Below are 114,478 nucleotides of genomic sequence, written 5' to 3'. Positions count from 1 at the left end.
CCGACGGTCCGTTCACCACGCTCCACGCCGCGGACGCCGTGGCCGCCCCCTCCGGGGTGGCCTTCACCGCCGTGAACCCCACCCCAACCAGGAAGACCGAGCCGGCCGCCAGCAGATCGGCCGACGCGCGGCCCGACCCGGGACCAGCAACCCTGACAGTACGCCGCAACACCGGCAGCCGACCGCACCCGGCCAGCAGCAGCGCCAGTACGACGGCCAGCAACGGTGGCGCCATCACCAACCCGGCGACGTCACTGAGCTTTCCCGTCAACCAACCGGGATAGGCCGCCTTGAGCACCTGGTCGTTGAGGACCAGCAGCGCGGTGGCCGCCACCGTCACCGGATGGACCAGCCAGATCAAAAAGACGTCGACCGACCCGCTGCGCGAGCGCTCCACGCCTGGTCCGCACTGCTGCGACGCGTCCATGCTTCCCCCGTGATGCTGCGAGCGCCCGTGCCTTCACGGTCGACCCGCCGGGTAACACTCCCGTCTCGCCCAGACCTCAAACTCGCATCCATGCCGATCTGTGTCCCGCAGTGGCGGCGAAACCATTCAGCGCAACGCCTCACGGGAAAGGAAGTCGGCCCGCCGGATCACCTCCGGCAGGCGGTAACGCTGGCTCAGGTCAAGGGTGATCGCGCTCGCCTGCTCAAGGCCCGTCCGGTGACCCACCGACACGAACACCGGCTTCACGCCCGTCCGCGTCCGCAGCACCCGCCCCAACACCTCGTCACCGTCACACAACGGCGACCACTCACCCCGGCGCGAACCCGGCTCCTCGTACGCCCCGACGAACGGCGTCTTCGCCACCCCGAACGTCGGCAACCCCGCCACCACCCCCAGATGACAGGCCAACCCGAACCGCCGAGGATGCGCGACGCCGTACCCGTCACACACCACCACGTCGGGGCGGCGGGCGAGTCGGGCCAGCGCCTCCAACACGATCGGCACCTCCCGGAAGGCCAGCAACCCCGGCACATACGGGAAGCTCACCTCACCGGAGACGACGGCCGACTCCACCTCCACACCGGTACCCAGGTCGAAGACGACAGCGGCGGCCACGATCCGCGTCGAGCCCTTGTCGTACGACACGTCCACACCAGCCACCAGCGTCGGCGCGACTTCCAGGCAGTTGCTCAAGTCGAGCCGCTTCCGCAACTCCTGCTGGATCCGCTCCGCCTCCACCACCGACCCCGGGTCCAAGACCGGCCGACCGTCCCAGACCGGCGGCATCACGCCGTACCAGCCGCTGGTCCGCCAGCCGCATCCTGGCCGGCGAGCTGCGCCCGCAACCGCCGCACCTCGGCCACCAGACGCGGTACCGCATCCCGCGCCATCGCGATGAAGGCGGCATTCTCGTCCCAGCGCTCGTCACCAGCGTCGACATAGCGGGGCTGCTGCACAAGCGTCGCCGCAACGATCTCCCGATGATCGAAGTCAGGCCACCTCGCACCTCGACCATCGCCCGGCACCACACTCACCGCCACCAGACTCATCGCATGGTCGTCATCCAACAACCGGACGAACCACGGACCGGGAGTGGCCGCCACACACAGCTCCTCGATCTCCGCCAGCTCGTCATCGGCCAGCAGCCGGTCAGCAGGAACGATCGTCATGATGCGGGAGCGTAACGGGAGCGTCGGATTCCGCCGACCCTCGCTGACCAACATCGATGCATCACTGCAGGTCGTCCTGCCCCTGACTACACATCCTTCCGAGCCTTCGGCTGACTCAAGATCCACGTGCGGATCACCGATGCGCGCCGATCTAGGGGAAATGGTCGTTGCTGGAGATCAAGTAACGACCATTTCCCCTAGATCGACGCGGGCGGGGGGCGGGGGCGGGGTTACTGCCAGAGGGCGGCGGCGACCTGTGGGTACAGGCCCTCGGGGTGGGCTCGGAAGAGTGGCTCGGTGCCGAACAGGGTCACGTTCGCGCCCTTCGCCACGCCGCTGACCACCACCGCCTGGCCGGCGGCGGCCTCCTGACCGCCCCAGTGACCGGCGAGGAAGAAGCCCTCGCCGGCGAGGCGCTGGTCGACCCGGACGCCGGCACCGACCGAGGTGAAGTACTGGGGTGCGTCGACGAACGAGGTCGGCAGCGCGTTGCCGGTGATCGGTGACGCCGGATCGTTCTGCACCGCGACGATGCCGTTGGCGTCGCTGCGGCCGGCCGCGACGGTGACGTCGAGCAGGCCGGCGCGGTCGTTGAACTGCGCTCCGCTGGCCCCGCGCCCCACCACGGTCCCGCCGTCCGCCAGCCACTGCTCGAACGCGGCGCTCTGGGTGGCGTCCAGGCTGAGCGGGTTGAACGTCGTGGTGGAGACGAAGAGGGCGTCGACGTCGTCGAAAGACACCGTCCCGGCGTTGAACGCGGTGTGCGTCACCGAGACCGGCTCGAAGCCCATCTGCCGCAGCGCGAAGATCTCACCCGCGTTGGCCGCGACACCGAGCCGGGTCGGTGCCACCGGCGTGGCCGTGCGTACCTGCGCCGGGGTGAGCCGGGTGAAGTCGACGCCGTAGGTGTCAGCGATCGATCGGACGACGGCCGTGCCGCCAGGCACGACAAACATCCCTTCGGGGGTACGGGAGAGCGTCGCCCCGTCGGCGAGGAGCTTGTTGACCGCCTGGATGCCGGCCACCGAGTCCACGGTCAGGCCGTGGTACGCCGGCCGGCCCGGCGGCACCGATCCGGTGGCGCTGGCCGTGGTCACCCGACGCAGACCCTTGACGTCGAGGGTGACGTCCCTGGTCACCCGCTGCACCGTGGCGCCCCAGAGATGACCGTGGCTCCAGGCTGAGATGTCGTACATCGCGTCGAAGTCGGCGGTGACGTCCCGGCCGACCTCCAGCAGCGCGTTCGCCAGGCCCCGCTTGGCCAGGCGCATGTCGACCACGTAGGAGCCGGCCTCGTAGCGCGAGCCATCCAGCTTGAACGGTCGGGACGCGCGGTGCACGGTCAGGTCGTTGTCGAGCATGAACTGCACGAGCCGGGCCGCCGCGGTCTCGCTGCGCTGACCCGCGCCGGCCGGGATGACGTACGCGCGGGGGAAGCTCTGCGGGTGGGTCTTGGCGTTGTCGCCACCGGCGAGGGAGATGGCGAGCGGGTCGTCGATCGGTCGCGTCGCCTCACCGGCCACCCCCCGCCGGAACCACTCCAGCTGGTTGGTGAGCAGCTGCCCGCGGTTCTCGGTGGCGTAGCCGAGGTTCCCGCGGATCGCCGCCACCGCGACGGCCGTGTTGATCCGGGTACGCTCGTGCCGTTCCGCCTCGGTCAGGTTGCCCCGAGGGTTCAGCGGCACCTCGACGGTGTGCCCGATCGTGCCGTGGTACATCGCGTACATCGGGGTGAAGATCGGTGGCCAGTCGTCCCAGCCCTGCGTCCGGTCCCGGAACGGGATGTCGTTGCGCCGGCTGCCGTCCGGGTTCGCGCAGCTGGCCCGGGTCTCGCCGGTGGCGAGGACGGCCTGCTCCATGGCCAGCCCGTTGCGTAGCGCGTGCCGGATGTACAGGTCGTACTCGTAGTTGTCGCCGTGCGGGCCGGTGGTCGGCTCGATCAGCGTGCAGTTGACGTACCCGTGGATGTCCAGCATGGTCAGCGGGCTGTAGCGGACGAGCTGGGCGCGCACGGCGCGGACCTCGGGCTGCGACGCCGTGATGTAGTCCCGGTTCATGTCGAAGCCGTTGGTGTTGGCCCGGGTCGCCGCGACCCGACCGTCGGGGTTGTTGGTGACCACGAAGGCGATCACGTGCTGGTCGAGCATCCGGGTGATCTCGGGGTCGGTGGAGAAGGCGAGTTCCTGGAGCACCTGGAGGCTGGCGTCGGTGCCCTCCCACTCGTTGCCGTGGATGTTGTTGTTGACGAACAGCGGAGTGCGCCACGAGTCGTACCCGCCGGTCCGGGCCTTGGCCAGCGCCGCGCGTGGATCGCTGAACCGCAGGTCGGAGAGCTGCTGCCACTTCTTCCACTCGGTGTCGCGCATCGGTGCGGTCGCCACCACCAGGTGCAGGTCGCGGCCGAGCACGGACTGGCCGATGACCTCCACGCTGATCCGCCCGCTCTGCTGGAGCGCCCGCAGCGCGGCCGGGATGTCGTGGTACGCGATGAGGTTCATCGGGATGGACGCGTCGCTCGGATCCACCGGCACGTCCCGGATGACGTCGTTACGCGGCTTGCCGGGCAGCTTCACCGACGGCGCCGGCGGCTGGTGCGGCTTCCCGCCCAAGGCGTCGGCGGACCGCGCCCCCGTGCCGGGTCCGGTGTCGAACGGCAGCTCGGTGTCGGACTGGCCCCGCGGCGACGTCGCCGTCGCGCCGGGTGCTGCCGGATCGGCGGGCGCCGCGGTGGCGGCGGTGGTCGGTCCGAAGAGGAGTACGGCGGCGAGCAGGGCTACCAGTGGTCGTCGAACATCCACGCGCGTACCTCGATTCGAGGGCGGGGCGCCCGGACGGCGACTCGTGATCGCCGGCGCCATGATTGGCAGTTCTACCAACGACACCTGTCGAAGTCGATAGCCCGGTGTGCTTCATGTTCGGGCGATCCGTTGACGCTCTCAGCTCGACAGTGCGCCGCCCTACACTTGTCTGCCGACGAGTCGGTCATGCGGGCGGCACGGGAGGCGTACGTGATTCTGGACTGGCCCGGCTGTCGCAACGGCCGCGACCTGGGTGGTCTGCCGACCATGGACGGCGGCCGGACCCGCTACGGCGCGCTGTTGCGCTCGGGCGGCCACGACGGTCTGGACCCGTCGGTCCTGCGGGACGCGGGGATCGGCCGGGTCGTCGACCTACGCTGGGCACGAGAATGCGTCGAGCGCCCGAGCCCCTTCGCCGGCACCCCGGTCTACCGGCACGCGCCGATGCTCAACGACGTGCTCGACTACGAGCCGCCGGACGACAGCTACGGACCGATGCTCGACCACAACCGGGTACGGATCGCCAACGCGTTCCGGGTGGTGGCCGAGGCACCCACCGGGGGCGTCCTGGTGCACTGCCACGCCGGGCGGGACCGCACCGGCGTACTGGTCGCGTTGCTGCTACAGGTCGCCGGGGTGGGTGCCGACGAGATCGCCGACGACTATGCGCGGACCGACGGCTGCACGGCGACGCCGATGCAGAACACCCTGGCGCACCTGGAGCGTCGCTACGGCGGCGCCGTGGCCTACCTGGTCGGCGCGGGAGTCGAGCCGGCGCTGGTGGCGGCGGTCAGGACGAAGGTCTCCACCTCGGTGCCGCCGTACCAGTCGGTGCGTCGGCCCACGTAGGTCATGCCGAGCCGCCGGCACACCGCCATCGAACGGTCGTTGCCCGGCGTCACCACCGCGTACACCTGACGGGTGCCGGTGGCGAACTCGCGCGCCAGCACGGCCCGGGCCGCCTCGGTGGCGTAGCCGTGACCCCACGAGTCGGGGTGCAGGTGCCAGCCCACCTCGATGTCCTCGGTGGGGGTGTGACCGTCGGCACCCGGCAGCGGCTTGAGCAGCACACTGCCCGCCACCGCACCGGTCTCCCGGACCTCGATCGCCCAGAGGCCGTACCGGCCGGCGTGGCCGGCATGGCGTTCGCGCCAGGTGGTCAGCCGCTCGGCGGCCTGCTCGGGCTCGGTGAGCCGTCCCGCTCCCCCGCCCAGCCACCGCATCACCTCGTCGCGGGAGTAGATGTCGTAGATCCGGGCCAGGTCGGCCGGCACCCCGGTCCACTCGCGCAGCACCAGTCGGTCGGTCGTCGCGGCGGTCATGGCTCGCGATCGTAGCCCGATCGGCCACCGATCACCGACCCGTCGGGTCCCGCACGGTCGGCCGGTGCGACGCCGGCAACAGGGACGGTTGCCGGCGGGATCGGCGGGGAAATGGAGCGCGATGGGCAATGCGTGGCAGCGGACGAGGCGGATCACCCGGGCAGCCTTCCGCCCGCTGCGTGGCCGCGACCTGTCGCTGCACGCCGCCGCGATCACGTTCTACGGGGCGATCGCCGTGGTGCCGATGGCCCTGCTGGCGATCTGGTTGACCGCGCTGCTGGCGGGGGCCGACCGGGTACGCCGACTCACCACGTACGCCGTGGAGGCGCTGCCGGACGAAATCGGGGCGCCCGCCGCGGTGGCCGCGCTGGTCGAGGCCGGTGTCGGCCTGACGCCGTGGCTGGCGCTGGCCGCGCTGCTGCCCGCGTCGCTGTACGGCGAGGGGCTGCGCCGGGCGTTCGTCTCGGTGGCCGCCCCGCGCTCCGACGAACACCTGATCGGCTGGCGGGGCCGGCTGTTGCTGCTGCCGCTGCTGGCGCCGGCCCCGGCCCTGCTGTTGTCGGTTCTGCTGGCGTTGCCGACCACCACCGACCTGGTCCAGCGGGGTGGCTGGGCCGGCGCGCTCGGGGTGGTGCTCTCGTTCCTGGCGGTGTGGCTGGTGCTCACCCCGGTGCTGATGTGGGTGTTCCGGGTGGTCGGCCCGGCGTCGCCGGACTGGCTCTCCACGCTGGGAATGGGATCGTTCACGGCGGCGAACCTTTCCGGCTTCCTGCACGGTTTCGTGCTGTTCGCCTCGCTCCCGCTTGACCTGGGCCTACCCTTCGGCGATCTGGAAGAGGTCGGCGCCGCCGTGGCGATCCTGCTCTGGCTCTACGTCTTTCACGTCATCGTGCTGGCGGGCTACTCCGCCACCCTGGCCCTCTCCAACTGGCGTCAGCGGCGGAAGGGGCCGGTGACCTCGTAGGTGATGCCGCCGGAGCCGGTCGCGTTGCCGCTGGTGCCGCGCTGGGAGGAGAAGTAGAGGCGGGAACCGTCGGGGCTGAACGCCGGGCCGGTGATCTCCGAGGCGGACTGGCCGAGCAGGCGCAGGAAGGGTGCCACCACGCCGGCCGGCGTGATCACGCAGATCTCCATGTTGCCGCCGTCCTCGGCCACGTAGAGGTCACCGCCGGCGGTTCCGGTGATGTTGTCCACCCCGGTCAGCGGCGCGGTTCCGGCCGGCACCAGTGAATCGTCGTACGCCAGGTCGATGCGCTGGTTGACCGCGTCGTACGCCCACACCCGGTTGTCGCCCTTCGTGGTGAACCAGCAGGTGCCCCGGTCGTACCAGCAGCCCTCGCCGCCGTCGAAGTGCTTGGCGGCGCCGACCTGGAACCGGGTCGGGATCGGGAAGCCGTCCCGGTCCGGGATGTTCTGCCAGGTCACCGGGCCGGCGGTCGCGTTGGCGGGGGCACACAGCACCTGCACCTGGCCGGTCCGCAGGTCACCCCAGGTGTCCGGGACGAAGCGGTAGAAGCAGCCGTCGCCCTCGTCCTCGGTCAGGTAGATCACCCGGCGCTCCGGGTCGCAGGCCGCCGCCTCGTGGGTGAACCGGCCCATCCGGGTGCGCTCCTCGGCGCTGCGGCTGCCGTCTGGCCAGGTCTCGAAGACCCGCCCGAGCGGCACCTCCTCGCAGGAGAGCCAGGTGCCCCACGGGGTCGCCCCGCCGGCGCAGTTGACGTTGGTGCCACCCAGGATGCGGTACGCGCTGGCGATCGACCCGTCGGCGCGGAGGCGCACCGCGGAGACCCCGCCGATCAGCGGGACCTCAGAGTTGGAGACGTAGATCCAGCCGTCACCGGCCGGGAAGCAGGCGCCGCCGTCCGGTGCCCAGTGCCAGACGTACGAGGTTCCGGCGACCCGCTGCCCGGAGCGGGCGACGACCCGGCTGGTGAAGCCGGCGGGCAGGTGGATGCCGTTGGCGTCGGCGGCGAGCAGGTCCCCGTACGGGCCGGGGCCGGGTTGGGCGGGGGCAGCCAGGGCGGCACCGGCCCAGAGACTGCCGGAGAAGGCGGCGGCACCGGAGACGATGGCCGCGCCGGAGACGGCGGTGGCGCGCAGCACGGTACGACGATCCATCAGAACCCTCCGAGGGGTGGCGGGGGCGGGCCCCACCGACGCTAAACCCCCGCACCCATCGACAAAACCCACTCCCCCATGAACGCCAGATGACACCTCCCCCAGAAGCCAAGCGGGATGGGGGTGGGGGTGCGAGGGGTTAGGGTGCGGGGATGACGGGTGATGTGCCGGGTGAGGTGCCGGGGCGGGTTGACGTGGTGGTTGTCGGGGCCGGGCACAACGGGTTGGTCTCCGCGATCCTGTTGAGCCGGGCGGGGTTGGAGGTGCTGGTGCTGGAGGCCGCCGACGTGATCGGTGGGGCCACCCGCACCGAGAACCCGTTCCCCAGGGTGCCCGAGCTGCGTCACTCCACCGGGTCGTACCTGCTCGGGCTGATGCCACCGGAGCTGCTGGCCGCACTCGACGTCCGGATCCCGGTGCTGCGCCGGGACCCGCACTACTTCCTGCCCACCCCGGGCCCGGCCGGCTCGCCGTACCTGCTGTTCGGCACCGACACCGCGGCCACCCGCCGGCAGCTCACCGAGTTCTTCTCCCCGGCCGACGTGGCCGCCGACGACGCGTTGCAGGCCGAACTGGCCGCGCTGCGCGAGGACCTCGCCCCGGCCTGGCTGGCCGAGCCGGTGTCGGTGGAGGAGACCGCCGAGCGGCACGTCCGCCCCGAACTGCGTACGGCCTTCGTGGACCTGGTCCGCGGCTCCGTCGCCGACTACCTGGCCCGCTTCGACTTCCGCTCCGAGCTGCTGGTCAGCATGTACGCGGTCACCGACGGCCTGTCCGGGCTGAACGCCGGACCGGACGACCCGGGCACCGGGCACAACTTCCTGGTGCACAACATGTGCCGGCTGCCCGGTTCGGGCGGCACCTGGATGATCGCCGAGGGTGGCATGGGCACCGTGTCGCGTACCTTCGCCGACGCGGCGCGTGCCTCCGGTGCCCGGATCGTCACCGGCACGCCCGTCACCGCGATCACCCTCGACCGTGGCGCCGCCAACGGAGTGGTGCTGGCCGACGGCCGCGAGATCGGTGCCGAGGTGGTGCTGGGCGCCTGCGACCCGTACCGGTTGATGGAGCTGCTGCCCGACGGCGCGCTCCCGACGACGCTCACCGCGCGGATGGCGGCGGTACGGCGCACCGGCACCACGCTCAAGCTCAACCTGGCGCTACGCGACCTGCCCCGCTTCTCCTGCCTGCCAGAGGGCACGGCGAGCCCGTTCGGCTCCACCATCCACCTGCTGCCCGGCTCGGCGTCGCTGACCGGCGGCAGCGGCGAACCGCCGATGGCGGCGCTGCGCGCCATGTGGGCCGACGTGCAGGCCGGGCGGCTGCCCGAGGAGCCGACCATCGAGTGGTACCTGCACACCACCGTCGACCCGTCGCTGGCCGACCCGGCCGGGCACCACTCGTCGGCGCTGTTCGTCCAGTCGGTGCCGTACGAGCTGGCCGGCACCACCTGGGATGCGGCGCTGCCCGGGTACGTGGAGCGGCTGGTGGCGATCTGCGAACGGTACGCCCCCGGCACCGGCGACCTGATCGCCGACGCGGTACCGCTGCCGCCGCCCGGCATCGAGGCGCACTTCGGCATCACCGGCGGGCACATCCACCACGTCGACAACACCATTTCCTTCGCCGACCGGATGCCGTACGCCACCGGCGTCGACGGGGTGTACGCGGGCAGCGCGGGCTGTCACCCCGCCGGCAGCGTGATCGGTGCCGCCGGCCACAACGCCGCCCAACGCATCCTCGCCGACCTCGGCCGCTGAGGGGTAAGGAAGGGCCCCCTATTAACGCCTCGGGTAGTAGAAGGGCCCCCTATTAACACCCCCGACCCGGCGGCTAGTTCGCCGGCTGGGCGGCCTGCGGGACCGGTGCCTCCTCGCCGACACGGTGCGCGCGGACCTTGTGGCCGACACTGGTCAGGCAGCGCCCGCTGGGCAGGTCGAACCGCCAACCGTGCAGCTGGCAGGTGAGCTGGTCGCCGTCGACGATGCCGAACCGGCTCAGGTCGGCCTTCAGGTGCGGGCAGCGCCGCTGCACCACCCAGTCACCGAGGGTGATGTCCTCGGCGTCCACGGCCCGCTCGTGCTCGTCGTACCAGCCCTCGGCGTACTGGAGACGCTCGGTGGACAGGCACTTGAAGAAGGCGTACACGAACTCGTTGTACTGGCCGATCCGGGCGGCCGAGAACCGGCAGGACAGGAAGAGCGAGTTGACCCAGTCCACCTCGCCGATGTGCAGCAGGTGCTCGACCAGCGCCCGCTCGGTGCGGAACCGGTAGCGGACCTTCTCGTCGGCGTACGGCCGCACCTGCTTGCCGGGGAAGTCGACCACGATCGACTCGACGCTCTCGTCGTCGTAGCCGACCAGGTCGAAGCGGACCGGACCGCCGACCCCCTTGGCCAGGTAGATCGACTCGTCGAGCAGCGGCTCGATCCGCCGCTTCAGCTCCTTGAGCACGTCGACCTCGGGATGCCGCCAGGACGCCTTCTCCGCGGCGATGATCGGCCGCTTGCGCTCGCGCATCTCCTCCAGGTGGGCGACCTTGTTGGCGAAGAACTCCTCCACCGGCACCGGATGCCTGGTCGTCGCGCCGGACGTGGTGACCTCGGCGACGCTGCCGGGCAGCAGCACGATGCCGTTGGTGCCGCCGACCTTGGCGTACTCGGCCAGGAAGACCGACTGGTCGGGGAAGATGTTCCCCTCGTCGCCGAAGATGTCGTTGAACTGCCACAGCTCGTCGTCGAGGAAGCACGGCGGGCCGGCGATGGGGAAGACGTGATCGGCCTTCAGGTCGTCGATGTAGCGCCAGGTGCGGTCGAACTGCCGGTCCCGCTTCTGCTTGCCGAACGCGGTCTTCGCCGCGTTCGGCAGCTCGTAGACCATCGGGTACCAGATCGCCCCGGAGAACTGCAGCAGGTGGGCGTGCACGTGGCCCAGCTCGGCGAAGACGGTCAGGTCGGTCGGGCGGGCGTCGTTCTGGTTGAGCAGCCGGACGCCGTCGTACTCCACCCAGAGCGAGGAGTCACCGATCGGGCCGTCGGTCGGGCTGGTCAGCGCCTGAATCATGATCTTCAGGCCGCCGTCCAGCTCGACGACCTCCTCGTTGCGGGTCTTCAGGAACTTCGTGAAGCCCAGCTCACGGAATTCGTCCTCCATCTCCGAGGTGGGGAACTCGGGCAGCAGCACGGTCGCGGACTTCGACACGTACCGCTTCAGGTGAGCCGCGTCGAAGTGGTCCCGGTGCAGGTGCGAGACGTACAGGTAGTCGACGTCACCGAGGGCCTCCCAGTCGAGCTGGGAGTTGTCGGGGAACGGGAACCAGGAGGCGAAGTAGGCCGGGTTGACCCACGGGTCGCACAGGATGCTGCCCGCGGCCGTGTCGATCCGCATGCTCGCGTGCCCGGTACCGGTCACTCGCACCGCAGTTCCCCCTCAAAAAGACAATCAAGGTGTACGCCAGAACGCTACCGGAGGCAGTCTGGTCCCCGCCCCGCGACGCCGGTAGTGCCCTTGCACCCACCTGAGGGAGGTCCAAAGCCCCTGGGCCGGAACCCCTGCACGGGACGTGCCAGACTAGCCGGAGATCCGTTCGCGAGGAAGGACCGACAGTGGCAGGAAGCGAGCCGGTAACGGCGCCAGATCAGCACAAGCCCGGGCACCGCAAGGCCGGGCGGATCGGTGCGGTGCTCACCGCGCTCGTGCTGCTGGCAATGCTCTGCGGCAACCACGAGGGCAGGGTCGAGGACATCTGGCTGATCGGTCTCGCCGCGCTCCTGCTGCTCATCGTGATCGGCGACGTGGTGCTGCGCCGCAACGGCCTGCGCTCCTGACCCGTACCCTGGCCATCTCCGGCGCGCGGCGTCCCGCGAGCCGGTGACATGCGACGAGGGCCCGCCGGTGAATCCGGGACGGGCCCTCGTCGCGTTGCTCGCGGCTCAGTCGCGTTGCTCGGCGGCTGAGCGCATTGCTCAGCGGCCGAAGAGGATGTCCTGCACGTTCTTCAGCGCGGCGTCGACCTCGGCCTCGAAGTAGCCACCCTGCACCAGCCCGAAGCGCAGCGTGTCCAGGTCCTTCGGGTTCACCGGCATCTGGTTACGCCCGGCCATGCCGCCGAGCAGACTCTCGAAGAACCGATCCACCTGGTCGGGGTCGTACCCGCTGCCGAAGCGGCGGACCTGGAAGCTGCGCCGGATCTGGTCCACCCGGTAGAGGTCGCTGCCGGGCGGTCCAGCCATCGGCGGCCCACCCATCGGCGGACCGGTCATGGCCGGGGGGCCCGCCATCGGCGGTGGTCCGCCCATCGACGGCCCGCTGAGCGCCGGTTGCGGCGGTCCCGTCGGGCCACGACGCGGGTCCCGGTCCGGCAGCCGGATCTCGGCGGTCATGTCGGTACGGCCGTGCCGGCCCGCCTCGAAGCCGTCGAAACGCTGCTCGTCGGGGGGACCGTAACCGCCCGGACCGTCCGGCGGGCCGTACCCACCGGGACCGTCCGGCGGGCCGTACCCACCAGGGCCGTCCGGCGGCCCGTAGCCACCGGGACCGTCCGGCGGGCCGTAGCCGCCCGGACCGGCGGGCAGGCCACGCGGCGGGGGTCCACCGTGACCCATCGGGCCACCGGGGTGACCCATCGGCGCACCGGGACCCATCGGGCCGGCGGCGCCACGCGGCGCGTCGTAGCCACCACGTGGTGCGTCGTAGCCACCGGCGAAGGCGCCGGTCGGCTCGTCGTAGCGGCCGTAGGGCGGTCCGGCCTGCGCCGGCATCGATCGGGGCGGCATCGGCGGCTGAGGCACCGGCGACATGCCACGGTCCTCGCGCATGCCCGGACCCATCCGGTCCGGCGGACCCATCCGGGCGTCGCCACCACGACCGACCGCTCCGCCGCGTTCCTCCAACTCGGCCAACTGCCGCTCGACCCGGTCGAGGTGCAGGTCGACCTGCCATTCGTCGTAGCCGTTGAAGCGAACCCGGAAGACGACGTCGTGGACCTCCTGCGAGGCCACCGGGGCTCCGACCGGCTGGCCAGCGAGGGTGGCCTCGACCCGGTCCAGGAAGGCGTCCACCTCGTCAACCTTGTATCCCCGGCGGAGCGCCTTACGCCGGAAACGCTGACCCTGACTCGCCACTATGTCTCCTGGTCTCGTTCGCCACGCCCGGTCACGCCGACATCTCCCCGGCCGGGTCGGTGCCCTTGTCCTCCGCGGCGGCCAGCTGCCCACACGCTCCGTCGATCTCGCGACCTCGGGTGTCCCGCACCGTGGTGGACACCCCGGCGTCACGCAACCGCCGGACGAACTCCCGCTCGACCGGCTTCGGGCTCGCGTCCCAGCGGCTGCCCGGAGTCGGGTTGAGCGGGATCAGGTTCACGTGGGCCAGCTTGCCGGCCAGTAGCCGCCCGAGCAGATCAGCTCGCCACGGCTGGTCGTTCACGTCCTTGATCATCGCGTATTCGATCGACACACGACGCCCCGTGCGGGCCGCGTAGGCCCACGCTGCGTCCAGCACCTCGCACACCTTCCAGCGCTGGTTCACCGGCACGAGTTCGTCGCGCAGCTCATCATCGGGGGCGTGCAGCGACAACGCAAGAGTCACGGAGAGGTCTTCGCTGGCCAGTCGGTGGATGGCAGGCACCAGCCCGACCGTGGAAACGGTGATGTGCCGCTGTGACAGGCCGAGCCCCTCCGGTGCCGGCGAGACCAACCGGCGGATCGCGGCGATCACCCGGTTGTAGTTCGCCAGCGGCTCCCCCATGCCCATGAAGACCACGTGCGAAAGCCTCGGCGGTGACCCCGCGACCACGCCGGAGGCGGCCACCCCGGCCAGGTACACCGCCTGGTCGACGATCTCGGCGGTGGAGAGGTTACGGGTCAGGCCGGCCTGGCCGGTGGCGCAGAACGGGCACGCCATGCCGCATCCGGCCTGGCTGGAGATGCAGACGGTGACCCGGTCCGGGTAGCCCATCAGCACGCTCTCCACCAGCGCACCGTCGTGCAGCCGCCACAGCGCCTTGCGGGTCGCCCCGTCGTCGCAGGCCAGCTCCCGCACCGGGGTGAGCAGCCGGGGCAGCAGCTGGTCGGCCAGGCGCTCGCGGGACACCGCCGGCAGGTCGGTCATCTGCGCCGGGTCGCGTACCAGCCGGCCGAAGTAGTGGGTGGAGATCTGCCGAGCCCGGAAAGCCGACTCACCCAGCTTCGTGACCAGGTCCTTTCGGCCGGCAAGGTCGAGGTCGGCGAGGTGTTGCGGGGGCATTGCCGCCCGGCGCGCGCCGGGCGCGTCCGGGTCGACCGGAATCAGGGGAAGGCTCGTCATGGCCCGTCCAGTCTGGCACGCTCGGCACGGAACGCACCCCTCCGGAGGCCCCGGATCCGCTCCGGCCGCCTCCGCGACCCGGGTACGCCAGCGTCGACCATGCCTCAGTTCACCGCCGGGACGAAGACGACGAGCAGCAGGTACGCGGTCGGCACGGCGAACAGCACGGAGTCGAGGCGGTCCATCAGGCCGCCGTGACCGGGCAGCAGATTGCTCATGTCCTTCACACCGAGGTCCCGCTTGATCATGGATTCGGCGAGGTCGCCGAGGACCGCGGCACCCGCGACCGCCATCCCGAACACGGCGCCCCACCAGGGAGCCACGTCGAACAGCAGCCAGAGCAGCAGGCCACTGCCCAGGGCGGCGGCGCCGACCGATCCGGCGAAGCCCTCCCAGGACTTCTTCGGGCTGATCGTCGGGGCCATCGGATGCTTGCCGAAGTTGGCACCGGCCGCGTACCCACCCGTGTCGGAGAGCACCACGGCGACCAGCGTCACCAGTACCCGCAACGGCCCGTCGCCGGGGGACGCCGCGAGCAGGGCGGCGAAGCCGCCGAGGAAGGGCACGTACACCGCGATCATGATCGCCGCGGTCATGTCCCGCCGAAGGTCGTGCGTCCCGTCACCGAGCCGCCAGAGCAGCGTGCCGGCCACCGTGACCAGCAGGCCCAACAGGAGCGCGTCCGGGCCGGCGAACCAGGCCAGCGTGACGGTGAGCACCCCGCCGGAGACCAGCGGCACCAGCGGCACCTCGGCCCCCTGGCGGCGCACCGCGCGGGACATCTCCCAGATACCCACGCCGAAGGCCGCAGCGAGCACCAGCAGGAATGCCGGGGTGTACAGGAACAGGGGCAGCAGGACCGCCGCTCCCAGGCCCGCCCCGACCGAGATCGCCGCCGGCAGGTTCCGCCCGGCCCGGCTCGCGGTCTGCTGGCTGGCCGGCCGGCCGGCACCGGCCCGACGTCGACCACGGTGGCCCCGTCCCGGCGGTTCCTGCGCGTCGGGGCCCAGGGAGACGGGCTCCCGGGCGTCCCCGGCCGGCACTGCGGCCAGTTGGGTGGTGGGTGCGTCGTCGTGGTCCCGGCCGTCGCCGAGGCGTACCGGCGGGATCTGTGCCGTGGGGGTGTCGCCGGGGCCGAGGTCACGGTGCCCGTTGCTGTCCCGGGGGCCGGGCCCGCCCCGTTCGTCGTACGGACCGTATCGGTCCCGGTCCGGCGGACGCAGCGCAGCCGGACGGTCGGACTGCGGACGGGTGCTCGGCTCGGCGTACAGCTCAGCTCCGGGCTGTCGGCCACGGGCCCACGGGCCCGGTTCCACATCCGGATCCGGCCAGGGCAGCGAGGTGGGCCGGTCCGGGCGCTCCCAACCGGGTGCCTCGGCGCCGCCGTAGGGGTCGAGGTGGGACATCACGCACCAGACGGGAGCAGTACGAGATCCACGACTTGACGCACAGCCACTACCATCCCCTACCCGCGCGAGGCGCTCCGTCTGATTTGCCGGTCTGTCGGCTGGCCGATCCCCGCCGTTCACCGCCGGTGATCCCCGCCGTTCACTGCCGGGTCGCCGAGAATCGTGCCGAGCCTACTGCACCCACCCGTCCGGCAGGACGCACCAGTACCCACCCCCACCTCGTTGATCATGAGGTTGTCGCCACGGCACGCCGGACGACGGCGGCAACAACTTCATGGTCAACGCGGCGGGGGCGGGACTGCGACAGGGTGGGTAGCGCGTCAGACTTCCAGGAGTTCGGCTTCCTTGTGCTTGACCAACTCGTCGACGTGCGCCACGTAGCGCTGGGTCACGTCGTCCAGCTCCTTCTCCGCGCGACGGCCCTCGTCCTCGCCGACCTCGCCGTCCTTTACCAGCCGGTCCAGCTCTTCCTTGCCCCTGCGCCGGACGTTGCGGATGGCGACCTTCGCCTCCTCGCCCTTGTGCCGGGCAACCTTGATCATCTCGCGGCGGCGCTCCTCGGTCATCTGCGGGAGCACGATGCGCAGCTGGTTACCCTCGTTGTTCGGGTTGACCCCGAGATCCGAGTCGCGGATCGCCTTCTCCATGGCGTTGATCTGCGAGTTGTCGTACGGCTTGATGATGGCCATCCGAGGCTCGGGAACACCCACCGACGCCATCTGGGTCAGCGGCGTCGGGCTGCCGTAGTAGTCAATAATGATCTTGGAAAACATGGCCGGAGTGGCACGCCCGGTGCGGATGGCACCGAACTCCTCCTTGGCGTGCTCGACCGCACGCTCCATCTTCTCCTCGGCCTCGAGGAGGGTATCGTCGATCACCGCTCTCCTCGCCTCCTTCTTGTACTCGTCGTGGGCTTGTCGGGTCACCGGGGCCGCTGAGATCGCCGTCGGCGGTCGGCTCAGGTGGTGATCAGCGTGCCGATCTTCTCGCCGCCGACCGCCCGGACGATGGTGTCGTCGCCCTGCGCGCCGAAGACCAGCATCGGCAGGCCGTTCTCCATGCACAGACTGAAGGCGGCCGCGTCGGCGACCCGGAGGTTGCGGCGCAGCACCTCGGAGAAGGTGATCGAGTCGAACTTGCTGGCGGTCGGGTCGACCCGGGGATCGGCCGTGTAGACGCCGTCCACCCCGTTCTTGCTCATCAGCACCACGTCCGCGTGGATCTCCAGCGCACGCTGGGCCGCCACCGTGTCGGTGGAGAAGTACGGCATCCCCGCGCCGGCGCCGAAGATGACCACGCGACCCTTCTCCAGGTGTCGGATCGCCCGCAGCGGAATGTAGGGCTCGGCGACCTGGGCCATCGTGATGGCGCTCTGCACCCGGGTCTCGATGCCCTCCTTCTCCAGGAAGTCCTGGAGGGCGAGGCAGTTCATCACGGTGCCGAGCATGCCCATGTAGTCCGCCCGGGCCCGGTCCATGCCCCGCTTCTGCAACTCCGCGCCCCGGAAGAAGTTGCCGCCACCGACCACCACGGACACCTGCACACCCCGACGCACCACGGTGGCGATCTGTCGGGCGATGGCCTGCACGACATCCGGGTCGACGCCGATCGCGCCGCCACCGAACACCTCGCCGGAAAGCTTCAGCACCACCCGCCGGGCCCGGCCGGGCGGTGGTGCCGTCGGATCGTCCGCCGCCAGCGTCCGGTCACTCACAACCTGCGTCATCCGCCCGTCCTTCCCCCACTGGCGCGCCCGGGTGCGCGTGCCTGCCGTTGCGACCTTATGGGACGAGGAGGCCGCGGTGTCTGTCGCGTACACCGGCGGCCTCCTCGTCTTGTCGTTGCTCAGCCCACGGGCGCGGCGCGCCCGGCCGACTCAGGCCTGGCCGACCTCGAACCGCACGAAGCCGGTGACCTCGACGCCGGCCTCGGCCAGCACCTGCTTCACCGTCTTCTTGTTGTCGGTGACCGACGACTGCTCCAGCAGGACGAAGTCCTTGAAGAAGGAGTTGACCCGCCCCTCGACGATCTTCGGCAGGGCGGCCTCGGGCTTGTTCTCCTCGCGGGCGGTCTGCTCGGCGATGCGCCGCTCGGACTCGACGACCTCGGCCGGCACCTCCTCGCGGGTGAGGTACTGCGGACGCATCGCGGCGATCTGCATGGCCGCGCCACGCGCGTCGGCGTCGCCCGCCTCGTCGCTCTTGCCGGCGTACTGCACCAGCACGCCGACCGCCGGCGGCAGATCCTGGGCCTTGCGGTGCAGGTAGACCGCGACGGTGCCGTCGAGCTTGGCGAACCGGTTGAGGACCAGCTTCTCGCCGATCTTGGCGGACTGCTCCTGAATCAGGTCGGCCACGGTACGACCGTCCATCTCACTGGCCAGCAGCTCCTCGGCGTTGCTCACGCCGGAGCGCTCGCCGTGCTCGACCAGCTGCTGCGCGAGCGCGATGAAGCTGTCGTTCTTGGCGACGAAGTCGGTCTCGCAGTTGAGCTCGAGCAGCGCCTTGCCGGAGTGCGCGATCAGACCGTTCGCGGCGGTCCGCCCGGCCCGCTTGCCGACGTCCTTGGCGCCCTTGACGCGCAGGATCTCGACGGCCTTGTCGAAGTCGCCCTCGGCCTCGGTCAGGGCCTTCTTGCTGTCCATCATGCCGGCGCCGGTCAGGTCGCGGAGCTTCTTGACGTCCGCGGCGGTGATCTGGGACATGGCTCTCTCTTCGGTGTTGAGACTGCGGTGGAATGGTCTGGGTGACGGTTACCCGGTTCCGAGAGGTTCGTGCCCGGTCTATCCGCCGCCGGCCACCATCAGCGGAACCAACGGTGGCCGGACGGCGGCGCGGTCACTGACCGGAGACGACTGCCGGCTGCTCGGCGGCCGGCTGCTCAGCGGCCGGCTGCTGCTCGGTGGTCGGCTCGGCCGTCGGCTGCGCGGTGGCCTGCTCGGCCGCCGGCTGCTGCTCGTCGGCCTTCTTCGGCTCCTCGAGCAGCTCACGCTCCCACTCGGTCAGCGGCTCGTCGGTGGCGACGCCCGCCTCCGGCTTCTCGTCGCCACCCCGGCGACGGCCGGAGCGGGCGATCAGGCCGTCGGCGACGGCGGCGGCCACGACCCTGGTCAACAGCTCCGCCGAACGGATCGCGTCGTCGTTGCCCGGGATCGGGAAGTCGACCTCGTCCGGGTCGCAGTTGGTGTCGAGCACGGCGATCACCGGGATGCCCAGCTTGCGGGCCTCGTCGACGGCGATGTGCTCCTTCTTGGTGTCGACCACCCAGATCGCGGCCGGGAGCTTCTGCATGTCCCGCAGGCCGCCCAGGGTACGGGTCAGCTTGATCTTCTCGCGGGAGAGCTGCAGGGTCTCCTTCTTGGTGTAACCGGCAGCGGTGCCGCTGAGGTCACCGAGCGCCTCCAGCTCCTTCATCCGCTGCAGCCGCTTGTACACGGTCTGGAAGTTGGTCAGCATGCCACCGAGCCAGCGGTGGTTGACGTACGGCTGACCGACCCGCGTCGCCTGCTCGGCGATCGCCTCCTGAGCCTGCTTCTTGGTGCCGACGAAGAGGATGCTGCCGCCCTCGGACACCGTGTTGCGCACGAACTCGAACGCCTTCTCGATGTAGTCGAGGGTCTGGCGCAGGTCGATGATGTAGATGCCGTTGCGCTCGGTCATGATGAAGCGCTTCATCTTCGGGTTCCAGCGCCGGGTCTGGTGCCCGAAGTGAACACCGCTCTCTAGCAACTGGCGCATGGTCACGACGGCCATGGTTGGTACTCCTTGCGATCCCTGGTTTGTCCCGCCCGGCCGGCGGCCGGGCGGCCTGGTGCCCGGTCGTCGGCCATGATGAGCCCGATCAAGATCGGGACCAGGGAAGCCGCCGCCTCACGACGACTCGTGAGGAGGGCACGCGAGGTCGACCGCACAAGGCGGTCGCCAGTCGACCAGTGTACGCGCCCTCCCCACCACCTGACGTTTGGGTGTAAGGAGGGGGCCCTTCTTAACGCCTCACGTAGAGGAAGGGCCCCTTATTAACACCCGGGGGCCGTGGCAGCGCGCCGGCTCAGCCGACGGCCAGCGCGGCGACAGCGAAGAGCGCCAGTCCGACGGTCAGGTAGGCCGTCGGTGGCCGCAGCCAGCCCCTTGCGCCGTCAGCCAGCGATAATCCGGTGGTCCGCAGTCCGTAGAGACCGGCCGCGAAGATCGGCAGGCCGCAGACCAGGAACGTGCCCGCCAGCACGTCGCCGGCCGACACCGGGTCCGCGGTGACCCCGTGCAGCAGGACCTGCAGGGCTGGCAGCTCGAAGATCACTACCAGTACGGCGAACAGCACGGCGAGCACCGGCCGCCGCGTACGGTAGACGCCGTCGCCGACCGGCAGACCCGGCTGCACGCCGGCCGCCTGGTACCCGGTCTCGCCGCCGACCGGATACGTGGCCTCGCCCGCCGGCAGGTCACCCCGGGGGGTCACCGGCGGCATCGGCCCGGTCGGCTGCTCCAGCGGGCCGGGGCCCTCCGATCCGCGTCGGGCCTCGACGATCGGATACCCGGCCAACGGGACGGCACGGGTCGGGTCGCTCGACACCGCCGCTCCGCCGCTGACCGGGCTCGTCTCCCGGGCGGCCCGCCAGCCCGGACGATCGGCCGGCAGCTCACCGGAGACCTCCGGGTCGGCCAGCTCCGCCCGGCGGGAGCGTGACGCTCGGTAGCGCTCGGTCTCCGGCCCGGCATCCCCGAGCGGATCCGTCAGGCCGAAGCGGCGCGGTGGACCGTACCGGTCGTCGTCGCCCCGCTGCTCCGGCGCCAGCCGCGACTCGTCGTCGCGGTACCGCGCCTCCGCGGGGCCGTGCCGCTCCGGGTCGGCGGAGCCACGGTCGCGTTCCCCCGGGAACCAGCGCGACTCCTGGTCGTCGGCAAAGCTGCGTCGTCCGTCCACGTCCGGCACCGTATTCGACCAGCCGGTCGTACGCCATCCGAGGCCCCCGCCGACCAGCCAGGAAGTTCGCTGCGGGCAGTACGGGCCCGTAGCACATCAGGGGCATGATCGTCCGTCCGTCCACAGCCCCCGGCCGTCCACAGGCCGCCCCGGACGGGGTCGCCGCAGCACCGCGTACGGGGGCATGGTGCCGGTCATGACCAAGCGGAACCAGGCGGTCGGCGGGTACGGGGAGCGCTGCGCCGTACGGCACCTGATCGAGGCGGGGATGCGCCCGGTGGCCCGGAACTGGCGCTGCCCTTCGGGTGAGATCGACATCATCGCCTGGGACGGGCCGGTGCTCGCCTTCTGCGAGGTGAAGACGCGTCGAAGCGCGACCTTCGGCACCCCCGCCGAGGCCGTGGTGCCACGCAAGGCACGCCGGCTGCGGCGTCTCGCCGCCGCGTGGCTGGCGGCCACCGGCACCACCGCCGACGAGCTTCGCTTCGACATCGTCTCGGTGCTGCTGCCGCGCCTCGGCCGGGCCCACGTCGAGCACGTCAAGGACGCGTTCTGATGAGCTACGCCCGGGTGCTCTGCGTGGGCCTGGTCGGGGTGACCGGCCATCTGGTGGAGGTGGAGGCCGATCTCGCACCCGGCCTACCGGCGGTGGTCATCTCCGGCTTGCCCGACACCGCGCTGCACGAGGCACGGGACCGGGTCCGCGCTGCGGTGGTCAACTCCGGCCAGCGGTGGCCCAACCGACGGATCACTCTCAACCTGCTCCCGGCGACCCTGCCCAAGTTTGGCTCGGCGTTCGACCTGGCGATCGCGGTGGCGCTGCTCGGCGGCTCCGGCGAACTGCCGCTGCTGCCGTTGGACGGCGTGGCCGTCCTGGGTGAGCTGGGCCTGGACGGCGCGGTGCGACCGGTCCGGGGTGTGCTACCGATGGTCGCCGCGGCGGCGCAGGCCGGCGTCCGGCGGGTGATCGTCCCAGCCGGCAACGCGGCCGAGGCGGCGGTCGTGCCCGGCGTGCTGGTACGAGGCGTGGACACCCTGCACCGGCTGGTCGCCTTCGTCCGTGACGGTGCCCCGCTGATCGAGCCGCCGGCCGACGACCCACCCCCGGCCGTCACCGGACCCGACCTCGCCGAGGTGGCCGGGCAGGGCGTCGGACGGCGGGCCCTGGAGCTCGCCGCCGCCGGTGGGCACCACCTGGCACTGATCGGGCCACCGGGAGCCGGCAAGACCATGCTCGCCGAGCGCCTGCCGTCGATCCTGCCGCAGTTGGAGGACGACGCCGCGCTGGAGGTGACCGCACTGCACTCGATCGCCGGGCTGTTGCCGGCGGGAGGCCGGTTGATCCGCCGGCCGCCGTTCCAGGCCCCGCACCACACCGCCACCGTCTCCTCCATCGTCGGCGGCGGATCAGGGCTGGCCCGGCCGGGGGCGATCTCACTGGCCCACCGTGGGGTGCTCTTCCTCGACGAGGCACCGGAGTTCAGCAAGGCGGCGCTCGAGGCGCTGCGCCAGCCGCTGGAGCGCGGACGGGTCCTGTTGAGCCGCAGCCGGGGTGCCGCCGAATATCCGGCCGGCGCGCAGCTGGTGCTCGCGGCCAATCCGTGCCCGTGCGCGAACCCGGCCGGTGACGATCGCTGCGAGTGCCCCCCACTGGCCCGCCGCCGCTATCTCGGTCGGCTTTCCGGTCCGCTACTCGACCGGATCGACCTGCGGGTGCGACTGCAACCGATGCGGGCCGCCGAGCTGATGGAAACGACGACTCACGAGTCGTCCGCGCTGGTCGCCGGGCGGGTGGTCGCGGCCCGGCAGGCGGCGGCCCGGCGCTGGGCGGAGCTGGGTCGGCGGCTCAACGCCGAGATTCCCGGCCCGGATCTGCGCCGGCTGCCGTGGCGGCTGCCGGGCCGGGACACCGCCGAGCTGCGGGCCCGGCTCGACTCCGGGTCGCTCTCCGCGCGCGGCTTCGACCGCGTCATCCGGCTCGCCTGGACGATCGCCGACCTGGACGGGCGGGCGCGGCCGGAGAAGGAAGACGTCGGCGAGGCCATCGCGCTCAGGACGGGAGAGGGTACGTGAACACGCATGAGGAGTTGACCCTGGCGCGGGTGGCGTTGACCTGGGTGGCCGAGCCGGGCACCCGGTCGGTGCACCGGCTCGTCGACGAGCTCGGCGCGGTGGCCGCGCTGGACCTGCTGCTGGACGGCGGGGCACCGCAGGAACAGCTGCGCGACACGGTGGCGGCCCGCAGCCGGGCCGGTGACGCCCGGGCGGTCGCCGCCGAGGCCCTCGGACGCGCGGACCGACTCGGTGTACGGGTCGTCATCCCCGGCGATGACGAGTGGCCCACGACGGTGGAGCATCTACGCACGCTGCACCTGCGCGACGTCCGCCGCCGGGTCGACCGGGAGACCGCGCCACCGCTCTGCTTCTGGGTACGCGGGCAGTGGCCACTGGCCGAGGCGCTGGACCGGTCCGTGGCGGTGATCGGTGCGCGCGCGGCCACCCCGTACGGCACTCACATCGCCACCGAGCTGGGCTATGGCCTGGCCGACCGGGACTGGACGGTCGTCTCCGGCGGCGCGTTCGGTATCGACGCCGCCGCGCATCGGGGTGCGCTCACCGCCGGCGGGCTGACCGTCGCGGTGCTCGCCTGCGGCGTCGACCGCAGCTATCCGATGGGCAACGCGGCACTGTTCGACCGGATCGCCGACACCGGTCTGCTGGTGAGCGAGTGGCCGCCGGGCGCCGAGCCGCTACGCCCGCGCTTCCTCATTCGCAACCGGGTGATCGCGGCGGGTACCCGGGGCACGGTGCTGGTGGAGGCGGCGGCCCGCAGCGGCGCGACCCAGACCACCCGGCGGGCCATCGCCCTGCACCGGCCGGCGATGGTGGTGCCGGGCCCGGTCACCTCGGCGATGTCGGTGGGTGCTCACGAGTTGCTGCGGGAGGAGCCGAAGGCACGGCTGGTGACCGGCCTCGCCCAGGTGCTGGAGGAGGTGGGCCGGATCGGCGAGTTGGCGCCGGTGCCACGCGGGCCAGACCGGCCCACCGACCTGCTCGACGACGAGGCGGGGTCGATCGTTGAGGCGATGCCGCGACGCGGCCGGGTCGGCGTGGACGCCCTCGCCGCGCGGGCCGGCCTGCCTGTCCGCACGGTGCTTCGCAAACTGTCCATGCTGGAAGAGCTGGCCCTGGTGGTACGCCGCGACGACGGCTATGCGCTGGTCGTGCCGAAGAACCGGCCGTAGGGTGGATCAGTGCGGAGGACCGGCGCGGAAGATCGGGACACCCGCGGCACGCGGGCCGTGCACGCGACGCTACCGGAGCCGCTGCGAGACGTGGTGGACGAGTTCGCCGACCACCTCGCCTCGGTTCGCGGCCGATCCGGGCACACCGTGCGGGCATACGTCGCCGATCTCGTCTCCTTGTTGGATCATGCCCGGCGGATGGGCTGCACCGAGGTGGCCGAGCTGAGCCTCGACACGGTGCGCAGCTGGTTGGCCCGGCAGCGGACGATGGGCGCGGCCCGCACCACGCTGGCGCGGCGGGCAGCGGCGGCCCGCACCTTCAGCGCCTGGGCGCACCGGGGTGGACTGCTAACCACCGACGTCGCTGCCACGCTGGCCAGCCCTCGGCCGCAGCGAACGCTGCCCACGGTGCTGCGCGCCGACCAGGCGGCACGGCTCGTCGAGACACCGGCTGCCGAGGCCGCCACCACAGCAACCCCCGCCGCCGATCCGACCGACCCCGGCGGTACAGCGGTGCTGCTACGGGACCGGGTGCTGCTCGAACTGCTCTACGGCACGGGAGTACGGGTCAGCGAGGCGTGCGGGCTCGACCTGGCCGACCTCGACCAGGACCGACGCGTGATCCGCGTATATGGCAAGGGTGGGAAGGAGCGGGCGGTGCCGTACGGGCTGCCCGCCCAGCGGGCCCTCGACGGGTGGCTGCGGCACGGGCGGCCGGTGCTGGCGGTTCCCGAGTCCCGCGATGCGCTGCTGCTCGGCGCCCGGGGCGGCCGGTTACACCCGACGACCGCTCGCCGGATCGTCGGCGGATACGCCGAGGCGGCGGGCCTGCCCAGGACCAGCCCGCACGCGCTGCGCCACTCGGCCGCCACCCACCTGCTCGAAGGTGGCGCGGATCTGCGGGTGGTGCAGGAGTTGCTGGGGCACTCCTCGCTGGCCAGCACGCAGGTCTACACCCACGTCTCGGTCGAACGGCTCCGGGCGGCCTACCGGCAGGCCCACCCCCGAGCTTGACGACCGGTCGGCAGGCGAACCTGGCGGCAGGCGAACCGGGTTACAACGGGTGAGCGGGTGAGCGAGAGCCGTCGGCCGCGCGTCGCCGGCGGCTACGATCTCCGGGTGAGCGTCCCGCCGCCGCCCGAACCGATCACGGGTGCCCGCCTGCTCTTCTCCCTCGACCCGGCGGTCAGTCACCTCAACCACGGCTCGTTCGGCGCGGTGCCGATCGTCGCGCAACGTGCCCAGCAGCGGTTGCGGGATGAGATGGAGGCCGATCCGCTGCGGTTCTTCACCCAGGGGCTCGTCGACCGGATCGGGCACACCCGCCGGCATCTGGCGAGTTTCCTCGGCGCCGACCCCGACGGCACGGCCCTGACCACGAACGCCACCACCGGCGTGGCAGTGGTCCTTCAGTCGCTCGGGTTGCGCCCCGACGACGAGGTGCTCACCACCGACCACGGCTACGGTGCGGTCGATCTGTCGGTACGCCGTGAGTGCCGCCGCACCGGGGCGACGCACCGGGTGCTGCGGGTGCCGCTGGCCGCGACCGACGAGGAGGTGGTGCAGATCGTGCGGGCCGGGCTGCGCCCGGGCCGTACCAGGCTGCTGGTGGTCGACCAGCTCACCTCGGCCACGGCCCGGCTGTTCCCGGTCGCCGCGATCGTCGGCGTGTCCGGAGAGCACGGCATACCGGTGCTGGTCGACGCCGCGCACGCGCCCGGCATGCTGACGGCGTCCGTGCAGAGCATCGGAGCCGACTTCTGGGTGGGCAACCTGCACAAGTGGGGGTACGCCCCGAGGGGCACCGCCGTGCTCGTGGTGGCACCGCAGTGGCGGGAGCGGATCGAGCCGCTGGTGGTCTCCTGGGAACAGGACTCGGGATTTCCCGGCCGCCTGGAGTGGCAGGCCACCGCCGACTACACGTCCTGGCTGAGCGCCCCGGCCGGGCTTTACACGCTGCGCAGCCTCGACGTCGACCGGGTACGCGCGCACAATGCCGCACTGGCCGCGTACGGGCAGCGGATGGTGGGGGACGCGCTCGGCGTGCCGCCGGCCGACCTGCCCGACCCCGGCGGACCGACGGTCGCCATGCGGATAGTTCCGCTGCCGGCGGGCCTGGCCACGACTTTGGCGGGCGCGCGGGCGCTACAGACCCGGATCGCCGAGCGCCTCGCCACCCAGGTCGCGGTCATGGCGTGGCAGGGGCGCGGGTGGTTGCGGGTCTGTGGCCAGGTCTACAACTCGCCCGACGAGTACCAGCGACTCGCCGTCCGGCTGCCGACCCTGCTCGCCCAGGGCTGAGCGGGCCCGCTGCCCCGACGGTGATCTCACCGAGCGGGAGCAGACGTGCCCGGCCGAGGCCGAGCAGGGTCAGCGGGTCGAGGTAGTCGGGCCCCCGGCGCAGCCCCCAGTGCAGGCACGCCGCGGCGGGACAACCCGAATGGCCGGGCAGTAGGACACCCAGAGCCGCACCGGCCGGCACCGCGGTGTCCACCGTGACGGCCGGCTCGACCGGTTCGTAGGTGGTCCGCAATCCGTCGGTGTGGCCCACGGTGATCACCGGCCGGCCGGCGACCATGCCGGCGAACAGGATCGTGCCGGCGCCGGCCGACCGGACCGTCGCGCCGGCCGGGGCGAGCAGGTCGACCCCGCGGTGCCCGGCCAGCCATGGTCGTGGCGGCGGGTCGAACCGGCGTACCGGTTGCGGCACGCCGTCCAACGGCCACCGGAAGCGCCCGACGGTGCCGGCGGTCGGCACGCCGGCCGGGGAGGACGGGGCGGACGACCACGCCCAGACCGGCACCGGCCCCGCCACCGTGGCCGCCGCCAGCGTGGCCGCCGCCAGCAGCACTGCCTGCAGCCGGAACATCATGGCGCCTCGATCCGTGTTCGCATGCTGTGGAGCCTGGCCGGCAGGTCGCCCGCGCACCACCCCGCTCAGCTCGCTTGTGGACAACGCAGCGCCCTGTGGACAGTCCGCGCAAGAAGGGATGATCTGCTATGGGATGCGCGATCCCCTAGGCTCGGGACGTGACGCGGGACTGGTACGCCTGGCACCACCGCTACGAGGATCCGACCTCGTCGTTGTCGCGGCGGCTGGCGGAGGTCCGCCAGCGGATCGCCGACGCGTTGGACGAGGCACCGCCGGGGCCCCTTCGGGCGGTCAGTCTCTGCGCCGGGCAGGGACGCGACCTGATTCCCGTGCTGGCGTCCCACCGGCGGGGCAGGGACGTGCGGGCCCGGCTGGTCGAACTCGATCCGCGCAACGTCGAGCTGGCCCGCGCGGCGGTCCGGGACGCCGGCCTGTCCGGCGTCGAGGTGGTACACGGCGACGCGGCCCGCACCGACGCCTACGCCGGACTGGTGCCGGCCGACCTCGTGTTGGCCTGCGGCATCTTCGGCAACATCTCCGAGGCGCAGGTGCGGGACCTGGTGCGCCATTGCGCGTCGCTCTGCGCCACCGGCGGGACCGTGTTCTGGACCCGACACCGGCAGCCGCCGGATCTGGTTCCGGTGATCTGCGAATGGTTCGCGGCGGTGGACTTCGAGCCGGTCGCGGTGAGCACCCCGGCGGAGGCAGTCGGCGTGGGCGTGCACCGGTTCCTCGGCGCGCCCCGACCGTTGCCGGCCGGCGCGACGATGTTCGAGTTCACCGAAGGCCGGCAGTCCGCCCGACCGAGCTGACCCGACGGGCCTGTGTGGACGGCCGGCGGCGGCGTCCTAGCGCAGTCCCGCCGGGGAGACGTGGCGGCACGGCCGTGGTGTGCCGCCACGGCCCAGCAGGGCATGCGGCGGGTGGGGGTCCGCCGTGGCCGCCCGGCCGGTACGCGGTACGCGGATCAGCCGCCGAAGCCGGAGTCGGCGGGCAGGGAGATGTCGGGCTTCTCCAGCTCCTCGACGTTGACGTCCTTGAACGTCATCACCCGAACGTTCTTGACAAACCGGGCGGGGCGGTACATGTCCCACACCCAGGCGTCGTGCATCTCGACCTCGAAGTAGACCTCGCCGTCGGAGTTGCGCACATGCAGATCGACCTGGTTGGCCAGGTAGAACCGGCGCTCAGTCTCCACCACGTAGGAGAACTGGCGGACGATGTCGCGGTACTCCCGGTAGAGCTGAAGCTCCATCTCGGTCTCGTACTTCTCGAGATCTTCCGCGCTCATCGCACTCCGCCTTCCATGACCACATCTTCCCCCACCGGCGCCGGAGGCCGAGGCTGCTCGCCCAACGCCACGCCGACGGTACCCCCTGCGCCGCCTGAGCGCTCCATCGGCTCGTCCAGGCGTGCGCCGAGCGGTCGCCGCGAACGGGGTGGGCGGCCGTCGAGACCGGAAACGGCGGCCACGTTGACGTAGGAGAACCGGTGCTCCCGGCACGGCCCGCGCTCCCGCAGCGCCGCGCTGTGCTCCGCGGTGACGTACCCCTTGTGGTCGGCGAAACCGTAGCCCGGGTGCTCGGCGTCCAGGTCGACCATGATCCGGTCCCGGACGACCTTGGCCAGTACGCTCGCCGCCGCCACGCAGGCGGCCACCCGGTCGCCCTTCCACACCGCCAGCCCGGGCACGCCGAGTCCGTCGACGCCGAACCCGTCGGTCAACACGTACTCCGGCCGCACGGTCAGCGAGGCCAGCGCCCGCCGCATGGCAGCCAGGTTGCACACGTGCAAACCCCGGGCGTCGACCTCGTCGGCCGGGATGACCACCACGGCGTACGCCAGGGCGCGCGCGACGATCTCGTCGTGGATCCGTTCCCGGCTGGCCGGGGTGAGCAGCTTCGAGTCGGCCAGCCCGTCGATCTCGCCCCGCCGCCCCTCCGGCAGCACCGCGGCGGCAGCCACCAACGGCCCCGCGCAGGCGCCCCGGCCGGCCTCGTCGGCACCGGCCACATGCCGGAAGCCGCGACGCTGTAGCGCCCGCTCCAACGCGTAGAGCCCGGCCTCACGACGTACCACGGTGCGTGGCGGGGTCAGCATGCCGCACCTCCCGGCGCGACCGCCGGGTCGGACAGCAGACGAGCCAGCAACTCCGCGAGATCCGGCGGATAACACCGCTCGGCGGTGCCGGCCAGCTCCTGCCCAGACCACCAGCGGTGCCCGTCGACGCTGCCCCGCTCCACCTCGCTGAAGCCGGCCGTGTCGACCTCGTGCGCCGCCACCCGCACCAGGAAGAACTGCTGCTCCTGCCGGTACCACACGCCGTCGAACGGAAACTCGATCACGTCGGTGTGTACGGGCTCGCCAACCTCGGCCGGACTCAGCCGCAGCCCGGTCTCCTCGGCCAACTCGCGCGTCGCGCCCTGCGCGTACGTCTCACCCGGGTCGAGACCACCGCCGGGGGTGAACCACCAGCGGCCGTGCTCAGGACGGGCCGGGTCGAAGCCTCTGAACAGCAGCAGCCGGCCGGCGGCGTCGACCAGGAGCACGCGAGCGGCGCGCCTCGGGGTGTAGACCGTCACCGCACCAGACTGCCAGACGCCACCGACTTCGCCCACGCCCCGGCTGTCAGGGCGCCGGGATCGCCTCGAACTGCTCCGGCACGGTCAGCAACGTGGCCCGGTCGAACGGCCAGAAGATCGTGAAGGCCCGCCCCACCACGTCCTGCTCGGGGATGGTGGCCGTGTCGATGTTCTGCCCCGACTGCTGGTAGTGCTCCAGCGAGTCGCCGGAGGCGGAGCGGTGGTCACCCATCACCCAGAGCCGCCCCTCGGGCACCTGAACGTCGAACTCCTGGTCCGCCGGCTTGTCCCGTTGACCGTCGATCGAGAAGATGTACGGCTCGTCGAGCGACTTACCATTGATCATCAGGCGGTCCTGGTCGTCGCAGCAGACCACGCGGTCGCCGCCCACGCCGATCACCCGCTTGATGAAGTCCTCCCCCGCGGGGTTGCCGCTCCACTCGACCGGTGCCTTGAAGACGATCACCTCGCCGCGGTGCGGTGACCGGAAGTTGTAGACGAGTTTGTTGACCAACACCCGATCGTCGATCTTGAGAGTGTTCTCCATCGACGGCGAGGGGATGAAGAAGGTCTGCAGTACGAAGGCGCGTACCAGTACCGCGACCACGATCGCCACCCCGAGGAGGATGGGCAGTTCCTTCCAGAACGAATGGCGCGACTTGTCGGTCTGCTCGTCAATCACGGAAGGAGCCTACGTTGCCCGGCTGGACGCCACCGTCCGGAACGCGCGAGAACGGATAGGGCGGCTGTAATCGGGAGAACCAGGACCACACCCCCGTCGGACGTGGGCCGGACCGGGGCGGCCCCACCGGTCGCCGCAGGCGGCGGGGCGACGGTGGCGAAGGTCTCGGGCACCGGCAGCGGATGCCATCGACTCGACGGCCAGACCACCGCGAACGCGCGGCCGACCACGTTGTCGATCGGTACCGTGCCCTGGCAGCGGGCGTCGAAGGAGACCAGCCGGTGGTCGCCGAGGACGAACATCTGGCCGGGCGGCACCACGATCTCCTCGAACCGCCGGGACCGGCACTCCGCCGGATTCGGTGGCAGGTCCAGCGGCGAGTCCCGCAGGACGTACGCCGACTCGTCCAGCGGGGTGCCGTTGACCAGCACCCGACCCTGGTCGTCGCAGCAGCTCACCCGGTCGCCGGGCAACCCGATGACCCGCTTGATGAAGTCCTTCTCGCCGGGGCGTCCGACGCCGAGCAGGTCACCGACGGTGCGGCCGAACCTGTCGACGAAACCCGTGGGCGGTTGTGCGTCGACCTGCGGGGCCCACTGGTCGGTGCCCCGGAAGACCACCACCTCGCCGCGCTCCGGATCTCGCACGTTGTAGACGACCTTGTTCACCACGACCCGGTCACCCACGAGCAGGGTGTCCTCCATCGACCCGGAGGGAATGAAGAACGCCTGGAGCAGGAAGGTGCGGATCAGCACCGCGAGGCAGAAGGCGACGATCAGCAACAGTGGCAGTTCCTGCCAGAGCGGCATCTGCGGCCTGGTGCGCCGGCTTCTCCGGCGCCACGGATCGGCCGCGCCGCTGTCGTCAAGCGCCTGTACCACGCCCACTCCCCGATCCGCAGAAACAACTACCGCCCGGGAGTCTCGTCAAGACTCCCCGGGCGGTAGTGGAGGTCACCCGCCACGTCGGGCGGGTCGCCGCACCGCTACGCCCGTACGACCAGGGTAGTGCGGACCGGCCAGTACGACATACGCGCAGTTCGGGCGGCGTGGCGGAGTGCGAGGTCAGCTCGGCTGCTTCTCGCGGAGCTCCTTGATCTTGGCCTTCTTGCCCCGCAGCTCACGCAGGAAGTAGAGCTTGGCGCGGCGGACGTCACCGCGGACCACGACCTCGATCCGGTCGATCGCCGGGCTGTTGATCGGGTAGGTCCGCTCGACACCGACGCCGAAGCTGAGCTTGCGGACGGTGAAGGTCTCGCGCAGTCCGTCACCCTGGCGGCGGATGACGACGCCCTGGAAGATCTGGACCCGGGACCGGTTGCCCTCGACGACCCGAGCGTGCACCTTGACGGTGTCACCGGCGCGGAAGTCGGGCAGGTCGGTGCGCTTCGACTGGGCGTCAAGGGCGTCCAGGATGTTCATCGCTGTGTCCTCGTGAAGCTCACGGCGCACCGTCACTCGGCGCGCGGGTGGGTGATACTGATCCCCGGATGGTGGCCGGTGGTAACCGACCCCGGTCGGGGACCCTCGCAGCCGTCCGCGGCGCAGACGACTGCGGCAACCCCTCTACTTTGCCACATCCGGTCCGGGCACCTGAAATCCGGCCCGGTCCAGGGCCGCGACATCCCGTTTGTCCAGGCTCGCAGGATCCAGCGCGGCGAGCATGTCGGGCCGGCGCAGACCGGTGCGGGCCAACGCCTCGTCCCGCCGCCAGCGGGCGATCCGCCCGTGGTCGCCCGAGCGGAGCACCTCCGGCACCTCCAGGCCGCGCCACGTCGCCGGCTTCGTGTACATCGGCGCCTCGAGCAGCCCGTGCGCGTGCGACTCCTCGGCCAGCGAGCCGGCGTTGCCGAGCACTCCGGGCAGCAGCCGGGTCACCGCCTCAAGGATCACCAGTACCGCGACCTCGCCGCCGAAGAGCACGTAGTCACCGAGGCTGACCTCGGTGACCGGCATCCGGGCCGCCGCGTGATCGAGGACCCGCTGGTCGATCCCCTCGTACCGGCCGCAGGCGAACACCAGGTGCGGCTCCGCGGCCAGCTCGTACGCCAACGCCTGGGTGAACGGCACGCCGGCCGGGGAGGGGACCAGCAGCCGCGGCGGGGGCAGCTCCCCCGGCGCCAGGGCGTCCAGCGCCTCACCCCAGGGCTCCGGCCGCATCACCATGCCGGGCCCGCCGCCGTACGGGGTGTCGTCGACGGTGCGGTGCACGTCGTGGGTCCAGCTGCGCAGATCGTGTACGGCCATCCGTAGCGTGCCGTTGGCCCGGGCCTTGCCGACCAGCGACAGGTCCAGCGGGGCCAGGTACTCCGGGAAGATCGACACGATGTCGACGCGCATCAGGGGTGCTCCGCAGGCTAGAGGTCGAGCAGGCCGCTGGGCGGGTCCACCACGACACGACCACCGGCGAGATCGACCTCGGAGACGATCGCCTTGACGAACGGGATCAGCGCGGTACGCCCCTCCGGGCGACGCAACACCAGCAGGTCGGAGGCGGGGGCGTGGTCGATCCGGACCACCTCGCCCAACCGCTCGCCGGCCGGGTTGACCACGGCCAGCCCCACCAACTGGTGGTCGTGGAACTCCTCCGGGTCCTCCGGCGGGGCGACATCGGCGCTGTCGACCGTGAGCAGGGTGCCCCGCAGCGCCTCGGCGACGTCACGGTCCAGCACCCCCTCGAAGGCGACCAGCAGCCGGCCCTGGTGCCACCGGGCGGACTCCACGGCCAGCCCCTCCGGCACCTGGAACGGCACCTCCGGGCCCGCTGTCGAGGGCTGCGCACCGCCGCCGGTGGCACCGTTCACCCCCGGCATGGTGCGCAACACCATGCCGGGAGCGAACCGTGTATCGGGCTCGTCGGTACGCACCTCCACGGTGACCTCACCGCGGATGCCGTGCGGCTTGCCGATCCTGCCGACGATGAGCAACATCAGTACGAGTCGACGATGTCGACGCGTACCCCGCGCCCACCGATGGAGCCGATCACCTGGCGCAGCGCCTTGGCGGTCCGGCCGGACCGCCCGATCACGGTGCCCAGGTCCTCGGGATGCACACGGACCTCCAGCCGCTTGCCCCGACGGGAGTCGACCATCCGGACGCGTACGTCATCGGGATGGTCGACGATGCCCTTGACCAGGTGCTCCAACGCCGGCCGCAGCGCCATGTCAGGCCTGCTCGCCAGCGTCCGCGGCGGGCTGCTCCTCGGCCTTCGGAGCCTCGGCGGCCTTCGGGGCCTCCTCAGCCTTCGGAGCCTCGGCCGTCTTGGCGGCCTTCTTCGCCGGCTTGGCCGGAGTGTCGGCCACGCCGGCGGCGGCCTTCGCCTCGGCCTCGTAGGCCGCCTTGCGGTCGGCCCGCTCCGGAGCGACCTTCAGCGGCGGCGGGGCCGGCAGGCCCTTGAACTTCTGCCAGTCACCGGTCAGCTCCAGCAGCCGCTGCACCGCCTCGCTCGGCTGGGCGCCGACGGACAGCCAGTACTGGACCCGCTCCGACTTGACCTCGATAACCGAAGGGTCCTCCTTCGGCTGGTAGATCCCGACGAACTCGATCGCCCGACCGTCGCGCTTGGTGCGCGAGTCGGCGATGACGATGCGGTACTGCGGGTTGCGGATCTTGCCCATCCGCAGGAGCCGGATCTTTACGGCCACGGTTGTTTCGCTCCTGTTGCGATCTCACCGGCCCGGTACGGGCGGTGCACGGGTGAGCGTCAACCGGCACAGTGGGGTTGCGCCGGACGACAGCTCGGGTGGACTGGCGACGCACCCGGGTTAGAGGGCGCCGGGCGCACGCCGGATACCAGCCAATCATTCTGCCAGATCCACCCCGGAACACTCGCACCGGACCGCCTCGGGCCCTCCGGAGCGATCCTGACGTGACGAATGACACACCGGGCTCAGCGGATCGGCGGGCGGTCCCAGCCGTCGGGCATCCGCTCGGGCGTGATCCACTCCGGCGGTGGGTCGAACTCGCACCAGGTGCCGTCGAACGGGAAGACGCCCGCCTCGGCCAGGGCGATCACCCGTTTGCCCTCGGCGCGTACGGCGGCCTCGTCGGTCACCCAGTAGTGCGCCGGGAAGGCGAGCCGCTCGACGAACTCGTCCTCGTCCTTCCACTCCCAGCTGCGGTCCGGCCGGACCCACACATCGAGATCCTGGTCCACGATGTCGACGCCAGCCAGCTCGCCGTCGTCCCAACGGATGCCGGGTTCCTCCAGATTGACGTACCAGCCGATGAAACGCCCCCGCGCGTCGCGGAACCACCAGACCGAGTGCGCCGCGCCGGTGGGCAAAAACTTCAGCAGGGGCGGGCCGTTCCAGCGGCCCTGCGCGAGGCGGTAGGTCGGGGTGAGCCACTCCTGGAACGGCACCCCCCGCATGCCCAGACCCGCCTCGTTGACCTCACCGGCCACCGGCGACCCGTCGGCCAGCCAGAGCAGCAGACCCCGCTCGTCGTCGCTGATCACTCGGGCAGGTCGTACCCAGCCGATCCGCCCTCGCCGCACGTTGCGGTGCACGACCAATCGGCCCGGCTCGAACCTCACGCGCCGACTCTACCGGCGACTCGCGGGCACCGACATCCGTCCGCCGCCACGCCGGTGTTAAGAAGGGGCCCCTGCTCTACCTGAGGCGTTAAGAAGGGGCCCTTCCTTACACCTCAGTAGGCGCGGGCGAGGATGGCGGTGAGGTCTGGCTCGTCCTCGGTGTCGGGCACCGACCCGTCGGCGCGTACCAGGCAGCGCACGGTGACGCCCTGACCGTTGGCCTTGGTCTCGCCGTCGACGCCGACCGCCGACCACGGCACCCGGGCCCAGCCGGTGGTCGCCGCCTCCAGCGCCTCGTCCAGCGTCGTCACCTCGACCGTGCGCGACACGCGGAAGGCGAGCGCCTGGTCGTGCAGGGCCTGCTGGTCGGCGGCGAGGGCGGCGAGGACCGCCTCGACCACGTCCGCCACCGGCGTGGGCGCCTTCGAGCCGTCCGTACGCCGGACCACGACCGCGTTTCCGGCGGCCAGGTCACGGGGGCCCACCTCGACGCGTACCGGGTAGCCACGCAGCTCGGCGTCGACGGCCCGGCGGCCGAAGGCGGTGTCGGTGCGATCGTCGAGCGCGACCCGCACTCCCGCGTCACGCAGCGCGTCGCGCAGCTTGGCCGCCGCCTCGGTGACGCCGTCGCCGTCCTTGACCACCATGACGTACGCCTGCACCGGGGCCAGCCTCGGCGGCACCCGCAGCCCGTTGTCGTCGCCGTGGCACATGATCAGGCCACCGAGCATCCGGGTCGAGGTGCCCCAGGAGGTAGTCCAGGCGTGCTCCCGAGCGCCCTCGGCCGAGGAGTAGCTGATGTCGAACGCCTTGGCGAAGTTCTGCCCGAGTTCGTGGCTGGTGCCGAGCTGGAGGGCCTTGCCGTCGCCCATCATGCCTTCGCAGGTGTAGGTGGCGGTCGCTCCGGCGAAGCGCTCCCGGCTCGTCTTGAGCCCGACCACCACCGGGATGCCGAGCACGTTGACCATCAGGTCCTCGTACGCCTCGTGCAGGATCTTCCGCGCGTAGGCGCGGGCGTCCTCGCGGGTGGCGTGGGCGGTGTGCCCCTCCTGCCAGAGGAACTCGCTGGTACGCAGGAAGATCCGGGGCCGCAGCTCCCAGCGGACCACGTTGGCCCACTGGTTGAGCAGCAGCGGCAGGTCCCGGTAGGAGTCGATCCACTTGGCCATGAACTCGCCGATGACCGTCTCGCTGGTGGGGCGCACCACGATCGGCTCGGCCAGCTGCTTGCCACCACCGTGGGTGACCACCGCCAGCTCGGGCGAGAAGCCCTCGACGTGCTCGGCCTCGCGCTTGAGATAGCTCTCCGGGATGAACAGCGGGAAGTACGCGTTCTCCGCGCCGGCCGCCTTGATCCGGTCGTCCATCTCGGCCTGCATCCGCTCCCAGATGGCATAGCCGGCCGGTCGGATGACCATGGTCCCCCGCACCGGTCCGTTGTCGGCCAGCTTCGCCTTGGCGATGAGGTCCTGGTACCAGCGGGGAAAGTCCTCCGCCCGGGGAGTGAGCACGCGCGCCATGACCGCACATCCTATGCGCCCCGCACCCACCTCCCACGCCCAACCCACCCGCACCCACACCCCCACCGCCGCGTTGATCAAGAGCTTTGCGTCGCCCGGGGGCCGGAACCCGACGCAAACTTCTTGATCAACGCAGCCGAGTGGGTGGGCTCAGGGGAGGGGATGGCCGCGGAGGATGAGGTGGGTGGGGGTGCGCAGGGCGTTGAGGTCCTGGCGGGGGTCTTCGGGGTAGATGGAGAGGTCGGCCAGGCCACCTTCGACCAGCCCGGGGAGGCCCAGCCAGGCGCGGGCGGCCCAGGAGGCGGCGGCGAGGACGTCCACGGTGGACATGCCGGCCTCTTCGTGCAGCAGGAGCATCTCTTCGACGGCGAGACCGTGGTCGATGCCGCCACCGGCGTCGGTGCCGACGTAGATCGGCACGCCGGCCTCGTACGCGGCCCGCACCACCTGCGGGAAGCGGTCGCGCAGGGCGAGCATGTGCTCGGCGTACCCGGGGAACTTCGCCCGGGCCTGGTCGGCGATGTGGCCGAAGGTACGAATGTTGATCATCGTGGGGATCAGCGCGGTGCCCTGCCGGGCCATCAGGTCGATCAGGTCGAGACTGAGCCCGGTGCCGTGCTCGACCGAGTCCACCCCGGCCCGCACCATGATCTCCACGGCCGACTCGCTGAAGGTGTGCACGGCGGCGCGTACCCCGGCGGCGTGCGCGGCGGCCACGGCGGCGGTCATCGTGTCGGCGTCCCAGGCCGGCGCGAGGTCACCGACGCCCCGGTCGATCCAGTCGCCGACCAACTTCACCCAGCCGTTGCCGGCGGCGGCCTGCTCCGCCACGGTCGCCGCCACCTCGGCGGCACCGACCTCCACGCCGATGTCGCGCAGGTACCGCTTGGGTGGCGCCACATGCCGGCCCGCGCGGATCAGCCGGGGCAGGTCGGGTTCGTCGTCCAGTTCCGGGTACGGGAAGGGCGATCCCGCGTCCCGAAGGGCCAGCACACCCGCGTCCCGGTCGACGCGAGCCAGGGCGCGTGCCTGGTCCAGCGAGGTGATCGGTGCGCCGCCCCGGGCGATGCCGATGTGGCAGTGCGCGTCGACCAGACCCGGCAGGATGAAGCCGCCGTCGGCGACCGTCTCCGCGCCGGGCACCGGGTCGAAGGTCACCCGGTCGCCGACCAGCCACAGATCCCGGACCTCGTCGTCCGGCAGGAGCACACCGCGCACATGCAGAGCCATGCGCACAGTCCTACCCGATCACTCCTCGTCGCGCGCGAGAAGCCCCGCCCGCCGCGCGGTCAGCGCCGGCAGATCGACCGAGACCTTCCAGGGCCGCTCGGTGACGAAGAGATCCTCGGTGTGGGTGGCGACCTCGTACTCGCCGGACGGGCTCAACGTGTACTCCGTCAGGGTCATCTTCTCGTGTAGCGGGTCGACGACCCAGTAGGTGTGTACCCCGGCGTGGGCGTAGACCTTGGCCTTGTCGTACAGGTCGCGGAAGGTCGAGGTGGGCGAGATGACCTCGACGGCGAGCAGCGCGTCCTCGACGGGGACGGGCGAACGGTTCGCGTGCTCGCGGCGGATGGCGACCACGTCGGGCCGGGGTTCGTTGCGCCGGTCGATCCGCATCGACAGGTCGATGCTGACCAGGTAGTCGGGTGGGCAGTTCACTCGTAGCGCGAGCAACAGCTCGACACAGAGATCCTGATGCAGGGCGGTCGGCGACGGCACGATCAACCTTCCGTTGACCAGTTCGTACGGAAGGTCCTCCGGCAGGTCGCCGAGGTCGTCGACCGTCCACTCCGACCGCTCGGGCGGGATGGGCAGCATGGGGGCCACGGTCATGACTCCTCCTTCCAGGGGCGGCATCACCCTAAGCGCCGACTGCGCCACCCGCCGTCACCAACACGCTCAGCGGGGCGGCTGGCCGCCCTTGCCGAACTTGTTGAAGTCGATCTTCGGTAGCTTGAAACCGGGCGGCAGACCCTGCCCGGCCGCCAGGTCGTCCGGGTTCATTCCCGGGGGCAGCTGCGGCATCCCGCCCGGGAAGCCGCCCGGCATCCCAGCGCCCGCGCCGGCCCGCGGCCGGTTGCCACCCTTGGTGCCCTTGCGCTTGTTCTTCGGCGACTTGGTCGCCTTGCGCCGACCGCCGGGCATGCCCATCATGCCGCCCATCTGCTTCATCATCTTCTGCGCGTCGGTGAAGCGGTTGAGCAGCTGGTTGACGTCCATCACGGTGACGCCCGAACCGTTGGCGATCCGGGCCCGCCGGGAACCGTTGATGATCTTCGGGTTGGTCCGCTCGGCCGGCGTCATCGACCGGATGATCGCGGTGATCCGGTCGAAGTGCTTGTCGTCCAGGTCGGCGAGCTGGTCCTTGACCTGCCCCATGCCCGGCATCATGGCCAGCACGTTGGCGATCGGCCCCATCCGGCGTACCGCGATGAGCTGGTCGAGGAAGTCCTCCAGGGTGAACTGCTCGCCGCCCATCAGCTTGGCGGTCATCTTCTCCTTCTGATCGGAGTCGAAGGCCGCCTCGGCCTGCTCGATCAGAGTGAGAACGTCGCCCATGCCGAGGATCCGGCTGGCCATCCGGTCGGGGTGGAAGACGTCGAAGTCCTCCAGCTTCTCGCCGGTGGAGGCGAACAGGATCGGCTGCCCGGTCACCTCACGGACCGACAGCGCGGCGCCACCACGGGCGTCGCCGTCGAGCTTGGACAGCACCACGCCGGTGATGCCCACGCCGTCGCGGAATGCCTCGGCGGTACGCACCGCGTCCTGGCCGACCATCGCGTCGATGACGAAGATGACCTCGTCCGGGTCGACCGCGTCCCGGATGTCGGCGGCCTGCTGCATCATCTCCGCGTCGATGCCGAGCCGACCGGCGGTGTCGACGATGACCACGTCCCGGGCGGCCCGCCGGGCGTGCTCGATGGAGGACTTCGCCACCTGTACCGGGTCGCCGACGCCGTTGCCGGGCTCCGGGGCGTACACCTCGACGCCGGCGCGGCCACCGAGCACCTGGAGCTGCCCGACGGCGTTGGGGCGCTGGAGGTCGGCGGCGACCAGCAGCGGCTGGTGGCCCTGGGCCTTGAGCCAGCGGGCCAGCTTGCCGGCGAGGGTGGTCTTGCCGGAGCCCTGGAGGCCGGCGAGCATGATCACCGTCGGCGGCTGCTTGGCGAACTGGAGCCGGCGCCCCTCGCCGCCGAGGACGGCGATCAGCTCCTCGTTTACGATCTTGATGATCTGCTGCGCCGGGTTGAGCGCCTCGGCGACCTCCGCCCCCCGGGAACGCTCCTTGACGTTCGCGATGAAACCCTTGACCACCGGTAGGGCGACGTCGGCCTCCAGCAGCGCGAGACGGATCTCACGCGCCGTGGCGTCGATGTCGGCGTCGGTGAGGCGCCCCTTGCCGCGGAGCTTGGTGAAGATCCCGGAGAGGCGGTCACTCAAGGTGTCAAACACGCGAACATCCCGTTTGTCAGTGTTCCGGCGAGCACGATGCGGCCGGCAGGCACAAGACCGGCCACCCGCAAGGGTAACCGTCCCACCCGGCCGCCGCCTCCTGCCCGCCGGGGGGCAACCAGTCCGGTGAGCCCGCGGAACCATGCGTCGAACGATCAGGAAGCCGCCGACTCCAGCGCCGGCCGCTGCCGGTCGCTGAGGGTGGCGGCCGGTTGTTAAGCGGGGGCCCCTTTACCACCGGAGGCGTTAACAGGGGGCCCTTCCTTACACAGTTCCTTACACAGCGCCCAGGACGGCGGCCTCCAGCCGGGCACGTTCGGGGTCGGAGGGCCACGCGCCGACGAGATAGAAGGCGTCCACCACATCGCCGCCGAGCGTGGCGATCCGGGCCGCCCGGACCTGGGCACCGGCCGCATCCAGCGCGCTGGTCACCCGGTACAGCAGGCCGGCGGCGTCGGCGGCACGCAACTCCAGCAGCACCGCGTCGGTGGCGGCGTCGCGGTGCCAGACCACCCGCGGCTGCGCTCCGGCCCCCCGTGCCGCCAGGGCGCGGCCGCGCAGCCGCTGGGTCACCGAGACATCGCCGCCCACCGCGCGGCGCAGGTCCGCGCTGAGCGCCACCGGATCCGGCGGCAGCCCGTAGCGCGGCTGCACCCGGCACTCGACCAGGGCCCGGCCGTCCACCGTCGAGGCGTCGGCGGCGAGCACCTCCAGCCGGTGCAGCGCCAGGCAACCGGCCACCGTCGCGAGCAGGCCCCGCCGGTCGGCCGCGGCCACCGCCACCCGATCCCCGGTCAGGTGTACGACCGGCAGCGGCCCGGCCACCAGCGCCGGATCCGGGGCCGGCGGCGCGGGTACGTCGCCGGTGTCGAGCGTGGTCCGGACCCGGGTGACCAGTTCGGCGACCAGCCGCCCCTTCCAGTCCGACCAGGCGGCCGGCCCGGTGGCGGCGGCGTCGGCGCGAACCAGCGCGTACAGCAGGTCGAGGGTGGTCACGTCACCGACCGCCTCGGCCACCCGGCCGATGGTGACCGGATCGGCGAGGTCCCGTCGGGTGGCCACCTCGGGCAGCACCAGGTGCAGCCGGACCAGGGTGGCGATCTGCTCCGCCTCCGCCGCCGGCAGGCCGATCCGGGCGGCGATCGCCTCGGCGATCGGGGCGCCCACCTTCGAGTGGTCGCCAGGCAGCCCCTTGCCGATGTCGTGCAGGAAGGCGGCGAGCAGCAGCAGGTCGGGCCGATCCACGTCACGGGTGTGCCGGCTGGCCTCGAAGGCGGTCTGCACCAGGTGCCGGTCGAGGGTGAACCGGTGCACCGGATTGTGCTGGGGCAGGCTGCGCAGCCGGGTCCACTCGGGCAGCCAGCCGTCGATCAGGCCGTACCGGTCGCAGGTCTCCCAGGCCGGGATCAGGCCCGCGCCGGCGCCGAGCAGCGTGGTCAGGGCGGCCCGGGCCTCGGCCGGCCAGGGCGTCGGCAGGGGCGGACAGTACGCGGCCAGCCACTCGCAGGTGGCCCGGGCGATCGGCAGTCCGGTGGCCGCCGCGGCGGCCGCGACCCGCAGCGAGAGGCTGGCGTCGGGGCGGGCGCCGATGGCGGTGCGGGCCAGCACCAACTCGCCGTCGTGCTCGACCACGTCCCGGGCGACCGGACGGCGTACCGGCCGACCGTCGGCGCCGCGGCGGCGTCCGGAACGCAGCCGGTCGGCGGCCCGGAAGGCGTCGTCCAGGGCGTGGCTGACGGTACGGGCGTCCCCGGCGACCCGGCGAAGCAGGGCGTCGCCGTCGCCGTCGCTCAGTGGCGGGGCGGACTCGGGTCGGGGCTGCGGCGTCCCGGACGGTACGGCCTCGGCCCGGCCGGGCGGCGCCTGCCGCAGACCGAGCAGCGCGGCCACCCCGTCGCGTTCCTGGGCGAGCAGCCGGTCGACCCGCCGGCCGACCTGTTGGTGCAGCGCGTCACGGGTGTCCAGCAGCCGGAGGTGCGCGGCGTGGACGGCGGGGCGCAGGGCGTCGGTGATCCCGGCGGTGGCGATGGCCCGCAGGATGCCGACGTCGCGCAGCCCACCGGCCGCCTCCTTGACGTCGCCCTCCAGCAGGAAGGCCAGCTCGCCGTGGGCCTGCCAGCGGGCGCCGGTGCTCTCCCGGAGCGGGCCGAGCTGACGTACGGCCGTGCGCCGCCAGTGGTCGGTGGCGCTGCGGACCAGCGTGTCGGCGAGTTCGGCGTCACCGGCGACGAGTCGGGCGTCGAGCAGTCCGAGAGCGACCTTGACGTCGTCCTGGGCGACCGAGAGCGCCTCGGCGACGGTACGCACCGAGTGGTCCAGCCGCAGCCCGGCATCCCAGATCGGATACCAGAGCGCGGCGGCCATCTCGTCGATCCCGGGCACCCCGGCGTGCACCAGCACCAGGTCGAGGTCGCCGTAGGGGGCGCACTGCCGCCGGCCCAGCCCACCCACCGCGACCAGGGCGACGCCCGGCCGGGCCGGCAGCAGCCGGGCCAGCCAGGCGTCGTACGCCTCCGACCGGGATCGGCGCGCCGTCGCCCCGATCCCGGCCGGTACGCCGATGACCTCGTTGACCAGGAGATCGGCACCACGAATCGGCTCCGAGGCTTCCTTGGCGGTCAACGAGGTCATCGAGGATGTTCCTACAGAGCGTCCAGGCCGCGTTCGCCGGTGCGAACCCGGACGACCTCCTCGACACCGGTCACCCAGACCTTGCCGTCGCCGATCTTGCCCGTCCGGGCGGCTCCGACCACGGCGTCCACGATCTTCTCGACGTCGATCTCGTCGGTGAGCACCTCCACCCGGATCTTGGGCAGGAACTCGACGGTGTACTCGGCACCCCGGTAGACCTCGGTGTGGCCCTTCTGCCGTCCGTAGCCCTGGACCTCACTTACGGTCAGTCCGGCCACGCCCAGCGTGTGCAGGGCCTCCTTGACGGCGTCCAACTGGTGCGGCTTGATGACCGCGGTCACCAGCTTCATGTCCAACCCCTCCATTCCGAGAACGTTAGCCGGCGACCTTTTCGCTTACCGGTTCGGTGGGTTCGGTCTTGGGCGTGGCCGAAGGCGCGATGCCCGCGGCGGCGAACGCACCGCCGCCGCCACCACCCGTCGTGCTGAACTCGTACGCGCTCTCCGCGTGCTCGGCGTTGTCGATACCCTCGACCTCGGCGTCGGCACTGACCCGGAACCCGATGGTCTTCTCGATCGCGAAGCCGATGAGGTAGGCGACCACGAACGAGTAGGCGAGCACGGCGACCGAACCGAGGGCCTGCTTGCCCAGCAGCGTGATGCCGCCGCCGTAGAGCAGACCGTCGTTGCCCTCACCGGCCAGGACCTCCATGGCCAGGAAGCCGATGAGCAGCGAACCGATGATGCCGCCGACCATGTGCACGGCCACCACGTCGAGCGAGTCGTCGTACTTGAGCCGGTACTTCAGGCCGACCGCCAGGGCACAGACGACACCGGCGATGACGCCGAGCGCGATGGCACCGAGCGGCTCCAGGAAAGCGCAGGCCGGCGTGATGGCGACCAGGCCGGCGATGGCACCGGACGCCGCACCGAGGGTGGTGGGCTTGCCGTCGCGGATCTTCTCCACCAGCAGCCAGCCGAGCACCGCGGCGGCGGTGGCGACCTGGGTGTTGATGAAGGCGACCGCGGCGGTGCCGTTGGCCGCGAGCGCCGATCCGGCGTTGAAGCCGAACCAGCCGAACCACAGCAGACCGGCGCCGAGCAGCACCATGGGCAGGTTGTGCGGCTTGAACTTGTCCTTCGGCCAGCTGACCCGCCGGCCGAGCACCAGCGCCAGGGCGAGCGCGGCGGCACCGGCGTTGATGTGCACCGCGGTGCCACCGGCGAAGTCGAGCACGCCCATCTCGAAGATCCAGCCGCCGCCCCAGACCCAGTGCGCGACCGGGAAGTAGACCAGGGTGGCCCACAGGCCGGCGAAGAGCAGCCACGGGCCGAACTTGGCCCGGTCGGCGATCGCACCACTGATCAGCGCGACGGTGATCACGGCGAACATCAACTGGAAGCCGGCGAACAGCAGGTCGGGGATCCCGCCCTCGGTGCCGCTTTCCAACATGCCACGCAGGCCGGCGGCGGAGAGATCACCAGTGATCCCGCCAACGTCCTCACCGAATGCGATGCTGTAGCCGTAGAACACCCACAACAGGCTGACCAGGCCGATCGCGCCGAAGCTCATCATCATCATGTTGAGTACGGACTTGGATCGCGTCATGCCGCCGTAGAACAGCGCCAGGCCGGGCGTCATGAGCAACACCAGCGCGGCAGAAGTCAAAATCCAGGCGGTGGCACCAGAATCTAGCTCCGGCACGCTGCCTCCTCTCAGGTTGTTTTCCCTCCCTCCCGGCATCGCGCAGCATCGCCCGTACGCCGGTTGCGCGGAAGCCTGATTGTCGGCTGTTTCACCCAAGGTCCCCGGCTGGTTTCCGAACCGTGACGGCTTGTTTCCAACGTGTGAAGAAAGTCGCACACATCGGTGACTTGGTGGGGGGCGGATCGGCCATTTGGCGCGGGGTCGCTCCCCCGACGGATCAGCGCAGGGCGTACTCGAGTGCCTGCCGTTCATAATCCAGCAGCCGCAGATCCCGCATCGGTCGGCGCAGATGGCCCTTGTGCACGATCCGCACGAAGGCCGGCTCTCCCGCCGCGGCCATCCGCCGGATGCCCTCCACATGATCGACGATCCGCTTGCGGATGGTCCGGATCAGCCGGTGCCGGTCACGCGGAATCAGCCCGTACGCGTCGGCGAAGAGCCGCAGCCGCCGCGGCCGGTCCGGGTGCTTCCAGCCCAGCGTGATCGAGTCCCGGTCGGAGAAGATCGGCACCCAGGTCCACGCCGCGTACGCCACGTCGTAGATCCGCGCGCCGGGCGAGGCGAGGTCGAAGTCGATCAGACCGAGGGTCCCGTCCGGCCGCCAGATCACGTTGTGCGGGGCCGCGTCGTGATGGCAGACGACCTCGGTGTCCGGCGGTGGCGGGCCGAACGAGCGCCACACCGCGTGCGGCGGCGGGACGAAACCGTACTGGGCGTCGTGGAACATCCGCAGCATGGTGGCGACGGTGACCAGCGCCTCGTCGGTGACCCAGTGCGGGGCCAGCGGGTACTCCCCGCACTCCCCCTCCAGATACGACAGGACCTCCCGGTTGCGCTCGTCCATGCCGAGGGCACGGGGAGCGCCGGTGAACCCGACGTACTCCAGGTGGCGCAGCAGGGCGTGCACCGACGGCGTCCACGGCCCGGCGTTGCGCCGGACCGTGTCACCCACCCGCACCACGGTGCTCACGTTCCCACCGTGCAGGGGAATCTCCTGCGAAGTCACGTACGGTCTCCCGAGGCGCTGCGACGGGTGGCTCGGGTCGCGCCAACCCGCGTACGCGCGATCGTCTCTGGTCACCCGAGGTTACGCGGTCGGACCGGAGGATTCGGTACCCAGCAGCGCGTCGACGAACTGCGCGGGGTCGAACGGCGCCAGATCGTCCGGGCCCTCGCCGAGGCCGACCAGCTTCACCGGGATGCCGAGCTTGCGCTGCACCGCGATCACGATGCCGCCCTTGGCGGTGCCATCGAGCTTGGTCAGCACCACCCCGGTGACGTTGACCACCTCGGTGAAGACGCGGGCCTGCTCCAGGCCGTTCTGGCCGGTGGTGGCGTCGAGCACCAGCAGTGTCTCGTCGATCGGGCCGTGCTTCTCCACCACCCGCTTGACCTTGCCCAGCTCGTCCATCAGGCCGATCTTGTTCTGCAGCCGGCCGGCGGTGTCGACGAGGACGGTGTCGACGCCGGTCTGGATGCCGCGCTTGACCGCGTCGAAGGCGACGCTGGCCGGGTCGGCCCCCTCCGCGCCCCGGACCGTCTCGGCACCGACCCGCCCGGCCCAGGTCTCCAACTGGTCGGCGGCGGCGGCCCGGAAGGTGTCGGCGGCGCCGAGCAGCACGCTGCGTCCGTCGGCGATGAGCACCCGGGCGATCTTGCCGCAGGTGGTGGTCTTCCCCGCGCCGTTGACCCCGACCACGAGCAGCACCGCCGGTACGCCGTCCTTCGGCGCGGTGTGCAGGGAGCGGTCCAGCCCCGGGTCGAGCGCGTTGACCAGCTCGGCGGCGAGCAGGGCGCGCAGCTCGGCGACCGACCGGGTGCCCAGCACCCGGGTGCGCTCCCGCAGCCGGTCGACGATCTCCCTGGTCGCGTCGACGCCCACGTCGGCGGTGATCAGGCTGTCCTCGATCTCCTCCCAGACGTCCTCGTCGAGCCGGTCGCGGCTGAGCAGGCCCAGCAGCCCCTTGCCGAGGACATTCTGCGACCGCGACAGCCGGGAGCGCAGCCGCACCAGCCGGCCGGCGGTCGGCTCGGGCACCTCGACGGTCGGTGTCGGCGCCTCGACGACCGGCGGCTCGACCAGGACACCGGTGGACAGATCCGCCTCCGGCGCCTGCACCGGCGGCCCGGCGAGGTCCTCCTCCGCCCGGGTGTCGACCTCCGTACGCGGCAACGGCGGCTCCGGCCGTCGGCGCAGCCGCGGCACGACCAGCCCGATGCCGCCGAGGATCAGCACACCGAGCAGGGCGAGAGCGATGAGGAGGTATTCCGTCATGCCGGAATCCTGTCAGATGCCGACGACCGCGTCTCAGCCACCGCTGCCGACGCCTGCTCAGGAAGCGACGGTAGTCTCGGCCACAGCCAGCAGTGGTGCGCGGCCGGCAGGGTAGTAAAGGATGAAGCTCTCTCATCTGGAGGTTCTGCATGCCCGCCGAGCTGCTCATCGGCCCCCTGCTGCGCCGGGTCGTCGGCACTCGGGCCACCGTCTGGCTGGAAACCACGGCGCCAGCGGTGGTCACCGTCCGCACGGCCGATGGTGCCACCGGCACCGCGCCCACCTTCAGCGCGTACGACCACCACTACGCGCTGGTGGTGGTCGAGGGACTCACCCCGGACAGCACCACCCGCTACGAGGTGCTGATCGACGACGAGGTGGCCTGGCCGCTGCCGGACAGCCGCTTCCCGCCCAGCGTGATCCGTACCCGCGCCGCCGACGACCGCGACCAGCCGGTCCGGCTGCTCTTCGGTTCCTGCCGGGAGACCACCCAGCACGCCACCACCCGCAAGCTGCCGCCGGACGCGCTCGACGCGTACGCCCGGCGGGTGCTGGCCGACCCCGACCCGGCCGCCCTGCCCGACCTGGTGCTGCTCCTCGGCGACCAGGTCTACGCAGACGAGACCTCGCCGACCGTGAAGCGCCTGCTGCGCCGCCGCCGTCGGCGCCCCGCGGGCGCGCCCAGCGACCAGGTGGTCAGCTTCGACGAGTACACCAAGCTCTATCTGGAGTCGTGGAGTGACCCGGAGATCCGCTGGCTCTTCTCCACCGTGCCGAGCGTGATGATCTTCGACGATCACGAGATCATCGACGACTGGAACACCTCGGCCTCCTGGCGGGCGGAGATGCGCGAGCAACCCTGGTGGGCCGAGCGGATCGCCAGCGGCCTGTCCTCCTACTGGGTGTACCAGCACCTGGGCAACCTCTCCCCGGACGAGATCGCGGCCGACCCGATCTTCGCCAAGGTGAGCACCGCCGAGGACGCCACCGAGGTGCTGCGCGAGTTCGGCGCGCGGGTCGACACCGAGGCCGACCTGGCCCACGACACCGAACGCTGGCGCGCGGTGCAGTACCAGTGGAGCTACGCGCTCGACCTTGGCAGGACCCGGCTGGTGATGCTGGACAGCCGGTGCAGCCGGGTACTGCTGCCGGGCCGGCGGGCCATGCTGCCACCCGGCGAGTGGTCGTGGTTCGTCGACCGCGCCCACGGCAACTACGACCACCTGGTGGTCGGCTCCTCGCTGCCCTGGCTGCTGCCGCCCGGCATCCACCACGTCGAGGCGTGGAACGAGAAGCTGGCCGACTCTTCCCGGCCCTGGGTCGCCGGCCTGGGGGAACGGCTACGCCGCGCGCTCGACCTCGAACACTGGGGCGCGTTCCGCCGCTCGTTCGACGCCCTCGGCGCGCTGTTCGCCCGCATCGGCAGCGGTACCCCCGGCGCGCCCGACGACCGCAAGGGCGCCGGACCGGCGTACCCGCCACCGGCGTCGATCAGCGTGCTCTCCGGCGACGTGCACCATTCGTACGTGGCCCGGGTCCGCTTCGCCGACCCCGCGGTACACACCCCCGTGCACCAGCTCACCTGCTCGCCGATCCACAACCAGGTGCCGGCCGGGATGCGTCCGCTGATGCGGCTCGGCTGGGCGCGCGGGCCGGCCGGGGCGACCCGGGCACTGGCCCGCACCGCCGGGGTGCGCCGTCCCCTGGTGAGGTGGCGCAAGCTGGCCGGGCCGTACTTCGGCAACGCGGTGGCCACGCTCACCCACGCCGGGCGTACGGCCGAGGTGACCATCGAGGGCACCACCAGTGACGGCCACCTCCGTGAGGTGGCCCGGCACCGGCTGACGAAGTGAAAGGAGGGGCCCCTTGTTAACGCCTAGCGTTGTACAGGGGCCCCTTGTTAACACGCTCGGACCCGTTCCGGCGCGTTCCGGCACGTTCCGGCGGGCAATCCACTCGACCGACGTCAGACCCGGGCGCGAGGATGTCCGGCATGACATGGAGAGCGCCGGAGATCACCCGTACCCCTGAGCCCTACGTTGGCGACGAGCGCACCATGCTCGAAGGTTGGCTCGACTACCACCGGCAGACCCTGCTGCTCAAGTGCGCCGGCCTGACCGCCGACCAGCTGCGCGCCGCGACAGTCGAGCCGTCCGGGCTCACCCTGCTCGGGTTGGTGCGGCACATGGCCGAGGTGGAGGCCTGGTGGTTCCGGGAGAACTTCGCCCGCGAGTCGGTCGACTACCCCTACGTCACCGAGGCGAATCCGGACGCCGACTTCGACGTCAGCGACGCCGACGCCGAAACCGACTTCGCCACCTACCACCGGGAGGTGGAGCTGGCCCGGGCCGCCGTCGCCGGCCGATCCCTCGACGAGACGTTCACCGAGGTCGGGTCCAAGGGACGGACGTTCAACCTGCGCTGGGTCTACGTCCACATGATCGAGGAGTACGCCCGGCACAACGGGCACGCCGACCTGATCCGCGAACGCATCGACGGCACGACCGGCGAATGACCGGCGTCAGTACGCCAGCGCCGCCCGCAGGTAGCGCAGGTCGCCGGGGCCGCTCCACCGGTGTGCCGACAGCCGCGCCACCCGGGCGCCGCTGACGGCCCGGTCCTCGTCGTCGACGAAGAGCACCTGGGACGGCGCGGTCTCCAGGGCCTCGCAGGCGGCCCGGAAGTACTCCGGCGCCGGCTTGTGTACCCCGAGCACCGAGGAGTTGACCACCACGTCCAGCTCGCCGACCAGGTCGAGCGCGGCCAGGTCGGCGTCGAGCAGGTCGGTGGCGTTGGTGCCGAGCCCGACCCGAATACCGGCCGCCCGCACCTCGCGGATGAACGCCAGCACGTCCGGATCCACCTCACCGCGGTAGCGCTGCCACTGCGCGACCGCGGCTCGGGCGCGCTCGGCGTCGCCCACCGACGGGGTGAGCGCGTCGGCCACGCTGGTCATCCAGTCGGCGTGGCTGACCTGGCCGGTCAGCACCGGTTGCAGGCGATCCCACTGCATGGCGATCTCTGCGAGCACGCCGGAGGAGAGGCCGTACTCCCGCTCCACACCGGCGGCGACCGCCGGATCCCAGCGGCGCAGTACGCCATCGAAGTCCACCAGGAGCGCCGTCGCGCGTTCCCGAACCACTAACCGTTCTCCTCGCCGCGGCCCTGCCGCTCGTCGTCCCCGTCGGCCCGGTTGAGCCGTTGGCTGATCACCTGGGTCACCCCACCGCGCATCGTCACGCCGTACAGCGCGTCGGCGATCTCCATGGTCCGCTTCTGGTGCGTGATGACGATCAGCTGGCTCTTCTCCCGTAGCTGCGCGAGCAGGGTGATCAGCCGACCCAGGTTCACGTCGTCGAGCGCCGCCTCGACCTCGTCCATGATGTAGAACGGGCTGGGCCGGGCGCGGAAGATCGCCACCAGCATGGCCACCGCGGTCAGCGACCGCTCACCGCCGGAGAGCAGCGACAGCCGCTTGATCTTCTTGCCGGGCGGGCGGGCCTCCACCTCGACGCCGGTGCTCAGCAGATCGTCCGGGTCGGTGAGGATCAATCGGCCCTCCCCGCCGGGGAAGAGCACGGTGAAGACCTGCTCGAACTCCCGGGCGGTGTCGGCGAAGGCGCTGGCGAAGACCTCCAGGATCCGTTCGTCGACATCCTTGACCACGGTGAGCAGGTCACGCCGGGTCGCTTTGAGGTCCTCCAGCTGCTCGGAGAGGAACTTGTACCGCTCCTCCAGGGCGGCGAACTCCTCCAGGGCGAGCGGGTTCACCTTGCCCAGCAGGGCCAGTTCCCGCTCGGCCTTGGCGGCCCGCTTCTCCTGCACCGGCCGCTCGTAGCGGACCGGCTCGGGCACCGGCAGGCCGTCGCGCTCCGCGGCGGCCACCTCGGCCTCCGTCGGCGGCACCGGCTGGCCCGGGCCGTACTCGGCGATCAAGGTCTCCATGGTCAGGCCGAAATCCTCGGCCGCCTTCGCCTCCAACTGCTCGATGCGCAGCCGCTGCTCGGCGCGGGCGACCTCGTCCCGGTGCACCTGGCTGGTCAGCCGTTCCAGCTCCGCGCCGAACCGCTTCGCGGCGGCCCGCACCTCCTGCAGCTCCGCCTCGCGGGTGGCCCGCTCGCGCGCCACCGCGTCCCGGTGCTCCTCGGCATGGGCGATGCTGGCGGTGAGCCGGGTCAACGCCTCCCGGGCGCCACCGGCGACCGCCCGGGCGATGGCCGCGCCCCTGGTCCGGGCGGCCCGCCGCGCCGCGGCCCGCTCCCGCGCCGCACGCTCCGCGCCGGCCTGCCGACGCAGCGAGTCGGCCCGCCCGGCGATCGAGGCGACCCGCTCCTCCGAGGTACGCACCGCGAGCCGCACCTCCATCTCGTTCTGCCGGGCCTGCGGCACCATCGCGGCGAGCTGGTCGCGTTCCTCGGTGGACGGTTCGGCGTCGATCGGGGTGGCCTCCGCCAGCCGCAGCCGCTCCGCCAACTCGGCCAGGGCGGTCAGGTCCCGTTCCCGGGCCGCCTCGGCGCGGGACCGGGACTCGCCCAGCCGGTCGGTCTCCGCCTTCGCCGACCGGGCGGCGGCGCCCAGCTCGGCCAGCCGGCGGGCGGCTGCGTTGCGGTGGCTCTCCGCCTCCCGCTTGGCGGCGGCGGCGTGCTGTACCCGTTCCTTGGCCTCGGCCACCACGGCCCGGGCGTCGACCAGTTGCTGCCGCAGTTCCGCGCTGGTCCGCTCGGCGGCGAGCCGGTTGGCCCGGGCCTCCTCGACGGCCGCCTGCACCTCGATGTAGCTGGGTGCCTTGGCCGACCCGCCGGCCGCCTCGTACGCCCCGACCACGTCTCCCTCCCGGGTGACCGCGCGCAGCTCCGGGTTGCCCGCGACCACCTCGGCGGCGGCCGAGAGGTCGTCCACCAGCACCACGTCGCGCAGCGCCCGGTGTACCGCGGGGCGGATCTGTGCCTCACACTCGACCAGGTCAGGTGCCCAGTGCGCGCCGTCGGGAAGTTTCGGCCGCAACGCGTCGGCCGAGCCGGACATGCCGGGTCCGGCAGGGCTACCGACGAGCAGCCCGGCTCGCCCGGCATCGGAGATCTTCAACAGGCGCATCGCCTCGACGGCCTCGTCCACGCCGGCGACCGCGACCGCGTCGGCCAGCCCGCCGAGCGCGGCGGCGAGCGCCGCCTCGTGGCCCGGGGCGATCGTGAGCAGGCCGGCGAGGCCGCCCAGCAGCCCAGGTACCTGGTCGGCGCGGGCCAGCAACGCGCCGGCGCCGTCCTTGCGGCGTAGACCGAGGGCGAGCGCCTCCTCGCGGGCCTTCCAACTTGCTGCGTCCTTCTCCGCCGCCCGTTCCGCGTCGGAGAGGGACCGGACGGTCGCCTGAGCCTTTTCCTGATCGGCGACGGTCTCGGCGTGCCGGGCGTCCAGGTCGGCGTTGTCGCGGTCCGCCTCGGTCGACTGCTCGGCGACCGCGTCCAGGTCGGCCTGCGCCCGTTCGGCCCGCACCAGCGCGTCGGTGTGCGCGGCGGCGAGCCGTTCGATCTCCTCGCCGGCGCTGGTGGTCCGCGCCCGGGCGGAGTTCACCTGCCCGGTCAGCCGGGCCAGCCCTTCCCGCCGGTCGGCGATCGCCTTCGCAGCGGTGACCAGCTCCCGCTCTGCGGCGGCGAGCTGACGCTCCAGCTCCTGCCGGTGCTCCACCGCCTCGGCCAGGCGGACCTGGTCGTCGGTGAGCGCCGCGCGCAACTCCTCCTCCTGCTCGCGGATCCGTTCGGCCTCGGCCTCCAACTGGTCCGGGTCCCGACCTGGACGCTCGTCGTCCGGCGTGGCACTGAGATGCCGTAGCCGCTCCACCGCGAGCTGCTCGATCGAGCGGAACCGCTCCTGCAGAGCGGAGAGTTTGTACCAGGTGTCCTGCGCGGCGGCCAACAGTGGAGCGTCGGAGGCCAGTGTCTCCTCCAGCTCACCGAGGCGGGACTGCACCTCGGCGTGCTCCCCCTCCACCTGCTCGCGCCGCTGCCGCAGCGCCGTCTCGTCGGCGATCTCCTTGTCCAGGGTCGTCCGCAGGGTGGCCAGATCGTCGGCGAGCAGCCGTAGCCGGGCGTCGCGCAGGCCGGCCTGGATGACGGCGGCCCGCCGGGCCACCTCGGCCTGCCGGCCCAGAGGCTTCAGCTGGCGGCGCAGCTCGGCGGTGAGGTCGGTGAGCCGGTTGAGGTTCGTCTGCATCGCGTCGAGCTTGCGCAGCGCCTTTTCCTTGCGCTTGCGATGCTTGAGGACGCCGGCCGCCTCCTCGATGAACGAGCGCCGATCCTCCGGTTTGGCGTGCAGCATCCCGTCGAGCCGGCCCTGGCCGACGATGATGTGCATCTCGCGGCCGATGCCGGAGTCCGACAACAGTTCCTGGATGTCGAGCAGTCGGCAGGAATCACCGTTGATCTCGTACTCGCTCTCGCCGGAGCGGAACATCCGGCGGGTGATGGAGACCTCGGTGTACTCGATCGGCAGGGCGCCGTCGGTGTTGTCGATGGTGAGGGTCACCTCGGCCCGGCCCAGCGGCGCCCGGCCGGCGGTGCCGGCGAAGATGACGTCCTCCATCTTGCCGCCACGCAGCGCCTTCGCGCCCTGCTCGCCGAGCACCCAGGCGATGGCGTCGACGACGTTGGACTTGCCGGAGCCGTTCGGGCCCACCACACAGGTGATCCCCGGCTCAAGCTTGAACGTCGTCGCGGAGGCGAAGGATTTGAAGCCCTTCACCGTCAGGCTCTTGAGATGCACCTTCTCGATCCTCGTCCGGTGGCCGCCGTACCGTCGCCCGGCTGCGCGGACCCTGGTAAACCCGCAGACTAACCCGGGGCCTGCTCGGGCGCGCGACGCGACCCGCCTGCCGGTCGCCGCGCGCCGTCCGGCTCCGGCAGTCGCACCGAACGGCCATGTCAAAGGGGTACGCACAGAGCTGCGCGCCGGCACATCGTGTCGGCGCGCTTTGTACGGGTGGTGCTGTTCAGTTGTGGCGACCAGGTGGTTCAGTCGCTTGCGGCGACCAGGTGGTTCAGTCGCTTGCGGGCGACCAGGTGGGTCAGGTCAGCGCGGGCTCGGCCAGACGGAGCAGGTCGTCCGCCTCCGCCGCGGCCGCCGCGAGCCGATCGTTCTCGGCGCGCAGCCGGGTGACCTCGAACTCCAGTGACTGAACCCTGGATCGCAGTCGGGTGACCTCGTCGAGCAGGCGCCGATCGGGCGCTGCACCTACGTGGCCGTAGAGGGCCTTCGCCATTCTTAACTCCTTGATTTGCGCTGCCGGATGGCCGGCCAACGCGCGCCCTGTATACGCGACTACCATTCCCAACGAATTCTGGGCATGGCCGGGCGCGACCGGCGACACCTCCATATTGAGCCGACAGCCCCTGCTTCGTCAAGTTTTCGCAGGCCGTAGATCATCTCGGCGTCGACCTGACCCGTCATCGGGACGGCTGCCACAAGGCGCGGACACGCTCTGTCCGGACGCACCAACTCTACGGTGGCGAAACGGCGGAACACCTCACCCGGACGTACAGGCTCGCCTTAACTCTTCCTTAGCCACATTGCTGCTGCTCAGAACCACCACGTAGCGTCACCCCGGCCCATAACCGACCCGTGGAGGCGACAGGCGTGCACGGCTGGAACGATCCGATCGACCCGGAGGGCACTTCCCGCCGACCGGAGCCGCCGACCGACGACCCGGCCTGGCTGACCGACCGACCGGCACCACGGTCGTCATACCTGTTCGGCGACGAGCCGGAAAGCCCGTCCGACGGGTGGTACCGCGACCAGCCGACCGAGCAGTGGCGGGCCGCCACCCCGCCTGCCTCGTTCCAGCAGGACACGGGACGGCCCTACCGGGACGGCGGGCACCACCACGACGGCGGGCACCACGACGGCGGGCACCACCACGACGGCGGGCGCTACCAGGCCATCGAGCCGGAAGGCGGGCACTACGAACCGTCCACCGGCGGCTGGGCCGAGGACCAGTCCACCGGCGGCTGGGCGGTGGACCAACCCACCAGCGGCTGGGCAGTGGACCAGACCACCGGATTCGTCGGCCCGGCCGACGACCCGACCGCCCGCCACGCCGTGGACTGGACCGGACGCCACAGTGCGCCACAGGCCGGTGCCTACGATCTCGGCGCGTACGACACCCCTGGTCATCAGTACGCCGATCAGCCCGGCGGGTACGCCGTGCCGGACCCGCCGCCGCGCTACGGCGTACCGGACGCCGCTCACGGTGTGGCCGAGCTCGACCAGCAGGACGCCGAGCCGGCCCGGACCGGCCGCCGGTCGCGCCGACTGCGGCGCCCGCTGGTGATGGGCGGAGCCGCTGCCGCGGCCACCCTCGTGGTGAGTATCGGCGTCGCGGCCCTCGCGCTGCCCGGCGATGACACTCCGACCAACACCACCGCCGGCGAGGCTTCCGTCGCCACCACTCCGGCGCTGCCCACGGAGGACGAGGCGATCCCCTTCGACTCGCTCGACACCGAGAGCCCCAGCCCCAGCCCGAGTGTCTCCCCGAGCACCGCGTCGCCGTCACCGAGCCGCACCACCAAACCCAAGCCGACGCCGGCGCGCAGCACCGCGGCCTCCCGGCTGAACGTCGACCGCCAGGGCAGCCCGAGCCGTGGCGCCGCGGCCAGCCCGTCTCCCGCCAGCAGCGCCACCTCGGAGACGACCCGGGTCGTCGAGCTGGTCAACGCGGAACGGGCAAAGGCCGGCTGTGGCGCAGTGAGTATCGATCAGAAACTGATGACCGCGGCCCAGCGGCACAGCCAGGATCAGGCCGACCACCAGAACATGTCGCACACCGGCAGCGACGGCAGCAACCTCAAAGCGCGGATCGAGCGGGTCGACTACGTCGCGCGCGCCTACGGCGAGAACGTGGCCTGGAACTATCAGACGCCGGCGGCGGTGATGGATGGCTGGATGAACAGCGAGGGCCACCGGGACAACATCCTGAACTGCACCTACACCGAGATAGGCGTCGGGGTGGCGAGCAGCAACGGACCGTACTGGACGCAGGTCTTCGCCGCGCCGGGCTGACCCGGCGGCTGCCCGCCGTGGTCGGCACCACCCTGCCGATCGGCGCGGTAGCACCAGCGGCGAGTCCTTGTCGGGTCTGTGCTCGTTTGACCGGGTGAGGTACGCCAGGGCCGGCGTGCCGGCTCGGGCGGCCCGGTGCCGACCCGCGACCTGCGGAGCTGGCGATGCGGATCGGGCTGGGCTGGCAGCGGGCACAGTGGCTCCGCCGGGCGCTGTCGGCCGGGCTGGCGGTGACGCTGCTCGCCCCGGTGACCGCCTGCCGGCCGGAGATCACTCCGTCCGGTACGCCGACCACCTGGCCGGCCGACTCGGCTCGGCACTGGCAGTGGCAGTGGCAGCTGGCCGGGGTGCTGGACCCGGCGGTCGAGGCCGACGTGTTCGTGCTCGACCCGGTCGGCACGACGGCGGCGCAGACCGGCGAGCTGCGCTCGCGCGACCGCCGGCTGGTCTGCCAGGTGCACGTCGGATCGGTCCACCCCGACGACCCGGATGCGAGCCGGTACCCGGAACGGGTGCGCGGCGTCACGTCGACCCGTACCGGGCGCACCTGGCTGGACGTACGCCAATGGGACACGCTGCGCCCGGTGCTGGCCGACCGGTTCCGGCTCTGTCGGGGCAAGGGCTTCGGCGCGGTGCTGCTCGCCGACGCCGACGGCTACGACCGGCGCTCCGGCTTTCCGCTGGAGTTCGACGACCAGTTGCAGTTCAACCGCGAGGTGGCGGCGCTGGCCCGTTCGCTCGCTCTCTCCCCCGGCCTGCTCGGCGCCCTACCGCAGGTAGCCGCGCTGGCGCCGGACTTCGACTTCGCGGTCAACGAGGAGTGCGTGCGCCTGACACAGTGCGCAAAGCTGTTGCCCTTCGCCGACGCCGGCAAGCCGGTGTTCCACGTCGAGTACACCGGGGTGCCCGCCGATTTCTGCGTGACCAGCGTGGGCTACGGCTTCGCCTCCATCCGCAAGAACCGCACCCTGGACGCCTGGCGCCTGCCCTGCCCGCCACCGTGAGCCCACCTAGTCAGGGGGATCAACCGCGCAGCGCGCCCCGGGGCCGCGGCTGGCAGCGCGGGCAGCTGTACGACGACCGGTTCATGAACGCCTCGCGACGGATCGGCGAACCGCAACGGCGGCAGGGCTGCCCCTCGCGTCCGTACGCGTTCAACGCCCGGTCGAAGTAGCCGCTCTCCCCGTTGACGTTCACGTAGAGCGCGTCGAAGCTGGTGCCACCCGCGGTGATCGCCTCGCCGAGCACGTCCCGCACGTGCGCGAGCAGCCGCCGGGCGGCCGGAGCGGTCAGCGCGTCGGTGGGACGGGTGCCGTGCAGCCCGGCCCGCCACAGCGCCTCGTCGGCGTAGATGTTGCCCACGCCGGAGATCAGGCTCTGGTCGAGCAGTGCCCGCTTGACCTCGGTACGTCGGCGGCGCAGCGCGGCGACGAACTCCGCGTCGGAGAACTCCTGGTCCAGCGGGTCCCGGGCGATGTGCGCGATCTCCGCCGGCAACGTGCCGCCGCCCTCGCTGACCGACAGCCCGCCGAACGTACGCTGGTCGACGAAGCGCAGTTCAGGGCCGTCGTCGGCGAAGCGGAAGCGGACCCGCAGGTGCGCCTCCTCGGGCGCGGCCGCCGGTTGCAGCAGCAGTTGCCCGGACATCCCGAGGTGTCCGACCACCGCGTCACCGCTGTCCAGCGGAAGCCAGAGATACTTGCCGCGGCGGCGGACGTCGAGCACGGTCCGGTCGGTCAGGACGTCGGCGAAGTGCGCGCCGCCGGGCAGGTGTCGGCGGACCGCCCGAGGGTGGCGCACCTCGACCGAGGAGATCCGTCGACCGGTGACCCACCGCGCCAGCCCCTGCCGGACCGTCTCCACCTCCGGCAGCTCAGGCACGGCGCGCCTGGAACTCGACCTCGCCAACCATCTCCCGGCCGTCACCGGCCGCAGCGTCCACCTGGTCGTCCGCCGGCTCCGCGATGTGGTCGGCGCTCGTGTCGGGCTGCTCGGTGAGGGTCCGCCAGGCGGACTCCGCCGCCCGCTGCTCGGCCTCCTTCTTGCTGCGCCCGTTGGCGCCGCCGTACCGGTTTCCGGCGACCACCACCCAGGCGGTGAAGGTCTTCAGGTGGTCCGGGCCGGCCCCCTCGATCCGGTACTCCGGCACGCCGAGACCGAGGGCGGCGGTCAACTCCTGCAGGCTGGTCTTCCAGTCCAGCGCGGCACCCCGGCCCGCCGACTCGGCCATCAGCGGGTCGAACAGTCGGTGGATCACGATGGCGGCGGTGTCCAGCCCGTACTGGAGGTAGATCGCGCCGAGCAGCGCCTCCAGGGTGTCGGCGAGGATGCTCGCCTTGTCCCGGCCGCCGGTGGTCTCCTCGCCCTTGCCGAGCAGCATGTACGGACCGAGCCCCTCCGGGCCCAGGCCGCGCGCCACGTCGGCGAGCGCGCGCATGTTGACCACGCTGGCCCGCAACTTGGCCAGTTGCCCCTCCGGCAGGTCGGGGTGGTTCTCGAAGAGCGCGGTCGTGATCACCACACCCAGCACCGAGTCGCCCAGGAACTCCAGGCGCTCGTTGGTGGGCAGGCCGCCGTTCTCATATGCGTACGAGCGGTGGGTGAGTGCCCGCTCCAGCAGTGCCGGGTCCAGTGAGACGCCGAAGGCGGCCTCCAGGTGGCCGATCGAGGGCCGCCGGCGCTTGTCATTGCTCATGATGTGCGTACCTCGGTATCGGTCGTGCGGTCGGTGCGGTCTCCGGCGATCAACGCGGCGACCCGGTCGGTGGCGTCCTGCCGCCAGAGATGGGCGGCCAGGGCGATGCCGGAGGTGATGTCATCGGCGCGGGCGGCGCCGTGGCAGACGACCACCGTGCCGGCGACTCCGAGCAGGGCGGCCGCCCGCGGTGCGCCGCCGCCGGGCGGCGAGCCGCCGGCCATGGCATACGCGCCCTCGATGGCCTTGAGCAGCACGTTACCGGTGAACCCGTCGGTGACCACCACATCGGCGCGCGTGCCGAGGCAGACGTCGTACCCCTCGACCAGACCGACGTAGCGGGCGGCACCGGGCAGGACGGCCGTGCTGAGCATGGGGTCGGCGAGCCGGCGGGCCCGGTCGCCCTTGCCGGGTTCGGTGCCCACGGAGAGCAGTCCGACGCGGGGTGCGGCCGCGCCGTGGGCGACGGTGGCGTACGCGGCACCGAGCACGGCGTGCCGGGTCAGCGTCGCCGGGCTCGACTCCAGCGAGCCTCCGACGTCGAGCAGCACGACGGGCCCGGGGACGGCGGGCAGCACGGCGGCGAGGGCCGGTCGCCGGACCTGGGGCCAGCGGCCGAGCCCGAGGGCAGCGGCGGTGACGGTGGCACCGGTGGAGCCGGCGGAGACCAGCGCGTCGGCGAGACCCTCGCGGAGGGCGGCGACCGCCGCCCGAACGGTCGTCTCGGTACGGGCGACAGTGGGATCGTCGGCCATGTCGACGGCGGTGTCCGCCGGTCGAACCGAGATGCGGGCGCGTTGCGCCGGATCGAGGGCGTCGATCAGCGCGCCGGCAACCTTGATGGGGCCGACGAGAAGCAGGTGCAGGTCCGGGTCGGCGCGCAGCGCCCGCAGAGCGCCGTCCACCACTACGGCGGGAGCATCGTCCCCGCCGAGGAGGTCAACGGCGATCCGTGCGGTGCCCGGCTCCCTCGCGACGCCGGCCGGGGAGAGCCGGCCGGCGTCGGCGGGGGCGTCGGGCGATCGCCGGGGTGTGCGCACCAGCCGACCTGTGGTCGGAGGCGTCACTCGGCGTTCAGGTCAGACCTCGAGGACCTGGCGGCCGTTGTAGGTGCCGCAGACGGAGCAGGCGGCGTGCGGCAGCTTCGGGGACTTGCACTGCGGGCAGGCGACGGTCGCGACCGCCGCGGCCTTCCAGTTCGCCCGGCGGGACCGGGTGTTGCTGCGCGACATCTTGCGCTTGGGGACGGCCACGGTTCTTACTCCTCTGTACGGGTCAGTTGCGACAGGCCCGCCCAACGCGGGTCGATCTGCTGGTGGCTGTGGTCGGCCGGCAGATCGTCCCCGTGCACCCCACAGTCGGGGCACAGGCCGGGGCAGTCCTGGCGGCAGAGCGGATTGGTCGGCAGCGCGAGCACCACCGCGTCCCGCAACGCCGGTTCCAGGTCGATCAGGTCTCCCTGCATTCGACCGACCTCATCCTCCTCGGTGGTGGCGTCCGTGGTGCTGTTCTCGTAGGCGTACAGCTCCTGGATCGTCACCGCCACCGAGTCGTTGATCTCACGCAGGCAGCGCCCGCACTCGCCCCGGATCGGACCGCTGACGGTCCCCGACACGAGCACGCCCTCGGACACCGACTCCATCCGCAGATCGAGGTCGAGGTCCGCGCCTTCCGGCACGCTGATCAACTCCACGCCGAGGTCCGACGGCGCCGGGACCACCCGTTCGACGGTACGCAAGGCACCAGGCCGGCGCGGGAGCTCCCTCGTGTCGAGGACCAGCGGTGACCTGGGGTCGAGTGAAGTGGGTGAGTTCTTGGGCATAGTTCAGACTCCGGCCGGTGAGAGGCCGACAAGCGAGGTTACCTGGACGGACACCCCAGCGTCGAACCGGGGCCGACCAGCATCCCTGTCGGCGCTGGCGGTGACGTTGGCGGCGGTGCCGCTCAGAAGGGCAGCGGCCGCTCCGCCTCGTCGCCGGCGAACGTACCGATCTCCCGCAGCGCGTGCATCTTGTCCCGGCCGCGCTCTATCGAGGCCAACGCCCGGGTGAGGAACTGCTCGAAGTTGGCCAGCGCCGTGTCGACGTAGTCGTCGACCTCCTCGCGCAGCCGCTGCGCCTCGGCGCGGGCCTCGGCGATGATCCGGGCACCCTCGTGCTCGGCCGAAACCGTGATCTCGTTCACCGAGACCAGGCGGGCGTGTTCCGCCTCACCTTCGCTGATGATCCGGTCGGCCTCCCGCTTGCCGGCCTCCATGATCTTGTCCCGTTCCTCCAGCAGGGCGGCGGCCCGGCGCAGATCAGCGGGGAGTTCGGCACGCATCTCGTCGAGGGCCGCGATCATCTCACCCCGGTCGACCATGCAGTTGTTGCGCGACATCGGGACGGAGCGCGCCTGCTCCACGATGGCGATCAGTTCGTCGATGCGGTCGAGCGGGTCCACCGGTACCTCACTCCTGTCGTTCGTCGGGCCGATCTACATCATGCGGGCCGCGGACGGTTTCCCGCCTCATCCAATGATGTCGTCCCGTGGCGAGCCCGCACCCACCCGCTCTCCCGGCGCGTCGCCCCACCCCACCCCGTCCACCTCGACGATCTTGCGCTTCCTGTCGCCGCAAAGACCGCCGAAAGGGGCAAGGGCGACCAGAATCCGTGATCGGGGAGTGGGGAAAGGGGTCAGGTGGGGGGGACCAGGCGGGCCTTCAGGGCCTCGCGGACCAGGTCGGGGACGTGGGAGGTGACGTCACCGCCCCACTTGGCCACGTCCTTGACAAGGCTTGAGGAGAGGAAGGAGTAGAGCGGATTGGTCGGCATGAACAACGTCTCGACCCCGGCGAGGCCGATGTTCATCTGGGCCATCTGCAGTTCGTAGTCGAAATCGCTGACCGCCCGCAAGCCCTTGATCAGCACGGTCGCCCGCTGAGCCCGGCAGAAGTCCACCAGCAACCCGCGGAAGGACTCCACCCGGACGTTGCCGTAGGAGGCGGTCACCTCGCGCAGCATGTCGATCCGCTCCTCGACGGTGAACAGGCCGCTCTTCGACTGGTTGACCAGCACTCCGACGATCACCTCGTCGAACAGCCGGCTGGCTCGGCCGACGATGTCGAGGTGACCGTTGGTGACCGGGTCGAACGAGCCGGGACACACCGCACGTCTCATGATCGGCGACCGTACCAAAGGGTGGTCTCGCCGTACCGGCGACTGCGCAGGCCAGTGACGCCCTGCACCCACTCGACCGGCCCGCTGCGGCTGGACCGCTCCACCACCACCAACGCCCCCGGCGCGAGCCACCCCCCGTCGACCAGTGCCACGAGCATCGCGGCGACGTCGTCGCCGGGCAGCGCGTACGGCGGGTCGGCGAAGACGACGTCGTACGGGTCACCGTCCGGGCCCGCGGCCAGCACCGTGGCGACCTTGCCGGTGGCCAGCCGGGCGACGGGACCCACCCGCAGGGCCGTCATGTTCTCCCGGATCACCCGGGCCGCACGCGGGTCGGACTCGACCAGCAACGCGTACGCGGCCCCCCGGGACAGCGCCTCCAGGCCGACCGCGCCCGAGCCCGCGTAGAGGTCGGCGAATCGCGCACCGTCGAGATCCGTCTCCGCCTGCACGGCACTGAACAGCGCCTCGCGTACCCGGTCGGAGGTCGGTCGGGTGCCGGCGCCCGGTGGGGCGCTGATCCGCCGGCCGCCGAGACTGCCGGCGACGATGCGGGTCACCGCTGGCTCCTGCTCATGCCTGCGACGCTACGCGACGCCCGATCGGCGCCGATCGACCGGAGGGTGATCCCGGCGTACTCGACCGAGCACCTTGCGTATAGCAAAGATCGCGAATTGACCACATCATTCTTAGGTCTCCCCGAAGGCTGCGGCGCGCCGCCCGACCCCGGCCCGGGGGCGGGTGGCCCACCCGGTCCACGCGGTCCCGGCGCAGCCGGCCCATCGCCGTCACCACCGACGGCGACACCAGGAGGCGACCCCGCCCTCGTGGCCGACATCGCGTCGCGGGCCACCGGACCCACACCGGACGTGGGTGCGCGAAGCCTCGACTTGATCACAGACCGTACATCAATGATCTCGAATCAATAACATCATGCTTAAGCCTCCCTGAGGGCTGTTTCGTTCCTCACGTTCTCGCTAGGGTCTGCCGGGTGCCGGCTACATCGCCGCCGGCCATCGGCACGGACAGGCACCCTCTCAGGCGCGGCACACGCCGCCAGCGCCGTCCGTCCCACCCGTGCCGACCCTGACGCATCTTCACCCCGGGAGTACGCGTGATCCGACCCAAGCTGTCGCTGCGGCGACCGCTGGCTGTCCTGGCAGCCGCTCTCATCGGCATGACCGGAGCAGCGGTGGTGGCCACTCCGGCCGCCGCCCACCACACCACCATCACCGCCACCGCCGTCTGTGACCAGCTCAGCGGCGAGCGGGTGATCACGTGGAAGGTGGTCAACAGCGAGCGCGACAAGGCCGCAACGATCAAGAAGGTGACCGCCGAGCCGTCGAGCCCGGTCCAGGTGCTCGTCCCGGGTGCCGAGGCCGTCGACCTGCAGGGCGTGGCGATCAACAGGGGCGGCTTCGTCGAGGCCGTGCAGCGGGTGCCGGGTGACACCGCGAGCGCCAAGCTCACCGTCGAGGCCCGCTGGGACAACCGCCGCGAGCGCACCAACGATGGCACCATCAGGCTCGACCGCGACGCCCCGTGCCAGCCGGCGCCGAAGTGCATCGACGCCAGCCAGGCGAAGTACAGCCACACGTTCGACGGCCCGAACGGCAAGGCGACCGTCAAGCTGGAGGGCGACCTGCCGCTGTGCGGTGAGGAGAAGCAGTACTTCACCCTGGTGTCGTACTTCGCGCCGCGCCCGCAGTTCGCCACCCCGCAGTACGTCTACGGCGAGCCGGACAGCAACTTCCTCGGTGGCACCCAGACCGAGATCGAGCTCAACGTCGGCGTTCCGGACTGCCACACCCAGGTCGACCTGATCTGGGGCGGCGTGGACGAGGTCATCGACCCGCTGGTCGAGGACGGCCCGCGCTACGGCAACAAGAAGCTCGGCGAGCGCGGCGCCCCCGGCAACCGTTCGTCCGGCCCGCCCGGCTGGTACAACGGCGGCAGCAAGAACTGCACCACCCCGGCGTCCACTTTCGCCTCCTCCTGCGACGGCACCGTCACCGTCTCGCTGAGCAACGACGGTTCGATCTCCAAGTACCCGGTGGAGTTCGAGGTCCGGGGCGAGAACGGCTGGTCCAAGACCGTCACGGTCGCGCCGGGCAAGGCCGACAACGAGACCGTCGTGCCGGCCGAGAACGCCGGCAAGATCGAGGTGCTGGTCGAGGGCAAGGTCATCGAGAACGGCACGTACTCCTGGGAGCGTCCCGAGGACTGCCCGCTGCCGACGGTCACCACTGACGCCGACTGCGAGACCTTCGGCCTGACCGCCTCCAACCCGGAGGGTGGCGTGCCGGTCAAGGTGGAGTTCACCTACGGCGACAAGACCGAGACCCGTACCGTTGCGCCGGGCTCCTCGGAGAAGGTCACCTTCCCGGCCGGCGACGACGAGGCGGCCCTGGTCGTCCTGCCGGAGCTGGGTCTGGAGCTCGAGGTCATCTACGCCCCCGAGGGCTGCGGCGGCGGTGGCGGCGGCGAGGAGCCCCCGGGTCTGCCGGTGACCGGTGCCGCGGCCGGCGGCATCGCCGCGGGCGCCATCGCTCTGCTGGCGGTGGGCGCGGTGCTGTTCGTGCTGGCACGGCGTCGGCGGGTCCACTTCACCGCCTGAGTTGATCGTTAAGAAGGGGCCCCTGCTCTACCGCAGGCGTTAGAAGGGGGCCCCTCCTTACACCGCATTGTCTGAGGGCGCGCCGTTGGCGCGCCCTCAGCCTTTTTCGAGGTACTCTGCGCGATCCGCGTCGACCAGGGCGGCGACCGAGGCCGCCAGCGCCGGATGCCGGACCAGCTCCGGATCCTCCTCGACCAACGCGATCGCCTCCGCCCGCGCGTCACGGATCAGGTCGGCGTCGCGCAGCAGCGACAGCAGTCGCAGGTGTGACCGGCGACCGGACTGTGCGGCGCCCAGCACGTCGCCCTCCCGCCGCTGCTCCAGATCCAGCTCGGCGAGCTTGAACCCGTCGGTGGTGGACGCCACCGCGTCCAGCCGTTCCCGAGCGCTGGTGCCCTCCGTCGCCTCGGTCACCAGCAGGCAGATCCCCGGCGCGCTGCCCCGGCCCACCCGGCCCCGCAGTTGGTGCAGCTGGGACACGCCGAACCGGTCGGCGTCGAGCACGATCATCATCGTCGCGTTGGGTACGTCGACGCCGACCTCGACCACCGTCGTGGCGACCAGGACGTCCAGGTCGCCACCGGCGAAGGCCCGCATCACCGCGTCCTTCTCGTCGGCCGGCAGCCGGCCGTGCAGGACACCGACGCGCAGGCCGTGCAGCGGCCCCTCGGCCAGCAACGGGGCGACCTCGGTCACCGCCAGCGGCGGTCGCCGTCCGGTGTCGTCGACCGCCGGTGGCTCCTCGTCGGCGCCGGAGCTCTCCTCCCCGATCCGCGGACAGACCACGTACGCCTGGTGGCCGGCGGTGACCTCCTCGCGCAGCCGCCGCCAGGCCCGGTCGAGGAAGGCCGGCTTCTCGGCGGCCGGTACGACGTGCGAGGCGATCGGCGATCGGCCGCGCGGCAGCTGGGAGAGGGTGGAGATCTCCAGGTCGCCGTAGACCGTCATGGCCACCGTGCGGGGAATCGGGGTGGCGGTCATGACCAGCACGTGCGGCGGCTGCTCCGCCTTGGCACGGAGCGCGTCCCGCTGCTCGACGCCGAACCGGTGCTGCTCGTCGACCACCACCAGGCCGAGATCGGCGAAGTCGACTCCCTCGTAGAGCAGCGCATGGGTGCCGAGCACGATGCCGGCGGAGCCGTTGGCGACCTCGGCCAGTGCCCGGCGTCGGGCCGCGGCACCCAGTGAGCCGGTGACCAGCTCCACCCGGGTCGCCTGGTCGGCGGCGCCCAGTTCGCCGGCCTGAGCGAGCGGGCCGAGCAGGTCGAGCATGCCGCGGTAATGCTGGGCGGCGAGTACCTCGGTCGGGGCGAGCAACGCGGCCTGCCCGCCCGCGTCGACCACCTGGAGCATCGCCCGCAGGGCCACCACGGTCTTGCCGGAGCCGACCTCGCCCTGCAACAGGCGGTGCATCGGATGGCCGGTGGCCAGGTCGGCCGCGATCTCGACACCCACGTCGCGCTGCCCGGAGGTCAACTCGTACGGCAGCCGGGCGTCGAACGCGTCGAGCAGACCGCCCTGGCGCGTCGGCCGGGGGCGCGCGGGTGAGGCGGCGGCGTCGCGCTTGCGCCGCACCAGGGTCACCTGCACCGCGAAAGCCTCGTCCCACTTCAACCGGCGACGGGCGCGGTACAACTCCTCCCGGCTGGACGGCCGGTGGATCTCCCGCAGGGCGGAGTCGAGACCGACCAGGTTCCGGCTGGCCCGCACCGTGGCGGGCAGCGGATCCGCCGGCGGCGTGACGGTGTCCAGCACCACCCGTACGCAACGCGCGATCACCCAGGTGGGCACCGCTGCGGCGGCCGGGTAGACCGGGATGAGCGCCCCGGCGAACTCCTCGATCTGCTCGCTGGCGGCGGCCTCGGTGTCGGTCTGCTCCCCGAGCAGGACGTACTCCGGCCCGTTGAGCTGCCGTTTGCTCCGGAACTCGGTGACCTTGCCGGCGAACAGCCCCCACCGACCGGGCCGCAGTTCACGCTCCCGCCACGCCTGATTGCCGAAGAAGGTGAGGGTGAGGGTGCCGCCGGTGCCGTCCCCGACGGTCACCTCCAGCAGGTTGCCCCGGCGCTGGCGCATCGGGCGTACCGCGGTGCGCTGCACCTGGGCCAGCACGGTGACCTGTTCGCCGACGTCGAGGGCGCGGATGTCGGTGTGCTCGCCACGCTCGTCGTACCGGCGCGGAAAGTGGTAGATCAGGTCGCCCGCGGTGTGCAGGTCGAGGTGGCCGGCGAGCGCCTTGGCGGTCTTCTCGCCGACCAGCTTCTTCAGCGGTGTGTCCAGGTCGGCCGGATCGGCGGTCATTCGACACCCACCAGCAGGGGGTAGTGCGGCTGCCCGCCCGGGTAGGACTGCACCTCGACGAAGGGCCAGCGCCCGGTGATGTGGGTACGCACCGCGTCGGCCAGCCCGTCGGGCGCGTCGGCACCGACCAGCAGGGTGACCAGTTCGCCACCACCGCCGAGCAGCCGGTCGACCAGCGCCGTGCAGGTGCCGACCAGGTCGGCGCCGATCAGGTGCACCTCGCCCTCGACCAGGGCGAGCACGTCCCCGGCACGGCACGGGCCGGCGACGGTGAGCGCGTCCCGACCGGCCCGGCAGACCTCGGCGTACCGGCAGGCGCCGGCGGCCTCGGCCATCGCGATGACGTCATCGGCGAAGCGGCGTCGCGGATCGCGCACCGCGAGCGCGGCCAGCGCCTGCACCGGCGACCGGGTCGGCACCACGCTGACCTCGATCCCCAGCCGGTGTGCCTCCTCGGCGACCTGATTCGCCACCGCCTGCGCGTCCGGGTCGTTGGGCAGCACCACCACGCGGGCCGCGCCGGTGGACCGCACCGCGTCCAGCAGCTCCCCTGTCGAGGGATTGCCCGGCACCACCACCGCGCCCTCACCGGCGAGCAGCTCGGCGATCCCGGCACCGGCGGCCACCACCACGGCCGCTCGGCCGTCCGGGGCCGCGACGGACTCCGGCGCCACCTGGTCGACGAAGCGGGTCACCGAGATCTGGTGCGGGCGGCCGGCCACCACCCCGGCCTCGATCGCCGCGCCGACGTCGTTGACGTGCACGTGCACCTGCCAGGTGCCGCCGGTGGTGTTGCCGTCGCCGACCACCACGAGGGAGTCGCCGAACGCGTCGAGCGTGTCACGCATCTGCCGTACCGCCTCGGGCTCGGCGTCGAGCAGGAACTGCACCTCGTAGGCGTACTCCGGGGAGCCTGTCTCCCGGGCGGCGCCGGCTGGCGGCGGCGCGGCCCGGGGCGCGGTCGGTGGACGGGCCGGGGTCTCCCCCGTGACCACCTCGACCAGCGCGTCCAGCAGCAGGCAGAGCCCTCGCCCGCCGGCGTCGACCACGCCGGCCCGGGCCAGCGCCGGCAGTTGCTCGGGCGTGCGGGCCAGGGCGGTCGCGGCGGCGCCGGCCGCCGCCCTGACCACCACCGGCAGGTCGTCGCTGCCGGTGCGCTCGGCCGACTCGGCCGCAGCGGCGACCACCGTGAGCAGGGTGCCCTCCACCGGCCGGGCGACCGCCGCGTAGGCCGCGCCGGTCGACGCGCGCAGGGCGGCGGCCAGCGCGCGGCCCCGCACCTGCGCAACGGTGGCCAGCGTGTCGGCGAGCCCGCGCAGGATCTGCGAAAGGATCACCCCGGAGTTGCCCCGCGCGCCGAGCAGAGCACCCCGGGCCATCAGGCGCAGCGCGTGCCCGTGCGCGGTCCAGGTGCCGTCGGCGTGGGTGTCGAGATCCATCGCGAGGGCCTGCTGGGCCGAGGTGAGGGTGAGCACCAGGTTGGTGCCGGTGTCGCCGTCGGGCACCGGGTAGACGTTGAGATCGTCGATCTCCCCTTGGTGCCGCTTGAGCGCGGCCAGTCCGCTGGCGCACCAGCGGCGCACGGCGGCGGCGTCGAGGGTGTCCAGCACGGTGGAAGCCTACTGGCGTACGCTGACAGTCGCCGGACGCCCGGGCGTGTCCCGCGTCGTGCGGGTCTCCCGGGCCGGATCGACCGGTCGCCATCGACGTGGCTGCTCGACGCCGTCACGCCGCAGAGCCCGGTTGGGCAGGCGGATCTGGTATCGGGTACCCTGGCCAGGTTGCCCGGGCAGCGCCTGGCGGCGACTTCATGAACGTTTCAAATCCCAGGAGTATCCCGTGGCTAGCGTGTGTGACGTCTGTGGCAAGGGGCCGGGCTTCGGCCACAACGTGTCCCACTCGCACCGGCGGACCAACCGCCGCTGGAACCCGAACATCCAGTCGGTGCGCACCCCGGCCGGTGGTGGCACGACCAAGAAGCTGAAGGTCTGCACGTCCTGCATCAAGGCGGGCAAGGTCACCCGCGCCTGACGCGGCACCACCGCTACCTCGACGCCGACGATGCCGGCGGGCCACTGGTCCGCCGGCATCGTCGTGTCCGCAACCCTGCCTGGGTGTTAATGGGGGGCCCTTCCTATACCGGAGGCGTTAACAGGGGGCCCTTCCTTACCGATGATCAGAGGGTGCGGCCGAACGACAGGCAGCCGGGCTCGTCGGCGTAGTAGCCGAAGTTCGGGATCCGCTCGTAGCCGGCCGCGGTGTACAAGGCGATCGCCTCGGGCTGCCGGTCGCCGCACTCCAGGATGATCCGCTTGCGGCCGTGTTCGCCCGCCGAGCGCTCGATGGCGGCGAGCACCGCGCGGGCCACACCGCGCCCCCTGGCCTGCGGCGCCGTGTACATCCGCTTCAGCTCGGCGGTGTGGCCCTCGACTCCGTGACCACGCCAACCGCCGCAACCGACCGGCTGTCCGTCGAGGTAGGCGACCAGGAACGTCCCCGCCGGCGGAGTGAACTCGCTGGCGTCGACCGGGGTCTCGTCGCCGCTGCCGCCGTACCGGGCACCCAGGTCGGCCAGCGTGGCGGTGATCAACTGCTGCGCCGCCGGCGAGTCGAACGGCACCGGGTGGATCTCGATCTGCTGCACCTGTGCAGGGTACGACGTCGGGTACCCGGCACCCGGAGGCAGCCGGTCAGCGGAAGTGGTCCCAGCCGGCCGGCCCCTCGAACGGACGGCCGTCCACGGTCACCCCGGAACCCGCGGCGACCCGGCCGATCGGCCGCCACCCCGGTGGCAGCTCCGTCGCCGGGGGAAAGGTCGCGGCCAGCGCGTGATCGTCGCCACCGGCCAGCAGCCAGGCGTACGGATCGACGCCGAGCGCCTGAGCGGCGTCGCGCATCTGCGGCGGCACCTCGAAGGCGTCCCGGGTGAGGTCGACGGCCACCCCGCTGGCCTTCGCCACGTGCCCGAGATCGGCGAGCAGCCCGTCCGAGACGTCGATCATGGCGGTGGCGCCCAACCCGGCGGCCTGCGGCCCGGCCGGATAGGGCACCTCGGGTCGCCGGTACGCCTCGACCAACAGCCGGGGCGTACGGAAGCCGCGGGAGAGCACCGTGAACCCGGCCGCCGCGTACCCGGTGCGACCGGCCAGGGCGACCAGGTCGCCGGGACGGGCACCGGCCCGGGTCACCGGCGCTCGCCCGCCCAGGTCACCGAGGGCGGTCACGGCGATGGTCAGGGTGGGGCTGGCCGACATGTCCCCACCGACCACGCTGGCGCCGACGCCGGCCGCCTCGGTGCCGAGTCCGTCGGCGAGCTCCTCCACCCAGTCCGTCGCGACATCGGTCGGTACGCAGAGCGCCACCAGCAGGGCCGTGGGATCGGCTCCCATCGCCACCACGTCGGCGAGGTTCGCCGCCGCCGCCCGGCGGCCGATGTCGTGCGCGCCGGACCAGTCCCGGCGGAAGTGCCGCCCCTCGACCAGTACGTCCGTCGTGGCGACCACCCGGGCGTCCGGTGCCGCGACCACCGCCGCGTCGTCACCCGGGCCGAGCAGCACCGTGGATCCGTACGTCAACCGGGCGGTCACCCGGTCGATCAGACCGAACTCGCCGACACCCGCGACACTCACGACGGCACTCCGCTGCGCTGCGTGCCCCCGTGAGACACCACCACCCTGAGCCTGATGGTTCGCTCGCACCGCTCGCTCACTGCTTCTCCTTGACCACCGATAGGGATCAGCCCTGGTCCGTAAGGTACTTTCTCCCTTCGGGCCGCCTGGCGGGCGGCGACGGAGGGAGGTCGAGTCGTGGTACAGGCGTACATCCTCATCCAGACAGAGGTCGGCCGGGCACGTGACGTGGCCGGTCTCATCGCGGATCTTGCCGGCGTGGTCCGCGTGGACGCGGTCACCGGGCCGTACGACGTGGTGGTGTTGACCGAGGCGAACACCGTTGACGAACTGGGCAAACTCATCGTCAGCAAGGTGCAGATGGTGCCCGGCATCACCCGTACCCTCACCTGTTCGGTGGTGCGCCTTTAAGTGGACAAGATCTCCGAGTCCCCCGTCGCCGAGGCCGACCGCCCGGACGCGCCGAAGGCAACCGGGCGCACGAACCGCAGCGCGGCGCTGATCGCCACGGCGGTGGCCCTGCCGGTGACGCTGCTGGTGGCCGCGCTAGCATTCGCCAACCTCGCTCCGGACACCCCCGCCGCCACCCCGGACCCCTCGCCTACCACGCCCCAGGCGCAGTCCACCACGCCGGTCGAGATGGCCGCACCGGCCCTGGCCGAGCGACCGGCCATCGTCTGCCGCGCCCTGCTGTCCCAGCTGCCCACGGCGATCCGCGAACTGGCCCAGCGGCCGGTCACCGCCGGACCCGAGCAGAACGCCGCATACGGCGACCCGGCGCTGACGGTGGCCTGCGGCGGCACCGAGCCCGAGGTGGCTCCCGACGAGCATCTCGTGCTGGTCAACTCGGTGTGCTGGTACACGGTGGAAGGACCCGACGACACGCAGCTGACCACGGTCGACCGGGAGACCGCGGTTACCGTGCGGGTGCCGCACTTCTACGGCGAGGCGTTGCAGTGGGTGTCCCCGATCTCCAGGACCGTGGCCGAGTCGATCCGCTCGGCCACCCCGGCACCCTCCGGCTGCACCTCCTGACCCACCCCACCACCCCCAGCACGGCGGACGGGAAGGACGCGGCGGACGCGGTGCCCGGGTGCCGGCGGAAGGTCAGTACTGGCCGGGGCCGCGGGTCAGCGCGGTGCGGATGAGCCGGTCGACCAGCTTCGGGTACTCCAGGCCGGCTGCCGCCCACATCCGGGGAAACATCGACGTCGGCGTGAAACCGGGCATGGTGTTGAGCTCGTTGAGGTAGACGTCCAGTTCAGGGGTGACGAAGAAGTCGGCCCGGGCCAGCCCGGCGCAGTCCAGTGCGGTGAAGGCGCGCACGGCATAGTCGCGTACCTGCCGGGTGACCCGCTCCGGCAGGTCGGCCGGGATGTCGTACTCGCAGGCGGACTCGGCGTCGATGTACTTGGCCTCGAAGTCGTAGAACTCGTAGTCGCCGACCACCCGGACCTCGGCGAGCACGGACGCCTCCGGCACACCGCCGGCCTCGCCCTCCAGCACACCGCACTCGATCTCCCGGCCGACGATCGCGGCCTCGACCAGCACCTTGCTGTCGATCGCCCGCGCGGCGGCGACCGCCGCGTCCAGCTCGGCCCAGTCGGTGACCTTGCTGACCCCGAAGGACGACCCGGCCCGCGAGGGCTTCACGAAGACCGGCAGGCCCAGTCGCTGCTTGTCCGCCTCGCTCAGCGTCGTTCCGCTGCGCAGCACCGCGTACGGGCCGACCGGAATGCCCTCCGCGGCGCAGAGCTTCTTGGTGAATTCCTTGTCCATGGCGGCGGCCGAGGCGAAGACCTTCGCACCGACGTACGGGATGCCGGCCATCTCCAGCATGCCCTGGATGGTGCCGTCCTCGCCGTAGGCGCCGTGCAGCACCGGGAAGACCACGTCCACGTCGGCGAGCGCCCGAGGCCCCTCGGTCGGGTCGAGCACGAGCAGGCCGCTGCCGGTCGGATCGGCCCGCAGCACGATGTCCGTGCCGGACTCGGCGGTGATCTCCGGCAGCTCACGGGCGTTGATCGCCAACTGGGTGGGATCCCCACTGGTCAGCACCCACTGTCCGGCCCGGGTGATGCCCACCGGCACCACCTCGAACTCGTCCGGATCCAGGGCACCGAGCACGCTGCCGGCGCTGACGCAGGAGATGCCGTGTTCCGGGCTACGGCCGCCGAAGACGATCGCCACGCGGGTCTTGCCTGGGGTGGTCACTGCGGTCACCTTTCCGGGACGCACTGCTGGCGCTCTCCCGGATGACCTTACTGTGCGTGGCGGGTACGGGTAGCCGATACCCTGCGGGAACGCGGCACAGCCGCATTCCGTCAACCCGCAATATACGGTGCGTAATCGGACGTGCCTAACCGGCCAACTCGCCAAACGCGTGCCGGCGGCCGATCGCGATCACCTTGACCCGCTGCCGGCCCGCCCGCACCATCCCCAGCGCCATGAACGCCCCGGCGATCCGATCTGCCGCCTCCCGGCTGCTCGCGCCGACCACCTGGCGGCGGCGCTCGGGTGCGGTCCGCTCGTTACGTCCGTCCATCTCGTTCGGACGGACGTCAGTCAGCACCACCAGGAAGCGTGTCATCGCCGGCCGCCCCGGCGCTCACCGAACACCCGCTGACCAGTACGCACGTCGATTCCCTTCCGGTGGCCGACAACTGGCGCGGCACACGGCGGTCGGGTACGGGGGAAAAACCCGACCGCCGCGCGCCCCATCCCCTCCGGTCGCTCACCACCACCGTCGCCACGACAACCGGCGGTGAGGACGCGCTGACAGACTGACAGCTCCATGGGCATGAATGCAACTCTCACCGACGTTCTCTCATGTACAGGTTCCCAAATACGTGCGACCATCAATACATGGCTCCGAAGACCGCACGTGCCCGTCGGTTGGGCATCGCGCTGCGCCACCACCGCGAGGCTGCCGGCCTCACATTGGAGGCCGCGGCCGACGAGATCAACAGCACCCGCAGCACGCTGTCTCGCTACGAGAACGCGCAGACCCTGGTCAACCCGGCCACCGTGCGCGCCCTGCTCACCCTCTACGGGGTCGGCGCGGACGAGGTCGCGGCGGCCGTCGCGCTGGCCAAGGACGCGCGCAAGCCGGGCTGGTGGGTCTCCTACTCCTACCTGCTCGACCGGCGCACCATCGACTTCATCGCACTGGAGGCCGAGGCCACCGGCATCGCCAACTTCGAGCCCTCGGTGGTGCCCGGCCTGCTACAGACCGCCGACTACATCCGTGGTGTGATGCGGGGCGGCCCGCACACCCTCAGCGACAACGACGTCGAAGAGCGGGTGCACCTACGGCTGGACCGGCAGCAGCGGCTCACCGGGGAGGATCCGCCGATCTTCGACGCGATCCTCGACGAGGCCGCGTTGCTGCGCCCGGTCGGTGACCACTCGGCGACCCAGGCTCAGCTGAGCCATCTGCTCAAGATGGGCGAGCTGCCGAACATCACCGTTCAGATGATCCCGCTGGCCGCCGGCTACCACCGGGGCACCCGAGGTTCGCTGCACATCCTCGAGTTCGCCGACCCGGAGGATCCGATCATCGCCTCCGTGGAGACGGTCGCCGGGCAGATGGTGCTCGACCGTCCCGGCGACCTGCGTACCTGCACCAAGATCATGGAGCATCTGCGCACGGTCGCGCTCAGCCCGGCGGCCAGTCGCGAGGCAATCTTCAAACTCCTGAGGGGACGGTAATGCGATGACACCGACGACCAACGCGGCGGTGGCCGTGGCCGGATGGCGCAAGAGCAGCCACAGCGGCGACGAAGGAGCCTGCGTGGAGGTGGCGGTCGTCCCCGGGACGGTGGCCGTACGCGACTCCAAGGACCCGCACGGCCCGCTGCTGCTCTTCCCGCCGGCAGCCTGGTCCGCCTTCGCCCAGGCCCCGCCGATGCACTGAACCACGCCGGGAATCGCACCCAGTGCCGCTGACCGGGCCGGTAAGGGCACCGCCGGCCCGGTCAGCCCAGCGTCGCGTCGCCGACCAGTGGCGGCGCCGCCGTCGGCCCGGCGCGTACCGCCTCCAGCGCCGCGAGCGCGGCGCCCCGGGCACCGGCCATGTCGCGCTCCGGGACCAGCGCGAAGGTGGCCAGCGCGGCCTGCTCGGTACGGAGCATGGTGTGCTCCCGCACGGTCGCCAGGAACCAGTCACGGAACTCCGGCGCCGTCTCGACCACCCCGCCACCCACGAAGTACGCGTGCGGGTCGGTGAAGTTGGCCGCGACGGTGAACAACGCGCCGAGCGCCCTCGCCTGCTGGGCGAAGATCTCCCGGCCCAACTCGTCGCCCCGCTCGCCGTACCCGCGGACCAGCTTCGCCGCCCGGGCCGGCGGCTCGGCGGCCAGCGGATGCCCGGGGAAACGGGTCAGCCAGTACGGCAGCAGGTTGCGCTCGATCGCGGTCAGCGAGGCGAGGCTCTCCGCGTCACCGGCGAAGCCGCAGGCGCAGGTCGGTACGGGCTGCCCCGGTGCCAGCACCTCCGACAGCGGAATGTGCACGTGCCCCAGCTCGCCGGCCATCCCCGCCGCACCGGCGATCACCCGGCCGTTCTCGACCAGGCCGCCACCGAGCCCGGTGCCGACGATCGCCGATACCGACGACCGTCGCATGGCGTCGGCGCCGAAATACACGTGGTGCGCGTAGAGCGCGGCGGCGTTGCCGTCGTTGTGGTAGACCACCGGCAGTCCGAGCCGTTGCGCCAGCGCCCCCCGGACGTCATAGCCGCGCCAGGCCGGCTGGGAGAAGTTCGTGGACCCCTTCGACGAGATCACCCCGGTCGCGCTGGCCGGGCCGGGCGTGTCCAGACCCACCGCCCGGACCAGCTCGCGGGCCACCCCGGTGAGGGCCAGCACGCCGTCGAAGGCGTCCGCCATCGCCGCCACCGCCGCCTCCGGTCCGGCCTGCACCTGACTCGGTGTCTCGACCAACCGGTCGACCAGGAACCGCCCGTCCATCGTCAGCACGGTGGTGTTGTTGCTCGTACCACCGTTGTCGATCCCGACGACCACCGGCACCGTTGCGCTATCCACCCGAACTTCGCCTCCCGCCGTCACGACCTGACGTGAGGCTAGTTCTCGTCCGGCCCGCCCGCCACGGCAGACCGTCGACAGGCGGTCATCGCGGTGGCGTCCAGGTCGTCGTCCCGGACCACCGTCGGCACCAGTCCGGCACCGGTCAGCACGGTACGAAACTCGTCGACCTGCGACTGCCCGACCTCCACCACCAGGTGTCCGCCCGGCGCCAGCCAGCTCGACGCGCCGGCGGCCACCCGGCGCAGCACCGCCAGGCCGTCAGGCCCGCCGTCCAGGGCCGCCGGGGGCTCGTAGCCGCGCGACTCCGGCGGCATCAGCGCGATCGCGGCCGTCGGCACGTACGGCGCGTTCGCCACCACCAGGTCCAGGCCGCCGTGCCAGGCAGCCGGCAGCGGATCGAACAGATCGCCGGCGAAGACCGGCACGGCCAGCGCGGCCAGGTTCCGCCGCGCGCAGGCCACCGCCATCGGGTCCAGATCGACCGCGGCCAGCAGTCGGGGCGCGGCCAACCGGCGAGCCAGGACCCGGGTCACCGCGCCGGAACCGCAGCACAACTCCACCACGGTCGCCGCCGGCCCGGTCACCGCGGCGGCAGCCGAGACCAGCAGGGCGGTACGCGCCCGGGGCACGAAGACCCCCGGGTCGACGCCGATCCGCTCCCCGCAGAACTCCGCCCAGCCGAGCAGGTACTCCAGCGGCTCACCGGTGACCCGCCGGTCGACCAGCCCCGCCAACGCTCCCGGGCTGCCGGCCGCCGCCACCAGCAGCCGCGCCTCGTCGTCGGCCCAGACACAGCCGGCTCGCCGCAGCCGGGCGACCAGGGCGTCGTGCTCGGCCGGGGAGACGGACACCATCAGGCGGCGCTATCCAACGCGGTCGTGACGTCGGCGACCAGGTCGACGGTGTCCTCCACCCCGCAGGAGAGCCGGACGAAGCCGGGCGCGGTGTCGTCGCCCCACTGTGCCCGCCGGTCAGCCGTGGTGTGCAGACCACCGAAGGAGGTCGCCGCCGCGACCAGCCGGGCCGCGTCGAGGAACCGGGCGACCCGCTCGGCGCTGCCGAGGTCGAAGGAGAGCACCCCCGGCATCCGCCGCAGCTGCCGCACCGCCACCGGGTACGCCGGATCGTCCGGCAGCCCGGGCCAGCGCAGCCCGGCCACGTCGGCCCGGTCGGCCAGCAACCGGGCGAGCGCCTCGGCGTTCGCGCTCTGCCGTCCCAGCCGCAGGTCGAGGGTGGCCAGCGACCGGTGGGCCAGCCAGGCGTCGAAGGCACCCGGTACCGCACCGGTCATGGTCCGCCAGCCGGTGACCCGGTCCAGCAGCTCCGTCGACCGGGTCGCCAGGTAGCCGAGCAGCAGGTCGGAGTGGCCGGTCATCGCCTTGGTACCGGAGGCGACGACCACGTCGGCGCCGAGGTCCAACGGTCGCTGCCCGAGCGGGGTGGCGGTGGTGTTGTCGACGGCCAGCAGGGCACCCGCGGCGTGCACCCGCTCGGCCAGCGCCGGCAGGTCGACGACGTCCAGCCCCGGATTGGCCGGCGTCTCCACCAGCACCAGACGCACCCCGTCGAACGACGGGTACGGCCCGACCGTCGGCGCGAACAACACCCGTACGCCGTTGCCGGCCAGGGTGTCGGTGGCGAACGCGCGTACCGGGAAGTAGCCGTCAGCGGGCAGCACGACCGTGTCGCCGGCCCGCAGCACCGCCAGCAGCAGCCCGGTGATCGCCGCCTGGCCGCTGGCGAAGACCCGGCAGTCACCACCCTCCAACTCGCCGATGGCCGCCTCCAGCAGCCGGCGGGTCGGGTTGTCGGGCCGCCCGTACCCGTTGGCTGCCGCCGTCGGCCCCTGCCACGGGTCGAGGTGGTACGGCGCGGCGAAGACCGGACCGGGCAGGAACGGCGCACCGGGCGCGGGCTCGGGCAGGCCGGCGTGCACGCACCGGGTGCCGTCGCCGGGCGCGGGGAACTGCCGGTCGTGCTGCTCCGGGGAGACGAACTGGCCCTCGCTCATGTTGCTGCTCACTCCGGCTTCGTGGTACGGCTCATCAGGGCCTGGACGGCACGCCGTGGGTCGACACCCTCGTGGCAGACCAGCTCGACCTGCTCGGTGATCGGCATCTCCACGCCGTGCGCGCGGGCCAGGTCCCGGATCGCCAGCGCGCTCTTCACCCCCTCGGCGGTCTGCCGGGTGGCCACCCGGGCCTCCTCCAGGGTGGCGCCCCGACCCAGGTGCTCCCCGAAGGTGCGGTTGCGCGCCGACGGCGACGAGCAGGAGGCGACCAGGTCACCCATGCCGGCCAGGCCGGCGAAGGTGAGCGGGTCCGCGCCGAGGGCGACCCCGAGCCGGGCGGTCTCGGCCAGCCCACGGGTGACCAGCATCGCCCGGGTGTTGTGGCCGAAGCCCATCGCGGTTGCGATGCCGTACGCCAGCGCGATCACGTTCTTCACCGCCCCGCCCAGCTCGCAGCCAATCACGTCGTCGTTGGTGTACGGGCGGAAGTACGGCGTGGTGATCGACCGCTGCACCAGCGTGGCGCGCTCCGAGTCGGTGCAGGCGACCACGGTGGCCGCCGGCTGCTCGGCGGCGATCTCCGGCGCCAGGTTCGGGCCGGAAACCACCACCACCCGATCCGCCGCCACCCCGGCAGTCTCGACGATCACCTCGCTCATCCGCTTGGTGGTACCGAGTTCGATGCCCTTCATCAGGGAGACCAGGGTCGCCTCGGGGTGCAGGTGCCCGACCCATTCGGCGAGGTTGCCGCGCAGCGTCTGCGAGGGCACCGCCAGCACCACCATCTCCGCACCCTTGATCGCCTCCACGGCGTCACCGGTGCCGGTGACCCGCTGCGGCAGCACCACCCCGGGCAGGTACTCCGGGTTACGCCGCTCGGTCCGGATCACCTCGGCGATCGGCTGCCGCCGCGCCCAGATCGTCACGTCCCGGCCGGCATCGGCCAGGATCTTCGCGAACGCCGTCCCCCACGACCCGGCACCCAGTACCGCCACCTGCCCGCTCACGCCGCCGCCTCCCTGCGGTCGGCGACGCCGTGAGGCACCACCACACTGCGCCGATGGTTCACTCGCTCACGCTCGCTCACGCCGCCGCCTCCGGATCGGTCCTCGCCCGGGTGGCCCGCTGCCACAGCGGTGGCGGTGTGCCGCCCCGGATCTCGGCGAGCATGTCCCGCAACCGCAACATGATCACTTCGGTCATCTCCTCGAGCACCTGCCGGCTCGGACTGGCACCGGCCCAGCGACTCAGGTCGATCGGCGGCCCGGCCACCACGGTCACCGGGAGCCGGGGCCGGGGGTTGATCCGGGCGCGCCGCGGATCGAAGAGCTGCTCCGGCCCCCACATCGCCAACGGCACCACCGGGACACCGGTGGCCAGCGCCAACCGGGCGGCACCGGTCTTGCCCTTCATCGGCCAGAGCTCTGGCTCGCGGCTGGTGGTGCCCTCCGGATAGATGATCACCGCACCACCTGCGTCAAGCGCCTTGACGAGGGCGTCCAGCGACTTCACCGCGTCGACCGAGCCCCGCTCGACGGGGATCTGCCGGCACCGGTGCAGGATCCAGCCGATCACCGGAACCTTGAACACGCTCGCCTTGCCGAGGTACTGCGGCCACCGCCCGGCGTCGTAGACGAAGTGCGCCGAGACCAGCGGATCGGCGTGCGAGATGTGGTTCGGCACGATGATCACCGGGCCGTCCTGGCGCAGATGCTCCATGCCCCGCCAGGTACGCCGGGTCCAGACGGTCATCACCGGCTTGATCAGCACCACGGCGAACCATTGCCAGAACCCCAGCCTCCGCCGAACCACCGTGCCTCCTCGTGCCCGCCCCACCCGCCACCGGAGAAGTCCGGTGAGGTCCGCAGCCGAAATCATGCCTGCTCGCCCCGGGTACGGCCAGTGAGGGTACCGCCGTCGGGCTGGCAGGATGGCAGGTGTGACTCAGCCGTGGACCGTGGTGCTGCCGGTCAAACGCCTGACAGCCGCGAAGACCCGGCTGCGTGGCGGGCTGCCGGGCGTACCGCACGAGGAGCTGGCGCTGGCGCTGGCCGCCGACACCCTGGACGCGGTGCTGGCCTGCCCAGGGGTGGCCCAGGTGCTGGTGGTCACCGACGAGACCCGGATGGGCGAGCTGGCCCGGCACCCGGATGTCCGGCTGCTGCCGGACGTCGCGGACGCCGGCCTCAACGCCGCGCTCCGGCACGGCGCGGCCGGCATCCCCGGATGGGTGGCCGGGCTCACCGCCGACCTGCCCGCGCTGCGCCCGACCGAGTTGGCCGTGGCACTGGCGACGACGCTGGCCGGTCCGCCCGGCGTACGCCGGTTCGTGGCAGACGCACCCGGCACCGGCACGGTGCTGCTGGCCGCCCCGCCGGGCGTTCCGCTGGATCCGCGGTTCGGGCCGGGATCGGCCGCGGCCCACGCGGCGAGTGGGGCAGACCCGCTCACCGGCGACTGGCCGAGCCTGCGACGCGACGTGGACACCGCCGAGGATCTCGCGGTGGCGGCGCGGCTGGGGCTCGGGCCGCGCACCACGGCGCTGGCCGCCGGCTGCCTGACCGGCTGAGGCCGCCGGTGTACGGTGCTGGCATGCAGGGCACGGTGGCAACCTTCGACGCGGCGACCCGTAGCGGACTGCTGCTGCTCGACGACGGTACCGAGCTGTCCTTCCCGACCCGGGCGTTCGACGCCTCCGGGCTGCGACTGCTCCGGCTCGGCCAGCGGGTCCGGGTGGAAACCGACGCCGCCGGGGCCGTCATACGCGTGACGCTTCCGACCATGTCCTGACAAACCGCTCCAAGTTCATTTTGCGTTAACCATAATCGGGTGATTATGAGCGGGTGAGCACCCCTCGCGAACACCCCGCCCGTCCCGCCACCGACGACCCCGCCAGCCGCAACGGAGGCCGCCCTCGAGGCGCCGACGGGCGGTTCCGTACCAGCCCACCCGCCCCCGACGACGTGCTGGGCACCGACCCGCCGGCCACCTCCACCGGTGTGGAGGAGGTGTTGGACCCGGTCGACGAACCGGGCCTGCCGGAACCCGCCGACCAGCCGCCCTCCGCCGCCGCCCTGCCGGAGGACCGGTTCCTCAACCGGGAGTTGTCCTGGCTCGACTTCAACGCCCGCGTGCTCGCGCTGGCCGAGGACCCGCGCAGCCCGCTGCTGGAGCGGGCCAAGTTCCTGGCCATCTTCGCCAGCAACCTCGACGAGTTCTACATGGTGCGGGTGGCCGGGCTGAAGCGCCGGCTCTCCGCCGGCCTCCCGGTCCGCGGCGGTGACGGGCTGCCGCTGCGTACCCAACTGGCGCTGATCGCCGAGAAGGCCGCCACCCTGGTGACCCGGCAGGCCGCCTGCTATGTCGACGACCTGCTGCCGAAGCTCGCCGCCGAGGACATCCGGGTGCTGCGCTGGTCCGACCTCGGCGACGCCGAGCGGGAACGGCTGCGCACCTACTTCCGGGAGCAGATCTTCCCGGTGCTCACCCCGCTCGCGGTCGACCCGGCCCACCCGTTCCCGTACATCTCGGGCCGATCGCTCAACCTGGCCGTGTCGGTGCGCGACCCGGACGGCGGACCCGAACTGTTCGCCCGGGTGAAGGTGCCCAACAACGTGCCCCGCTTCGTCCGGGTCGACCGGGACCGGCCTGGGGTCCGCATGCTGCCGGTGGAGGATCTCATCTCGGTGCACCTCGGCCAGCTCTTCTCCGGCATGCAGGTGGTCGAGTGCCACCTGTTCCGGGTCACCCGTAACGCCGAGGTGGAGGTCGACGAGGACCGCGACGAGGATCTGCTCCAGGCCCTGGAGCGGGAGCTGGCCCGACGCCGGTTCGGCCCGCCGGTACGGCTGGAGGTCGCCGCCTCGATCTCCGACCACATGCTGGAGCTGCTCGTCCGGGAACTGGACATGGACACCCAGGACGTGCTGCGGGTACGTGGTCTGCTCGACCTCTCCGCGCTGTGGCAGTTGTACGGTGAGGCCGACCGGCCGGATCTCAAGGATCCGCCGTTCGTGCCGGCCACCCATCCCCGGCTCACCGAGGGCGAGGTGCCGCGCAGCGTCTTCGCCACCCTGCGCGACGGTGACGTGCTGGTGCACCACCCGTACCACTCCTTCGCCACCAGCGTGCAGCGCTTCGTCGAGCAGGCCGCGGCCGACCCGAACGTGCTGGCCATCAAGCAGACGCTCTACCGCACCAGCGGCGACTCACCGATCGTGGACGCGCTGGTCGAGGCCGCCGCCGCCGGCAAACAGGTGGTGGTGCTGGTCGAGCTGAAGGCACGCTTCGACGAGGTGGCCAACATCGGCTGGGCCCGCACCCTGGAGCGGGCCGGCTGTCATGTGGTATACGGCCTGGTCGGTCTCAAGACACACTGCAAGACCGCCCTGGTGGTACGTCAGGAGGGCAACCAGATCCGGCGCTACTGCCACATCGGCACCGGCAACTACCACCCGAAGACCGCACGACTCTACGAGGACTTCGGCATGCTCACCGCCGACCCGGAGATCGGCGCCGACCTGACCGACCTGTTCAACGTGCTCACCGGATACAGCCGGCAGACCGCGTACCGGCGGCTGCTGGTGGCGCCGCAGGGCATCCGCAGCGGACTGATCGAACGGATCGAACGGGAGATCGCCCACGTCCGGCTCGGCATGCCGGGGCTGGTGCAGTTCAAGGTGAACTCGCTGGTCGACGAGGAGCTCACCGATGCGCTGTACCGGGCCTCCCAGGCCGGTGTGCACGTCGACCTGCTCATCCGGGGGATGTGCACCCTGCGGCCGGGGGTGCCCGGGCTCTCGGAGAACATCCGGGTCCGCTCGATCCTCGGCCGTTTCCTGGAGCACTCCCGGGTGTTCCGCTTCGGGAACAACGGCGACGCCGAGTTCTGGATCGGCTCGGCAGATCTGATGCACCGCAACCTGGACCGGCGGGTGGAGGCACTGGTCCAGGTCAGCGACCCGGTGGCGCGGGCAGAGCTGGATCATGTGTTCGGCGCCGCGATGAGTCCCGACGTCGACGCGTTCGAGCTCGCCGGCGACGGTACCTGGACGCGGCGCGACGGCACGCCGGGAACGCCCCTGACCCACCTACAGGTTCTGCTGCTGCGCCGCGTCGGCAGCGCGGCCGGCTGAGCGGCACGGGCCTAGGCTGAGCAGATGGTCGAGGAGGAACGGAAGTTCACGGTGGAGCCCGGGTGGCTCATGCCCGACCTCTCCCCCGCCGCCCCGGCCGGCGGGAGCCTTCGCGCGCTGCCGCCGGCCACCCTCGTCGCCACCTACCACGACACCGTGGATCTGCGGCTGGCCCGGGCGGGTGTCTCGCTGCGCCATCGGGAGGGTGACGAGTTGCCGTGGACGGTGAAGCTGCCCACCGACAGCCCCGGCGTCCGGCACGAGATCTCCCGGACCGGCGCGCCCGGTGCGGTACCGGCGGAGCTGGTCGAGCTGGTCACCGTCTTCCACCGGGGCGGGCAGCTCGCCCCGGTGGCGGTGGTACGTACCGTCCGGCACGGTCACGAGATCCTCGACCGCGCCGGCACCGTGCTGGCCGAGGTGGTCGACGACCGGGTCACCGTGCTCGACGCCGAGGGCGCCAGCACCCGCGGATTCCGTGAGGTGGAGGCGGAACGCAAGGCGGGCGACATCGAACTGCTCGACCGGCTCACCGAGCTGCTGTGCGACGCCGGGGCCACCCACGGCGGCGACTTCACCCCGAAGCACGTACGCGCGCTCGGCCGGCCGGCCACCGCCGAACCCGACCTGGTCGCCCCGACCGAACTGCCGGCCGAGCCCAGCGCCGCGGCGGTGGTCACCGAGGCGGTACGCCGCGAGGTGGGTCGGTTGCTGGCGCACGACCCGCTGGTACGGCTACGTGCCCCGGTCGGCGACGACGACACCGCCGTGCACCAGATGCGGGTGGCCTGCCGGCGGCTGCGCAGCGACCTGAAGACCTTCGGCCCGCTGGTCCGACCCGCCTGGGCCCGGCCGCTACGCGGGGAGCTGAAGTGGCTCGCGGACTCGCTGGGAGCCGCCCGGGACACGGAGGTGCTGCGCGAGCGGCTGCGGCGCACCGCGACCGCCGACCCGGTCAGCCCGGTCGATCCGGATGCCGTCGAGCGGCTGGACGCCGTGCTGGCCGGCTGGCAGGACGAAGCCCTGGCCGAGGTCGACGTGGCACTGCGGTCACCGAGATATCTGGCCCTGGTGGACGCGCTGGTGCTGGCCGCCCGGGCGCCGCGACTCACGCCCCGGGCGGAGTCGCCGGCCAACCGGGTGCTGCCCCGGCTGGTGGCCCGCCCGTGGCGACGCCTGGCCGGCACGGCGAAGAAGCCGGGCGGCGTCGCGCTGCTCGACCCGGCCGGACCCGACGAGCAGTGGCACACCGTACGCAAACAGGGCAAGCAGGCCCGGTCGGCGGTGACCGCGGTCGCGCCGGTGCTCGGCGGGGATGCGGCGAAGCTGGCCCGGGCGCTGGCCAAGGTGCAGAAGCTGTTGGGCGAGCACCAGGACGCGGCCGTGGCGGCGCAGACCTGGCGGGCGGTGGCCGAGGCTCGACCCGCCGACCACCGACTGGCCGTGGCCGCCGGCCGGCTGCTGGAACGCGAGCGCGCCGCGGTTCGCCGGGTACGGGCCGACTTCCCGTACGCCTGGCGGCGGGCCAGCCGGCGGCGGCGGACCCGGTGGCTGGCATGACCACGATCCGGGCCGCCGGCGGCGTGGTGTGGCGGCCCGGGCCACAGACGGGGATCCAGGTGTGCCTGGTGCACCGCCCCCGGTACGGCGACTGGTCCCTGCCCAAGGGCAAGCTGGAGCCGGGGGAACATCCGCTGATCGCCGCCGCCCGGGAGGTCGCCGAGGAGGCCGACGTTCAGGCGGTGCCCGAGCTGCGGCTGCCGCCCGCGCGGTACATCAGCGAGGGCCGTCCCAAGGTGGTCGACTACTGGTCGATGAGGGCGGCGGGTACCGGCGGCTTCCAGCCGGACACCGAGGTCGACGACGTGCGCTGGCTGGCCGTGGACGAGGCGGTGGCCCTGGTCAGCTATCCGCACGACGCCGAGGTGCTCGCCGCGTTCGCGGCACTGCCGCGGGTCACCGCGACGCTGGTACTGGTCCGGCACGGGCATGCCGGCAAGCGGCTGACCTGGACCGGCCCGGACACGGCACGACCACTGGACGCCCGCGGCTGGTCCGAGGCGCAGGCGCTGGCGCCGCTGATCGGGCTGATCCGCCCGGAACGGCTGCTCTCCGCCTCGCCGCGGCGGTGTGTGCAGACCCTGGATCCGGCGGCAGCGGCGCTGGACCTGCCGATCGAGGTGTGCGGGGACCTCGACGAGCCGCTCGCTGGCCAGCAGCCCGACGAGTGCGTCCTGGCCGCCGCGGCGCGACTGGCCGAGCTGGCCACCGTCGGTGAGTCGGCGGCGGTGTGCAGCCAGGGCAAGGTGATCCCGGGTGCCCTGGAGCGGCTCGCCGGGCAGCCCGGCGACTACACCACCGACAAGGGCGACGGTTGGCTGCTCGCCTTCACCGGCGACCGGCTCGTCGCCGCCGACCGCCTCTAGGCGTTGCCGGCCGGGTTACGCGCCCCCCGACGCAGCCCACGAGCGCCATGCCGAGGCACCTCAGCGGGTCGGTAGCGTGAGGGTGACGGCGACCGGCAGGTGGTCGCTGGCGGTGCTCGGCACCGCGACAGGGTCGGTGGCGACCAGGTCGGGCGAGACGAAGATGTGGTCGATCTGCTCCCGCGGGTCGTCGGCCGGGCTGGTCGGCAGTGGGCGGGCGGGCGCAAAGGCGTCGACCAGTCCGGCGTCGGTGAGGGCGGTGAACGCCGGGTCGCCCGGCTCGGTGTTGAAGTCGCCGGCGACCACCAGCGGCAGTCCGTCGGCGTACCCGGCGGCGAAGTCGGCGACGGCCCGGGCCTGGACCACCGGCTCCGCGCCGGGCGGTGGCTGCAGGTGGGTGCTCACCACGGCCAGGCGTACGCCCGCACTGAAGTCGATGGTGACGCCGAGCGCCTGCGCCCCGGTGGGCGCGCCCACCGCGGGCAACGGGCGGGTCCGCGCCCCCTGCACCGGCCAGCGGCTGAGTACGGCGTCGCCCCAGAGCGGGCCGGCGGCCGGCCCGAAGACGTAGGGCATCTCCAGTCGGGCGGCGAGCAGGTGCAGGGTGTCGTGGCCGCCGTTGAGCAACCAGCCCCGGTCGACCTCGCTGAGCACCACCACGTCGGCCTCGCCGACCGCCCGGTCGAGGCCGGCCAGGTCGAAGCGACCGTCCAGGCCGAAGCCCATCCTGATGTTGTACGCCACCAGCCGCACCTGTTCCGGCGGCCCGTGCCGGTTGCTCGACACCAGCCACGGCCCGTGCACCCAGGCGGCGAGGAAGGCGACGAGGGCGGCCAGGACCGCCAGCCGCAGGGGTACCCGGGCCGGGGCCGACGACTGCGGCCCCTCCGACGCCCCACGGGGGTCGTCCGCCCCGTTAACGGCCCGCAGGGGTACCCGGGCCGGGGCCGACGACTGCGGCCCCTCCGACGCCCCACGGGGGTCGTCCGCCCCGTTAACGGCCCGCAGGGCGACCACCCCCACCAGGGCTGCCACCACGGCCGGCAGCCACCCGTTGGGGTAGCCGATGTCGTAGGCGGCGTAGAACACCACCGCGGCGACGGCGAAGACGAGCATCCCACCGACCGCCGCGTACGCCCGTCGGGCCGGGACCCGGCCGGCGTGGCGTTGCGCCACCGGCACCTCGCCGGCCAGGGCGAGGCAGCCGCCCAGGCCCGCCGCGGTGAGCAGCATGGCGAAGGTGAGCAGCGTCGGCGGTCCGTACCCGAACAGCACGGCCCCGCCGACGAGCAGCAGCGGCGGCAGCGGACGCCACCGGCGGCCGAGCGGGATCAGCGCGGCAAGCACGAACAACGCTGCCGCGACCGCCAGGGGTGCCAGTGCGAACGGTGGCGGTGCGGCGGTGCCGGCCTCGCCGTACCAGAACGACATCGCGGTGCTGGCGACCGCCGGTGACAGTGCGACCATGCCGCCGAGCAGCAGCGCCGGCCCGGCCAGCAGCCAGGCCAGGCCGCCCACAGCGGGCTGATTACCGGCCCGCACGGCCGATCCGTCGCGGCGGGCGAGGGTCGCCTCGGCGACGACCAGCGCCGCCACCAGCGCGAGGCTGGCCGCCCACGCCTCCCAGCGCCCCCACCAGAGGGGGTCGTACGTGCCGAACAGGGCATGGCCGAGCGCGCCGGCGGTCAGACCCAGCGCCAGTCCGGGTACCGGACGTTCGACCCGGGCGGCGGTGGCGGCCAGCCACACCAGACCGGCGAGCAGACCGGCGGTGGCCAGCCAGAGTTGGGCGCGACCGCCGGGTGCGGCGGTGAGGGCGAGGCGGGCGGCCCCGAGCAGCGCTGCCGCCGCGATACCGACGAGATGGGGGCCGATCCGCACGACGAGGGCGGGCGCGGCGAGCGCGAGTACGAACCAGCCGAGCGCGAACGCACCGAGCAGCTCGGCCGGGGTCGAGGCGGCCTGGCCGAAGATGGTGATGACCGAGGGCAGGAAGACCCGGAGCACGTCGGTCAGGACGACGAGGCCGAGCGCGAGGGTGGCGGTGCTGAGGCGACGCTGGCTTAGCACGGTTCTCTTTTCGCCAAGGGGTGGTGCGGCGATTCTGAGCGCCGTGCCCGGCGCCGGTCAACGATTCCGCGGCGGCGGGGGCGGGATGTCGGTGTGCCGGACATGGCGAGGGCGCCCGCCGTGACGGCGGACGCCCTCTCCGTACGACCGGCTCAGCGCCGGGTCGCGGTCTTCTTGGCCGGCGCCTTCTTCGCCGGAGCCTTCTTGGCCGCCGCGGTCTTCTTCGCCGTCGCGGTCTTCTTGGCCGCCGTTGCCTTGGTCGCCGCGGCGGTCTTCTTCGCCGGTGCGGCCTTCTTCGTGGCGGTCTTCTTGGCCGCTGCGGTCGACTTGGCCGCCGTTGCCTTGCTGGCGGTGGTCTTCTTGGCCGCCGTCGTCTTGCTGGCGGCGGTCGTCTTCTTTGCTGCGGTGCTCTTTGCCGCGGTCGTCTTCTTCGCGGTGGTCGCCTTGGCACCGGTCGCCTTCGCGCCGGTGGTTCGGGTGCTGGCCGTGGCGGTCTTCTTCGCCGCAGCCGTGGCCTTCGGCACCTTGCCGCTGGCCACCATCTCCTTGAACCCGGCGCCCGGGCGGAAGCTCGGCACCGAGGTCTTCTTGACCTTCACCGCCTCCCCCGTACGCGGGTTCCGGGCTGTTCGCGCGCCCCGTACGCGCTTCTCGAACGCCCCGAAACCGGTGATCGCCACTTTCTCGCCCTTGGTGACCGCCGCCTGGACCTCAGCGAGGACCGCGTCGAGCGCGGCCGTCGCCGTTTTCCGGTCCCCCAGGCGAACGGCGAGCGCCTCGATGAGCTCGGCCTTGTTCACGACTTCCTCCTGATTGTGCAACTGACTCGACGCGAGCCATTCTGCGCGCACCGTATGCCCTGTGCTGCCGGGACACAAACATTCGGTGGAAAAAAGCCCTTGTGTCGTAACGGATTCGCCCCCACCGGTGGCACCGGTGGGGGCGAAATCGGCTACGGGACGCGGCGAACGGCTACCCGACCCGGGGCAGGAAGGCCGGCCGAGCTGCCTCGAAGACGCTGATCTGCGCCTCGTGCCGGAGGGTGAGTCCAATGTCGTCCAAGCCCTCCATCAGCCGCCACCGGCTGAAGTCGTCGAGCGGGAACGACCAGGTGGCGTCGCCGGCCCGGACCTCCCGAGCGGTCAGGTCGACGGTGACCCGGGTGGTCGGGTCCGACTCGACCAGGTCCCAGATTTCTTCGACGGCTTTCAATTCCAGCTCGACCGGAAGCAGCCCTTCCTTGAGGGCGTTGCCGCGGAAGATGTCACCGAAGCGCGGCGAGATCACCGCCCGGAAGCCGAAGTCACGCAGCGCCCACACGGCGTGCTCCCGCGACGACCCGGTGCCGAACTCGGGACCGGCCACCAGAATCGACGCACCCGCATACGCCTGATCGTTGAGCACGAATCGCGGGTCCTCGCGCCATGCGCTGAACAGTCCGTCGGCGAATCCGGTGCGGGTCACCCGCTTGAGGTACACGGCGGGGATGATCTGATCGGTGTCCACGTCGGACCGACGCAGCGGCAGCGCGGTGCCGGCGTGCACGGTGAACTTGTCCATCTGTCGCAGCCCTTCTACAGGTCGGCCGGGGCGGCCAGCCGGCCGACGACGGCGGTGGCGGCGGCCACCGGCGGGCTGACCAGGTGGGTGCGGCCACCCCGGCCCTGGCGGCCCTCGAAGTTGCGGTTGGAGGTGGAGGCGGCGCGCTGCCCGGGGGAGAGCGTGTCCGGGTTCATGCCCAGGCACATGGAGCAACCGGCGAAGCGCCACTCGGCGCCGGCGTCGACGAAGACCTTGTCGAGCCCTTCGGCCTCGGCGGCCTCGCGCACGGCGGCCGAGCCGGGCACCACCAGCATGCGTACCCCGTCGGCGACCGTGTGGCCGCGCAGCACGTCGGCGGCGGCGCGCAGGTCTTCGAGGCGCCCGTTGGTGCACGAGCCGACGAAGACCACGTCGACGGCGAGGTCGCGCAGCGCCGTGCCGGGATGCAGGTCCATGTACTCCAGGGCCCGGCGGGCGGCGGCCCGCTCCGGCTCGGTGACGAACTCGTCCGGGTCCGGCACGGCCGCGCTCAGCGGCGCGCCCTGGCCGGGGTTGGTGCCCCAGGTGACGAAGGGGGTGATCTCGGCGGCGTCCAGGGTCACCTCGGCGTCGAAGGTCGCGCCCTCGTCGGTGGGCAGCGTCCGCCAGTACGCCACCGCCGCGTCCCAGTCGGCCCCCGTGGGGGCGTTCGGCCGCCCCTTGAGGTACGCGAAGGTGGTCTCGTCCGGCGCGATCATGCCGGCCTTGGCACCCCACTCGATGGACATGTTGGCGATGGTCATCCGGCCCTCCATGGACAGCGCCCGGATCGCCTCACCCCGGTACTCCACGATGTGCCCACGGCCGCCGCCGGTGCCGACCTTGGCGATCAGGGCGAGCACCAGGTCCTTCGCGGTGACGCCGGGGCCCAACTGGCCGTCGACGGTGACGGCCATGGTCTTCGGCCGGCCCTGCGGCAACGTCTGAGTGGCGAGCACGTGCTCGACCTCACTGGTGCCGATGCCGAACGCCAGGGCGCCGAACGCGCCATGGGTGGCGGTGTGCGAGTCGCCGCAGACGATCGTCATGCCGGGCTGGGTGAGGCCGAGCTGCGGGCCGATGACGTGCACGATCCCCTGGTCGGCGTCGCCGAGCGGGTGCAGCTTCACGCCGAACTCTGCGCAGTTGCGCCGCAGCGTCTCGATCTGGATGCGGGAGGTCGGGTCGGCGATGGTGAGCAGGTCGCCACGACGCTGCTGGAACGAGGGATCGGCGTACCCGGTCGGGGTGTTGTGATCCTCGGTCGCGAGCGTGAGATCGGTGCGGCGCACCCGGCGGTCGGCCATGCGCAGCCCGTCGAACGCCTGCGGACTGGTCACCTCGTGCAGCAGGTGCAGGTCGATGAAGAGCAGATCGGGCTCACCATCGGCGGACCGGACGACGTGCGCGTCCCAGACCTTCTCGGCCAGGGTCCTCGACTCAGGAGTGACTCCCACCATCTGGACATCCTAAATTCTGGGAGGTAAGTTTCGGCTTGTGGGACACAGTATGAGCGGTGTCGGCGTTCTCGACAAGGCGGTGGTCATCCTGGCCGCCTGTGTCGACGGCGCCAGCCTGGCCGAACTCGTTGAACGCACCAAGCTGCCCCGGGCCACCGCGCACCGGTTGGCGCAGGCGCTGGAGATCCACCGGATGCTGGTCCGGGACACCCAGGGTCGCTGGCGTCCCGGCCCGCGCCTCGGTGAGCTGGCGAACGCGGCGCCGGACGTGCTGCTGACCGCGGCCGAGCCCCTGCTGGCCGCGCTGCGGGACGCCACCGGCGAGAGCGCCCAGCTCTACCTGCGGCGGGCGGACGAACGGATCTGCGTGGCCGCCGCCGAGCGGGCCAGCGGGCTGCGGGACACCGTGCCGGTGGGTTCGGTGCTGCCGATGATCGCCGGCTCGGCGGCGCAGATCCTGCTCGCCTGGGAGCCGCCCGAGGCGGTGATGCCGCTGCTGCCGCGGTCCAAGTTCACCGGCCGCACCCTCGCCGAGGTACGCCGCCGGGGCTGGGCGCAGAGCGTCGCCGAACGCGAAGCCGGTGTGGCGAGCGTCTCGGCCCCGATCCGCGACCGCACCGGCCGCGTCATCGCCGCGATCAGCATCTCCGGCCCCATCGAGCGCCTGGGCCGCCGCCCCGGCGAACGCCACGCCATGGCCGTCGTCCGCGCCGGCCAACGCCTCTCCGGCCTCTAACCCCCACCCCCACCACCCACCACCCCCACCCACCCCACCGCCCACCGAGTTGATCAAGAGGTTTTGGCCGCGACACGACGATGGCTGAGGCTGAAACTTCTTGATCAACAGGGACTGGGGTGGGTCGGCGGTGGAATTGGTGGGCGAAAAGGGAAACGGCTCGCTCCGCGTGAGCGGAACGAGCCGTACCTGAGTTGTAGCCCCGACCGGATTCGAACCGGCGCTACCGCCTTGAGAGGGCGGCGTCCTGGGCCACTAGACGACGGGGCCAGAACTTTTGCGGCACCGCCCTGTCAGGCGGTGCCGCTGAACTCTATCAGATCTCGTGACCGGGCCCCTCGCGGTGCATCGGTGCCGAACTCCACCAGAATCCAGCGACCTCGATTCTTGACGAATCTCGGCTGCGCTGGGGTACCAGGACTCGAACCTAGACTAACTGAACCAGAATCAGTTGGGCTGCCAATTACCCCATACCCCAATGGCCCCTTGCGGCGCCGAGGTCGAACTTTACCCTCCCCGGCACCGACAGGCCAAATCGACTTCCCCAAAACGCTCATGAGCTGCGAAAACAGGGCTCAGGACGCAGACACGACCGGGTTGATCAACTCGCCGATCCCCTCGATCCGGACGCTCACCGTATCCCCGTCCAGGAGCGGGCTAACCCCCGCCGGAGTGCCGGTCAACACGATGTCCCCGGGCAGCAACGTCATCACGTGCGAGACGTACGACACAAGTGCCGGGACGTCGAAGACCATGTCCCGGGTACGACCCAGCTGACGGACCTCCAGCTCCTCCGGGTCGCGCCCCACCTCGCAGCGGATCTCCAGGTCGGTGACGTCGAGCCCGGTGGTGATCCACGGACCGATCGGGCAGAACGAGTCGAACCCCTTGGCCCGGGTCCACTGGCTGTCGGAGCGTTGCAGGTCGCGGGCGGTGACATCGTTGGCGCAGGTGTAGCCGAAGATGGCCCGTTCGGCCGCGGCCCGGTCCGCCCGGCGGGCACCTGGCGCACCGATCACCACCGCCAGCTCGGCCTCGTGCTCGACCTGCTTGCTGAACTCCGGCAGCCGGATCGCGTCCCGGGGGCCGATGACGGAGGTGGAGGGCTTGAGGAAGAGCAGCGGCTCCTTCGGCACCTCGTTGCCGTGCTCGGTGGCGTGTTCGGCGTAGTTTCGGCCGACGCAGACCACCTTGCTGGGCAGGATCGGCGAGAGCAGCCGGACGTCGGACAACGCCCAGCGGACACCGCTGAACGTGATCTGGCCGAACGGGTGGCCGGAGATCTCCGCGATGGTGAGCCCCTGCGGGCCCGCCTCCGGTTCCCCCTCGACGACGCCGAACGACATTCCCTTGGCATGAGCGAAACGAGCGATACGCACCAGGCCAATCTAGTCCCGTCGGCAGCCGGGCCGGGCGTACCTTACCCGTGACGGTCACCTCCCGGGCCGGATTCACCGCTTCGTACCCGCACGTCGCGCGGCCGCGCCTAGCGTCGGCGTCGGAGGTTCGTTGGTATGCCTGCATCGAGACGACACCACAGGACCCTCGCGGCGATCGTGCACTGCGTCGGTCTGCTCACCGCCCTGCCGATACTGCCGGCGGCCGGCGCTCCGGAGGCGCAACGGCCCGTAGCGGCCGCCGCCCCGGCAACGGCACGGCCCGTAGCAGCCGCCCCGGCAACGGCACGGCCGGTAGCAGCCGCCCCGGCGGCGGGGCGGCCCGTGACGGCGGCCACAACCGATCCCAGCATGCCGGCGGCACCGCCGGCGGTGCCCACCCCGACGCGGGTCGCCTCGCCGGCCGCCAAGCCGGAGGTCAGCGTCGCGGTCATGCCGGACAACACCGCTGAACCCGGGTACCGCATCAAGGTCCACAACCGGGGCAATGCCCCGGTGGACACCACCGTGCGCCAGGAGTTGCCGCAGGGGCTCTCCGCGACCGCGATCAGCGACGGAGGTCGGGAGACGCGCCCCGGGGGCTCGGCGGCGACCGAGGTGACCTGGCGCCTGAAGCTACCGCCGCGCAGCACCACCACGCTGGGCACCACGCTCACCACCGCCGCGACCCAGCAGCCGGTCACCGCACCGGCGTGCGCCTTCTCCAGCGACGGCCAGCGGCCGTACGACTGCGCGACCGCCACCTGGACGGGGCCGGGGGGCGTCGCGGCCGAGTCGCAGGAGCCGACGGGTTGGCGTCGCCAGTTGCCCGCGCTGCTCGCCGGCGTGGTCGCGGTGCTGGTGCTCGGCGTCGTGGGACTGCTCGCCTGGCGACGCCGCCACCGCCCGGTGGCCGCCGCGCTCTCCTCGGACGGGCCGGGCACGATCTATCCCCGTCCGGCCGCTCCCCGCCCGCCGGCCCGGCGTCGCAAGCCGCCGGTGTGGGTGGTGGTGCCGGTCGCCGCGACAGTGCTCGCCGGCACGGTCGGTGCGGCCGCGTGGTCCGCCACCCAGCAGGTCACCGCGATCGACACCGACAGCCAGCCCACCAGCGGGGCCTGGAAGGGCACCGGGGTCAGCGGCGAGCTGGGTATGCCGCTGCGCGAGGACGCGTTCGAGTTCACCGTCTACCGGATGACGTGCGAGCCGGGCCGCAACGCGCGGCAGTGCCAGACGACTCTCGGGGTACGCAATCTGACCCGGGAGAACCAGAGCTGGCACGGCAAGCTGCAGCGGGCGTACCTGGCGAACGGCAACTGGGTCACCACCGACGAGCAGGCCACCCGCCGGGCGAACCAGGGACGGGACGTGTTCGCCCAGCCGATGGCGGCCGGCAGCCGCATGGTGCTGCCGCTGGTCTTCACGATCAACGGGCGCGAGACGCCGCAGCGGCTGGAGCTGCGCAGCGGGGTCTTCTCCGCCGGGGTGCGGGTGGACGTGCCCTGACGGGCGGCCGGGCCGGCGGCCGTACCCTTGGCTGGTGACCGCTCTCCTCGCCCCCGCCGCGGCCGACCGGCGGGCCCGGGCGGCCGGCCGGCAGGCCCGCGCGGCGGGTGCGGGTCGGTGACCAGCCTTCCCGCGACGACCTGGCGCTGCCTGTTGGAGGCCCACCAGCAGCGCGCCGACTCCCTCACCGCCGGCCACCGTGCCCGCAAGGCCACGCGGGAACGTCACGCCATCGACGATTTCCTGTACGACTACTACGGCACCAGACCTGCGGTGCTGCGCCGTTGGCACCCGGGCGTCGGCGTCGACCTTCAGCCCGGACCCGACGGCTCCGCCCCGCATCGGCAGTGGCGGTGGTACGCGACGGACCCGGACGGGGCGGTGCGGCTCGACAGCGCCGCGTTCCTCGCCGACCGGGCCGACTCGGTGCGCTTCATCCACCGGCTGCTCTCCGCGATCGCATCCCGACCGGCCTTCACCGGCTGCTTCGGGCTGCACGAGTGGGCGATGGTGTACCGCCAACGTGAGCACCGCCATCCACTGCCCCTACGCCTCGGGCAGGCCGGCACCGACGCGGTGGTCGACTCGCACCAGATCCGCTGCACGCACTTCGACGCGTTCCGGTTCTTCACCCCCGCCGCCGTCGGCCTCAACCGCCTGCAACCCACCAGAGCCAGCCAGGTGGAGCTCGACCAGCCGGGCTGCCTGCACGCCTCGATGGACTGCCACAAGTGGGCCACCAAGCTGGGCCCCGCCGTCCCCGGAGACCTGGCCCTCGACTGCTTCGAGCTGGCCCGGGACATCCGGCTGCTCGACATGCAGGCGTCCCCGTACGACTTCTCCTCCTACGGTGAACCGGCGGTGGCCATCGAGACTCCGGAGGGCAAGGCCGAGTACGTGGCGCGTCAACGTGAGTTCGCGCAGCGGGCCGGCGAACTGCGAGCCCGGCTGATCGGCGTCTGCGCCACGTTGCTCGACGAGCCGGAGCCGGCAGCCAGGGCGGGGGCGTAGATCCGAGCGGATGCGTGGGCCGGGGCCGGCACCGTCGATTCCGCGGCTACTCGCCGTCCACCCGGCGGTCGCGCTTGCGCTGGGCGCGACGCTTCTTCTCGGCCAACCGTCGTTCCTTGGCTCCCCGCGACGGTCGGGTCGGACGGCGCGGCGGAGGCGGCGGGGCCACCGCCGCGCGCAGCAGCGAGAGCAGCCGCTCCCGGGCCGCCTCGCGGTTGGCCAACTGCGCCCGGTGCTCACTCGCGGCGATGGTCAGCACCCCGTCGACCAGGCGCCCGGCGAGCCGGTCCAGCAACCGGGCGCGCAGCGACTCGGGGAGGCTCGGCGAGCCGGCCACGTCGAAGCTCAGCTCGACCCGGGAGTCGGTGGTGTTGACTCCCTGTCCACCCGGCCCGGACGACCGGGAGAAGCGCTCCCGCAACTCGGCGGCGGGAACCACCCACCGGTCGGTCACCCGCAGTCCGTCGTCCACCCTTTGAGGCTAGCGTGCGGGCCGTTCGTCGGGAGAGGTGCTCGGATTCGGCGTCGCCGGCGACCCCTCGTCTGAATCGGCGGCGGCGTACGCGACCGCGCCGATCAGCAGCAGGGCGATCACGCCGATCTTCGTGGTGACCACCTTGATCAGTAACCACGCGGCGTGACGTGCGCCCGGCACGGTCTTCTTCGCCGCCTGGTAGTCGTTCCAACCACGTCGGGCGCGCGCGTACGACGAGCCGACGCCACTTCCGATGATGAGGCCCACCAGCAGGAGGACCGCGATGAGAGGACGCTCCACCCACGCCAGTATCCATACCCAGCGTCGTATTTCCATTCTCCGATCACCGGCCGCCGGAATCCGACAGTTCGCCCCATCTCCTGGTAATCGGACAGCAACTCTGCGTAACTCACCCACCCTTGCCGATGATCGTGTCGGCGGTCTGCTGCACCTGTTCGATCGGGATGGCGAAGCCGATGCCGATGGAACCGTTGCCGTCGATGGTGGCGATCGCCGTGTTCACCCCCACCACCTCGCCCCGCGCGTTGACCAGCGGTCCGCCGGAGTTGCCCGGGTTGATCGAGGCATCGGTCTGCACCGCACGGTGCCGGTTGTCACCGAGCCGCACCTGCCGATCGAGCGCGCTGACGATGCCGGCGGTTACCGTGCCGGGCAGCCCCAGTGGCGAGCCGACGGCCAGCACCGGCTCGCCCACCCGGGTCGACCCCGGCCGGGCCAGCGGCAACGGCGCCAGACCCGCCGACGGCGGCACCTTGAGCACCGCGAGATCGCTGCCCGGCTCCCGACCCACCACCTCCGCCGCGAACCGCCGGCCGTCCGGCAACTCCACCGTCACCGGCCCGGCACGCCCCCTGGCCAGGATGTGGTCGTTGGTGATGATGTGCTGCTCGGCGTCCACCGCGAAGCCGGAACCGCTCGCCGACCCGCCACCGGCCCCACCGACCAGCACCGACACCACGCCGGGCACCGTCTTCTCGGCGGCCGTCACCAACTCGGCCGGCACCGGTGCGGCCGACGCGGCGGCCGGGCCCGGGACGCCGTCGCGCCCGGCCACCCAGCCGCCGGCCAGCGCTCCCGACCCGGTGGAGAGTGCCACCACGGCCAGCCCCGCCAGCAACCGGCGGCGCCAACCCCAGGCCGCCTGGTCCCGTGCACCCGATCCGCCGTCCGACCCACCCCGTCCGTCCGGATCCAGGTCCGGCGAGACGAAGAAGGGACCACGCGGCTCGCCCAGTCCGGTCTGCACTGCCATCTAGGTACGCTCCTCACTTCGCGGCCGCCGCCGGCCGCCGCTGTGGATCGGTTGTCCCGGTCCGAACCAGGTCAGGGCAGGCGGGAGAACCACCGCACCGAGCCGAACGCCGCACCCATCGCGAAGACCAGCCCGATCCCGATGAACCGCGCCGAGACGTCCTGCCGCACCTTGCGCCACCCCACCGAGCTGCCGATGTCGTCGTAGACGGCGTGCAGTTCGTCGCTCGTGCCCGCCTCGTGGAAGCCGCCTCCGGTCTCCTCGGCGACGGCCTGCAACGTCTCCCCGTCCACCGGCACCTGGATCGGCCGCCCGCCACGGTCGACGAAGCCGCTCGGCGTGCCGAACGAGATGGTGTGCACCGGCACCTCGAAGGCGACGGCGTCGGCGGCTGCCTCCATCGGTTCCATGCCCGAGGTGTTCGCCCCGTCGGAGAGCAGGATGATGCGGGCCGGTGGCGGCTGGGTCGCGGCCTGCTCGTCCAGGGCCTTCACCGCTCCCAGCGAGGTGTTGATGGCCTCGCCGATCGCGGTGCCCTGCACACCGGTCACCCCCTCGGCGAGGCGCTCGATCCCGTCGTGCAGCGCCTCCCGGTCGGTGCTCGGTGGCACCAGCACCGCGGCGCTGCCCGCGAATGCCACCAACCCGACGTTGAACTCTCCAGGCAGGCCGTCGACGAACCGTCCGGCGGCGCGCTTGGCCGCGCTGAGCCGGTCCGGATCGACGTCGGTGGCGAGCATCGAGGTGGAGACGTCCACCGCCACCATCACGGTGGCCCGTTCCCGGGGTACCCGCACCTCGGCGGTGGGCCGGGCGAAGCCGACGACCAGCAGGGCCAGCATGGCCAGGAAGAGGCCCGCCGGCAGATGACGACGCCAGGTCGGGCGCCGGGGCGCCACCCGGTCGAGCAGCCGCAGATTGGTGAACCGGACGGCGTACCGGCTGCGGCGTCGCTGCGCCACGAGGTACGCCACGGCCAGGGCCGCCACGCCGAAGAGCAGCCAGAGCCGGACGGGCGACTCCCAGATCACGCGGCACCTCCCCGACGCGGCGAGCCCGAGGCGGTGGCCAGCCGCCGCTGCGCGTGCACGTGCCGCACGATGTCGACCGCCCAGTCCCGGTCGGTGCGCAGCGCCAGGTGGGTGGCACCGCACCGCCGCAGCGAGTGCCGCACCTCGTCGCGCTGGGCCGCCGCGGCCGCCGCGTACCGCTCGCGCAAGCGGCGGTCACCGGTCCACACCTCGCGGCACCCGCCGGTCTCCGGATCGGCGAGCGTGATCAGGCCGACGTCCGGCAGTTCCAGCTCGCGCGGATCGGTGATCTCGACCGCGAGCACCTGGTGCCGCACGGCCAGCCGACGCAGCGGGCGTTCCCAGCGGGCGGGGAGCCCTGGCTCGTCGGGCAGTCCGTCGAGGAAGTCGGAGACCACCACCACCAGACCACGCCGGTTGGCCACCCGGTGCACCGCCGCGAGCGCGTCGGCCAGATCGGCTCCGTCCGTCACGGCGCGCGGCGCGGCCTCCGTGTCGTCACCGCTGCGCGGCGCGGCCAGCAGCGCGCGCAGCAGCCCGAACAGGTGGTTGCGCCCGCCCCGGGCCGGCACCCGGTGCAGCCCGTACGGCGTGAGGACCTGCGCGCCGAGCCGGTTGCCCGGCCCGGCGGTGAGGAAGCCGATGGTGGCGACCGCCGCCACCGCCAACTCACGCTTGTCCAACTCCGCGGTGCCGTACTCCATGCTGGGGCTGGCGTCGACCAGCAGCCAGGTGGTCAGCTCCCGGTCGGCGTCCACCTCCCGCACGTGCGCCACGGCGGTACGGGCGGTGACCGACCAGTCCATCCGGCGTACCTCGTCCTCACCGGGCCGGTACTCGCGGCTGCCCGCGGGTTCGCTGCCCGGGCCGGGCAGCAGGCCGCGGCGCTCACCCTGCAGCAGGCCGTCGAGGCGTCGGGTCACGGTGAGCTCCAGCTGACGCAGCCGCTGGTCGGGGGTGAGGTCGGTCAACGTCGGGTCCGGTGCCAGGGACGCCCGTGTGCTGCGGCGCCCCATCAGGCGACCACCAGGTCGGTCGGGTATCCGACGTGCCCGGTCGTCGCCACCCGGGGCGGCGGAACCGCCTCGACCAGCCGTTGGACGACCCACTCGGCGCTCACCCCGTCGGCGACCGCGTCGAAGGAGAGCACCAGCCGGTGCGCCAGCACGTCCACCGACAGCTCCCGGACGTCGTCGGGCAGGACGTACTCCCGGCCCCGCAACAGGGCCTGCGCGCGGGCGGCGGCGACCAGGCCCAGGGTGGCACGCGGACTGGCACCGTAGGCGAGCAGCGGCCCGATCTCCGGCACTCCGAACCGGCCCGGCTCGCGGGTGGCGAGGATGAGCCGGACCACGTACTCGGCGATGGCGTGGTGGACGAAGACCTGCCTGGCCCGGCGTTGCAGCTCGCGCAGCCGCTCCGGGTCGAGCACCCGGTGCGCCGTGGGACGGTCGGCGCTCATCCGGTAGAGGATGGCCAGCTCGTCGTCGCCGCCCGGATAGCCGACGACGATCTTCATGAGGAAGCGGTCCCGTTGCGCCTCGGGCAGCTGGTAGACCCCCTCGGACTCGATGGGGTTCTGGGTGGCCAGCACGAGGAACGGCTCCGGTACCCGGTGACTGCGCCCGCCGATCGACACCTGGCGCTCGGCCATCGCCTCCAGCAGCGCCGACTGCACCTTCGCCGGTGCGCGGTTGATCTCGTCCGCCAGTACCAGGTTCGCCATGATCGGGCCCAGTTCCACGTCGAAGCTCTCCTTCGACGCGCGGTAGATCCGGGTGCCGACGATGTCGGAGGGAACGAGGTCGGGGGTGAACTGGATGCGGGAGAAGGTGCCACCGACCACCGTCGCGAGGGTCTGCGCGGCGAGGGTCTTCGCCACCCCGGGTACGCCCTCCAGCAGGCAGTGTCCGTCGGCGACCAGCGCGGTGAGGAGGCGTTCGACGAGCCGATCCTGCCCGACGATCACGCGTTTGACCTCGTAGAGTGTCTGGTCCAGCTCGGCCGCGGTCGCGTCGGGATCGACCGGGCTGGGCACGCTGGCCATGGTGTCCGAGATGTCCGTCACGGTGCTTGCTTCCCGAGGCGACCGTCGGACAAACGTCGGAATTTCCGTCCCTCGGCGGCCCAGACAGCGCGCTGGCGGCGTTAGCGCGTGGACCGCCGCTTAGTGCGCGAACGGGCGCAGGGCGGCAGTCCGGGACCTAAAGCGACGGCGACGGCCCCCGTCGGTGACGGGGGCCGTCGGCAGTGGACGGATCAGCAGTGGATGGATCAGCGGTGCACGAGGAGGTGGAAGGGCCGGTCGGCGGCGACACCCGCGGAGTTGCGGGTCTGGATGAAGACCCCGTTGGGGGTGAGCAGGCGCGGGGCCACCGAGACCTCGCCGGCCGGCGGGACGCAGCACGAGCCCGCGTCGCCGATCGTCGCCACGTAGACGCCGGTCGTGACGTTGCTGCCGAACTGCACCTCGTACTGCCCTACGCCGTACTTGATGACGACCCCGGCACCGCGGGCCTTGGTGCCGTTGGCGTTGACCACCGTGGCGTAGAAGCCGACGGCCTGGGTGCCGATCGAGTCGCCCTTGGCGAGGGCAGCCTTCGCGCTGTTCAACGATGCCGTGGTGACCGCCGGCTGCTGCGCGGTGCGGGCGGTGGGCTGGGCGGCGTCGACCGTGGGCTTCGCGGCGGCGATCCCGCCGCCGGCCAGCGCCAGTGCCAGAGCTGCGATTGCCACCGCAGCCGCCTTACGTCGGAAAAATCTGCTCATGACAGGTCTCCCTTGGTGACCGTGGGGGTACGGCCGACCCGCGACACGCGGGACGGGAATTGCTTTACGTGGTCGGAAAAAATGCGCACGAACTGTCGACTCATTTCACTTTGGAGCACACCCGAAGTCGGCTGCACCCAGCGACCAACCTGCACCTTGAGCTGGTAATACTGCCTCCGGTGGCGGCCACCCGACCAGCTGGAACGTAGCACCGAAAAACGCCACAGGTCAATAGTCGATCACCCTTTTGAGGACCTGTCGGATCAACGCCACGAAATATGGGATAAGTGAACCCGAAGAATTGTTCACGAAAGGCGTTCGACAATTATCCACCCGAACCGTGAGCCGACGACACCGGCCGCACCACCGCTGACCGGCACCCCGGCAGGCCGGCGCACTAACCTGCTCTCGTGGAGATCACCACCGATGACGCCGGACCTGTCGGCGGGCACCAGTCAGGCATTCGCCGGTCCCTCCAGCTGCCGGTACGCACGGCGCTCTGCTGGCTCGCCGTCGCACCGGGCGCCGGGTGGGCGGTGGCCCGACTGACGGGCCTGGACCGGGGACCCCTGGTGCAGGCGCTGGCGTTCACTCCGTACGCGGCGCTGGGCAGCCTGGCACCGCTGCTGCTCGCGCTCGCCCTGCGACGCCACCGGCCGGCGATCGTCGCGGCGGTGACCACGGTGGCCCTGCTCGCGGTGGTGGCTCCCCGCGCACTGCCCGCACCGCAGCCACCCGCCGCCGGCCCGGCGGTACGGGTGCTCACCGCCAACCTGCTCGCCGGTGCCGCCGACCCACGGGTAGTGGTCGATCTGGTCCGCACCGAGCAGGTCGACGTGCTGGTGGTGCAGGAGTTCACCCCCGCCGCCGAGGCCGAGCTGGATCGGCTCGGGCTCGCCGGGCTGATGCCGTACCGGCAGCTCAATCCGGTCGTCGGCACCCCCGGCTCCGGGCTCTACTCCCGTCACCCGATCAGCGACGGCGGCATCCGGCAGCTACGCGGCGGCTGGAGCTTCACCCAGGCGTACGCGACCGTGGCGGTGCCGGGTGCGCCCTCGGTCCGCGTCGAATCGGCGCACCCGGCAGCCCCGTACGCGGTGGACCAGGTCAAGTGGTGGCGCGCCGACCTGGCGGCCCAACCGGGCGCCACGCCCGACGGAGGGCTGAGCATCCTCGCCGGCGATTTCAACGCCACCCTCGACCACGGCCCGCTGCGTGCCCTGATCGACACCGGCTACACCGACGCCGCCGCCTCGGTCGGCGCCGGGCTCACCGGCACCTGGGGGCCGTACGACGGTGATCCGATCCCGCCCGTGGTGATCGACCACGTGCTGGTCGACCGCCGCGTCGCGGTACGCGCCGTGGCCGTGCACCCGCTACCCGGCAGCGACCACCGCATGGTCCTCGCCGAACTGCGGCTACCGGCCCTTTCCTAGACCCGGTGTCGAAGTCCCCGGTTAGACCCGGTGTCGAAGTCCCCGATCGAGGCCGAAGGTGAGCGCGTCGACCAGCGCGTGCCAGCTCGCCTCCACCACGTTGGGGTGCACGCCGACCGTGGTCCAGCCACCACCCCGGCCGTCGGCCGTCTCGACCAGCACCCGGGTCACCGCGCCGGTGCCGTGGCTGCCCTCCAGGATCCGCACCTTGTAGTCGGCCAGCTCGAAGTCGCGCAGCTCCGGATAGTGCCGGCCGAGGCCGACCCGCAGCGCCTCGTCCAGCGCGTTGACCGGCCCGTTGCCCTCCGCGGTGGCGATCAGCCGTTCGCCGCGTACCCGGATCTTGACGGTGGCCTCGGAGACCACCGCACCGTCCTCGCGGTGCTCGACCAGCACCCGGTACGACTCCAGCGCGAACGGCCGCACCGGCGCGGCGTCCGGCAACTCACCGCGAACCAGCAGCTCGAACGAGGCGTCCGCCGCCTCGAACGACCAGCCGCCGGCCTCCAGCTCCTTGACCCGGTTGGTGACCCGGGACAGCGTCTCCGGATGGCCGGCCAGGTCCAGCCCGAGCTCACGACTCTTCAGCTCGATGCTGGCCCGGCCGGCCATCTCGGTGACCAGGATCCGCATGTCGTTGCCCACCACCTCGGGTTCGATGTGGTTGTAGAGCAGCGGATCCACCTTGATCGCACTCGCGTGCAGCCCCGCCTTGTGGGCGAAGGCGGCGGCCCCGGCGTACGCCTGGTGGGTGTCGGGGGCGATGTTGGCGATCTCGGCGATGGCGTGGGAGACCCGCACCATCTGCTCCAGGCAGCCCTCCGGTAGGACCGGCAGCCCGAGCTTGAGCTGGAGGTTCGCCACGATGGCGAAGAGGTCGGCGTTGCCGGGCCGCTCGCCGTACCCGTTGGCGGTGCCCTGCACGTGCCGGACGCCGGCCTCGACGGCGGCGATGGTGTTGGCCACCGCGCAGGCGGTGTCGTTCTGGGCGTGCATACCGAGCAGCTCGGGCGCGACGCCGATCCGGTCGGTAAGGTCCACGATCGCCCGGGTCACCTGGGACGGCAGCATGCCACCGTTGGTGTCGCAGAGGACGAACCGTTCGGCACCGGCCGCCAGCGCGGTCTCCACCACCGACGCGGTGTACCCCGGGTCGTGGCGGTAGCCGTCGAAGGTGTGCTCGCCGTCGACGAAGACCCGCCGTCCCTCGGCCACCAGGTGGGTCACCGTGTCGTGGATCATCGCCAGGTTCTCCTTGGCGGTGGTCCGCAACGCCCGCTCGACGTGGCGCAGGTCGGCCTTGGCCACCAGGGCGATCGCCGGGGTCTGCGCGTCGAGCAGGCCGCGCACCTGCGGGTCGTCGGCGGCGACCGCGCCGGCCCGGCGGGTGGCGCCGAAGGCGACCAGCACCGCGTGCTTGAGATCGAGTTCGGTACGCGCCCGGCGGAAGAACTCGGTGTCCTTGGGCACCGCGCCCGGCCACCCGCCCTCGATGAAACCGACGCCGAACTCGTCGAGCAGCCGCGCCACGGCGAGCTTGTCGACCACCGAGTAGCTGAGCCCCTCGCGCTGGGCGCCGTCGCGCAGGGTCGTGTCGTAGACCTGGAACGTCATGGTGATCCCTTCGTCAGGCACCGGCCAGCGCAACAAAAAGACCCCCCGCGGATGCGGGAGGTCTGCGCGCTCGGCGGAGGGAAAGCCGGCGCGCTAGTTGCCAATAATGCGGGCGGTGCTGGTCACGCTCGGTACTCTGCCACCCTCCGGCAGGTATTGGGAGGCAGAATCCACATTCCGGGACGGCCGTGGGGTCCGCGTGGTTACGGCTTCCCTGGGTTGTGTGTAGGGCGCTTCGCTGGGGGTAGGAGTTTTCGGGACAACGAAACACGTTCCTCCGAGACGGCCCACCACGGCCGGGGCAGGAGACATCCCATGGACAGGCTCGACCCGAACACCACGAACGCCACGCCGGACCCGCAGCTGCGCGCCGTCGACCAGAGCGTCGTCGCCGGCGGCACCCCCGCCGGCGCCTTCGACGCCTGGAGCTACCGGGACGACGCCGGGGTCGCCGGTGCCAACCTGGTCGGCTACAAGGTCGAGGCCAGCGACGGCTCGATCGGCAAGATCGACAGTGACAGCTCCGAGGTCAACGCCAGCTACCTGGTTGTCGACACCGGGCCGTGGATCTTCGGCAAGAAGGTCATGCTCCCGGCCGGGACCGTCAACCACGTCGACCACGAGGAGCAGAAGGTCTACGTCGACCGCAACAAGGACCAGATCAAGGCGGCGCCGGAGTACGACGAGACGGCCACCGACCCGGCGTACCGGGACAAGCTCGGCGGCTACTACGACGACACGTACTCCGCGACCCCGCCCGGCGGCGGGCTCCGGTAACGGTCGCCGTCGCGGCACGGACCGCGGCACAACGGCCGGTGGGCAGCGCCCCACCGGCCGTTTACCGTGTCAGGGGTGGACTCCATCGAGGTCAACCGCAGAATCCCGTTCACCGCCGCCTTCAACTTCCGGGACGTGGGCGGCTACCACGGCCAGGACGGCCGCACCGTACGCACCGGCCGGCTCTACCGCTCCGACTCGCTGCACCGCATCGGCGACGCCGACCGGGACGCCTTCGCGGCGCTCGGCGTGCGAACCGTCATCGACCTGCGCCGCCCGCACGAGGTCGAGCGCGACGGCCGGGTGCCCGACTTCGACGGGCTCACCTACCGGCACATCCACCCCGACCACGCGGAGTGGGAGGAGCAGCCGTACCAGCCCGGCGGCGACCTGGCCCGCTACCTGGCCGACCGGTACGCCGACCTGGCCCGCACCGGCACCGCCGGGCTCGCCGAGGCGATCGGCCTGATCGCCGAGGGTGCCAACGCGCCGGTGGTGGTGCACTGCGTGGCGGGCAAGGACCGCACCGGCATCGTCTGCGGCCTGACCCTCGCCGTCCTAGGTGTGGACGACGCCGAGATCGCGGCGGACTACTCGCTGAGCACCGAGGCGTCGCAGCGGTTCAGTGCCTGGGTCGCCGCGACCTTCCCCGACTCGGCGCCGCTGCCGACACCGTTCCTCTCCTCGCCGGCCGAGGCGATGCTGCTGTTCCTGGCCGAGATCCGCGAGGGCCACGGCTCCGTGGACGACTACCTGCGCCAGGCCGGGGTCACCGGCGACCAGCTCGCCGCCCTGCGTACCAACCTGCTCGCCTAGCGCCGCGTCGCGGCCGTCTTGCCGCGTCGCGAGGCGTTAAGAAGGGGCCCCTCCTCTACCGCAGGCGTTAAGAAGGGCCCCCTCCTTACATCTCAGAGCACGTGGTGGACCCAGTTGTGTGGGTCGGCGGCCTTGCCGCGCTGGAGATCCACCAGCCGCTGGCGCAGCGCCATCGTCACCGTGCCGGGCTCACCGCCGGCGACGGCGAACTCCCCGTCGGGGAAGCGAACCCGCCCGATCGGGGTGATCACCGCCGCGGTGCCGCAGGCGAAGACCTCACGCAGCCGGCCGCTGGCGGCGTCCGCCTGCCACTCGTCGAAGGCCACCGGCCGCTCCTCGACCCGGTGACCGGCCGCCGACGCCAGCGTGAGCACCGACTCCCGGGTGATACCGGGCAGGATCGTGCCGGTCAGCGGCGGCGTGGCGATCGAACCGTCGTCGTAGACGAAGAAGACGTTCATGCCGCCCAACTCGTCGACGTACCGGCGCTCGACGGCGTCCAGGAAGACCACCTGCTCACAGCCGTGCTCGAAGGCTTCGGCCTGGGCGGCCAACGAGGCGGCATAGTTGCCGCCACACTTGGCCGCACCGGTGCCGCCGGGCGCCGCCCGGGTGTAGTCGGGTGAGACCCAGACCGTCACCGGCTTGACCCCACCGGAGAAGTAGGCGCCGACCGGCGACGCGATCACCGAGTAGAGGTACTCGTTGGCCGGACGGACACCGAGGAAGACCTCGCTGGCAAACATGAACGGTCGCAGGTAGAGGCTGCCGTCCGCACCGTCGGGGATCCACTCCCGGTCGATCTCGATCAGCCGGTGCAGCGAGTCGACGAAGGTCTCCTCGGGCAGCGACGGCATGGCCATCCGGGCGGCCGAGGTGTTGAACCGGGCCGCGTTGGCGTACGGGCGGAACATCGTCACCCCGCCGCCTGCCGTGCGGTACGCCTTCATCCCCTCGAAGATCTCCTGCGCGTAGTGCAGCACCGCACTGGCGGGATCCATCGGGATGGGCCCGCGCGCCTCGACACGGGCGTCGTACCAGCCCTTGCCCTCGGCGTAGCGGATGGTGACCATGTGGTCGGTGAAGACCCGGCCGAACCCGGGGTTGGCCAGCAGCGCAGCCCGGTCGGTGGCGGATACCGGCGCGGGGTTCGGACGGATCTCGAAGTCGATCTTGTCACCACCGCTCATCGCGCTGACCTCCCTGGGGGACTACGGCATGCGCCGACCGCACGCCGGAAACATGTTTGTGCCAGAAAACCTACCCCGAACGGTCGTTCAGCGGATAGGTCCACCAAAGCACAGGTGGCACCGTACCGCGCCGCCGCCGCCGGTCGATGTTGTCGCCACCGTTCGCCGGGAGGCCCGGCAGACGTCGGCCGCAAACTCGGGAAAGGCGCGGGCGATCAGGCGGCTACCTGGGCCGCGATCCGGTCACCCACCTCGGCGGTACGCAGGGCTACGTCCGGGCCGCGTCCGGCCAGCTCGGCACTGACCGCGACGGTGATCCGGGCGGCGGCGTCGGCGTGCCCGAGCTGGTCGAGCAGCAGGGCCGCCGAGAGCACGGCGGCGACCGGGTCGGCCACGCCACGTCCGGCGATGTCCGGTGCGGAGCCGTGTACCGGCTCGAACATCGACGGGTACGTCCCGTCGGGGTTGATGCTGCCACTGGCGGCGAGGCCGATTCCTCCGGTGACCGCCGCCGCGATGTCGGTGAGGATGTCGCCGAAGAGGTTGTCGGTGACCACGACGTCGTACCGCTGCGGCTGGGTGACCAGGAACATCGCGGCGGCGTCGACGTGCTGGTACTCGGTGGTCACGTCGGGGTGTTCGGCGGCCACCGCCTCGAAGGTGCGGGCCCACAGCGAACCGGCGTGGGTGAGCACGTTGGTCTTGTGCACCAGGGTCACCTTGCGCCGTTCGCGGCGGGAGGCGCGGGCGAAGGCGTCCCGGACCACCCGCTCGACGCCGTGCCGGGTGTTCAGGCTCTCCTCGGTGGCGACCTCGGCCGGGGTGCCCCGGTGCAGCGTGCCACCGGCACCCGCGTAGAGCCCCTCGGTGCCCTCCCGGACGACCACCAGGTCGACCTCGCCCGGCTTGACCGCCGCCAGCGGGCTGGCCACCCCCGGCCAGAGCCGGGACGGGCGCAGGTTGACGTACTGGTCGAAGGCGAAGCGAAGCTTCAACAGCAGGCCCCGCTCCAGCACACCGGGCGGGACGGTCGGATCGCCGACCGCGCCGAGCAGGATCGCGTCGTGCCCGGCCAACTCGCCGAGCACCGAGTCGGGCAGCACCTCACCGGTCCGGTGATAGCGTGCCGCACCGAGGTCGTACTCCGTCGCCTCGACGCCGGGCAGTACCGCGTCGATGACCTTCCGGGCCTCCGCGACCACCTCGGGTCCGATCCCGTCTCCGGCCACCACCGCGATCCGTGCCACGTCCGTCAGCTCCTTCGCTCGTGTGGCTCGACGGTACGCCGCCGTCCCGCCCCCCGGTACGAATGTTCCACTTTCCGGGACGCGAGGACGCACAGCAGCTTCCCAGGGTGCATTCATGGGGCAGTCATCTCCGCTGCATAGCGTGAGCGTGACGGGCCACCGGTCCGGGCGACCGCCGCGACGGCGCGGCGGGCGTCGAGGAGGGGGACGGATGCGATGTGGACCGACGAGCAGCCACGAACCAGCTGGGTGGATCCGGCAAGCTTCCGTTTCCGCCGACCAGACCTGCGACTGGGTGTTCGCGAGCAGCGACTCGACCGGGCCGGCGTGGTCGCCGGGGACCGGATCGCCGTCCGGCACACCGTACGCACCTCGACGGCGGCGTACACCCTGCTGCTGAACGCCCCCGAGTGGCTGGGCCGGCGGGGAGTCGGTGAGGCGCTGCGTGACGCGGTGGCCGAGCTGCGCGCGATCGACCTCACCTACGGCCCGAACCGCCCGGACAGCCTGGTGTCCCGACTGCGCCGGGACGAGATCAGCCCCGAGTCGTACCCGCCGCTCGCGGATCTGGTGGACCGGTGCACCGCGATGCGCGCGGCGACGGACGGCTGGTTCGACGCCTGGGCGGTGCCGGGCGGCTTCGACCCGGGTGGTCTGCTCGGCGGGTGGGCGGTGGAGCGGGCGGCAACCCGGTTGCGCACCGCCGGCATCCACGACTACGCCGTGCTCAGCGGCGCTGACCTGGTGGTACGCGGCCACGCCGGGCACGGCGGCCCGTGGCGGGTCGCGATGCACCACCCGACCGATCGGCACCGGGCGCCCCTGGTGCTGGAGATGACGGCGGGCGCGGTCGGCACCTCCGGAGTCACCGGACGCCAGGGGCACGTGGTGGATCCGCACACCGGTGAACCGGCCGGCCAGTTGGTCGCCGCGACGGTGGTCGGTCCCGACCTCGCGGTGGCCGACGCCTACGCCACCGCGCTGTACGCGGCAGGACCGGTCGGACTGGCGTGGTTCCGCGCCGGGTCGGACTACCGGGTGCTCTTCGCCGCCCGCCGTTGACGCAGCGAGCCGCCGCCGACGCAGCGATCGGCCTCCACGGCCGCGGCAACGGCCGTGGAGGCCGGTCGACGACGAGTGCGCGTGGCTCGCGCAATCGAGGGGTGCGGGCCGGTCGGCCGGACGCCAACCTCGCCACCCGAAGACGGGTCGGCGCACAAGCTCGGCAGGTGACCGCATCGGTACGCTATCGAATTGACGCGTTTCGCGGCAAGAGCTCCACAGGGGAGGATCTGAGCGGTCCTTCCGACTCGACGACTGGCCTGCGGCAGGGGCGTTTTCGACAAGGTGAAGCGCAGATGGCACGCTGTCCGCCGTGAGTTTCGATCTGAGCGTGTGGGCCCTGGCGGACGGGGCGACGCCCGAGGACGTGCGAGCGGCGGTGCAGCAGTGCCGCAACGGCCGGCACATCGAGCGGCAACCGGACCCACGGTGTGTGTCCTTCTACCGGGCGATCACCGCCAGCTACCCGGAACGGCCGGCCGGTCCGAACACTCCCTGGGCGGTCGCGCAGCTGCACAAGGCGGCCGACCACATCGAGCTGAACCTGGACCCGGCCTGCCCCGACCAGGTGCTCCTCGACATCGAGCGGCTGGCCGGGGAGTGCCGTCTGATTCTCTTCGACGCACAGGACGGCTCGGTCTACCCGCCGCCGGCGGCCCGGATGCCCGGCTCCCGCTGACGCACCCGCGCCGGTGCGTCAGAACGACGAGGGGCCCGGCCACCGGCCGGGCCCCGACGACTCGTGCGTGGGCTACTCGTCGCGCAGGTCCGCGGCGCTGGCCGAGGTCGCGCCGATCGAGTCGGCGGCCGAGGTGAGCAGGTCGGCGCCGAGCGCCTGGTCGACGGTGAGGGTCATCAGCGTCTCACCGCCGGCCTCCCGGCGGGCCACCTGCATCGCCGCGATGTTGACGCCGGCCTGACCGAGCAGGGTGCCGACCGTGCCGACCACGCCCGGGCGGTCCACGTAGCGCAGGAAGAGCAGGATGCCCTCGGCACCGATCTCCACGTCGAAGCCGTCGACCTCGGTCAGCTTGATGACGTCCCGGGTACCGGCCTGGGCGACCGTGCCGGAGACGCTGACGGTACGGCCGTCGGGCAGCGCGCCGCGCACGGTGACCAGAACCGGGTGGTCGACGGTCTCGGTCTGGGTGGTCAGCGACACCTCCACGCCGCGCTGGGCGGCCAGGTGCGGCGCGTTGACGTAGGTCACCTGCTCCTCGACCACCGAGCTGAACAGGCCCTTGGTGGCGGCGAGCTTGAGCACCGAGACGTCGTGGCCGACGATCTCACCGCGTACCTCGACGGTGACGCTGGCGGCGACCCCCCCGGCGACCGCGGTGAAGGCGCGACCGAGCTTCTCAGCCAGCGGCAGCAGCGGCCGGACATCCTCGGCGACCACTCCGCCGGCCTGCACGTTGACCGCGTCCGGCACGAACTCGCCCTGCAGCGCCAGCTTCACGCTCTTGGCCACCGCCAGGCCGGCCTTGTCCTGCGCTTCGCCGGTGGAGGCGCCCAGGTGCGGGGTGGCCACCACGTTGTCGAAGGCGAACAGCGGCGAGGAGGTGCACGGCTCCTTGGCGTACACGTCCACCCCGGCCCCACCGACCCGGCCCTCGGCCAGCGCGTCGGCCAGGGCCTGCTCGTCGATCAGCCCGCCCCGGGCGGCGTTGACGATCCGCACGCCCGGCTTGACGATCGACAGTTCCTTCTCGCCGATCAGCCCGAGGGTCTCCGGGGTCTTCGGCAGGTGGATCGAGATGAAGTCGCTCTCCCGCAGCAGCTCCTCCAGACCGACCAGGCGTACGCCGAGCTGCGCCGCCCGGGCCGGCTGGATGTACGGGTCGTACGCGATCAGCCGGGTGCCGAAGGCGGCGATCCGGGACGCGAAGAGGACACCGATACGGCCGAGGCCGACGACCCCGACGGTCTTGCCCTGGATCTCCACGCCGGTGTACTTCGAGCGCTTCCACTCCCCCGCCTTGAGCGCCGCGCTGGCGCTGGCGGTGTTACGGGCGACCGCGAGCAGCAGCGCGACGGCCTGCTCGGCGGCGGAGACGATGTTGGAGGTGGGCGCGTTGACGACCATGACGCCCCGCGCGGTGGCAGCCGGCACCTCGACGTTGTCCAGACCGACGCCGGCCCGGGCCACGACCTTGAGCCGGGGTGCGGCGGCGATCGCCTCGGCGTCGATCTGGGTGGCGCTGCGGACGATGACGGCGTGGGCCTCGGAGAGCGCCGAGAGCAGGGCCGGACGGTCGGTGCCGTCCACGTGCCGGACGTCGAAGTCGTGGGCGAGCACCTCGATGGCGGCGGGAGCGAGTTCTTCGGCGATCAGTACGACAGGAGTCATTGGTCCTCGTAGATGTCGTCAGAGCGGTCGACCGGGGGCTGGGACGCTGCACTGCGCCCGGCACGGTCCGGGCCATGGCCGTCAGGTGCCGGCTACGCACCTATCCGCGATCGTAGGGCGCACGCCGCCCGGTGTGCCCCGGACTGCGGGGTGAGTGCCCTCACAAACCGGACGTGACGTGCGGGTTAACGATCGTTAGTCGGCTGGAGATCACAGACGGCACCCGGGCTCGGCGTCGGGGAGAACGCCGGCCCGGGTGCCGGTGGTGCGAATACGTCTCAGGCGGTCTCGGTGATCGGGCGATCCACCCAGCTCATCATGCCGCGCAGCTTGCGCCCGGTCTCCTCGATCGGGTGCGCCGCGCCCTCGGCCCGCCACTTGTTGTAGTTCGGCCGCCCGGCCTCGTCCTCGGCCACCCACTCGCGGGCGAACTCGCCGGACTGGATCTCCCCGAGGATCTTGCGCATCTCCTCCTTGACCCGGCTGTCGATCACCCTCGGGCCCCGGGAGAGATCGCCGTACTCGGCGGTGTCGGAGACGCTGTAGCGCATCCGGGCGATGCCGCCCTCGTACATCAGGTCCACGATGAGCTTCAGCTCGTGCAGGCACTCGAAGTAGGCCACCTCCGGCGCGTAGCCGGCCTCGGTGAGCACCTCGAAGCCGGTCTGCACCAGCGCCGCAGCGCCACCGCAGAGCACCGCCTGCTCGCCGAAGAGGTCGGTCTCGGTCTCCTCGGTGAAGGTGGTCCGGATCGCGCCGGCCCGGGTCCCGCCGATCCCCTTCGCGTACGACAGGGCGAGCGCGAAGGCGTCGCCGGTGGCGTCCTGCTCGACCGCGACCAGGCAGGGCACGCCCTTGCCGTCGGTGTACTGCCGGCGGACCAGGTGACCGGGGCCCTTCGGAGCGACCATCGCCACATCGACCTCGGCCGGCGGCTTGATCAGCCCGTAGCGGATGTTGAAGCCGTGCCCGAAGAACAGCGCCTTGCCCGCGCTGAGGTTCGGCGCGATCGACTCCGCGTAGATCTTGCGCTGGGCGGTGTCCGGCGCCAGCACCATGATCACGTCAGCCTCGGCGGACGCCTCGGCCGGGGTGAGCACCCGCAGGCCCTGCTCCTCGGCCTTGGCCCGGCTCTTCGAGCCCTCGGGCAGGCCGATCACGACGTCGACACCGGAGTCGCGCAGCGACAGCGCGTGGGCGTGACCCTGGCTGCCGTACCCGATCACGGCGACCTTCTTCGCCTGGATCAGGCCCAGGTCGGCGTCGTCGTCGTAGTACACCTCAACGCTCATGACTTCCCTTTCGTACGGCCGCCGTGGCGGCCCGTGGTGGCTCGTGGTGGCTCTGGTGATCAGGGCATCAGGGCATCAGGGCGGCCCGCCGGGCCGGCCCACAGTCGGATCAGGCGGCCCGCAGGGCCGGGCCGGCGGTGATGGCGCGTGAGCCGCGCCCGATCGCCACCAGGCCCGACTGGACCATTTCCTTGATGCCGAAGGGCTCAAGGTCGCGCAGCAGCGCGTCGAGCTTGTCGGGGGTGCCGGTCGCCTCGATGGTGAGGGTGTCGGCGGCCACGTCGACCACCCGGGCCCGGAACAGGTTGACCGTCTCCAGCACCTGGGCACGGGCGGTGCGATCCGCACGCACCTTGACCAGGAGCAGCTCGCGGGCCACCGAGATCGACGGGTCCAGCTCGACGATCTTCAGCACGTTCACCAGCTTGTTGAGCTGCTTGGTGACCTGCTCCAGCGGGGAGGACTCCGCGTTGACCACGATGGTGATCCGCGAGACGTCCGGGTTCTCGGTCTCGCCGACGGCGAGGCTGTCGATGTTGAAACCGCGCCGGGAGAAGAGCCCGGAGACCCGGGCCAGCACGCCCGGCTTGTTCTCCACCAACACGGAGAGCGTGTGCATGGTCATGCCACGACCTCGCTGCGCTCGGTCGCGCCATCACACGGCGCTGGGCTGAGCCTGATGATTCGTTCGCGTTGCTCACTCATTAGATATCGTCCTCGTCGAAGGCCGGGCGGACGCCGCGGGCGAACATGATCTCGTCGTTGCTGGTGCCGGCGGCGACCATCGGCCAGACCATCGCGTCCTTGCCGACCACGAAGTCGATGACCACCGGTGCGTCGTTGATGGACATCGCCGCCTCGATGGTCCGGTCCACGTCCTCAGCCGTCTCGCAGCGCAGCCCCACGCAGCCGAGCGCCTCGGCGAGCTTGACGAAGTCCGGGATGCGGTGCTTGTGGGTGCCCAGCTCCGTGTTGGAGTAGCGCTCGTTGTAGAACAGCGTCTGCCACTGCCGGACCATGCCGAGATTGCCGTTGTTGATCACAGCGATCTTGACCGGGATGCCCTCCAGCGCGCAGGTGGCCAGCTCCTGGTTGGTCATCTGGAAACAGCCGTCGCCGTCGACGGCCCAGACCACCGTGTCGGGCCGACCCACCTTGGCGCCCATCGCCGCCGGCACCGCGTAGCCCATGGTGCCCAGGCCGCCGGAGTTCAGCCAGGTCTGCGGCTTCTCGTACGAGATGAACTGGGAGGCCCACATCTGGTGCTGGCCCACGCCGGCCACGTAGATCGCGTCCGGTCCGGCGATCTCCCCCAGCCGCTTGATCACGTACTGCGGGGAGAGCGTGCCGTCGGACGGCTCCTCGTAGCCCAGCGGGTAGCGCTCGCGCAGGTCGTCCAGCTGCGCCCACCAGTCCACGAGGTCGGTGGTGCGCCCCGCGGCCCGCTCGACGGTGACCGCCGCCAACAGCTCGTCGATGACGTGCCGGGCGTCGCCGACGATCGGCACGTCCGCGTGCCGGTTCTTGCCGATCTCGGCCGGATCGATGTCGGCGTGCACCACCGTGGCGTCCGGGGCGAAGGAGTCCAGCTTGCCGGTAACCCGGTCGTCGAAGCGGGCGCCGAGCGCCACGATCAGGTCGGCCTTCTGCAGCCCGTACACCGCGGCGACCGTGCCGTGCATGCCGGGCATGCCCAGGTGCTGCCGGTGCGAGTCGGGGAACGCCCCCAACGCCATCAGCGTGGTGACCACCGGGATGCCGGTCAGCTCGGCCAACCGGCGCAGCCCCTCGGTGGCCCCGGCCTTGAGCACGCCGCCGCCGACGTAGAGCACCGGCCGGCGGGCGTTGCTCATCAGCCGCGCCGCCTCCCGGATCTGCTTGCCGTGCGGGTGCAGGGTGGGCCGGTAACCGGGCAGGTCCAGGGTGGGCGGCCAGGCGAAGGTGGTCGGTGCCTGGAGGACGTCCTTGGGGATGTCCACCAGGACCGGGCCGGGCCGTCCGGTCGACGCCAGGTGGAACGCCTCGGCCAGCACCCGGGGGATCTCGCTGGCCTCCTGCACGAGGAAGTTGTGCTTGGTGATCGGCAGCGTGATGCCCTGGATGTCCGCCTCCTGGAAGGCGTCCGTCCCGATCGACGGGCGGGCCACCTGGCCGGTGATGGCCACCAGCGGCACCGAGTCCATGTACGCGTCGGCGATCGGGGTGACCAGGTTCGTCGCCCCCGGACCGGAGGTGGCGATGCACACCCCGACCCTTCCGGTGGCCTGGGCGTAGCCGGTGGCGGCGTGGCCGGCACCCTGCTCGTGTCGGACCAGGATGTGCCGGACGGTCGAGTCGTAGAGCGGGTCGTACGCCGGCAGGATGGCGCCACCCGGGATGCCGAAGACGACGTCGACGCCGAGCGCCTCCAGGGAGCGCACCAGCGAGCCGGCACCGGAGACCTGGGCCTGCGCGGGGCGTACCGCTCCGACAGCCGACGTGGCGGCGGCGTGGTCGACGTCGCTGGCGGACTCGGCGGCGGTGCGGGCCCGCCGGGCGGTGTTGGCGAGTGTCTCGGGCGTGGGTCTCGTCATGGCGGTTGGCCTTCGGCTGGAGTGGGTGGGGCTACTCACACTGTGGAACGCGGGCCGGGGCCGGCGTCCGATGGGTTCGACGGCAAGAAAAAGGCCCTCGTGCCAGATGCACGGGGCCAGCGCACTCTCAGTCAGGGAGAGTGCGCTCAGGTAAGTACTCGCAGCGACCGGTACGACGACATGGGCTCAGCCTGACGCATCTCACGCGATGAGTCAACTGATCCCACATTTTGGTTCACGGACGTGGTGTGTCGCCTACCGGCAGACCCGCCGTACCCGGGCTGACGTGCCCGGAGAGGCCCTCGCCCAGGCGCGGGGCGGGCGGCCGGAGGGGACGGACCGGCGTGGCGTCCGAGGGTGCGGGACGGGCCGGGCGGGCACCGGGAGACGTCGCCGCGTCCAGCATCGCCTCCAGGTGCTCGGCCGGTACGCCCCACCCGAACAACGCGCCCTGCCCGAACCGGCAGCCCGCGGCCACCACCGCGGCCAACTCGGTCGGTGTGGTGACCCCCTCGGCGATGACCTCCAGGCCGAACTGGTGGCCCAGCCGCATGACGATGTCGACCATCGGGGCGAAGGCCGGGCCGTCGCGCCCGACCGGCCGGACCGGCTCGTGCTCCGCCACCAGACCATGGTCGATCTTGAGGATGTCGATCGGAAGGCGACGGAGTTGCCCCAGCGAGGAGTAGCCGGCGCCGAAATCGTCCAGCGCGATCCGCACACCGGTCAGCCGCAGCGCGGTCAGCCGGCGGATCAGCTCGTCGAGGTCGGTGGCGACGGCGTGCTCGGT

The 114,478-nt window shown here is 71.9% G+C and carries 110 protein-coding genes, 2 tRNA genes and 1 pseudogene (2 of these 113 running past the window's edge); 33 read left to right on the top strand and 80 right to left on the bottom strand.

What is annotated here, in order from left to right; all coding sequences use genetic code 11:
• The 4 genes from BMY89_RS01080 to BMY89_RS01065 all read right to left on the bottom strand — a co-directional run.
• Positions 1-427: the start of a hypothetical protein gene (locus BMY89_RS01080; protein ID WP_139217880.1), read on the bottom strand. 1,304 nt of this gene lie to the left of the window's left edge; the window shows 427 of its 1,731 coding nt (coding positions 1-427); its start codon is at positions 425-427; its stop codon lies beyond the left edge, outside the window.
• Positions 428-553: 126 nt separating this feature from the next.
• Positions 554-1,234 (bottom strand): endonuclease V, encoded by a 681-nt coding sequence (locus BMY89_RS01075; RefSeq protein WP_092373658.1) that lies wholly within the window; start codon positions 1,232-1,234, stop codon positions 554-556.
• On the bottom strand, positions 1,234-1,617 hold the full coding sequence (locus BMY89_RS01070; RefSeq protein ID WP_092375279.1) for a hypothetical protein: 384 nt from the start codon (positions 1,615-1,617) through the stop codon (positions 1,234-1,236). The genes BMY89_RS01075 and BMY89_RS01070 overlap by 1 nt, the downstream gene beginning before the upstream one ends.
• Positions 1,618-1,847: 230 nt before the next feature.
• Positions 1,848-4,415: a M14 family metallopeptidase gene (locus tag BMY89_RS01065; protein ID WP_111313781.1), complete on the bottom strand. Its 2,568-nt coding sequence runs from the start codon at positions 4,413-4,415 to the stop codon at positions 1,848-1,850.
• A gap of 186 nt (positions 4,416-4,601) precedes the next feature.
• Here BMY89_RS01065 and BMY89_RS01060 point away from each other — a divergent pair, with 186 nt between their 5' ends.
• Entirely contained in the window at positions 4,602-5,264 is a 663-nt protein-coding gene (locus tag BMY89_RS01060) for a tyrosine-protein phosphatase (RefSeq protein ID WP_198413948.1), read from the top strand.
• Here BMY89_RS01060 and BMY89_RS01055 read toward each other — a convergent pair.
• A complete protein-coding gene (locus BMY89_RS01055; RefSeq protein WP_092373654.1) occupies positions 5,162-5,737 on the bottom strand; it encodes a GNAT family N-acetyltransferase in 576 nt (191 codons plus the stop codon). The genes BMY89_RS01060 and BMY89_RS01055 overlap by 103 nt on opposite strands.
• Positions 5,738-5,858: 121 nt before the next feature.
• Between BMY89_RS01055 and BMY89_RS01050 the strand changes: the two genes are divergently transcribed.
• Positions 5,859-6,701, top strand: a complete 843-nt coding sequence (locus BMY89_RS01050) for a YhjD/YihY/BrkB family envelope integrity protein (RefSeq protein ID WP_092373652.1) — start codon at positions 5,859-5,861, stop codon at positions 6,699-6,701.
• Here the strand turns inward: BMY89_RS01050 and BMY89_RS01045 are convergent.
• Positions 6,671-7,855, bottom strand: coding sequence for an alkaline phosphatase PhoX (locus BMY89_RS01045; protein WP_092373650.1), 1,185 nt, complete (start codon positions 7,853-7,855; stop codon positions 6,671-6,673). The genes BMY89_RS01050 and BMY89_RS01045 overlap by 31 nt on opposite strands.
• A 152-nt stretch (positions 7,856-8,007) precedes the next feature.
• Here BMY89_RS01045 and BMY89_RS01040 point away from each other — a divergent pair, with 152 nt between their 5' ends.
• Complete coding sequence (locus BMY89_RS01040; RefSeq protein ID WP_092373648.1) at positions 8,008-9,615, top strand: phytoene desaturase family protein; 1,608 nt, start codon at positions 8,008-8,010, stop codon at positions 9,613-9,615.
• A 73-nt stretch (positions 9,616-9,688) separates the two neighbouring features.
• On the opposite strand, the gene BMY89_RS01035 is transcribed toward BMY89_RS01040, so the two are convergent.
• Positions 9,689-11,272 carry a Rieske 2Fe-2S domain-containing protein gene (locus BMY89_RS01035; RefSeq protein ID WP_092373646.1) on the bottom strand — a complete coding sequence of 528 codons (1,584 nt, stop codon included), beginning with the start codon at positions 11,270-11,272 and terminating at the stop codon, positions 9,689-9,691.
• Between the two features lie 188 nt (positions 11,273-11,460).
• Here BMY89_RS01035 and BMY89_RS01030 point away from each other — a divergent pair, with 188 nt between their 5' ends.
• A complete protein-coding gene (locus tag BMY89_RS01030; RefSeq protein WP_092373644.1) occupies positions 11,461-11,682 on the top strand; it encodes a DUF2631 domain-containing protein in 222 nt (73 codons plus the stop codon).
• Positions 11,683-11,820: 138 nt separating this feature from the next.
• Here BMY89_RS01030 and BMY89_RS01025 read toward each other — a convergent pair whose 3' ends face one another.
• The 8 genes from BMY89_RS01025 to BMY89_RS00990 all read right to left on the bottom strand — a co-directional run bounded on the left by BMY89_RS01025 (position 11,821) and on the right by BMY89_RS00990 (position 20,490).
• Positions 11,821-12,978: a DivIVA domain-containing protein gene (locus BMY89_RS01025; RefSeq protein ID WP_092373642.1), complete on the bottom strand. Its 1,158-nt coding sequence runs from the start codon at positions 12,976-12,978 to the stop codon at positions 11,821-11,823.
• Between the two features lie 31 nt (positions 12,979-13,009).
• Entirely contained in the window at positions 13,010-14,161 is a 1,152-nt protein-coding gene (gene rlmN, locus BMY89_RS01020) for a dual-specificity RNA methyltransferase RlmN (RefSeq protein ID WP_092373640.1), read from the bottom strand.
• Positions 14,162-14,265: 104 nt separating this feature from the next.
• On the bottom strand, positions 14,266-15,567 hold the full coding sequence (locus tag BMY89_RS01015) for a phosphatidate cytidylyltransferase (protein ID WP_092373638.1): 1,302 nt from the start codon (positions 15,565-15,567) through the stop codon (positions 14,266-14,268).
• A 323-nt stretch (positions 15,568-15,890) separates the two neighbouring features.
• Entirely contained in the window at positions 15,891-16,448 is a 558-nt protein-coding gene (frr, locus tag BMY89_RS01010; RefSeq protein WP_092373636.1) for a ribosome recycling factor, read from the bottom strand.
• A gap of 80 nt (positions 16,449-16,528) precedes the next feature.
• On the bottom strand, positions 16,529-17,296 hold the full coding sequence (gene pyrH / locus BMY89_RS01005) for a UMP kinase (RefSeq protein ID WP_092373634.1): 768 nt from the start codon (positions 17,294-17,296) through the stop codon (positions 16,529-16,531).
• A gap of 150 nt (positions 17,297-17,446) precedes the next feature.
• Positions 17,447-18,274 (bottom strand): translation elongation factor Ts, encoded by an 828-nt coding sequence (gene tsf / locus BMY89_RS01000; protein ID WP_092373632.1) that lies wholly within the window; start codon positions 18,272-18,274, stop codon positions 17,447-17,449.
• 133 nt (positions 18,275-18,407) lie between these two features.
• Positions 18,408-19,322: a 30S ribosomal protein S2 gene (gene rpsB, locus BMY89_RS00995; protein ID WP_092373629.1), complete on the bottom strand. Its 915-nt coding sequence runs from the start codon at positions 19,320-19,322 to the stop codon at positions 18,408-18,410.
• Between the two features lie 295 nt (positions 19,323-19,617).
• The gene (locus BMY89_RS00990) at positions 19,618-20,490 is read right to left on the bottom strand and encodes a hypothetical protein (protein WP_232520990.1); all 873 of its coding nucleotides are present in this window, start codon (positions 20,488-20,490) and stop codon (positions 19,618-19,620) included.
• Between the two features lie 196 nt (positions 20,491-20,686).
• Here BMY89_RS00990 and BMY89_RS00985 point away from each other — a divergent pair, with 196 nt between their 5' ends.
• From BMY89_RS00985 to BMY89_RS00965, 5 genes are all read left to right on the top strand, one after another.
• Complete coding sequence (locus tag BMY89_RS00985) at positions 20,687-21,046, top strand: YraN family protein (protein WP_092375274.1); 360 nt, start codon at positions 20,687-20,689, stop codon at positions 21,044-21,046.
• On the top strand, positions 21,046-22,563 hold the full coding sequence (locus BMY89_RS00980) for a YifB family Mg chelatase-like AAA ATPase (protein WP_092373627.1): 1,518 nt from the start codon (positions 21,046-21,048) through the stop codon (positions 22,561-22,563). The genes BMY89_RS00985 and BMY89_RS00980 overlap by 1 nt, the downstream gene beginning before the upstream one ends.
• Positions 22,560-23,735: a DNA-processing protein DprA gene (locus BMY89_RS00975; RefSeq protein ID WP_092373625.1), complete on the top strand. Its 1,176-nt coding sequence runs from the start codon at positions 22,560-22,562 to the stop codon at positions 23,733-23,735. Before BMY89_RS00980 ends, BMY89_RS00975 begins: the two co-directional genes overlap by 4 nt.
• A gap of 9 nt (positions 23,736-23,744) precedes the next feature.
• Entirely contained in the window at positions 23,745-24,749 is a 1,005-nt protein-coding gene (locus BMY89_RS00970) for a tyrosine recombinase XerC (RefSeq protein WP_092373623.1), read from the top strand.
• A gap of 105 nt (positions 24,750-24,854) precedes the next feature.
• The gene (locus tag BMY89_RS00965) at positions 24,855-26,036 is read left to right on the top strand and encodes an aminotransferase class V-fold PLP-dependent enzyme (RefSeq protein ID WP_092375271.1); all 1,182 of its coding nucleotides are present in this window, start codon (positions 24,855-24,857) and stop codon (positions 26,034-26,036) included.
• On the opposite strand, the gene BMY89_RS00960 is transcribed toward BMY89_RS00965, so the two are convergent.
• Positions 25,924-26,607: a murein hydrolase activator EnvC family protein gene (locus BMY89_RS00960; protein ID WP_092373621.1), complete on the bottom strand. Its 684-nt coding sequence runs from the start codon at positions 26,605-26,607 to the stop codon at positions 25,924-25,926. The two genes, BMY89_RS00965 and BMY89_RS00960, sit on opposite strands and share 113 nt — an antisense overlap.
• A gap of 158 nt (positions 26,608-26,765) precedes the next feature.
• On the opposite strand from BMY89_RS00960, the gene BMY89_RS00955 reads away from it, so the two are divergent.
• Positions 26,766-27,419, top strand: a complete 654-nt coding sequence (locus BMY89_RS00955) for a class I SAM-dependent methyltransferase (protein ID WP_092373619.1) — start codon at positions 26,766-26,768, stop codon at positions 27,417-27,419.
• 155 nt (positions 27,420-27,574) lie between these two features.
• Here the strand turns inward: BMY89_RS00955 and BMY89_RS00950 are convergent, their stop codons facing one another.
• From BMY89_RS00950 to ftsY, 20 genes and pseudogenes are all read right to left on the bottom strand, one after another.
• Entirely contained in the window at positions 27,575-27,898 is a 324-nt protein-coding gene (locus tag BMY89_RS00950) for a DUF2469 domain-containing protein (protein ID WP_007075222.1), read from the bottom strand.
• A complete protein-coding gene (locus tag BMY89_RS00945) occupies positions 27,895-28,707 on the bottom strand; it encodes a ribonuclease HII (RefSeq protein ID WP_092373617.1) in 813 nt (270 codons plus the stop codon). The genes BMY89_RS00950 and BMY89_RS00945 overlap by 4 nt, the downstream gene beginning before the upstream one ends.
• Positions 28,701-29,189 (bottom strand): NUDIX hydrolase, encoded by a 489-nt coding sequence (locus tag BMY89_RS00940; protein WP_092373615.1) that lies wholly within the window; start codon positions 29,187-29,189, stop codon positions 28,701-28,703. Before BMY89_RS00940 ends, BMY89_RS00945 begins: the two co-directional genes overlap by 7 nt.
• 46 nt (positions 29,190-29,235) lie before the next feature.
• Positions 29,236-29,871 (bottom strand): signal peptidase I, encoded by a 636-nt coding sequence (gene lepB / locus BMY89_RS00935; RefSeq protein ID WP_092373613.1) that lies wholly within the window; start codon positions 29,869-29,871, stop codon positions 29,236-29,238.
• A gap of 9 nt (positions 29,872-29,880) precedes the next feature.
• Positions 29,881-30,752, bottom strand: a pseudogene (lepB, locus tag BMY89_RS00930) (signal peptidase I).
• Positions 30,753-30,935: 183 nt separating this feature from the next.
• A complete protein-coding gene (rplS, locus tag BMY89_RS00925) occupies positions 30,936-31,292 on the bottom strand; it encodes a 50S ribosomal protein L19 (RefSeq protein ID WP_092373611.1) in 357 nt (118 codons plus the stop codon).
• Positions 31,293-31,436: 144 nt separating this feature from the next.
• Positions 31,437-32,210: a tRNA (guanosine(37)-N1)-methyltransferase TrmD gene (gene trmD, locus BMY89_RS00920; RefSeq protein ID WP_092373609.1), complete on the bottom strand. Its 774-nt coding sequence runs from the start codon at positions 32,208-32,210 to the stop codon at positions 31,437-31,439.
• Positions 32,211-32,227: 17 nt separating this feature from the next.
• Positions 32,228-32,797: a ribosome maturation factor RimM gene (gene rimM, locus BMY89_RS00915; RefSeq protein ID WP_175510283.1), complete on the bottom strand. Its 570-nt coding sequence runs from the start codon at positions 32,795-32,797 to the stop codon at positions 32,228-32,230.
• Between the two features lie 2 nt (positions 32,798-32,799).
• The gene (locus BMY89_RS00910) at positions 32,800-33,033 is read right to left on the bottom strand and encodes an RNA-binding protein (protein WP_013732101.1); all 234 of its coding nucleotides are present in this window, start codon (positions 33,031-33,033) and stop codon (positions 32,800-32,802) included.
• A 1-nt stretch (position 33,034) separates the two neighbouring features.
• Positions 33,035-33,514, bottom strand: coding sequence for a 30S ribosomal protein S16 (gene rpsP / locus BMY89_RS00905; protein ID WP_092373605.1), 480 nt, complete (start codon positions 33,512-33,514; stop codon positions 33,035-33,037).
• 245 nt (positions 33,515-33,759) lie between these two features.
• A complete protein-coding gene (locus BMY89_RS00900; protein ID WP_092373603.1) occupies positions 33,760-34,407 on the bottom strand; it encodes a ribonuclease FAU-1 family protein in 648 nt (215 codons plus the stop codon).
• Positions 34,408-34,520: 113 nt separating this feature from the next.
• Complete coding sequence (gene proS, locus BMY89_RS00895) at positions 34,521-35,927, bottom strand: proline--tRNA ligase (protein WP_092373601.1); 1,407 nt, start codon at positions 35,925-35,927, stop codon at positions 34,521-34,523.
• 150 nt (positions 35,928-36,077) lie between these two features.
• Positions 36,078-37,157 (bottom strand): amidohydrolase family protein, encoded by a 1,080-nt coding sequence (locus tag BMY89_RS00890; protein ID WP_092373599.1) that lies wholly within the window; start codon positions 37,155-37,157, stop codon positions 36,078-36,080.
• Positions 37,158-37,175: 18 nt separating this feature from the next.
• A complete protein-coding gene (locus BMY89_RS00885; RefSeq protein WP_092373597.1) occupies positions 37,176-37,763 on the bottom strand; it encodes a Uma2 family endonuclease in 588 nt (195 codons plus the stop codon).
• Between the two features lie 66 nt (positions 37,764-37,829).
• The gene (gene ffh / locus BMY89_RS00880; RefSeq protein WP_092373595.1) at positions 37,830-39,383 is read right to left on the bottom strand and encodes a signal recognition particle protein; all 1,554 of its coding nucleotides are present in this window, start codon (positions 39,381-39,383) and stop codon (positions 37,830-37,832) included.
• Positions 39,384-39,659: 276 nt separating this feature from the next.
• Entirely contained in the window at positions 39,660-41,978 is a 2,319-nt protein-coding gene (locus tag BMY89_RS00875) for a [protein-PII] uridylyltransferase (protein ID WP_372433281.1), read from the bottom strand.
• Between the two features lie 47 nt (positions 41,979-42,025).
• Entirely contained in the window at positions 42,026-42,364 is a 339-nt protein-coding gene (locus tag BMY89_RS00870; protein ID WP_170147604.1) for a P-II family nitrogen regulator, read from the bottom strand.
• 25 nt (positions 42,365-42,389) lie between these two features.
• Complete coding sequence (locus BMY89_RS00865) at positions 42,390-43,655, bottom strand: ammonium transporter (RefSeq protein ID WP_232521053.1); 1,266 nt, start codon at positions 43,653-43,655, stop codon at positions 42,390-42,392.
• Positions 43,656-43,938: 283 nt separating this feature from the next.
• Positions 43,939-44,802 (bottom strand): aminoglycoside phosphotransferase family protein, encoded by an 864-nt coding sequence (locus BMY89_RS00860; protein WP_175510261.1) that lies wholly within the window; start codon positions 44,800-44,802, stop codon positions 43,939-43,941.
• 6 nt (positions 44,803-44,808) lie between these two features.
• Positions 44,809-45,996, bottom strand: coding sequence for a signal recognition particle-docking protein FtsY (gene ftsY, locus BMY89_RS00855; protein ID WP_092373585.1), 1,188 nt, complete (start codon positions 45,994-45,996; stop codon positions 44,809-44,811).
• A gap of 149 nt (positions 45,997-46,145) precedes the next feature.
• On the opposite strand from ftsY, the gene BMY89_RS00850 reads away from it, so the two are divergent.
• Positions 46,146-47,849: an alkaline phosphatase D family protein gene (locus BMY89_RS00850; RefSeq protein WP_092373583.1), complete on the top strand. Its 1,704-nt coding sequence runs from the start codon at positions 46,146-46,148 to the stop codon at positions 47,847-47,849.
• 140 nt (positions 47,850-47,989) lie between these two features.
• Complete coding sequence (locus BMY89_RS00845) at positions 47,990-48,511, top strand: DinB family protein (RefSeq protein WP_092375268.1); 522 nt, start codon at positions 47,990-47,992, stop codon at positions 48,509-48,511.
• 6 nt (positions 48,512-48,517) lie between these two features.
• Here the strand turns inward: BMY89_RS00845 and BMY89_RS00840 are convergent, their stop codons facing one another.
• The 3 genes from BMY89_RS00840 to BMY89_RS00830 all read right to left on the bottom strand — a co-directional run bounded on the left by BMY89_RS00840 (position 48,518) and on the right by BMY89_RS00830 (position 53,248).
• A complete protein-coding gene (locus BMY89_RS00840) occupies positions 48,518-49,138 on the bottom strand; it encodes an HAD-IA family hydrolase (protein WP_092373581.1) in 621 nt (206 codons plus the stop codon).
• Positions 49,138-52,752, bottom strand: coding sequence for a chromosome segregation protein SMC (gene smc, locus BMY89_RS00835; protein ID WP_092373579.1), 3,615 nt, complete (start codon positions 52,750-52,752; stop codon positions 49,138-49,140). Before smc ends, BMY89_RS00840 begins: the two co-directional genes overlap by 1 nt.
• A 301-nt stretch (positions 52,753-53,053) precedes the next feature.
• Positions 53,054-53,248, bottom strand: coding sequence for a hypothetical protein (locus BMY89_RS00830; protein WP_092373577.1), 195 nt, complete (start codon positions 53,246-53,248; stop codon positions 53,054-53,056).
• Between the two features lie 359 nt (positions 53,249-53,607).
• Here BMY89_RS00830 and BMY89_RS00825 point away from each other — a divergent pair, with 359 nt between their 5' ends.
• Positions 53,608-55,044 carry a CAP domain-containing protein gene (locus BMY89_RS00825; RefSeq protein WP_092373575.1) on the top strand — a complete coding sequence of 479 codons (1,437 nt, stop codon included), beginning with the start codon at positions 53,608-53,610 and terminating at the stop codon, positions 55,042-55,044.
• A gap of 164 nt (positions 55,045-55,208) precedes the next feature.
• Complete coding sequence (locus tag BMY89_RS00820) at positions 55,209-56,048, top strand: endo alpha-1,4 polygalactosaminidase (RefSeq protein ID WP_092373573.1); 840 nt, start codon at positions 55,209-55,211, stop codon at positions 56,046-56,048.
• 19 nt (positions 56,049-56,067) lie between these two features.
• Here BMY89_RS00820 and mutM read toward each other — a convergent pair whose 3' ends face one another.
• The 8 genes from mutM to rsmD form a co-directional block, all read right to left on the bottom strand.
• The gene (gene mutM / locus BMY89_RS00815; protein WP_092373571.1) at positions 56,068-56,925 is read right to left on the bottom strand and encodes a bifunctional DNA-formamidopyrimidine glycosylase/DNA-(apurinic or apyrimidinic site) lyase; all 858 of its coding nucleotides are present in this window, start codon (positions 56,923-56,925) and stop codon (positions 56,068-56,070) included.
• Entirely contained in the window at positions 56,918-57,739 is an 822-nt protein-coding gene (gene rnc, locus BMY89_RS00810; RefSeq protein WP_092373569.1) for a ribonuclease III, read from the bottom strand. The genes mutM and rnc overlap by 8 nt, the downstream gene beginning before the upstream one ends.
• The gene (locus BMY89_RS00805) at positions 57,736-58,689 is read right to left on the bottom strand and encodes a phosphate acyltransferase PlsX (protein WP_232521052.1); all 954 of its coding nucleotides are present in this window, start codon (positions 58,687-58,689) and stop codon (positions 57,736-57,738) included. The genes rnc and BMY89_RS00805 overlap by 4 nt, the downstream gene beginning before the upstream one ends.
• Before the next feature lie 129 nt (positions 58,690-58,818).
• Positions 58,819-58,992, bottom strand: coding sequence for a 50S ribosomal protein L32 (gene rpmF / locus BMY89_RS00800; RefSeq protein ID WP_013732077.1), 174 nt, complete (start codon positions 58,990-58,992; stop codon positions 58,819-58,821).
• A gap of 5 nt (positions 58,993-58,997) precedes the next feature.
• Entirely contained in the window at positions 58,998-59,561 is a 564-nt protein-coding gene (locus BMY89_RS00795; RefSeq protein ID WP_092373567.1) for a YceD family protein, read from the bottom strand.
• Between the two features lie 122 nt (positions 59,562-59,683).
• Entirely contained in the window at positions 59,684-60,181 is a 498-nt protein-coding gene (locus tag BMY89_RS00790; RefSeq protein WP_092373565.1) for an SPFH domain-containing protein, read from the bottom strand.
• Positions 60,182-60,414: 233 nt separating this feature from the next.
• A complete protein-coding gene (gene coaD, locus BMY89_RS00785; protein ID WP_092373563.1) occupies positions 60,415-60,897 on the bottom strand; it encodes a pantetheine-phosphate adenylyltransferase in 483 nt (160 codons plus the stop codon).
• Positions 60,894-61,457 carry a 16S rRNA (guanine(966)-N(2))-methyltransferase RsmD gene (rsmD, locus tag BMY89_RS00780; protein WP_092373561.1) on the bottom strand — a complete coding sequence of 188 codons (564 nt, stop codon included), beginning with the start codon at positions 61,455-61,457 and terminating at the stop codon, positions 60,894-60,896. The genes coaD and rsmD overlap by 4 nt, the downstream gene beginning before the upstream one ends.
• A gap of 554 nt (positions 61,458-62,011) precedes the next feature.
• On the opposite strand from rsmD, the gene BMY89_RS00775 reads away from it, so the two are divergent.
• Positions 62,012-63,514, top strand: coding sequence for a cell wall anchor protein (locus BMY89_RS00775; RefSeq protein ID WP_092373559.1), 1,503 nt, complete (start codon positions 62,012-62,014; stop codon positions 63,512-63,514).
• A gap of 96 nt (positions 63,515-63,610) precedes the next feature.
• Here the strand turns inward: BMY89_RS00775 and recG are convergent, their stop codons facing one another.
• Positions 63,611-65,815 (bottom strand): ATP-dependent DNA helicase RecG, encoded by a 2,205-nt coding sequence (gene recG / locus BMY89_RS00770; protein ID WP_092373557.1) that lies wholly within the window; start codon positions 65,813-65,815, stop codon positions 63,611-63,613.
• Positions 65,812-67,425: a DAK2 domain-containing protein gene (locus BMY89_RS00765; protein ID WP_092373555.1), complete on the bottom strand. Its 1,614-nt coding sequence runs from the start codon at positions 67,423-67,425 to the stop codon at positions 65,812-65,814. Before BMY89_RS00765 ends, recG begins: the two co-directional genes overlap by 4 nt.
• Before the next feature lie 229 nt (positions 67,426-67,654).
• Here BMY89_RS00765 and rpmB point away from each other — a divergent pair, with 229 nt between their 5' ends.
• Positions 67,655-67,846: a 50S ribosomal protein L28 gene (gene rpmB, locus BMY89_RS00760; protein WP_007075181.1), complete on the top strand. Its 192-nt coding sequence runs from the start codon at positions 67,655-67,657 to the stop codon at positions 67,844-67,846.
• Between the two features lie 145 nt (positions 67,847-67,991).
• On the opposite strand, the gene BMY89_RS00755 is transcribed toward rpmB, so the two are convergent.
• Entirely contained in the window at positions 67,992-68,459 is a 468-nt protein-coding gene (locus BMY89_RS00755) for a GNAT family N-acetyltransferase (protein WP_092373553.1), read from the bottom strand.
• A 46-nt stretch (positions 68,460-68,505) separates the two neighbouring features.
• Complete coding sequence (locus BMY89_RS00750; RefSeq protein WP_092373551.1) at positions 68,506-69,444, bottom strand: thiamine-phosphate kinase; 939 nt, start codon at positions 69,442-69,444, stop codon at positions 68,506-68,508.
• A 177-nt stretch (positions 69,445-69,621) separates the two neighbouring features.
• Between BMY89_RS00750 and BMY89_RS00745 the strand changes: the two genes are divergently transcribed.
• Positions 69,622-69,855 (top strand): Lrp/AsnC ligand binding domain-containing protein, encoded by a 234-nt coding sequence (locus BMY89_RS00745; RefSeq protein WP_013284547.1) that lies wholly within the window; start codon positions 69,622-69,624, stop codon positions 69,853-69,855.
• Positions 69,856-69,864: 9 nt separating this feature from the next.
• Positions 69,865-70,479, top strand: a complete 615-nt coding sequence (locus tag BMY89_RS00740) for a DUF3515 family protein (RefSeq protein WP_232521051.1) — start codon at positions 69,865-69,867, stop codon at positions 70,477-70,479.
• A gap of 72 nt (positions 70,480-70,551) precedes the next feature.
• Here the strand turns inward: BMY89_RS00740 and BMY89_RS00735 are convergent, their stop codons facing one another.
• Positions 70,552-71,658 (bottom strand): D-alanine--D-alanine ligase family protein, encoded by a 1,107-nt coding sequence (locus BMY89_RS00735; RefSeq protein WP_092373547.1) that lies wholly within the window; start codon positions 71,656-71,658, stop codon positions 70,552-70,554.
• 145 nt (positions 71,659-71,803) lie between these two features.
• Entirely contained in the window at positions 71,804-72,034 is a 231-nt protein-coding gene (locus BMY89_RS00730; RefSeq protein ID WP_092373545.1) for a hypothetical protein, read from the bottom strand.
• Positions 72,035-72,309: 275 nt separating this feature from the next.
• Between BMY89_RS00730 and BMY89_RS00725 the strand changes: the two genes are divergently transcribed.
• On the top strand, positions 72,310-73,155 hold the full coding sequence (locus BMY89_RS00725; protein WP_092373543.1) for a helix-turn-helix domain-containing protein: 846 nt from the start codon (positions 72,310-72,312) through the stop codon (positions 73,153-73,155).
• A gap of 4 nt (positions 73,156-73,159) precedes the next feature.
• Complete coding sequence (locus BMY89_RS00720; RefSeq protein WP_092373541.1) at positions 73,160-73,360, top strand: DUF397 domain-containing protein; 201 nt, start codon at positions 73,160-73,162, stop codon at positions 73,358-73,360.
• A gap of 61 nt (positions 73,361-73,421) precedes the next feature.
• Here the strand turns inward: BMY89_RS00720 and BMY89_RS00715 are convergent, their stop codons facing one another.
• From BMY89_RS00715 to BMY89_RS00695, 5 genes are all read right to left on the bottom strand, one after another.
• Positions 73,422-74,489, bottom strand: a complete 1,068-nt coding sequence (locus BMY89_RS00715; RefSeq protein WP_092373539.1) for an ROK family protein — start codon at positions 74,487-74,489, stop codon at positions 73,422-73,424.
• Between the two features lie 38 nt (positions 74,490-74,527).
• Positions 74,528-75,346, bottom strand: coding sequence for a putative protein N(5)-glutamine methyltransferase (locus BMY89_RS00710; protein ID WP_092373537.1), 819 nt, complete (start codon positions 75,344-75,346; stop codon positions 74,528-74,530).
• Positions 75,346-76,503 carry a cystathionine gamma-lyase gene (locus BMY89_RS00705; RefSeq protein ID WP_092375263.1) on the bottom strand — a complete coding sequence of 386 codons (1,158 nt, stop codon included), beginning with the start codon at positions 76,501-76,503 and terminating at the stop codon, positions 75,346-75,348. Before BMY89_RS00705 ends, BMY89_RS00710 begins: the two co-directional genes overlap by 1 nt.
• An 8-nt stretch (positions 76,504-76,511) precedes the next feature.
• A complete protein-coding gene (locus BMY89_RS00700) occupies positions 76,512-77,510 on the bottom strand; it encodes an NAD(P)H-dependent glycerol-3-phosphate dehydrogenase (RefSeq protein WP_092373535.1) in 999 nt (332 codons plus the stop codon).
• A 76-nt stretch (positions 77,511-77,586) separates the two neighbouring features.
• Positions 77,587-78,315 carry a lysophospholipid acyltransferase family protein gene (locus BMY89_RS00695; protein WP_092373533.1) on the bottom strand — a complete coding sequence of 243 codons (729 nt, stop codon included), beginning with the start codon at positions 78,313-78,315 and terminating at the stop codon, positions 77,587-77,589.
• Positions 78,316-78,442: 127 nt separating this feature from the next.
• On the opposite strand from BMY89_RS00695, the gene cofC reads away from it, so the two are divergent.
• Genes cofC through BMY89_RS00670 form a run of 5 tightly spaced genes read left to right on the top strand, consistent with a single transcriptional unit; the run spans position 78,443 to position 84,064 of the window.
• Entirely contained in the window at positions 78,443-79,072 is a 630-nt protein-coding gene (cofC, locus tag BMY89_RS00690) for a 2-phospho-L-lactate guanylyltransferase (protein ID WP_092373531.1), read from the top strand.
• A gap of 23 nt (positions 79,073-79,095) precedes the next feature.
• The gene (locus BMY89_RS00685; protein ID WP_092373529.1) at positions 79,096-79,293 is read left to right on the top strand and encodes a cold-shock protein; all 198 of its coding nucleotides are present in this window, start codon (positions 79,096-79,098) and stop codon (positions 79,291-79,293) included.
• 53 nt (positions 79,294-79,346) lie between these two features.
• The gene (locus tag BMY89_RS00680; protein WP_092373527.1) at positions 79,347-81,638 is read left to right on the top strand and encodes an RNA degradosome polyphosphate kinase; all 2,292 of its coding nucleotides are present in this window, start codon (positions 79,347-79,349) and stop codon (positions 81,636-81,638) included.
• Between the two features lie 24 nt (positions 81,639-81,662).
• Positions 81,663-83,198 (top strand): CYTH and CHAD domain-containing protein, encoded by a 1,536-nt coding sequence (locus tag BMY89_RS00675; RefSeq protein ID WP_092373525.1) that lies wholly within the window; start codon positions 81,663-81,665, stop codon positions 83,196-83,198.
• Complete coding sequence (locus BMY89_RS00670) at positions 83,195-84,064, top strand: NUDIX hydrolase (RefSeq protein ID WP_092373523.1); 870 nt, start codon at positions 83,195-83,197, stop codon at positions 84,062-84,064. The genes BMY89_RS00675 and BMY89_RS00670 overlap by 4 nt, the downstream gene beginning before the upstream one ends.
• 60 nt (positions 84,065-84,124) lie before the next feature.
• On the opposite strand, the gene BMY89_RS00665 is transcribed toward BMY89_RS00670, so the two are convergent.
• The 4 genes from BMY89_RS00665 to leuC all read right to left on the bottom strand — a co-directional run bounded on the left by BMY89_RS00665 (position 84,125) and on the right by leuC (position 89,154).
• The gene (locus BMY89_RS00665) at positions 84,125-86,134 is read right to left on the bottom strand and encodes an endonuclease/exonuclease/phosphatase family protein (RefSeq protein WP_092373521.1); all 2,010 of its coding nucleotides are present in this window, start codon (positions 86,132-86,134) and stop codon (positions 84,125-84,127) included.
• A 152-nt stretch (positions 86,135-86,286) separates the two neighbouring features.
• Positions 86,287-86,934, bottom strand: coding sequence for an HU family DNA-binding protein (locus tag BMY89_RS00660; protein WP_175510282.1), 648 nt, complete (start codon positions 86,932-86,934; stop codon positions 86,287-86,289).
• A gap of 172 nt (positions 86,935-87,106) precedes the next feature.
• Complete coding sequence (gene leuD / locus BMY89_RS00655; protein ID WP_092373517.1) at positions 87,107-87,694, bottom strand: 3-isopropylmalate dehydratase small subunit; 588 nt, start codon at positions 87,692-87,694, stop codon at positions 87,107-87,109.
• A 14-nt stretch (positions 87,695-87,708) separates the two neighbouring features.
• Positions 87,709-89,154 carry a 3-isopropylmalate dehydratase large subunit gene (gene leuC / locus BMY89_RS00650; protein WP_092373515.1) on the bottom strand — a complete coding sequence of 482 codons (1,446 nt, stop codon included), beginning with the start codon at positions 89,152-89,154 and terminating at the stop codon, positions 87,709-87,711.
• Between the two features lie 49 nt (positions 89,155-89,203).
• Here leuC and BMY89_RS00645 point away from each other — a divergent pair, with 49 nt between their 5' ends.
• Positions 89,204-89,890: an IclR family transcriptional regulator gene (locus BMY89_RS00645; RefSeq protein WP_092373513.1), complete on the top strand. Its 687-nt coding sequence runs from the start codon at positions 89,204-89,206 to the stop codon at positions 89,888-89,890.
• A 197-nt stretch (positions 89,891-90,087) separates the two neighbouring features.
• Here the strand turns inward: BMY89_RS00645 and BMY89_RS00640 are convergent.
• From BMY89_RS00640 to BMY89_RS00630, 3 genes are all read right to left on the bottom strand, one after another.
• Positions 90,088-90,160, bottom strand: a tRNA-Glu gene (locus BMY89_RS00640).
• A 136-nt stretch (positions 90,161-90,296) separates the two neighbouring features.
• A tRNA-Gln gene (locus BMY89_RS00635) sits at positions 90,297-90,368 on the bottom strand.
• Positions 90,369-90,465: 97 nt separating this feature from the next.
• On the bottom strand, positions 90,466-91,269 hold the full coding sequence (locus tag BMY89_RS00630; protein ID WP_092373511.1) for a fumarylacetoacetate hydrolase family protein: 804 nt from the start codon (positions 91,267-91,269) through the stop codon (positions 90,466-90,468).
• Positions 91,270-91,404: 135 nt separating this feature from the next.
• Between BMY89_RS00630 and BMY89_RS00625 the strand changes: the two genes are divergently transcribed.
• Together BMY89_RS00625 and BMY89_RS00620 are read left to right on the top strand one after the other, a co-directional pair.
• Positions 91,405-92,772: a hypothetical protein gene (locus tag BMY89_RS00625; RefSeq protein WP_092373509.1), complete on the top strand. Its 1,368-nt coding sequence runs from the start codon at positions 91,405-91,407 to the stop codon at positions 92,770-92,772.
• 117 nt (positions 92,773-92,889) lie between these two features.
• Positions 92,890-93,783: a 3-methyladenine DNA glycosylase gene (locus BMY89_RS00620; protein ID WP_092373507.1), complete on the top strand. Its 894-nt coding sequence runs from the start codon at positions 92,890-92,892 to the stop codon at positions 93,781-93,783.
• 46 nt (positions 93,784-93,829) lie between these two features.
• Here BMY89_RS00620 and arfB read toward each other — a convergent pair whose 3' ends face one another.
• The 7 genes from arfB to BMY89_RS00585 form a co-directional block, all read right to left on the bottom strand.
• Positions 93,830-94,255, bottom strand: a complete 426-nt coding sequence (gene arfB, locus BMY89_RS00615; protein WP_092373505.1) for an alternative ribosome rescue aminoacyl-tRNA hydrolase ArfB — start codon at positions 94,253-94,255, stop codon at positions 93,830-93,832.
• Between the two features lie 9 nt (positions 94,256-94,264).
• The gene (locus tag BMY89_RS00610; protein ID WP_092373503.1) at positions 94,265-94,558 is read right to left on the bottom strand and encodes a hypothetical protein; all 294 of its coding nucleotides are present in this window, start codon (positions 94,556-94,558) and stop codon (positions 94,265-94,267) included.
• 109 nt (positions 94,559-94,667) lie between these two features.
• On the bottom strand, positions 94,668-95,531 hold the full coding sequence (locus BMY89_RS00605; protein ID WP_092373501.1) for a S1C family serine protease: 864 nt from the start codon (positions 95,529-95,531) through the stop codon (positions 94,668-94,670).
• Between the two features lie 71 nt (positions 95,532-95,602).
• Positions 95,603-96,562: a VWA domain-containing protein gene (locus BMY89_RS00600; protein ID WP_092373499.1), complete on the bottom strand. Its 960-nt coding sequence runs from the start codon at positions 96,560-96,562 to the stop codon at positions 95,603-95,605.
• Positions 96,559-97,551 carry a DUF58 domain-containing protein gene (locus BMY89_RS00595; protein ID WP_175510281.1) on the bottom strand — a complete coding sequence of 331 codons (993 nt, stop codon included), beginning with the start codon at positions 97,549-97,551 and terminating at the stop codon, positions 96,559-96,561. The genes BMY89_RS00600 and BMY89_RS00595 overlap by 4 nt, the downstream gene beginning before the upstream one ends.
• Positions 97,552-97,577: 26 nt before the next feature.
• The gene (locus BMY89_RS00590) at positions 97,578-98,630 is read right to left on the bottom strand and encodes an AAA family ATPase (RefSeq protein WP_092373496.1); all 1,053 of its coding nucleotides are present in this window, start codon (positions 98,628-98,630) and stop codon (positions 97,578-97,580) included.
• A 206-nt stretch (positions 98,631-98,836) separates the two neighbouring features.
• On the bottom strand, positions 98,837-99,331 hold the full coding sequence (locus tag BMY89_RS00585; RefSeq protein WP_092373494.1) for a hypothetical protein: 495 nt from the start codon (positions 99,329-99,331) through the stop codon (positions 98,837-98,839).
• Between the two features lie 461 nt (positions 99,332-99,792).
• Between BMY89_RS00585 and BMY89_RS00580 the strand changes: the two genes are divergently transcribed.
• Positions 99,793-100,767 carry an endonuclease/exonuclease/phosphatase family protein gene (locus tag BMY89_RS00580; RefSeq protein WP_092375260.1) on the top strand — a complete coding sequence of 325 codons (975 nt, stop codon included), beginning with the start codon at positions 99,793-99,795 and terminating at the stop codon, positions 100,765-100,767.
• A 21-nt stretch (positions 100,768-100,788) separates the two neighbouring features.
• On the opposite strand, the gene cimA is transcribed toward BMY89_RS00580, so the two are convergent.
• Complete coding sequence (gene cimA / locus BMY89_RS00575) at positions 100,789-102,381, bottom strand: citramalate synthase (RefSeq protein ID WP_092373492.1); 1,593 nt, start codon at positions 102,379-102,381, stop codon at positions 100,789-100,791.
• 315 nt (positions 102,382-102,696) lie between these two features.
• Between cimA and BMY89_RS00570 the strand changes: the two genes are divergently transcribed.
• The gene (locus BMY89_RS00570) at positions 102,697-103,158 is read left to right on the top strand and encodes a PRC-barrel domain-containing protein (protein WP_092373490.1); all 462 of its coding nucleotides are present in this window, start codon (positions 102,697-102,699) and stop codon (positions 103,156-103,158) included.
• 75 nt (positions 103,159-103,233) lie between these two features.
• Positions 103,234-103,974, top strand: a complete 741-nt coding sequence (locus BMY89_RS00565; protein ID WP_092373488.1) for a tyrosine-protein phosphatase — start codon at positions 103,234-103,236, stop codon at positions 103,972-103,974.
• A 92-nt stretch (positions 103,975-104,066) separates the two neighbouring features.
• Here the strand turns inward: BMY89_RS00565 and BMY89_RS00560 are convergent, their stop codons facing one another.
• Positions 104,067-105,164 (bottom strand): branched-chain amino acid aminotransferase, encoded by a 1,098-nt coding sequence (locus BMY89_RS00560; protein ID WP_092373486.1) that lies wholly within the window; start codon positions 105,162-105,164, stop codon positions 104,067-104,069.
• 215 nt (positions 105,165-105,379) lie between these two features.
• On the bottom strand, positions 105,380-106,411 hold the full coding sequence (locus BMY89_RS00555; protein ID WP_092373484.1) for a 3-isopropylmalate dehydrogenase: 1,032 nt from the start codon (positions 106,409-106,411) through the stop codon (positions 105,380-105,382).
• Between the two features lie 216 nt (positions 106,412-106,627).
• On the opposite strand from BMY89_RS00555, the gene BMY89_RS00550 reads away from it, so the two are divergent.
• Together BMY89_RS00550 and BMY89_RS00545 are read left to right on the top strand one after the other, a co-directional pair.
• Positions 106,628-107,473 carry an FAD:protein FMN transferase gene (locus tag BMY89_RS00550; RefSeq protein WP_092373482.1) on the top strand — a complete coding sequence of 282 codons (846 nt, stop codon included), beginning with the start codon at positions 106,628-106,630 and terminating at the stop codon, positions 107,471-107,473.
• Positions 107,474-107,786: 313 nt separating this feature from the next.
• On the top strand, positions 107,787-108,152 hold the full coding sequence (locus BMY89_RS00545; protein WP_092373480.1) for a hypothetical protein: 366 nt from the start codon (positions 107,787-107,789) through the stop codon (positions 108,150-108,152).
• Between the two features lie 72 nt (positions 108,153-108,224).
• Here BMY89_RS00545 and serA read toward each other — a convergent pair whose 3' ends face one another.
• From serA to BMY89_RS00520, 5 genes are all read right to left on the bottom strand, one after another.
• Positions 108,225-109,823 (bottom strand): phosphoglycerate dehydrogenase, encoded by a 1,599-nt coding sequence (gene serA, locus BMY89_RS00540; RefSeq protein WP_092373478.1) that lies wholly within the window; start codon positions 109,821-109,823, stop codon positions 108,225-108,227.
• 278 nt (positions 109,824-110,101) lie between these two features.
• Complete coding sequence (gene ilvC / locus BMY89_RS00535) at positions 110,102-111,115, bottom strand: ketol-acid reductoisomerase (protein WP_092373476.1); 1,014 nt, start codon at positions 111,113-111,115, stop codon at positions 110,102-110,104.
• Positions 111,116-111,224: 109 nt separating this feature from the next.
• Positions 111,225-111,740, bottom strand: a complete 516-nt coding sequence (gene ilvN / locus BMY89_RS00530; protein ID WP_092373474.1) for an acetolactate synthase small subunit — start codon at positions 111,738-111,740, stop codon at positions 111,225-111,227.
• Positions 111,741-111,819: 79 nt separating this feature from the next.
• Positions 111,820-113,688: an acetolactate synthase large subunit gene (locus BMY89_RS00525; RefSeq protein ID WP_092373472.1), complete on the bottom strand. Its 1,869-nt coding sequence runs from the start codon at positions 113,686-113,688 to the stop codon at positions 111,820-111,822.
• Between the two features lie 235 nt (positions 113,689-113,923).
• Positions 113,924-114,478: the final stretch of a putative bifunctional diguanylate cyclase/phosphodiesterase gene (locus tag BMY89_RS00520; RefSeq protein ID WP_092373470.1), read on the bottom strand. Its footprint extends 1,806 nt past the window's final position; only the last 555 of its 2,361 coding nucleotides appear in the window; its start codon lies off the right edge, out of view; it ends in the stop codon at positions 113,924-113,926.

It is taken from the genome of Micromonospora phaseoli (genome assembly GCF_900109115.1).
In the GTDB taxonomy this organism is placed as follows: Bacteria; Actinomycetota; Actinomycetes; order Mycobacteriales; family Micromonosporaceae; genus Micromonospora; species Micromonospora phaseoli.
Note: the sequence above shows the minus strand (reverse complement) of the source record. Positions and strands in the feature narration are given on the sequence as shown.

Excerpts from the sequence above, each read along its gene's own strand:
- BMY89_RS01075 (WP_092373658.1), bottom strand. The coding sequence starts at position 1,234 with ATGCCGCCGGTCTGGGACGGTCGGCCGGTCTTGGACCCGGGGTCGGTG.
- BMY89_RS01070 (WP_092375279.1), bottom strand. The coding sequence starts at position 1,617 with ATGACGATCGTTCCTGCTGACCGGCTGCTGGCCGATGACGAGCTGGCG.
- BMY89_RS01060 (WP_198413948.1), top strand. The coding sequence starts at position 4,602 with ATGCGGGCGGCACGGGAGGCGTACGTGATTCTGGACTGGCCCGGCTGT.
- BMY89_RS01055 (WP_092373654.1), bottom strand. The coding sequence starts at position 5,737 with ATGACCGCCGCGACGACCGACCGACTGGTGCTGCGCGAGTGGACCGGG.
- BMY89_RS01050 (WP_092373652.1), top strand. The coding sequence starts at position 5,859 with ATGGGCAATGCGTGGCAGCGGACGAGGCGGATCACCCGGGCAGCCTTC.
- BMY89_RS01045 (WP_092373650.1), bottom strand. The coding sequence starts at position 7,855 with ATGGATCGTCGTACCGTGCTGCGCGCCACCGCCGTCTCCGGCGCGGCC.
- BMY89_RS01040 (WP_092373648.1), top strand. The coding sequence starts at position 8,008 with ATGACGGGTGATGTGCCGGGTGAGGTGCCGGGGCGGGTTGACGTGGTG.
- rlmN (WP_092373640.1), bottom strand. The coding sequence starts at position 14,161 with ATGACGAGCCTTCCCCTGATTCCGGTCGACCCGGACGCGCCCGGCGCG.
- BMY89_RS01015 (WP_092373638.1), bottom strand. The coding sequence starts at position 15,567 with ATGTCCCACCTCGACCCCTACGGCGGCGCCGAGGCACCCGGTTGGGAG.
- pyrH (WP_092373634.1), bottom strand. The coding sequence starts at position 17,296 with ATGACGCAGGTTGTGAGTGACCGGACGCTGGCGGCGGACGATCCGACG.
- tsf (WP_092373632.1), bottom strand. The coding sequence starts at position 18,274 with ATGTCCCAGATCACCGCCGCGGACGTCAAGAAGCTCCGCGACCTGACC.
- rpsB (WP_092373629.1), bottom strand. The coding sequence starts at position 19,322 with ATGGCCGTCGTGACCATGCGCCAGTTGCTAGAGAGCGGTGTTCACTTC.
- BMY89_RS00985 (WP_092375274.1), top strand. The coding sequence starts at position 20,687 with ATGACCAAGCGGAACCAGGCGGTCGGCGGGTACGGGGAGCGCTGCGCC.
- BMY89_RS00980 (WP_092373627.1), top strand. The coding sequence starts at position 21,046 with ATGAGCTACGCCCGGGTGCTCTGCGTGGGCCTGGTCGGGGTGACCGGC.
- BMY89_RS00960 (WP_092373621.1), bottom strand. The coding sequence starts at position 26,607 with ATGATGTTCCGGCTGCAGGCAGTGCTGCTGGCGGCGGCCACGCTGGCG.
- BMY89_RS00950 (WP_007075222.1), bottom strand. The coding sequence starts at position 27,898 with ATGAGCGCGGAAGATCTCGAGAAGTACGAGACCGAGATGGAGCTTCAG.
- BMY89_RS00945 (WP_092373617.1), bottom strand. The coding sequence starts at position 28,707 with ATGCTGACCCCGCCACGCACCGTGGTACGTCGTGAGGCCGGGCTCTAC.
- rplS (WP_092373611.1), bottom strand. The coding sequence starts at position 31,292 with ATGAACATCCTGGACGCCCTTGACGCCCAGTCGAAGCGCACCGACCTG.
- trmD (WP_092373609.1), bottom strand. The coding sequence starts at position 32,210 with ATGCGCGTCGACATCGTGTCGATCTTCCCGGAGTACCTGGCCCCGCTG.
- BMY89_RS00910 (WP_013732101.1), bottom strand. The coding sequence starts at position 33,033 with ATGGCGCTGCGGCCGGCGTTGGAGCACCTGGTCAAGGGCATCGTCGAC.
- proS (WP_092373601.1), bottom strand. The coding sequence starts at position 35,927 with ATGGCGCGCGTGCTCACTCCCCGGGCGGAGGACTTTCCCCGCTGGTAC.
- BMY89_RS00890 (WP_092373599.1), bottom strand. The coding sequence starts at position 37,157 with ATGGCTCTGCATGTGCGCGGTGTGCTCCTGCCGGACGACGAGGTCCGG.
- BMY89_RS00885 (WP_092373597.1), bottom strand. The coding sequence starts at position 37,763 with ATGACCGTGGCCCCCATGCTGCCCATCCCGCCCGAGCGGTCGGAGTGG.
- BMY89_RS00870 (WP_170147604.1), bottom strand. The coding sequence starts at position 42,364 with ATGAAGCTGGTGACCGCGGTCATCAAGCCGCACCAGTTGGACGCCGTC.
- BMY89_RS00865 (WP_232521053.1), bottom strand. The coding sequence starts at position 43,655 with ATGACGCCCGGCCTGGCGCTGTTCTACGGCGGCATGACGCGATCCAAG.
- ftsY (WP_092373585.1), bottom strand. The coding sequence starts at position 45,996 with ATGACGGAATACCTCCTCATCGCTCTCGCCCTGCTCGGTGTGCTGATC.
- BMY89_RS00850 (WP_092373583.1), top strand. The coding sequence starts at position 46,146 with ATGCCCGCCGAGCTGCTCATCGGCCCCCTGCTGCGCCGGGTCGTCGGC.
- BMY89_RS00845 (WP_092375268.1), top strand. The coding sequence starts at position 47,990 with ATGACATGGAGAGCGCCGGAGATCACCCGTACCCCTGAGCCCTACGTT.
- BMY89_RS00830 (WP_092373577.1), bottom strand. The coding sequence starts at position 53,248 with ATGGCGAAGGCCCTCTACGGCCACGTAGGTGCAGCGCCCGATCGGCGC.
- BMY89_RS00820 (WP_092373573.1), top strand. The coding sequence starts at position 55,209 with ATGCGGATCGGGCTGGGCTGGCAGCGGGCACAGTGGCTCCGCCGGGCG.
- rnc (WP_092373569.1), bottom strand. The coding sequence starts at position 57,739 with ATGAGCAATGACAAGCGCCGGCGGCCCTCGATCGGCCACCTGGAGGCC.
- BMY89_RS00795 (WP_092373567.1), bottom strand. The coding sequence starts at position 59,561 with ATGCCCAAGAACTCACCCACTTCACTCGACCCCAGGTCACCGCTGGTC.
- coaD (WP_092373563.1), bottom strand. The coding sequence starts at position 60,897 with ATGAGACGTGCGGTGTGTCCCGGCTCGTTCGACCCGGTCACCAACGGT.
- recG (WP_092373557.1), bottom strand. The coding sequence starts at position 65,815 with ATGACCGCCGATCCGGCCGACCTGGACACACCGCTGAAGAAGCTGGTC.
- BMY89_RS00730 (WP_092373545.1), bottom strand. The coding sequence starts at position 72,034 with ATGACACGCTTCCTGGTGGTGCTGACTGACGTCCGTCCGAACGAGATG.
- BMY89_RS00725 (WP_092373543.1), top strand. The coding sequence starts at position 72,310 with ATGGCTCCGAAGACCGCACGTGCCCGTCGGTTGGGCATCGCGCTGCGC.
- BMY89_RS00720 (WP_092373541.1), top strand. The coding sequence starts at position 73,160 with ATGACACCGACGACCAACGCGGCGGTGGCCGTGGCCGGATGGCGCAAG.
- BMY89_RS00710 (WP_092373537.1), bottom strand. The coding sequence starts at position 75,346 with ATGGTGTCCGTCTCCCCGGCCGAGCACGACGCCCTGGTCGCCCGGCTG.
- BMY89_RS00705 (WP_092375263.1), bottom strand. The coding sequence starts at position 76,503 with ATGAGCGAGGGCCAGTTCGTCTCCCCGGAGCAGCACGACCGGCAGTTC.
- BMY89_RS00685 (WP_092373529.1), top strand. The coding sequence starts at position 79,096 with ATGCAGGGCACGGTGGCAACCTTCGACGCGGCGACCCGTAGCGGACTG.
- BMY89_RS00675 (WP_092373525.1), top strand. The coding sequence starts at position 81,663 with ATGGTCGAGGAGGAACGGAAGTTCACGGTGGAGCCCGGGTGGCTCATG.
- BMY89_RS00670 (WP_092373523.1), top strand. The coding sequence starts at position 83,195 with ATGACCACGATCCGGGCCGCCGGCGGCGTGGTGTGGCGGCCCGGGCCA.
- leuD (WP_092373517.1), bottom strand. The coding sequence starts at position 87,694 with ATGGACAAGTTCACCGTGCACGCCGGCACCGCGCTGCCGCTGCGTCGG.
- leuC (WP_092373515.1), bottom strand. The coding sequence starts at position 89,154 with ATGGTGGGAGTCACTCCTGAGTCGAGGACCCTGGCCGAGAAGGTCTGG.
- BMY89_RS00645 (WP_092373513.1), top strand. The coding sequence starts at position 89,204 with ATGAGCGGTGTCGGCGTTCTCGACAAGGCGGTGGTCATCCTGGCCGCC.
- BMY89_RS00625 (WP_092373509.1), top strand. The coding sequence starts at position 91,405 with ATGCCTGCATCGAGACGACACCACAGGACCCTCGCGGCGATCGTGCAC.
- BMY89_RS00605 (WP_092373501.1), bottom strand. The coding sequence starts at position 95,531 with ATGGCAGTGCAGACCGGACTGGGCGAGCCGCGTGGTCCCTTCTTCGTC.
- BMY89_RS00585 (WP_092373494.1), bottom strand. The coding sequence starts at position 99,331 with ATGAGCAGATTTTTCCGACGTAAGGCGGCTGCGGTGGCAATCGCAGCT.
- cimA (WP_092373492.1), bottom strand. The coding sequence starts at position 102,381 with ATGACGTTCCAGGTCTACGACACGACCCTGCGCGACGGCGCCCAGCGC.
- BMY89_RS00570 (WP_092373490.1), top strand. The coding sequence starts at position 102,697 with ATGGACAGGCTCGACCCGAACACCACGAACGCCACGCCGGACCCGCAG.
- BMY89_RS00560 (WP_092373486.1), bottom strand. The coding sequence starts at position 105,164 with ATGAGCGGTGGTGACAAGATCGACTTCGAGATCCGTCCGAACCCCGCG.
- BMY89_RS00550 (WP_092373482.1), top strand. The coding sequence starts at position 106,628 with ATGTGGACCGACGAGCAGCCACGAACCAGCTGGGTGGATCCGGCAAGC.
- serA (WP_092373478.1), bottom strand. The coding sequence starts at position 109,823 with ATGACTCCTGTCGTACTGATCGCCGAAGAACTCGCTCCCGCCGCCATC.
- ilvC (WP_092373476.1), bottom strand. The coding sequence starts at position 111,115 with ATGAGCGTTGAGGTGTACTACGACGACGACGCCGACCTGGGCCTGATC.
- ilvN (WP_092373474.1), bottom strand. The coding sequence starts at position 111,740 with ATGACCATGCACACGCTCTCCGTGTTGGTGGAGAACAAGCCGGGCGTG.
- BMY89_RS00525 (WP_092373472.1), bottom strand. The coding sequence starts at position 113,688 with ATGACGAGACCCACGCCCGAGACACTCGCCAACACCGCCCGGCGGGCC.